The organism is Pedobacter sp. ISL-64 (assembly GCF_018613605.1).
GTDB lineage: Bacteria > Bacteroidota > Bacteroidia > Sphingobacteriales > Sphingobacteriaceae > Pedobacter.
The window spans coordinates 1-115,343 of sequence record NZ_JAGGPU010000023.1 but is presented as its reverse complement, the minus strand read 5'-3'; the positions used below and the strand labels follow the sequence as shown (position 1 = coordinate 115,343).

General features: G+C 40.4%; 77 protein-coding genes and 1 tRNA gene (1 of these 78 running past the window's edge). 20 read left to right on the top strand and 58 right to left on the bottom strand.

What is annotated here, in order from left to right; translation table 11 throughout:
* Positions 1–383: the end of a DNA alkylation repair protein gene (locus tag J7E57_RS24310; RefSeq protein WP_215131687.1), read on the top strand. 721 nt of this gene lie to the left of the window's left edge; the window shows 383 of its 1,104 coding nt (coding positions 722–1,104); the start codon falls outside the window, past its left edge; its stop codon occupies positions 381–383.
* On the opposite strand, the gene J7E57_RS24305 is transcribed toward J7E57_RS24310, so the two are convergent.
* The 7 genes from J7E57_RS24305 to J7E57_RS24275 form a co-directional block, all read right to left on the bottom strand.
* Positions 372–830: an NUDIX domain-containing protein gene (locus J7E57_RS24305; protein ID WP_215131686.1), complete on the bottom strand. Its 459-nt coding sequence runs from the start codon at positions 828–830 to the stop codon at positions 372–374. The genes J7E57_RS24310 and J7E57_RS24305 overlap by 12 nt on opposite strands.
* Before the next feature lie 321 nt (positions 831–1,151).
* Positions 1,152–1,343 (bottom strand): hypothetical protein, encoded by a 192-nt coding sequence (locus J7E57_RS24300; protein ID WP_215131684.1) that lies wholly within the window; start codon positions 1,341–1,343, stop codon positions 1,152–1,154.
* A gap of 72 nt (positions 1,344–1,415) precedes the next feature.
* Positions 1,416–3,500, bottom strand: coding sequence for a glycoside hydrolase domain-containing protein (locus J7E57_RS24295; RefSeq protein WP_215131683.1), 2,085 nt, complete (start codon positions 3,498–3,500; stop codon positions 1,416–1,418).
* 434 nt (positions 3,501–3,934) lie between these two features.
* Positions 3,935–4,453, bottom strand: coding sequence for a DUF2911 domain-containing protein (locus J7E57_RS24290; RefSeq protein ID WP_086544840.1), 519 nt, complete (start codon positions 4,451–4,453; stop codon positions 3,935–3,937).
* A 134-nt stretch (positions 4,454–4,587) separates the two neighbouring features.
* Positions 4,588–5,211: a class I SAM-dependent methyltransferase gene (locus tag J7E57_RS24285; protein ID WP_215131682.1), complete on the bottom strand. Its 624-nt coding sequence runs from the start codon at positions 5,209–5,211 to the stop codon at positions 4,588–4,590.
* A 91-nt stretch (positions 5,212–5,302) separates the two neighbouring features.
* Positions 5,303–6,997, bottom strand: a complete 1,695-nt coding sequence (locus J7E57_RS24280) for a sodium:solute symporter (protein WP_215131681.1) — start codon at positions 6,995–6,997, stop codon at positions 5,303–5,305.
* Between the two features lie 100 nt (positions 6,998–7,097).
* A complete protein-coding gene (locus J7E57_RS24275) occupies positions 7,098–9,566 on the bottom strand; it encodes a PIG-L family deacetylase (protein ID WP_215131679.1) in 2,469 nt (822 codons plus the stop codon).
* 363 nt (positions 9,567–9,929) lie between these two features.
* Here J7E57_RS24275 and J7E57_RS24270 point away from each other — a divergent pair, with 363 nt between their 5' ends.
* Entirely contained in the window at positions 9,930–11,267 is a 1,338-nt protein-coding gene (locus J7E57_RS24270; RefSeq protein WP_215131678.1) for a sigma-54-dependent transcriptional regulator, read from the top strand.
* A gap of 279 nt (positions 11,268–11,546) precedes the next feature.
* Here the strand turns inward: J7E57_RS24270 and J7E57_RS24265 are convergent, their stop codons facing one another.
* Positions 11,547–11,999 (bottom strand): hypothetical protein, encoded by a 453-nt coding sequence (locus tag J7E57_RS24265; protein ID WP_029275832.1) that lies wholly within the window; start codon positions 11,997–11,999, stop codon positions 11,547–11,549.
* 46 nt (positions 12,000–12,045) lie between these two features.
* Here J7E57_RS24265 and J7E57_RS24260 point away from each other — a divergent pair, with 46 nt between their 5' ends.
* On the top strand, positions 12,046–13,680 hold the full coding sequence (locus J7E57_RS24260; protein WP_215131733.1) for an ABC transporter substrate-binding protein: 1,635 nt from the start codon (positions 12,046–12,048) through the stop codon (positions 13,678–13,680).
* A 43-nt stretch (positions 13,681–13,723) separates the two neighbouring features.
* Here J7E57_RS24260 and J7E57_RS24255 read toward each other — a convergent pair whose 3' ends face one another.
* The 18 genes from J7E57_RS24255 to J7E57_RS27535 all read right to left on the bottom strand — a co-directional run bounded on the left by J7E57_RS24255 (position 13,724) and on the right by J7E57_RS27535 (position 47,219).
* A complete protein-coding gene (locus tag J7E57_RS24255; RefSeq protein ID WP_215131677.1) occupies positions 13,724–15,808 on the bottom strand; it encodes a S9 family peptidase in 2,085 nt (694 codons plus the stop codon).
* A gap of 85 nt (positions 15,809–15,893) precedes the next feature.
* Positions 15,894–17,330: a SusD/RagB family nutrient-binding outer membrane lipoprotein gene (locus J7E57_RS24250; RefSeq protein ID WP_215131676.1), complete on the bottom strand. Its 1,437-nt coding sequence runs from the start codon at positions 17,328–17,330 to the stop codon at positions 15,894–15,896.
* Positions 17,331–17,341: 11 nt separating this feature from the next.
* Positions 17,342–20,476 (bottom strand): SusC/RagA family TonB-linked outer membrane protein, encoded by a 3,135-nt coding sequence (locus J7E57_RS24245; RefSeq protein WP_251030026.1) that lies wholly within the window; start codon positions 20,474–20,476, stop codon positions 17,342–17,344.
* Between the two features lie 320 nt (positions 20,477–20,796).
* Positions 20,797–23,253: an outer membrane beta-barrel family protein gene (locus tag J7E57_RS24240; RefSeq protein ID WP_215131674.1), complete on the bottom strand. Its 2,457-nt coding sequence runs from the start codon at positions 23,251–23,253 to the stop codon at positions 20,797–20,799.
* A gap of 601 nt (positions 23,254–23,854) precedes the next feature.
* Positions 23,855–24,583 (bottom strand): acyl-CoA desaturase, encoded by a 729-nt coding sequence (locus J7E57_RS24235; RefSeq protein ID WP_215131673.1) that lies wholly within the window; start codon positions 24,581–24,583, stop codon positions 23,855–23,857.
* Between the two features lie 140 nt (positions 24,584–24,723).
* A complete protein-coding gene (locus J7E57_RS24230; RefSeq protein ID WP_025142534.1) occupies positions 24,724–25,221 on the bottom strand; it encodes a phosphoheptose isomerase in 498 nt (165 codons plus the stop codon).
* Between the two features lie 374 nt (positions 25,222–25,595).
* Positions 25,596–27,152, bottom strand: a complete 1,557-nt coding sequence (locus J7E57_RS24225; protein ID WP_215131672.1) for a RagB/SusD family nutrient uptake outer membrane protein — start codon at positions 27,150–27,152, stop codon at positions 25,596–25,598.
* A gap of 25 nt (positions 27,153–27,177) precedes the next feature.
* Entirely contained in the window at positions 27,178–30,378 is a 3,201-nt protein-coding gene (locus J7E57_RS24220) for a SusC/RagA family TonB-linked outer membrane protein (protein ID WP_215131671.1), read from the bottom strand.
* A gap of 1,117 nt (positions 30,379–31,495) precedes the next feature.
* Positions 31,496–33,772 (bottom strand): catalase/peroxidase HPI, encoded by a 2,277-nt coding sequence (gene katG / locus J7E57_RS24215; protein ID WP_215131670.1) that lies wholly within the window; start codon positions 33,770–33,772, stop codon positions 31,496–31,498.
* Between the two features lie 255 nt (positions 33,773–34,027).
* Positions 34,028–35,416, bottom strand: coding sequence for a serine/threonine protein kinase (locus tag J7E57_RS24210; RefSeq protein WP_215131668.1), 1,389 nt, complete (start codon positions 35,414–35,416; stop codon positions 34,028–34,030).
* Positions 35,409–36,209, bottom strand: coding sequence for an FHA domain-containing protein (locus tag J7E57_RS24205; RefSeq protein WP_251030025.1), 801 nt, complete (start codon positions 36,207–36,209; stop codon positions 35,409–35,411). The genes J7E57_RS24210 and J7E57_RS24205 overlap by 8 nt, the downstream gene beginning before the upstream one ends.
* Before the next feature lie 129 nt (positions 36,210–36,338).
* Positions 36,339–40,442, bottom strand: coding sequence for an FtsW/RodA/SpoVE family cell cycle protein (locus tag J7E57_RS24200; protein ID WP_215131667.1), 4,104 nt, complete (start codon positions 40,440–40,442; stop codon positions 36,339–36,341).
* On the bottom strand, positions 40,429–41,874 hold the full coding sequence (locus tag J7E57_RS24195) for a PP2C family protein-serine/threonine phosphatase (protein ID WP_215131666.1): 1,446 nt from the start codon (positions 41,872–41,874) through the stop codon (positions 40,429–40,431). The genes J7E57_RS24200 and J7E57_RS24195 overlap by 14 nt, the downstream gene beginning before the upstream one ends.
* A gap of 94 nt (positions 41,875–41,968) precedes the next feature.
* On the bottom strand, positions 41,969–42,922 hold the full coding sequence (locus J7E57_RS24190; protein WP_215131665.1) for a hypothetical protein: 954 nt from the start codon (positions 42,920–42,922) through the stop codon (positions 41,969–41,971).
* A 47-nt stretch (positions 42,923–42,969) separates the two neighbouring features.
* Positions 42,970–44,313: a serine/threonine protein kinase gene (locus J7E57_RS24185; RefSeq protein ID WP_215131663.1), complete on the bottom strand. Its 1,344-nt coding sequence runs from the start codon at positions 44,311–44,313 to the stop codon at positions 42,970–42,972.
* A gap of 835 nt (positions 44,314–45,148) precedes the next feature.
* Positions 45,149–46,558 carry a family 16 glycosylhydrolase gene (locus tag J7E57_RS24180; protein ID WP_215131662.1) on the bottom strand — a complete coding sequence of 470 codons (1,410 nt, stop codon included), beginning with the start codon at positions 46,556–46,558 and terminating at the stop codon, positions 45,149–45,151.
* 186 nt (positions 46,559–46,744) lie between these two features.
* Positions 46,745–46,993, bottom strand: a complete 249-nt coding sequence (locus J7E57_RS24175) for a hypothetical protein (protein WP_215131661.1) — start codon at positions 46,991–46,993, stop codon at positions 46,745–46,747.
* 73 nt (positions 46,994–47,066) lie between these two features.
* Positions 47,067–47,219 carry a hypothetical protein gene (locus J7E57_RS27535; protein WP_410522708.1) on the bottom strand — a complete coding sequence of 51 codons (153 nt, stop codon included), beginning with the start codon at positions 47,217–47,219 and terminating at the stop codon, positions 47,067–47,069.
* Between the two features lie 93 nt (positions 47,220–47,312).
* Between J7E57_RS27535 and J7E57_RS27315 the strand changes: the two genes are divergently transcribed.
* Both J7E57_RS27315 and J7E57_RS24170 read left to right on the top strand, forming a co-directional pair.
* The gene (locus J7E57_RS27315; protein WP_262897905.1) at positions 47,313–47,435 is read left to right on the top strand and encodes a hypothetical protein; all 123 of its coding nucleotides are present in this window, start codon (positions 47,313–47,315) and stop codon (positions 47,433–47,435) included.
* A gap of 559 nt (positions 47,436–47,994) precedes the next feature.
* Complete coding sequence (locus J7E57_RS24170; protein WP_215131660.1) at positions 47,995–48,585, top strand: GIN domain-containing protein; 591 nt, start codon at positions 47,995–47,997, stop codon at positions 48,583–48,585.
* Positions 48,586–48,936: 351 nt separating this feature from the next.
* Here the strand turns inward: J7E57_RS24170 and J7E57_RS24165 are convergent, their stop codons facing one another.
* Entirely contained in the window at positions 48,937–49,404 is a 468-nt protein-coding gene (locus tag J7E57_RS24165) for an Lrp/AsnC family transcriptional regulator (RefSeq protein ID WP_057933797.1), read from the bottom strand.
* 199 nt (positions 49,405–49,603) lie between these two features.
* On the opposite strand from J7E57_RS24165, the gene J7E57_RS24160 reads away from it, so the two are divergent.
* Genes J7E57_RS24160 through J7E57_RS24150 form a run of 3 tightly spaced genes read left to right on the top strand, consistent with a single transcriptional unit; the run spans position 49,604 to position 52,797 of the window.
* Positions 49,604–50,650 carry a PLP-dependent cysteine synthase family protein gene (locus tag J7E57_RS24160; protein WP_215131659.1) on the top strand — a complete coding sequence of 349 codons (1,047 nt, stop codon included), beginning with the start codon at positions 49,604–49,606 and terminating at the stop codon, positions 50,648–50,650.
* 28 nt (positions 50,651–50,678) lie between these two features.
* Positions 50,679–51,128, top strand: a complete 450-nt coding sequence (locus J7E57_RS24155) for a protein-disulfide reductase DsbD domain-containing protein (RefSeq protein WP_029276652.1) — start codon at positions 50,679–50,681, stop codon at positions 51,126–51,128.
* Between the two features lie 13 nt (positions 51,129–51,141).
* Positions 51,142–52,797, top strand: coding sequence for a protein-disulfide reductase DsbD family protein (locus J7E57_RS24150; protein WP_215131657.1), 1,656 nt, complete (start codon positions 51,142–51,144; stop codon positions 52,795–52,797).
* 640 nt (positions 52,798–53,437) lie between these two features.
* Here the strand turns inward: J7E57_RS24150 and J7E57_RS24145 are convergent.
* From J7E57_RS24145 to J7E57_RS24100, 10 genes are all read right to left on the bottom strand, one after another.
* On the bottom strand, positions 53,438–54,193 hold the full coding sequence (locus J7E57_RS24145) for a glucosamine-6-phosphate deaminase (protein ID WP_317196571.1): 756 nt from the start codon (positions 54,191–54,193) through the stop codon (positions 53,438–53,440).
* 91 nt (positions 54,194–54,284) lie between these two features.
* Positions 54,285–55,481, bottom strand: a complete 1,197-nt coding sequence (gene nagA / locus J7E57_RS24140) for an N-acetylglucosamine-6-phosphate deacetylase (protein WP_215131656.1) — start codon at positions 55,479–55,481, stop codon at positions 54,285–54,287.
* A gap of 177 nt (positions 55,482–55,658) precedes the next feature.
* Positions 55,659–57,206, bottom strand: coding sequence for a family 20 glycosylhydrolase (locus J7E57_RS24135; RefSeq protein WP_215131655.1), 1,548 nt, complete (start codon positions 57,204–57,206; stop codon positions 55,659–55,661).
* A 49-nt stretch (positions 57,207–57,255) separates the two neighbouring features.
* Positions 57,256–58,752: a DNRLRE domain-containing protein gene (locus J7E57_RS24130; RefSeq protein ID WP_215131654.1), complete on the bottom strand. Its 1,497-nt coding sequence runs from the start codon at positions 58,750–58,752 to the stop codon at positions 57,256–57,258.
* Positions 58,753–58,763: 11 nt separating this feature from the next.
* A complete protein-coding gene (locus tag J7E57_RS24125; protein WP_215131652.1) occupies positions 58,764–60,215 on the bottom strand; it encodes a RagB/SusD family nutrient uptake outer membrane protein in 1,452 nt (483 codons plus the stop codon).
* Positions 60,216–60,226: 11 nt separating this feature from the next.
* Positions 60,227–63,328 carry a SusC/RagA family TonB-linked outer membrane protein gene (locus J7E57_RS24120; protein ID WP_215131651.1) on the bottom strand — a complete coding sequence of 1,034 codons (3,102 nt, stop codon included), beginning with the start codon at positions 63,326–63,328 and terminating at the stop codon, positions 60,227–60,229.
* Between the two features lie 121 nt (positions 63,329–63,449).
* Positions 63,450–64,238, bottom strand: a complete 789-nt coding sequence (locus J7E57_RS24115) for a glycoside hydrolase family 16 protein (RefSeq protein WP_215131650.1) — start codon at positions 64,236–64,238, stop codon at positions 63,450–63,452.
* A 131-nt stretch (positions 64,239–64,369) separates the two neighbouring features.
* Positions 64,370–65,035, bottom strand: coding sequence for a carbohydrate-binding family 9-like protein (locus J7E57_RS24110; RefSeq protein ID WP_215131649.1), 666 nt, complete (start codon positions 65,033–65,035; stop codon positions 64,370–64,372).
* A gap of 27 nt (positions 65,036–65,062) precedes the next feature.
* Positions 65,063–66,349: a sugar MFS transporter gene (locus J7E57_RS24105; RefSeq protein ID WP_215131648.1), complete on the bottom strand. Its 1,287-nt coding sequence runs from the start codon at positions 66,347–66,349 to the stop codon at positions 65,063–65,065.
* A gap of 129 nt (positions 66,350–66,478) precedes the next feature.
* Entirely contained in the window at positions 66,479–67,534 is a 1,056-nt protein-coding gene (locus tag J7E57_RS24100) for a substrate-binding domain-containing protein (RefSeq protein ID WP_215131646.1), read from the bottom strand.
* Between the two features lie 405 nt (positions 67,535–67,939).
* Here J7E57_RS24100 and J7E57_RS24095 point away from each other — a divergent pair, with 405 nt between their 5' ends.
* The 3 genes from J7E57_RS24095 to J7E57_RS24085 are packed head-to-tail and all read left to right on the top strand — an operon-like array spanning position 67,940 to position 70,532.
* Positions 67,940–68,707, top strand: a complete 768-nt coding sequence (locus J7E57_RS24095) for an SDR family NAD(P)-dependent oxidoreductase (protein WP_215131645.1) — start codon at positions 67,940–67,942, stop codon at positions 68,705–68,707.
* A gap of 51 nt (positions 68,708–68,758) precedes the next feature.
* Positions 68,759–69,730, top strand: a complete 972-nt coding sequence (locus J7E57_RS24090) for a helix-turn-helix domain-containing protein (protein ID WP_251030024.1) — start codon at positions 68,759–68,761, stop codon at positions 69,728–69,730.
* A 10-nt stretch (positions 69,731–69,740) separates the two neighbouring features.
* Positions 69,741–70,532: an alpha/beta hydrolase gene (locus J7E57_RS24085; protein WP_215131644.1), complete on the top strand. Its 792-nt coding sequence runs from the start codon at positions 69,741–69,743 to the stop codon at positions 70,530–70,532.
* Between the two features lie 74 nt (positions 70,533–70,606).
* Here the strand turns inward: J7E57_RS24085 and J7E57_RS24080 are convergent, their stop codons facing one another.
* Positions 70,607–74,734, bottom strand: a complete 4,128-nt coding sequence (locus J7E57_RS24080) for a hybrid sensor histidine kinase/response regulator transcription factor (RefSeq protein WP_215131643.1) — start codon at positions 74,732–74,734, stop codon at positions 70,607–70,609.
* 201 nt (positions 74,735–74,935) lie between these two features.
* On the opposite strand from J7E57_RS24080, the gene J7E57_RS24075 reads away from it, so the two are divergent.
* Positions 74,936–75,454 (top strand): CAP domain-containing protein, encoded by a 519-nt coding sequence (locus tag J7E57_RS24075; RefSeq protein WP_215131641.1) that lies wholly within the window; start codon positions 74,936–74,938, stop codon positions 75,452–75,454.
* A gap of 26 nt (positions 75,455–75,480) precedes the next feature.
* Here the strand turns inward: J7E57_RS24075 and J7E57_RS27310 are convergent, their stop codons facing one another.
* The 6 genes from J7E57_RS27310 to J7E57_RS24050 form a co-directional block, all read right to left on the bottom strand.
* Complete coding sequence (locus tag J7E57_RS27310) at positions 75,481–75,615, bottom strand: hypothetical protein (RefSeq protein ID WP_262897904.1); 135 nt, start codon at positions 75,613–75,615, stop codon at positions 75,481–75,483.
* 34 nt (positions 75,616–75,649) lie between these two features.
* Positions 75,650–76,237, bottom strand: coding sequence for a GH12 family glycosyl hydrolase domain-containing protein (locus tag J7E57_RS24070; protein ID WP_215131640.1), 588 nt, complete (start codon positions 76,235–76,237; stop codon positions 75,650–75,652).
* A gap of 522 nt (positions 76,238–76,759) precedes the next feature.
* A tRNA-Ala gene (locus J7E57_RS24065) sits at positions 76,760–76,836 on the bottom strand.
* Between the two features lie 122 nt (positions 76,837–76,958).
* Positions 76,959–77,165 (bottom strand): hypothetical protein, encoded by a 207-nt coding sequence (locus tag J7E57_RS24060; protein ID WP_215131639.1) that lies wholly within the window; start codon positions 77,163–77,165, stop codon positions 76,959–76,961.
* A 71-nt stretch (positions 77,166–77,236) separates the two neighbouring features.
* Complete coding sequence (locus J7E57_RS24055) at positions 77,237–77,881, bottom strand: chloramphenicol acetyltransferase (RefSeq protein ID WP_215131638.1); 645 nt, start codon at positions 77,879–77,881, stop codon at positions 77,237–77,239.
* The gene (locus J7E57_RS24050) at positions 77,878–78,573 is read right to left on the bottom strand and encodes an HAD family hydrolase (RefSeq protein ID WP_215131636.1); all 696 of its coding nucleotides are present in this window, start codon (positions 78,571–78,573) and stop codon (positions 77,878–77,880) included. The genes J7E57_RS24055 and J7E57_RS24050 overlap by 4 nt, the downstream gene beginning before the upstream one ends.
* Positions 78,574–78,651: 78 nt before the next feature.
* Between J7E57_RS24050 and J7E57_RS24045 the strand changes: the two genes are divergently transcribed.
* From J7E57_RS24045 to J7E57_RS24030, 4 genes are all read left to right on the top strand, one after another.
* Positions 78,652–79,293 carry a Crp/Fnr family transcriptional regulator gene (locus J7E57_RS24045; protein ID WP_215131635.1) on the top strand — a complete coding sequence of 214 codons (642 nt, stop codon included), beginning with the start codon at positions 78,652–78,654 and terminating at the stop codon, positions 79,291–79,293.
* A 321-nt stretch (positions 79,294–79,614) separates the two neighbouring features.
* Positions 79,615–80,223, top strand: a complete 609-nt coding sequence (locus J7E57_RS24040; protein WP_215131634.1) for a hypothetical protein — start codon at positions 79,615–79,617, stop codon at positions 80,221–80,223.
* A 146-nt stretch (positions 80,224–80,369) separates the two neighbouring features.
* Positions 80,370–81,029, top strand: a complete 660-nt coding sequence (locus J7E57_RS24035; protein WP_215131633.1) for a hypothetical protein — start codon at positions 80,370–80,372, stop codon at positions 81,027–81,029.
* Positions 81,030–81,176: 147 nt separating this feature from the next.
* The gene (locus tag J7E57_RS24030; RefSeq protein WP_215131631.1) at positions 81,177–81,803 is read left to right on the top strand and encodes a carbonic anhydrase; all 627 of its coding nucleotides are present in this window, start codon (positions 81,177–81,179) and stop codon (positions 81,801–81,803) included.
* A 186-nt stretch (positions 81,804–81,989) separates the two neighbouring features.
* Here the strand turns inward: J7E57_RS24030 and J7E57_RS24025 are convergent, their stop codons facing one another.
* From J7E57_RS24025 to J7E57_RS23985, 9 genes are all read right to left on the bottom strand, one after another.
* Positions 81,990–82,754, bottom strand: coding sequence for an SDR family NAD(P)-dependent oxidoreductase (locus J7E57_RS24025; protein WP_029280663.1), 765 nt, complete (start codon positions 82,752–82,754; stop codon positions 81,990–81,992).
* Positions 82,755–82,838: 84 nt separating this feature from the next.
* Positions 82,839–83,678 carry a 5-dehydro-4-deoxy-D-glucuronate isomerase gene (gene kduI / locus J7E57_RS24020; protein WP_215131630.1) on the bottom strand — a complete coding sequence of 280 codons (840 nt, stop codon included), beginning with the start codon at positions 83,676–83,678 and terminating at the stop codon, positions 82,839–82,841.
* A gap of 86 nt (positions 83,679–83,764) precedes the next feature.
* Positions 83,765–84,988: a DUF2264 domain-containing protein gene (locus J7E57_RS24015; RefSeq protein ID WP_215131629.1), complete on the bottom strand. Its 1,224-nt coding sequence runs from the start codon at positions 84,986–84,988 to the stop codon at positions 83,765–83,767.
* A gap of 702 nt (positions 84,989–85,690) precedes the next feature.
* A complete protein-coding gene (locus J7E57_RS24010; protein WP_215131628.1) occupies positions 85,691–86,887 on the bottom strand; it encodes a glycoside hydrolase family 88 protein in 1,197 nt (398 codons plus the stop codon).
* Between the two features lie 115 nt (positions 86,888–87,002).
* Entirely contained in the window at positions 87,003–89,120 is a 2,118-nt protein-coding gene (locus J7E57_RS24005; protein ID WP_215131626.1) for a polysaccharide lyase 8 family protein, read from the bottom strand.
* A 178-nt stretch (positions 89,121–89,298) separates the two neighbouring features.
* Positions 89,299–91,041 carry a RagB/SusD family nutrient uptake outer membrane protein gene (locus J7E57_RS24000; protein WP_215131625.1) on the bottom strand — a complete coding sequence of 581 codons (1,743 nt, stop codon included), beginning with the start codon at positions 91,039–91,041 and terminating at the stop codon, positions 89,299–89,301.
* Positions 91,042–91,052: 11 nt separating this feature from the next.
* Positions 91,053–94,163 (bottom strand): SusC/RagA family TonB-linked outer membrane protein, encoded by a 3,111-nt coding sequence (locus tag J7E57_RS23995; RefSeq protein ID WP_215131624.1) that lies wholly within the window; start codon positions 94,161–94,163, stop codon positions 91,053–91,055.
* 41 nt (positions 94,164–94,204) lie between these two features.
* The gene (locus J7E57_RS23990) at positions 94,205–95,887 is read right to left on the bottom strand and encodes a RagB/SusD family nutrient uptake outer membrane protein (protein WP_215131623.1); all 1,683 of its coding nucleotides are present in this window, start codon (positions 95,885–95,887) and stop codon (positions 94,205–94,207) included.
* 122 nt (positions 95,888–96,009) lie between these two features.
* Complete coding sequence (locus tag J7E57_RS23985) at positions 96,010–99,069, bottom strand: SusC/RagA family TonB-linked outer membrane protein (RefSeq protein WP_215131621.1); 3,060 nt, start codon at positions 99,067–99,069, stop codon at positions 96,010–96,012.
* A gap of 338 nt (positions 99,070–99,407) precedes the next feature.
* On the opposite strand from J7E57_RS23985, the gene J7E57_RS23980 reads away from it, so the two are divergent.
* On the top strand, positions 99,408–103,448 hold the full coding sequence (locus J7E57_RS23980) for a hybrid sensor histidine kinase/response regulator transcription factor (protein WP_215131620.1): 4,041 nt from the start codon (positions 99,408–99,410) through the stop codon (positions 103,446–103,448).
* A 3-nt stretch (positions 103,449–103,451) separates the two neighbouring features.
* Here the strand turns inward: J7E57_RS23980 and J7E57_RS23975 are convergent, their stop codons facing one another.
* The 3 genes from J7E57_RS23975 to J7E57_RS23965 form a co-directional block, all read right to left on the bottom strand.
* Entirely contained in the window at positions 103,452–104,273 is an 822-nt protein-coding gene (locus tag J7E57_RS23975) for a family 16 glycosylhydrolase (protein ID WP_215131618.1), read from the bottom strand.
* A 153-nt stretch (positions 104,274–104,426) separates the two neighbouring features.
* Positions 104,427–105,266, bottom strand: coding sequence for a HEPN domain-containing protein (locus J7E57_RS23970; protein ID WP_215131617.1), 840 nt, complete (start codon positions 105,264–105,266; stop codon positions 104,427–104,429).
* Positions 105,241–106,416, bottom strand: coding sequence for a hypothetical protein (locus tag J7E57_RS23965; RefSeq protein WP_215131616.1), 1,176 nt, complete (start codon positions 106,414–106,416; stop codon positions 105,241–105,243). The genes J7E57_RS23970 and J7E57_RS23965 overlap by 26 nt, the downstream gene beginning before the upstream one ends.
* Before the next feature lie 124 nt (positions 106,417–106,540).
* Between J7E57_RS23965 and J7E57_RS23960 the strand changes: the two genes are divergently transcribed.
* Entirely contained in the window at positions 106,541–107,158 is a 618-nt protein-coding gene (locus tag J7E57_RS23960; protein ID WP_215131615.1) for a S24 family peptidase, read from the top strand.
* Between the two features lie 765 nt (positions 107,159–107,923).
* Here the strand turns inward: J7E57_RS23960 and J7E57_RS23955 are convergent.
* Positions 107,924–109,453 (bottom strand): RagB/SusD family nutrient uptake outer membrane protein, encoded by a 1,530-nt coding sequence (locus tag J7E57_RS23955; protein ID WP_215131613.1) that lies wholly within the window; start codon positions 109,451–109,453, stop codon positions 107,924–107,926.
* Between the two features lie 10 nt (positions 109,454–109,463).
* Positions 109,464–112,736: a SusC/RagA family TonB-linked outer membrane protein gene (locus tag J7E57_RS23950; RefSeq protein ID WP_215131612.1), complete on the bottom strand. Its 3,273-nt coding sequence runs from the start codon at positions 112,734–112,736 to the stop codon at positions 109,464–109,466.
* Between the two features lie 316 nt (positions 112,737–113,052).
* Between J7E57_RS23950 and J7E57_RS23945 the strand changes: the two genes are divergently transcribed.
* Together J7E57_RS23945 and J7E57_RS23940 are read left to right on the top strand one after the other, a co-directional pair.
* Positions 113,053–114,300, top strand: coding sequence for a YdcF family protein (locus tag J7E57_RS23945; RefSeq protein ID WP_215131611.1), 1,248 nt, complete (start codon positions 113,053–113,055; stop codon positions 114,298–114,300).
* 3 nt (positions 114,301–114,303) lie between these two features.
* Positions 114,304–115,191 carry a hypothetical protein gene (locus J7E57_RS23940; RefSeq protein ID WP_215131610.1) on the top strand — a complete coding sequence of 296 codons (888 nt, stop codon included), beginning with the start codon at positions 114,304–114,306 and terminating at the stop codon, positions 115,189–115,191.
* Positions 115,192–115,343 lie beyond the last annotated feature (152 nt).

The following is a 115,343-nucleotide window of genomic DNA, read 5'->3' as shown; positions in this document are numbered from 1 at the left end:
TTAAACAAGGCCATGTCGATATCCTTAAACATTATGGCTTAGATGATACAGGGATTTTATTAAAAGATTTCAAAATCTTAACGCCTCAGGTCAAAATTGGCGAAAGTCTGGAGTTTTCATTTTCTATTCTAAACGAAAATCCGACTGAACAAAAAGTGAGGTTGGAATACGCCATTTACTATAAAAAGCAAAACGGCCAGAACACCAAAAAAGTGTATAAAATTTCGGAGCGGATTTATCCTGCGGGTGCAGCAGTAAACATTATCCGCAAGCAAAAATTCGTGCTGATTACTACGCGTAAATTTCATCTGGGCGATCACCAGGTTTCGATGATCATTAACGGTGCTGAGAAGGAAATTTCACACTTTGAATTAACGGCTTAGTTTGAATTTTAATTCATCGAGCAAAGCGACCTGCTTTTCGTTAATGTGTTTAATGGCATTATTGTAGGCAAACCATTCGGCATTGTCTATTTCAGCAAAACTTTGCTTTTTACCCGATCGCGGCGGCCATTCTATTTCGAAGGTATTACTAACAATAGTTGATGGATCAAGTTCTCCTTCCACAGCCCAGCACAATACTTTTTTACCTCCCTTTTGCACAACGGGAGTTAATTCAATAAAGTCGCCGGTTAAGCTTTGACCTGTTTCTTCTTTAAATTCGCGGATGGCAGCTGTTAAAGCTTCTTCACCTTCATTTAATTCTCCTTTGGGCACCGTCCAAAAGCCAAGATCTCTTTTAGCAAAGAACGGTCCGCCCGGATGAACCAGAAAAAATTCTACCTGCTGATCATTTCTTCTGAAGAGCAATATTCCGGCACTTTGTTTCATAAGGGTAAGGTAGGGATTTGGAATTAAAAAATTGATAATGAACTGATCTTGGTATCCTTTGGTTAAGATCCTGAAACAAGTTCAGGAGGACGACAACTCATTGGAATTAATAATGCCTAATCCCGCGTTACGTCTTGCTGAACTTGTTTCAGCATCTGTTTTGTAACAGGAGATCTTTGATTACATTCAGTGACATAAAAGTATTTGGGAACAATAATATACAATATAGACTACAGTTTATTGCAATAAAAAAGCAGTCAAGTTTTTTAAATCCTGGCTGCTTTATATAATCTGGTATGATGAGATTTTATTGGAGGCGTTTTACAACAACCCGTACAAACCATGGGCGTAATTCCTTAATGAAGATGATACCGTCTTCATCTTTTCGGGAGATGGGCCTTTTACTTTATAGGCTTCTGGATGAAGTTCTAAAGGCTGTTCGTTAATTTGTTCTAAGGTGTGTTTGTTACCTAGTGTTGCATTTTGTTCTTCGCTTAATTTTAAAGGTGCCATGATCTTGAAATTTATACTACAACAACAGGATTACATGGAATAAGTTTGTTGTTTTTTGTAAATTTTTTAAAATTATTTTTCAAGATTCGAAATCCAGTTTTCTGTATCCGAAATTTTAACCGGAACGGCCGAAGCAATGATTTTCAGCACACCTCCGGCATTAATATCCTCTTGCGTGATATAGTTCTTTTTGAAAGACTTTCCGTTGAGGAACACAGCCTTGATGTATTTGTTTTTCAAGCTAAAATTTTCCGTTTCGATGGTAAAAGTTTTTCCTTTCGGCAGGTTATAACTTAACGATGGAAATAATGGCACGTTTAAATAATAAATCGGCCAGCCTACACAGGCAGGAGAAAAACCACTTGCTGCAAATACATACCAGGCACTCATCGCTCCGGCATCGTCATCCATTGTACGCAGATAGGCATGTGGTTGGTTTCTGTAAATTTTACCGATATAACTACCTATTCCGCGGCTGTTATCGTTAAAATAATTCTGAATTACGGTATCAGCAGCCAGTTGATGCATCCAATATTGCGATTTATAACCCGACTTGGTTACATTATACATTAACGGAACCTGGAGATCCGGTTCGTTGGCATGGTTATATAAATCGCGGGCAAAAAATTCATCAAGTTTTGCCAGATAAGATTCCTCTCCCCCGTCCAATTCAATCAATCCTTTAAAATCATAAGGCACAAACCATCGATATTGCCAGATGGTACCCTGATATAAACCACGGGCCTGCATGTGGTCGACATCATTTTTGCTCATATCTTTAAAATCCTTGTTCCAATATTTCTTGTATTCTAGCGCTTTATTGAGATAAAAATCAGATTTTTCTTTATTCTTTAAAATCTTAAAGATTTCTGCCAATGCCCAGTTATCGTAACTCGATTCCAGTGCTTTATCTGGAGATTTGTAATCCAGGCCATTTACCTCTTTCACTAACGAATCGGCAATCTTGTTAAAATCTACCGGATAACCCTTGCGGTAGGCATCAAGCAAAACCACAATGGCATGTTCAGAACGTACGGTATTCGAAGGCTCATTTTGCCCTGCGTAATCCTTTTTACCCGAATTATAAAGATCAGCGATAGAACTCACCATTCCGGCATATCTATCCTGTTCAATTAAGGATAGCAAAGGTAACTGTGTACGGTAATTGTCCCAAATGGCCCAACCGTTATAGCGGATTTCTTTATCTTTCTGAATTTCGCCTTTTGTGTTGCGATATGTTCCATCGGTTTCAGAAATCACATAAGGTGACTGCATGGTACGGTATAAAAGCGAGTAGAATAGCTTTGCACTTTCCAGATCGCCATTTACGGCAATTTTAGAGAGATTTTTGTTCCAATCGGCTTTGCTTTGTTCTTTTACAGTGCTGAATGGATTTTTATTGATAGAAGCTTTTGCGGCTTCAACACTTACCGAAGAAAGCGCAATATTGATGCCTGTTGAAGTTAGCGCTCCCTTTAACGTGGCAATCATTTTATGATCGTCGATTACTTTCCATGATACATTATCGCTAATTTCCATATAGTAGAACAGCTTGTACTTACCTGCACCACAGGTTGTTTTTGAGGTAATCCAACCGCTTACTACATTTCCATTTACCTCGTGCGCTTCGGCAACAAAAGCACCGTTAAAGGCGTAACCTAAATCGAGATAAAAACCTTTGGCCCCTTTCGGGAATTGATAGGCATGCTTCCCGGCTTTACCCAATACGGTAAAACTGGCTTTAATTTTATTTTCAAAACCTACTTCATAGTAACCTGGACTTGCTTTTTCAGAAATCTTGATCAGTTCTGACTTTGTCGGATCACTGCCTAAAAATGGTTTGATGAAAATATTACCGCCCGAGCCCTGACAGCCTACGCCTTCGAAACGGTTATGGGTAAAGCCTTCAAATTTCTTGGCGAGGTATTCGTAACCGGTATGTGTTTTAGGATAAGTTTGAGGGCCAATGCTCAACATGCTAAAAGGAGCCGATGCAGCTGGCGACATCTGCCCATGATCTGCTGAAGATCCTAAAAAAACGTTCACCTGATCTACAGGCTTTGCTGTTTTAACAGAAAAAAGCTGTGTTTTTTGTTGAGCTAAAACGTTTAATGAAAGAAGCGGCAATATTGCCAGTAGTTTAATAGGAAGCTTCATTATTTGTGTTTATTTTTAAATTGTCCTAAAATAGTATTTTAACATGAAGTAGCTATTATGTTTTAGGTTCTTTACAAAGAGGGAGAAAAAGCTTTAACAAAATATGATTTTTTATTTTTGGAGCGCAAGGTCTGTCCAGGATAAAAAGTTCCCTCCCGTTTTTCGCTTTTACGCTTCGCTGCCTCGTACCTCGTTGCTGCAGGGTAACACTTTAACCGGGGCTAGGTAGCAACAGCAGTATTTCATTTGTTGGGCTGCAGGGTGCAAAACTCTTGGATCTAAACCCGATTGCAATGAATCCCGACGTAAAGTCGGGAGTAATGGAGCGGGACTACAAGCCGTCGAGAATTACAACCCAGTCACTTTCAAAAAAAAGGCATAAAAAAAGCCGTCCTAATGTAAAACATGGACGGCTCTAAAGTAATCTTATCTAATTATTTAATATTAACCGGAACAGAAATTTTATCCCATTCTAAAGCAAATCCGCTTTTTGTAATTTTATAAACTAAACGCTCTTGTGTAGCTTTTAAGGCTTTGGTTTTAACATCAACACGTAAAGCATCTTTAGCTTCTTCGTATTTGTAAGCGCCCCACTGTTTTGGTTCTTTGTTAAAGATAGCTGTCCAGGTTCCGCTTTCTTTAGGGATTAAAAAGAAGCTGTATTTTCCAGCTGCCAAAGCTTTGCCTTCAACTACAATATCTTTATCAGTTTCGAAAGTAGTAGCCTCGTTTGCACCTGCACGCCACACTTTATCAAAAGCCTCTAAACCGCCCCAGATTTTACGTCCTTTTACTGCAGGGCTGCTGTAATTGATGGTAATAGTTGCACCTTTAACTTTTCCTGTCGCTGTAGCAGCAGGACTTGGCTTAGGCTGCGCATCTTGTGCCATTGCACTTACAGAAATAGTAATTGCTGTAAATAGCAACGCGATTGATTTAATCATCGTTTTCATAGTATTATATTTATCTGTTTTTGTTGTTTTTGATTTTACGAATTTATGGCTTTAGGTTGATAAAAACTATAATCATAGTGTCGAAAAAAATTGAGCGAAACTTTTACTGTTTCTAAGTTATAGCTCTTGCCGTATTATTTCTTTCTTCCAACAAATCTGATAACCGAGCCCTGCCCGTTATGAAACAAACCCTCATTCAGTTCAATTTCTTTTTCTTCAAGTACCAGAATCTCATAATTTTCGAAATCAGTTCTTATTTCCTCTATTGAAAATAGCATGTCGATTTCTTTTGGTCCACCAACTTTTTCGTTTTTGGCAAGATAATGAAGGTGTTTCTTGCTAAAAGCTTCGAAAATAAGCAAACCGCCCCTGCGTAAATAATTACTTAATGTTTTGTGGTAGGCTGATTTAATTGCCGCTGGAAAGTGTGCATAAATCAAGGCAATAGCATCAAACTGTTCAGCTTTATAGTCCAGCTCCTGGAGTTCGCCCACCTGGTAATCAATGCTAACGTTATTGTTTTCTGCGAGTTGAAGCGCTTTATTCTTTCCTTCAATACTGATATCAAAGGCCGAAACCTTCCAACCAAGTTTAGCTGCAAAAACAGCATTTCGGCCTTCTCCTTCCGCCGGAAAAAGTATTGTTCCGGTATCGAGCTGCATCAACTGTTCTTTTAAATAGTTATTCGGTTGTTCGCCATAAGCAAACTCATCGGTACTGTATCGGTCATTCCACCTATCAACCCAAGCTTCGTTCATATTTAGCGTTATCTATTTTGTCGAAAATAAAGGTATTAAATTTTAGGCTTGCGCTCGGGGAGCAAATATCTGCTGTACGTAAAAATTAGGTTTATTTGTCGACTAAAGTTTTTGGATTAGAAAAAAAGAGGCCAATTACCGAGAACATAATTACTGCTGCTGCGCCAATTACATTGAGCCAAAGGAATGAAACAATATCGAACTCATATACAGCGATAACGGCAATTTCGGACAAAATTGCTGCAATAAATACGATAGGTCCGTTTATCTTTTTAAAATAAAATGCCACTAAAAAAATACCAAGGATTGGTCCATAAAAAAGTGAGCCCAGTACATTAACGGCTTCGATCAGCGAACCCATCTGTGTAGCAAACATGGCAACAGCTATCGAAAAAATACCCCAGGCCAAAGTATGCAAACGGCTATATTTTAGCTCGGTTTCGTCATCTACATCTTTTTTACTAAAAATGAGGTGTACATCTTTTAACGAACAGGCAGCCAGCGAATTTAATGCCGCTGAAATAGAGCCCCAACTGGCCAAAAAAATGACAGCGAAAAGCATGCCGATCATCCCAACGGGAAGGGTATTTTTTACAAAGTACAAAAAGATATAATTGGTATCGGTTTTCTCTGCATTGTAATTCGACTTGTTAATTGCCTCTTCTACCCTGCCGTGCAGTTCTTTCACCTGCTTTTGGGTTGATTTAAAATTCGCTATCGAAGAATTTAAAGATGGTAATTGCTTTTCCTTTTCTACCAGGATATTTTTTGATTGCTGGTTAAATTTCTGCGCTAAAGCATTATGTTCCTTCTCAAAAGCCGCCGCCTGCTGTGGCTGTGTTTCTTTTAAATACTGATAGGAACGCTCATTGAAATAAATCGGTGCTGGCTTTAATGAGAAGAAAGCAAACAATAATGCGCCGATTAACAGGATAGCGAACTGCATCGGGATTTTAACCAGCCCATTCAAGAGTAATCCCATTTTAGCATTGGTATTGTCTTTCGCAGTAATGTATCTTCCCACCTGGCTCTGATCTGTCCCGAAGTAAGAAAGCGCGAGAAAAAAACCCCCGATTAAACCGCTCCAGATATTATATTTATCCTTCCACTCGAATTCGGTGGTAATTACATTTAATTTACCCGATTTCCCGGCAAGGTAAAGTGCGTCTTTAAATCCGATTCCATTAGGCATATGCTGCACCAAAAGATATCCGGCAAAGGCCATTGTTCCTAAAATGATCAAAAACTGCAATTTCTGTGTATGTGCAATTGCTTTTGCACCACCAACATAAGTATAAATCAACAAAATCCCGCCGGTAAGGATATTGGTTAAATAAATATTCCAGTTTAAAACACTCGAGAGGATAATACTTGGCGCATAAATACTAATCCCCGTTGATAATCCCCGCGAAAACAGAAATAGCAACGAAGTTAAAACCCTTGTTTTTTTGTCGAAACGGTTCTCTAAGTATTCGTATGCCGTATATACATTCAACCGTTGAAAAATCGGGATGAAAGTAATGCAAATAACAATCATTGCCAGTGGCAGACCAAAATAATACTGCACGAAGCGCATGCCATCAGTATAAGCCTGCCCGGGTGCTGATAAAAAAGTAATGGCGCTGGCCTGTGTGGCCATAATACCCAGCAGTACAATGTACCAGGGCATTTTATTATCGGCCTTTAAATAGGAAGCATTGCTTTTTTGTCCGCGACCAATAAAAACACCGTAAGCTACAACAGCAAGCAAGGTGAATATCAATACTGCCCAATCGATATTACTCATGCCCAGAATTTAGTAAACAGGTAATAAAATACAATCTGGAATACCAGCGCCAAAGCGAGTAAAATATACCAGGTATTCCAGTTTTTGAGTTGGTTTTTCATCACTTCCCAGCCGATAAAAAGTTAAAGAACAATCTGGTTGCGCCAACATTTCCGGCAGGCAATTGCCTAAAAAAGGCTAATGGTGTATAAATAAAATTCCCTTTTCCAAATTTCGCATATAGGGTTGATCCCTGAAGCGGTTCTTCATCAGTATCGTGCATCTCGAAAAGCGGTTCATACTTAGCATCCCATTTATCAGGAAAATAAGCACCGCGCTCCTGCACCCATCCTTTAAAATCGTCAGCAGTAATTTTATTTGGGTAGTTTAACAGTTTATGTTCAGGTTTTAAAAATTTAACTTCTGCATTTTCTTCGGTCACCCTTTTACCACTGATGCTAAACGGATAAACACCAAAATCCTGTAGCGCCATATCTTGTGTGGTATTGTACTGCATCACAATGGTTCCACCGTTTTCTACGTAACCGTGCAAAGCAGTTTGCCAGTTTTTAATTCTTTTTTCGGTATTGATTACCCTTACTCCTGTTACCACGGCATCGTAACTTGCTAGTTTTGCTGAGTTCAGGATATCTGCTTCTGTTAATACATCAACCTGCAAACCTGCCTGTCTTAAAAACTCAGGGATCAGATCTCCAGCCCCTTCAATATACCCAACTTTTTTCGCCAGCACCTTTACGTCTCCTTTAATCAACCAGGTTGTGGCTGGAACAAAATACTGTAGTGTTGGCAAATGAGGATACTGAATTAATACCTGTCCTTTTGAATATTCATTCGCTTCTGATGAAAAAACAGCTTCTAATTTATTCTGGCTGGTTTTAATTTTGGCTAAATCTTCAACCGGAAGAAGGAAATTCATCGTATTGATGGTATTCTCTGCCAGGTTAATTCCCTGGAAGGTTTTCACTACCTGGTTGCCGATCTTGAAACTCACCTTACCGTAATTAATGTTCTTATTGGCTTTCAAACGAAGGCTAACATTTAAAGCTTCTTTCTCTTTAGCAAAATAAACAGGCTCGCTAAAACTTAAATCGAGTGCGGGGATGATCCTGAGGGCTTCTACAACATCACCTTTAACAGGATCTAATTTTTTATAAGATAAAGGCAATCTGATTTCAAATTTTTCGGATGCTATTTTTAGCGACAACAGCACATTAACTGGCGATTGCATTTCTGGAAGTCCGATTAAAGTATCATTAGCTACGCTGAATGTTGCTGCATCTTTTGCAGGCTTGGCTAACCAATAAGGTTCAGTAAGTGCCGCGTCTGCCGGAATCTGGATTTTACGTTCAATGGTAATCAGCGAGTCGTTGGCAAGCTTTCTATTTAAATTATCTGTCTGGTTTAACCAGCTCACATTTTCAATGGTAACAGGGGTGGCCGATCTTGAAATTAAGTTTAAACGAAAATTATAACTATTGCCGGCAATTGCTTCGGGTTGATTGGTTACCACCTCACCCATAAAACCTATACTGCTTAAAATGATGTTATCGATAGCCGCAAGCTTATCTTTTCTTAAGGCTGCATCCTGCAATTCAGCAATTCTCTTTCTCAGCATCAACAGTCCGTGCAGGCTCTTATCAGGCTGGTTATAATTGAAAGATAACAGGATAATATCAATCAGTTCATCAATATCGCCTATGCCCTTGTCTGACCAGTTAAGGCTTAAGCCATCGAACAAAGTTCTTTTAGCAGGATCGCCTAAAACATTTGTAAAGTAATCGGAACGTACACCGGCCACAGACTGTGTTCCTGCTCCCTGGCTTTTGTGTAAACTTCGGCTTAATCCTGCCAACTCACCATAACCCATTCCCAATTGTGCGTCGTATTGCCCAACGGTTGCCTTTAATTGATTTTCGGCTGTGGTATTTACCGAACCAAATCTAAAGGTGTTCCACAATAGTCTTTTTGGTTGCCAAACAGATACATATTTAAGCTGGTTTGGAAACATATTTTTATCAGCAGCAGCCTTAAATGCCTTCTCTGCAACAACAGCAGAAGCAGCATGCTGACCGTGACCTGCAGCAGCAGTTGGCGGGAAACGACAGATAATTACATCCGGCCTAAATTTTCTGATCACCCAAACCACATCGGCGGTAATGCTATCGGCATCCCACTGTTTAAAAGTATCGTTGGTATTTTTTGAGAAGCCGAAATCGATTGCCCTGGTGAAAAATTGTTGCGCACCGTCCAATCTACGGGCTTCCAAAAGTTCGTGTGTTCTGATCAGGCCTAAGGCTGCACCTTGTTCGGTGCCCAGAAGGTTTTGTCCGCCGTCTCCCCTGGTAAGCGATAAATAAGCTGTTTCTACGTTTTGATCGTTGATTAACCAAGATAATAAACCAGTATTCTCATCATCGGGGTGAGCAGCCAGGTATAAAACTTTCGGAAGGTGTTTTAACGTTTTTATCTCTCTATAAATTTCAGAAGATTTTGCTGGGCGTACTTGTTGTGCAGCACAAAAAACTGCTGGAAAGCAAAATATGAATATTGCGGTTAGTCTCTTAAACATAAAATTTGTTTTGCAAAAACCAAATATGCTCAAAAAGCTTTTAATTAACGCCTCAGAAACGAAAAAGGTACAATTTAGTTTAGTCTTGAGTCGGGAGTTTTGAGTCATAAGTTTCCATCCGTGGTCTGTGTCCTCACAGACCAATAGTTTTTTATATCCATTCGTTCTGTGAGGACACAGACCGAGGAAAAGGCAAAATCCAAATATGCTCAAAAAGCTTTTAATTAATGCTTCGGAAACGAAAAAGGCACAAAATAAGTCTGGAGTCTAAAATCCAAAGCTTAAAAACCAAAGTTGTTTATTTTATCCACCCCGTCATCTTTCGATATTTTTATACTTAATATTGCAGCATAAATTTTACCTATGAATGGCATGGTGCTCATCATCGATGATGAAAAGAAAATCTGCAGTTTACTTTCCAGGATTATAGAATTAGAGGGGTTTAAAACCCTACAGGCCAATACTGGAAAAGAAGGCCTCAAATTGCTTAAAAATAACGATGTAAGCATTGTAATCAGCGATGTTAAACTACCTGATGTTAATGGAGTAGCGCTGGTTAAAGATATCAAAGCCATAAAATCTTATGTCGAAATTATAAATCTTACTGCTTACGGTACCATTGCCGACGGCGTTTTGGCGATTAAAAACGGGGCATTCGATTATCTGGTAAAAGGCGATGATAACGACAAGATTATTCCGCTTTTGTACAAGGCGATGGATAAATCAAATCTGCAGCGCAGGGTTTCCGATCTTGAAAACAAAATTGCTAAAAAACACAGCTTCGAAACCATAATCGGTCAATCAAAAGCTTTAAAGGAAGCGATTGATCTGGCCAAGAAAGTAAGTGTAACCGATACTACTGTTTTGTTATTGGGCGAAACTGGAACTGGAAAGGAAGTTTTCGCTCAATCTATCCATTACGAAAGCCCTAGGGCAGCAAAACCATTTGTGGCCTTAAATTGCAGTGGCTTTAGCCCCGATTTACTGGAAAGCGAACTCTTCGGATACAAAGCCGGGGCTTTTACTGGGGCCAATAAAGACAAGAAAGGCCTGTTGGAAGAAGCTAACGGTGGCACATTGTTACTGGATGAAATCGGTGAGATGAACCTCGATTTACAGGCAAAGCTATTGCGTGTACTCGAGAGCCAGACTTTTATCAAAGTAGGCGATACCCAAACGCAACAGGTAAATGTTCGGATATTAGCCGCCACAAATAAAAATTTAAAAGCCGATGCAACTTCTGGAAAATTCCGCTCCGATCTTTATTATCGGCTTTCAGTTTTCACCATTACCTTACCGCCGTTACGCGATCGGAAAGCCGACATCCCTGCATTGGCAAAACACTACTTAAAAGAATTTGCAGATAAGGTAAACCGATCAGCACCAAAAATGGATGATAAAATTTTATCAATATTGAGCGATCATAGCTGGAAAGGAAATATCCGGGAACTTAAAAATGTGATCGAACGTTTGGTAATCCTGTCGGATGGAGATACCTTAAGCGCTACCGCCTTACCTCCCGAATTTTTTGAATTTGCACCAATAGAAAACGATTATAATCTACAACAGATAGAAAAGCAACACATTCAAAAAGTACTCATCCATACCAAAGGGAATAAAACAGAAACCTCGCGATTACTGGGGATCGGTTTAACCACACTTTACCGTAAAATAGAAGAATACCAGATTAAGGAAATTTAGTGGAAAGTCCAAAGACTAAAGCTGAAAGACCAAAGATTAAACTATAGTGCTAATAAAACTTAGGGGTCTGAGGGGTCTAAAAGTCAGAAGAATATATACCCAAAAAATAATGAAATTTAAAGACTAAAAAGACTGTTTCGACCGATGAAGAATCGGCCTCGCAGTGACGGATTTAGAATACAAAATTATCTGAGGAATCCTCAAATCTGTGTAATCACCCGCTTTAGCGAAAACTTAGCTGCCTGAAGTGGTGTAAACTCGGCCAATCTTACCTCTCAGCTACGCACCAAACCTGATCCACTTATCGCCTTCATGGCCGAAGATAAAAGAACCTGGGTGTAACATTTCGGCGATATCTTCTATTAGCGAGACGGCATTTTCAGCAGTTCTTTCGCGGTTAACATCGTCATTTAATAAAATGATTCTGTTGTTTTGCACCGCTTGCCAATCGGTATTTAATGCCGCAGGTACTTCTCTCATTAAATCGGTTAACGTTTTACCCGGCTGATAGTAAATAATAAAAACAGCGCTTAGTATGTCAGTCGCTATCATTCCACCTGCCAGCGAAATTTCTTCCGATAAAAAATATTCCGGATTATTGCTCGTATCCAAGCAGGCTACAGGCATTTTATCCATAAACTTAATCTTGTGCTCCACTAAATCTAAACGTTCCTGTAATTCTTCTTGGTGAGCAGCATCGAGGCCGATAAATAAATCGTTTAAAAAAGACATCTGCATTAAATTTATTAATTTGTGCAAAAATAACATTCCTGATCGCATGCGAGGCTCATTTAATTATATATTTTGGTTTTTTTGTGTAAGCTTATTCTTTTCATGTAAGGAAAATGCTGATCATCAGGACAAAAAAGTCTTCAATATTAATCTCGATCAGGGTTTAACCTCTATTGATCCGGCCTTTGCGCGCAACCAGAATGCGATCTGGATGACCAACCAGATTTTTAATGGTTTGGTACAGATCGATTCATCCTTGCAAACAATCCCCTGTATAGCCAAAAGCTGGCAGGTTTCGGAAGATGCTTTAACTTACACTTTTAACCTGCGTAATGATGTTTACTTTCATGATGATCCTATTTTTAAAAATGGCAAAGGCCGAAAAGTAACCGCAAGTGATTTTGTATATAGTTTTTATCGTTTAATCGATCCAAAAGTAGCTTCATCAGGCGGGTGGATTTTTAGTGATAAAGTGAAGGATAAACATAATTTTATCGCGTTAAATGATTCTACTTTCCAGATCAAACTGGTGCGTCCTTTCCCACCCTTTATGAGTTTACTCACTACACAATACTGCTCTGTTGTACCCAAAGAAGTTGTAGAACATTATGGTAAGGATTTCAGAAGTCATCCTGTTGGCACCGGCCCTTTTAAATTTAAATACTGGAAAGAAGGTGAAATATTAGTGCTTTTAAAAAATGAGCATTATTTTGAAAAAGACGCCAAAGGAATGGCATTACCCTACCTTGATGCTGTAAAAGCCAGCTTCATCACCGATAAACAAAGTGGTTTCATGAGTTTCCTGAAAAAGGATCTGGATTTCTACTATAATGTTGACGGCAGTTACCGCGACGATATCCTGACCAAAAGCGGAAAAATGACCTCGAAGTACAAAGGAAAATTTACATTAACCAAAAGCCCATACCTGTGTACCGAGTATGTAGGTATATTGGTTGATACCAATCTTTCGATTGTAAAGAAATCGCCATTGCGCTTAAAAAAAATCAGGCAGGCCATTAATTATGCTATCGACCGTGACCGGTTGATCAAATACTTAAGAAACGGGATCGGCGTAGCGGCAACATCTGGTTTTATTCCTAAAGGCATGCCCGGATTTGATAGTTTAGCTGTTAGAGGATATGCCTACAACCCAAAACTTGCCGCAAAACTTTTGGAAGAGGCGGGTTTTCCTGAAGGGAAAGGCATGGCAGAAGTAACGCTAAATACCACCACAACTTATAAAGATCTGATCGAATTTATCCAGGGAGAGCTTACTGCAACAGGTATTAAAACTAAAATTGATGTGAGTCCAAGTGCAAGCTTAAGGGATTTAATGTCGAAAAACAATGTAAACTTTTTCCGTGGCTCCTGGCTGGCCGATTATGGTGATGGAGAGAATTTCCTTTCGATGTTTTACTCAAAAAATAAAGTGCCCTACGGACCAAATTACACTGCTTTTTACAATAAAGAATTCGATCAGCTGTTTGAGAAAAGCTATTATGAAACCGATAACGAAAAACGCTTTGAGCTGTACCGCAAAATGGATCAGATGGTGATGGATTATGCTCCTGTTGTTCCGCTTTTCTACGATCAATCTGTAGTGATGCTTCAGAACAACATTTCAGGTTATTCCTTTAATCCACAGAGTTTAATGATTTTGAAACGGATAAAAAAGAAATAGAAAAATCGTCAACTTAAACGTTGTCTTCAACAAGCAACCATTGCTACTTCTTATCCATTAACTTCCTTTTAAGAAAATCGGCCGTTGCCTCACTCACCTTTAAACCGTTAGAAAATTTCATCCAATGATGGGTATCATCAGGAATGGCCAGAAATTCAAAATCAAACTTCTTATCTTCAAACCTTTTGGCCAAATCTACACTCTGGTTAAAAGCCACATTGCGGTCATCATCAGCATGTATAATCAATGTTGGCGATGTCCACGTGTTAATGTAACTCACCGGAGATGATGATGTGGCTATCCTAGCGGCCAATGCAGCATCTGGGGCAGGCTCCTTTCCTTCGGTTCCTTGATTACTAAACCTATAATTTACGCCATGGATATCTACTCCAGCTGCAAATAATTTAGAATCTTTTCCAAGTGCCAGCGCAGTTAAGTAGCCACCATATGAACCTCCATAAATGCCGATTTTATTTTTATTGATATCCTTCTGATTCGCTAACCATTCGCCTGCAGCCTTTATATCCTGATATTCTGCTGCTCCTTGTGGCCCGGCATTTAAAGGCTTATGAAAATCAAAACCATAACCAGTACCCAAACGGTAATTTACAGATAAAACCGTAAACCCCATATTTACCAGGTACTGGTTTAAAGCATAATCAATTGAATAATAATCCATCGGGTTCCAGCCCAAAAACATTTGCCGTTGGGGCCCACCATGAACATATACGATTGCTGACTTGTTTTTATCTGCTTTTTTTGGAGAAAACAATTGTCCATATACAGTATTGCCATCGGGTGCCTTAAAGTTTACATGTTTTGGAATCACCATTTCTTTGATGGGAAAATCGTTAGGGATAAGTGATTCGCCGATGAGTTTAACTGCCTTTTTATCATTTAATACAGCTGGTAAAAGCGGCCGTTCTGCTGTAGAACTTAAACAGAAAAAAGTACGGTTATCTCCCGAAATTACAGGATAGGCTTCGATGCCTTTGCCAAAACTCAATGCCTCCACGTTTGCCTTATTTACTGCTACTTTGTAAATATGCCTCCTATCTAAATCATCTGTTTCTTTACCGGTGTTTGCTGCAAAAACCAATGTCTTTTTATCGTTGCTCAGTTTAACGTTTTCAATAGCAAAATTACCCGGGGTAAGCAATAAACGGCCTGATCCATCAGGATTAATAGCATACAAGTGCGGCCAACCGTCCTCATATGAAGTGAATATTATCTTACCATCGGCCCATTGCAAATTGGTACCACCATCAATTGAAGGATAAGAACCCCTGATCGTTTCGGGAGCTTTCCAGATCTGTTTTCCTTCTCCAGTATTTACGTTAACCGTCCAGATAGCCCAGGGTTGATGTTTTCGCGTTAAAATCGAATCCGTTTCAATACCTGTTCCTGCTGTGCGGATAAAAGCAATCGCATTGCCGTCTGGTGACCAAACCGGTGCATTATCTTTAGAAAAAGATGGTGATAACCACTGTATCGCCGTTTGCTGATCGGTATAAATACCTATAAAAGAATGATCTGTGCGGTTGGAAACAAACACAATCTTCTTCCCGTCCGGCGACCATTTGTAACCTGAGTTGATACTTTTTGCGTAAAACAGGTTTTTTACCGGAAACGATCCATCAATCGGGGCAACCATCACCTGACCTGCTTTGCTAAACAGCACCTGTTCACTGTTTGGCGAAATAATGGGGTTATCGCCTTCACCTATTGCAATAACTTTTCCACCGCCAAAAGGCACAGCAAACACCTGTATTTTTGGTGCAATTGGAGATGAGTTTGCGTTAACCGGTCCGCCATCTCTTCCACCATGATCGCCGCCACGTACAAATACAATCCATTTGCCATTTGCAGAAATAGAGAAACTGGTTAATTCCTGCCCATCATCGTCATTATAATCTGTATTTTTTATTGCTTTATAATCAGGCGCTTCAGCAGTATAAATGTTTCTTTTTCCCTGTTCATTTGCGGCCCAAGCTATTTTAGAGCCAACGGGCGAGGCTACCAATTGTGTGGGAAAAGGATAACTTAAAACTGATTTCAGTGTAAAGTTCTGCGCAAAAATTTTAGCGGCAGATGTTAGTATGAGCAGTATAAGCAGCGATTTTTTCATTACTTGATATTGATCGGATAAATTATAAAAAAAAGCCCTAACCGATGTGCAGTTAGGACTCTGATTATTGTTTTTTATAAGAATGTTACTGATCCCACCACAGTTTGGTTGTTCTTGCCACATCTGCCGGAACATTTGCGCCGTTTTTACTGCGTTCGCCCTGTGGATAATCCAAACGACGGATAAAGGTTGGAAGCGCAGCGTTGGCCGGCATACCGAAATCCTTGTATTTGTAATCGAAACGGCGGGCATCATTCCAGGCCTCAGGATTTAAATAGGTTGCAATGTATTTCTCTTTAAAAATCAGGTCTTTTGATAAGGCCGCAGCACCAACATTAACAACAGGATTGGCCAGATAAGCATCTCTTGCAGTTGTCGAAACTAAAAGTTTATCCATATTAGCACTAATACCGGCCAAATAAGCTGCATAGGCTTTCGTTTTATCGGTATCAAAATAAGCTTCAGCTTCGATAAATTTCAGCTCAGCATAAGTAACAATAAGTATTGGAGCAGTATTGCTGGTCCATGGAGAGTTACTAGAAATATAACACTCATCTTTTGTGGTGTTTGCACCAGGCAATCTGTTACCTGCCCCATTTACGGTTCCGATGTAAGTATTATTCACCGTTTTGTCAGTTATCTTTTCCAAGCGCGGATCTACCACACCTGGAAAAGTTGTACCTTTTAGCGCATCGATCAACTGCTCAGAAAGCCATCCACCAAGCGATTGTTGCGAATTGGATAGTGCCACATTGGCCCATGGATTACGCTCTTTAAAAGTAGCCATGCCGGCATCATCTGCATTTGCCGTAAAGGAATTACTTAGTGCTTCCAATACTGCTGTAGGATTATAAGAACTTGTTTTACTTATTTTGTTCAATAATCTGGCTTTTAAACCATAAGCCATTTTCAACCAGTTTGCCCTTTCAGTGGCAGGAGTTTTTCCATAAATTAAATCGCTTGTAGGGGCCAGTTTAACTGTTGCATTGGTTTTGGCAAGTTCAACAATGGCTTCATCCAATAGTACTATAGCTTGGTTATATACCTCCTGTTGTTTATCATATTTTGGCTTAAGGTTGTTAATGTCGAAAGCTTGCGAAAACGGAGCATCTCCCCATAAATCATTTACCAAGGTAAGGTTATAGGCAATAATCACATCGGCTACACCTTTATACTCGCTGGAGCCTTGTGCAACTGCCAGTTTTTTCATTTCGTTAGCATCGGCCATGGCAAAATAAAGCGCATCCCAGGTAGTACTAAAATCAATTGCCTGGTAGGTATCTCCGGCCGCATTAGCTGAAGGATTGGCGGTATATTGCACATAAGGGGCAACAATACTTCCGATAAGGTAATTGTTATTTCCGATTTTGTAAGTTGATGTAGCCAACAATGCATTGAGTGTTGGCACGGGAACCTGATTCGGATTATCAGACAATTTATCAAAATAATCGTCTTTACAACTCTGCAAACCTAGTGTTGCAATTAAAGCTGCGCACCATGTATATTTTATAATCTTTTGCATCGTAATTCTATTTAAAAACCAACATTAAGTGTAAACATAATTGTACGGGCAGATGGATAGGTAAATCCGGCAGAGCCATCATTATTACTACCCGAATCAAAAGAACTCGATTCTGGATCCACACCATAATATTTCGTCCATAACCATAAATTATTTCCGGTAACGGATAGTGAAGCATTTTTGATTGATTTTGCAGGCAACCAGTTCTCCGGTAAATTATAGGTTAAACTTGCAGAACGTAACCGTACCCATGAGGCATCGCTTACAAAAGGCTCAGAAACGTTCCGGTAGTAAATGCGGTAATACCCTTCACCATAATCAACCCCGTCTGGCCCGATCCGCTGCCCCATATAAACCGGTTTGGTGTTCGGTTGTCCATTGGCCAAAACCCCGTCAAACACCCGCACTGTTCTTCTATCTGCTGTATAATCAGGCAATCCAAAGGCCGAATAAAAATCTTCTAACCAGTTGTATTTCTCAAATCCTAAACGCGCATCAAACAATACATTTAAACTAAAATTTTTGTATTTGAAAGTATTGCCCATACCAATGATGTAGTTCGGCTGCGAATTACCCAGTAATTTTTGCTTGCCACCTGAAATGCTCGGGAATCCGTTTGCTCCAATCAGCAATGGAAGATCTTTATCCAGTACAATCGGATCTTCTGGCGTACTTCCATAATAACGGTTAAAATAGCTGCCATAAATATTGCCATATGGCTGTCCCTGGATCAGTTTCATCGTAACTCCCGCATTGCCATAACCTCTTGCGGCACCGTAAACAATTTCCGATATTCCGTTAGGCATACTCAATACCATATTTCTATTGGCCGAAAAATTAACATTTACATCCCACCTGAAATCTTTTGATACAATTGGTTTACCATTCAATACCAGCTCAACTCCCCTGTTCCTGATATCGCCTGCATTTATTGATTTGGTTACATAACCTACTGCCGAAGAAATCTGCGTTTGGATGATCTGATCTTTGCTTAAGGAATAATAGTAAGTAAAATCGAAACCTAAACGGTTTTTAAAGAACGACATCTCTAAACCAGCCTCGTAGGTATTGGTAAACTCGGGACGAAGATCTGGATTACCCAGATTTGACGCAATGGTTAAACCACCTGTTCCGGTTGGCAGCGAAGTATAAGGCGAATACCCAGTAAAGGTAGAATACTCTGATGCATCCTTTCCGATCCTTGCGTAAGACAAGCGCAACTTGGCCTGATTAATCACAGCAGGCAACTTAAATTGATCAGAAAACACATAACTTAAACTTGCTGAAGGATAGAAAAACGACCTGTTTGCTTTTGGCAGCGTAGAAGTGATGTCATTTCTTCCTGTTACGGTTAAGAAAAGGTAATTTTTGTAATCAAAAGTCGCTTCTCCAAAATAACCGATCAGTCTTTTTTGTCTCAGGGTTTGCGTTGGGGTAAGTACACCTGCATTAGCCAAATTAAAGAAATTGTACACGCCGAGGATGCTGCCCAAAGTACCGATCTCTTTCGATTTACGGTCATAAAGCTCTTGCCCAAGCCTTAAAGTCCCGGTAATATCATCTGTTAGTTTAGAGGTAAGTGTGGCAACGATAGTGCTGTTAATGGTTCTAAACTTGGTATTGTATTCACCATAATAACCCTGAGCATTATCGTACATGGCTTCGGTAGCATACATCGGTCCGCGGGCAGTTCGCACACGGTTGTCGTTATATGTATCTACACCTAAACGGTAAGAAAAATTAAGCCACTTTGCGGGATCATAACTTAGGCTTGCCCCACCGATAAACCGGTTAACATCACCTTTAAGCCTGTTGTTTGCTGTACCCCAGATTGGATTATTGGTACCGAAGTATTTTTGCGAACCATCTGCATTCTGATAATCTGCCACATCATAACGCGGCGACCAATAGGCCAAACTTTCGCCAAAACGGTCTGCACTATAACTATATCCGCCAGAATTGGTGAAATTCATATTTACAGCGGCCTTAAATTTTGGACTGATGGTAAAGTCTGTATTTAAACGTCCCGAGAAGTTTTTGTTATCGGTATTTGGCATCATTCCTTTTTGGTACAACTGCGAAACAGAAGAGAAAAATTTAATCGCTTCACTTCCTCCGGTAACCGAAATCGAATTTTTAACCTGCTGTCCTTTACCAAAAGCACGGTCGTAGTTATTAAACAATTGATCAGGGTGAGTCGGATCAATCAGTTTCGCTTCGGCAATGGTTGGCCCCCATGCCGGTCCAATTCCGCCTGGAGGGTTGGTATAAACGCCCAACACGCCTTGGGTATATTCTGTTTGTACATCCGGCGATTTCAACACTTCATCATAGCCGTAACTACTGTTGAAATTAACGCTAACGCCATTCTGCTTGCCCCTTTTAGTGGTAATTACCACAACACCATTTGCGCCTCTTAATCCATAAAGCGCGGTAGCGGCACCTCCCTTTAAAATATTGATGGTTTCAATATCCTCTGGATTGATATCTGAAGCCCTATTGGTTACCCCTCTTGAACCATATGCGGTTCCATCGGGATTAGCCCCGACTGTAGAGGTAGAGTTATCAATCTGCACTCCATCTATTACATATAAAGGATCGCCAGAAATGTTAGGGTCAATAGAGTTAACTCCCCTGATCCGGATACTTGCTCCCTGGCCTGGGCCACCGCCAGTGCTTGAAATTGTTGCACCTGCAACCTTACCTTGTAATGCATTAAGCAAGTTAGGCTGGTGATTATAATTCAGGTCTTCGGATTTTACAGATTGTGCAGCATAACCTAAAGATTTAGCCTGTCGGGTAATTCCCAGTGCGGTTGAAATGGTTACTTCCTTTAGTTCCTGTGCATCCGCAGCCAGCCCTACATTAACTGTTGTTTTACTGCCAACAGTAATTTCCTGCGTTTTATACCCAATAAGACTGATTACCAGTACAGCGTTAGTTGATGGCACTTGAATGGTAAAGCTACCATTGACATCGGTGGAGGTACCTGTTGTACTGCCCTTGATTTTTACACTTGCTCCGGGTAATGGGCCTCCATCATCAACAGCGGTTATTTTTCCTGTTATTGTTTTTACCTGTGCCATTGTGGATAGGCCAATCAGTAAAATAAAAAGAAAAAAAAGTGAGGTAAAGATTTTTCTCATATCACAATTGTTTAGTTTAGGGGATTTTAGTTATATGCAATATAACATTTTTAGCACCAAAAACACGCACAAAACATGATCAATAAGGTTGTATTTCGTGCAAAATTTTACACAAACACCCTTCATCCTGCAAAATATTGCAAAAAACATCAATAAAAAACGCATAAACCGCCTTACAAGCTTAATTATGCAAAAATATTACTGCTTAAAAATTGGTTAGCGTAGCTTTAACGCTTTTACAGAAAAGAAATAGAGACATGAAAAAAAAAATCCTTTCCGAAAGAAATCGAAAAGGCTTAAAATTTATGTTAAATTGGGTTCTACTGCTGAACGCCACCGCCCACTCCACCTCCTTGTTGCTGATCTTGCTTCACATCGTCGTTTTTGATTTTTTTCTTTTCTGTAAATTTAAGTTTACCAAAAGAATAGCTAAAGTTAACACCGAAAGAACGTAATGGGTAATAAATGTTAGTGCTCTGATAAAGTGTACTTACTTTATTTCCAAGTGTTGTAACAGAATTATTAACGGTTTTAATATGCAGATCGCGGGTAAATGGATTTAAAGTATTGATGCCAATTGAGCCTTTTTTGTTCAGAATATCTTTCTTAAATGATGCCCCGTAGAAAATCATCGCATCTGTTTTACCTTGATAAGTTCTTCTTGGTGAGTTTACTACACCAAACAATTCGAAATTATAACCTTTACCAAATCCGTATGCAGACCGGCCAAATATATTGTAGTTTAAAAAGGTACCTGTACTTATTCCTGTTTGCGTATTGCTCACCTCGTAGGTATTAACACCAAGATTAGTCATTAAAGTCCATTTTGGTTTTGGATTGTAGGAGGCAAACACATTCGCTCCATAAGTTTGTGCCACTCCCACATTTATATATGTGGATAATGTTTTCTCAAATCCGTTCTCTTTTAATGGAGTGATAGAACTTTCGATCACCCCACCTGTGCGACGGTAAAATACTGATGCATTGATCACAGATCCTTTAATAAAGGTTGAATAACCAAGCTCAAGGTTATCACTTAGTTCAGGACTTAATGTTGGCTCTCCTTGTCTGATATTAAACTGATCGCTCTCATTACGGAAAGGGTTCAAATAGGCTAAACTCGGTCTTTGTACCCTACGGTTGTAGCTTAATTTCAAAGTTGCATTGCCTTTAAGTGTTTGCGAAATGATCGCGCTTGGAAATAAGTTGAAGTAGTTATTTTTCTGAATGCCCGGATTAATAGTATTAAAATCGATACTGGTATATTCTGACCTTAAGCCACCTTTAAAGTTTAATTTTTTACTTAGTTTAAGGCTAATTACCCCATATGCAGAGGCTACATCTTGCTTGTACTCAAAATCCTGGTTTGCATTATTAGAAAATTCACTATTGATGTTTCTGAAAATACCCTTTGCACCTACCTCTAAAATAGTCGATTTGCTAAACGGATAAGTGTAGTCTGTTTGTATGGTGTATTCCTGATTTTTACCGGTATTGTTATTATTTACAGCAGGAAATGAACTTCCAATAATTTCGTTTTGGAAATCTGTTGTATTTCTTCCAGATGATAATTGGCCAGAAATAGTGAATTCTTCTCCTTCTTTTTTAGTGGTATGCTTATAGTCTACATTCCAGTCGAAGTTATTAAAACCCATGTCCATATCACTGATATTTTTAAACGGCACACCATTTAAAACATAATCCGCACTTCCCGGACCACCATTTGAAAAGTTATTGTATTTTATATTAGAGCTTACGTTGTTATAGGCATTAAAATCATAATCAACACCAAAACTACCGTTATAACCTTTACGGCTCCATTTAGAAACTCCGTCTTGCATAATGTTAGTTATTGTTGTTTTGCCAATGGTATCGGTACGCGTACTATTTTCAAATAATACTCTCGAATCCTGAGCATAGGCCAAATTTGTACCCAGACTTGCATTTACACTTAAACGACCCGTTTTCGCAGTTAGGTTAAACGCACCATTGTTCTGACGTGTACCTGCAGATGCATTTACCGTACCGCTTACGCCCTGCGCATTAGATTTTTTAGTAATAATATTGATGATACCTCCCGAACCTTCTGCATCGTACTTAGCAGATGGACTGGTAATTACCTCCACACTTTTAATCTGCTCTGCAGGGATCATTTTCAATGCGTCAGCAACGCTGCTGGCCATAGTTCCTGATGGTTTACCATTAATTAATACACGAACGGCACCACCGCGTAATTGAACATTGCCATCAACATCGACAGATAACATCGGCACTTTGCGCATTACATCAGTAGCGTCGCCGCCAGCATTCGTTCCATCAGCTTCTGCGTTATAAACCATTCTATCGATTTTATTTTCGATAACCGCTTTTGTTCCCTGAACCTGCACATCTGCCAGCGTATTTTCGCTTGATGAAATATAAATTGTACCTATATTATTATCGGGTTTGGATGGCGTGGTGGTAACCAAAACAGATTTTGTTTTGTAGCCCATAAAACCGATCATTAGCTTATAAGAATCAGGCGATACATTTTGTAAGCTTAATTTTCCCTTTCCATCGGTTACACCACCGTTTACAGATTTGTTATCTTTTGCAGTAACCAACGATACCGTTGCGTAGTCAATTGGTTTTTTAGTTAGTGAATCGAGTATAGTTGCGGTAATACGTCCGGTAACGGTAGATTTTTTTGGTCCTCCACCCAAGCCGCCGCCAGTAAACTGGGCATGTGCGGTAAAAAATAATCCAAGGATGAAGGTAAGTAGTAAAAGTTTTTTCATGTTAAAGAGTTAGTTTTTTGTAATTAGTCTACGCAAATTGCATTTTGTTACAATTATAAGCTATACTTTTTACACTAACTCTATCAATTTGTCGGCAAACACTACGCTTTTATCGGTAAAAGGAATAATCAATTCAACGTTTCTGCATTTCCGTGCTAAAAACAATTAGATGTATTCAATTTTCTTCTTGATTGGAAAGTAGGTGCCTGTGCATATCGGTTCCGATAGCCCTGCCGCCGCTTTACTCGTCCCTAAGGCGATCATCATGCTGAATTTAACCTCAAAAAAATGTGTCCACACGATAAGACTAAATCGGGAATAGTGCTCGCTTCTGTAACGTTTAGCTAACATAAAACTGTGCAAAAAACAAAATCTAGCAACAAAAACCATGAAATGAAACTTGTGACAGTCCTCCGACAGGATGACAAGTTGTAAAGATTAATTCCGTGATTTCAGTGTTTCCGTGGCGAAAAAAAGCTATGGCTAGTTTAGTGAACCAAACGGAAAAAACAAATGGTCTGTGAGGATACAGACCATGGAATAAATCCCGAACATTCGGAATAGTATGACGGAGCACTTAGTTTTGAGCTTTAGTCTTCCCTTAAACCTTTCTAATTTTTATAATACGCATCCAGTGCAATACCTTCATTACGGGATAGGTTGGATCAAATTCCCACCATTTGGTAGCAAAGTTAGGACTGTTTGGTTTTTTGTGGTGGTTGTTCTGAAAAAGTTCACCCATTAATAAGAAATCCCAAGGTAATGAGTTTTTGCTATGATCATCATTATCATGGTTAGAATAGCCATATTTATGGCCACACCAGTTTACAATTGCCCCATGTAAAGGGCCCATCAAAAAGTGGATCGGCAATAAAATAAACAGCCACCAATGGTTGGCAAAAGCAACATAAAAACCAATGTAAAATAGGCCGCATGCAATTCTCCAGGCCCATGAATTTCCAATCTTATCCACAATTGGCCATTCAGGATAATTTCCCTGGAAAGCTGGCTCTGGCTGTATTTTAAATTGCAGATAATTCATGTACATATTCTTCGTTGCAACCATCATCCCGAAAACATCTTTAAAAAAATGTGGCGAGTGTGGATCTTTCTCTGTGTCGCTATAAGCATGGTGCATCCGGTGCAGAATGGCATAAGCCCTGGGGTTTAAAAATGATGAGCCTTGCGAGATCAGCAATATCAGATAGAAAAACCGCTCCCAAAAAAGCTCCATTTTAAACATCTTGTGCGACGAGTAACGGTGAAGGAAAAAGGTTTGGCTAAACAGGGATAAAAACCAATGGCAAAGAAAAAAAATGAAGATAATCATGTAAGGATGTGTATGCTTTATAAACGTATTTTGAGGGCGTTTAGTTTTTAATCGCGTAGAAAAAACGCTTTAAATTAAGCGTTTAGACAAAAATAATCCTGTTCCAATGCATAGAACAGGATTATTTTTTAAATTATTTATTATCTACCGAAATCGTCTTGAACACGTACGATATCGCTTTCATCTGATGGGTTTGAAGCATCGGTATGCTGCCATATTTCTGCTACAACACCCCAATCTTCTAAACCGATTAAGCGGTGGCGTTCACCTTGTTGTAATTTGATCTGGTCTTTTGGAGCATATTTTTTCACTTCACCTTCTTCATCAGTTTGGCTGGTTTTAATGCCAACAGTACCGGTTACCACTTGCCAGATTTCGGCTCTGCGGTGGTGATATTGCCACGAAAGACGTGTATTTGGTGCAACGATTAAAATTTTTGGACTTAATTTACCGCCAATTTTAAGGTCTTCAACATTTAATCCATCAAAATAAGTATCGGCAAATTGTTGCGCCTGTGCTTCATCTATTACAAAAAAACCACCCCAGGGGCGTGTTTCATCGCGGTTTACTACATTAAAACCTTCAATTTTTAAACGTTGTGCTACGCTTTCGAATATTTCTTTTTTGTCGTTTGTCATTGATAAAATATTAGTTTTCTAATGATTGTCGAGGTTCACAGGCATCAATTAATCTCCCTGTGTGGTTCTATAATTTGCCGCAAAAATAAGCCTAATAAATTAAAAAAGCCTCTTCACGCCTTTTATTTTTTAAACTCAATTTACGAATTACCGTAAAATCTGCCCATACAATAGTTAAAGGCTATAAAATTGCTGATAAACACCTCCATTGCTTTAGTACACTCCCGAGCGGCGGCGAGGGATCTCTATTCGGTTGTGCTTCAACCGAAACGACGATGAAAACGGATGCCTCGTATCGGGCACCCGTTTTTTTGTTAAAACATTTCTAATGGTCGGTGTAACACCAACCATTAGAAATAATAAAATACTGTTGTTTAATAACCTGGATTTGGAGTCAGGTTAGGGTTGTTTTTGATTTCTGGAGTAGGAATCGGGAACAATAAATGTTTGGTTTGCAAAGGTTGGTTTACACTTTTATTAATGTGGCCAACAAAATTATCAAAACCATTGGTGGTTTCATTGTACACTTTACGCAAGCGGACCATATCAAACCAGGTAATACCTTCGTAACACAGCTCGTGCCAGCGCTCTCTCCAAACCGCTTCTTCAAACTGTGTCTGGCTCAAACCTGCAAGATCAGCCAATTGCGCTCTTTTTCGTACTGCATTTACCGCAGCATAGGCAGCAACATTCGGACTACCATCTGCCCTGTTCTGTGCTTCTGCATAAATTAATAAGGTTTCGGCATAACGGATCTGTGGAATATTCAGATCGCTCCTGCTGGTACCTTCTACACCTAGTGTTCCATTTGCAATCAGATCGAAGTGTTTAAAAACATAAGGCTTACCGCGGTTAATCAACGGCATTTTAAATCCATCGGTATAATAATCGGTAAAGAAATAACCTTCTCTGTTTTTAGCCCTTAAATCTCCCGCCTCATACGAACCATAAAAACCTGCGGTTGGAATAGCCGTTCCAATGCCATCAATTTTAGAAACCAATGGCTGGTGCAAAGGTAAATAAGATGATTGCAAGGGGTTGCCAGATCCGGCAGCGTCATTGTATTGGATTCCGAATAAATGCTCTACTTTATTGTCATTCTTCGCATCGTGAAGGGCTCCATAACCAGGGAACAAGCCAAGTGATGTTGGATTCCCGGTTGAATAATCGATTACCTCTTTGGCCTTATCTGCAGCTAATTTATAATAAGCTGCTCCTTTGTTAAGAGGCTGTCCGGCCATGGTTAAATATACTTTTGCCAGTTCAGACTTAATTGCTGCTGTAGAAACACGTCCACTTGCGTCCATAAAAGGCAAACCTGCCGCTTCTGCAGCAACCAGATCATCAACAATGAGTTTGTATACCTGCTCTTGTGGTGTACGGGAAGGAGAAAAATTGGGATCATTAGGACTTGTAATCGGTTTAGTGATTAAAGGCACATCGCCCCATAAACGTACCAGGTAAAAATATGCCCAGGCCCTGATGAAAGCAGCCTCTCCTAAAATCCTTTTTTTCTGTGCATTGTCCATCGGGTTAATGCCCGGAACTTTATCCAACACCAGGTTAGCTTGTGCAATCACTTTATAAAATCCGTTCCAGTTTTGGTTAACATGCAGGTTTGTTCCATCATAAATTAATGAATACAAATTGTTCAGATCGGAGTTTTGTGCTGTTTCGGTAGATTGTATGCCGGTTGGCGCATCAAGCATCTGCCAGTTGTTGGAATAAATACCGGCACCGTTTCCAATAAACCGAATCTCTGCATAAACAGCAGCAATACCTGCTTCCGCATGTTCTGGTAAAGTATAAAAACTACTGGGCGAAAGATTGGTGGGATCTGTTTCATCTAAAAACTTCTTACATCCCGAGTTTCCGATTATAGTGCCGCTTAGCAACAACAAAGCAGCGATATTTTTTATGTTCATTTTCATGTTGATATCCTTTCTTTAGTTAATGTTATAATCCAATGTTTAAACCTACCATGAATGTAGTTGGCTTTGGATAATCGAAAAATGTTTGACCCTGTGCAAATGCATTTCCATAGGTAGTTACCTCAGGGTCGTTACCTGTATACTTGGTTGCCAGGAAGAAATTTTGAACAGATGCATAAACACGAAGTTTGCTTAAGCGTAATTTTTCGACAAGTGTTTTATCAAAAGTATAACCTAGTAAAAGGTTTTTTCCACGGATGAAAGAACCGTCTTCTAACCAATGGGTATCCACGTTGGTAACATATCCGGCAGATTGATCCCTGATTGCAGCGATCGGTGTATTTTGATTCTGAGGAGTCCACGCATTCAATACGCTGGCAAAGCTATTGGCCTGTACCTGTCTGTCTTCACCCGAGTGATGGGTCATATTCAACACATCATTTCCATAAGAATATTGAAGTTCTACAATCAGCTCTAAGTTTTTATAGCGGAATGAGTTACCAAACGACCCCCAGCCTTTCGGCGTTCCGTTACCAATAATCTGACGGTCGGCATCTGTAATGGCATGATCGCCGTTTACATCTAAATATTTAATATCTCCAGGAAGCAAAGTTTTACCACCCCGGTAACTTACATATTTGGCTGCTTCTGCCCTTTCGGCCTCGCTCCAGGTTCCTAAACGTACAAGCCCCCAGAATGAACCCACAGGCTCACCTACCCTGATAATACCAGTCTGATTAGTAAAATTTGGGTTACCCACACCAAAAATATCATCAGGAGTAGCCAAAGAAAGTACCTTGTTACGGTTAAGTGAGATATTGAAGCTGGTTTTCCAGGTAAAATCGTCGGTTTGTACGTTTACCGTATTAATCCCTAAATCTAAACCTTTGTTCTGCATAGACCCGATATTTTTTCTGATCACCGAGTACCCCGTAGTACGTGGAACCGGGGCGTCCAATAACATATCGGTTGTTTTTCTATAATAAAGATCGGCCTCCAAATTAATGCGGTTGTTAAACAAGCCTAATTCTAAACCCGCATCAACCTGTGCTGTTTTTTCCCAAACCAGATCCGGATTGGCCAACCTGCCGATGCCAATACCGGTTACCTTACTATCATTAATAATAGCTGAGTTATTAACCAATGTGGCGAGCGACTGATACGCAGGGAGCTCCGAGTTACCACTTAAACCATAACTGGTTCTTAGTTTTAAGTTAGAGATGGTTTTGTTTCCTTTAAGAAAATCTTCGTCTGAAGCTTTCCAGGCCAATGCCGCCGAAGGAAAAAAGGCAAACTTATGGTTCTCTCCGAATTTGGATGATCCATCTACCCTACCCGTAAATGTAACCAGGTATTTATCTTTAAAAGCATAGTTTAACCTTCCAAAATAAGAGTTAAAAGCCGATCTGTTACGGCTAGAGCCAACCGTAATCGATTTACTTCCAGAGCCCATGTTATTGTTTCCGTAAAAATCGGTTACAAAATTCTCGGCATGGCTGGTATTGCTAAAAAAGCTGGTAGCCTGCCAGGAGATACCCAATAACGCATTAATGGCATGCGATTCGGCAAAACGTTTATTATAGGTTAAATAATTTTCCAGTGACCAGAAGGTTTCCCGATCATCGGTTACATTTGCCGTTCCATTCTGGCCATCAGAGATACCGTATAATTGTTTGGCATTGTACTCGTTAATATTACGGCTCACAATATTGGCCCCTAACTGGGTACGGAACTCTAAATCTTTGCTAAAGCTAATGGTAGAGTAAATACTCCCCAAAGCAGTTTGGGTAACCATTCCATATTTTTGATCAGTTAAGATGTGCACCGGATTGGAGCCTCCTTCTGCCCATGGAATCAGTTTATTATCACCCCACTTACCATCTGCCAGTTTAATCGGTAGAAAAGGGAATGCTTCTGTAATCATACGGACCGAATTTAAGCCGCCAGTTCCCTGATCAACAATGTTTTCATTTTGGTTATTGTAGCTCAAATTACCGCCTACCTTTAACCATGGTTTAATTTTACTATCGAAATTAAACCTGCCCGAATATCGTTTTAAATAAGAGTTCAGTAAAAGTCCCTGGTCATCGCGGTAGCCTGCAAAAACACCGTAAGTACTATTTTCGTTTCCACCTGTAAAACCCAACTGGTGATTTTGCGAAAGTTTGTTCTGTGTAGATTCTTTTAACCAATCGGTATTATATAATGGATTTCCATTGCCATCGAAAAATTGCGGTAGGGCAATTCTGGCCGCTTTTGGAACGGGTGTGGATGCGTAACTTCCTGCTGCCCAACCTACCGGATCGTAAACTTTAATATTCTCATAAGCCAGATCCTGCACTTTAACGTACTCGAAGGCATCGAGCATCTTAACATGGTGTGCCGCCAATGTATTTATACCAAAATCTGCATCATAGGTAATGCGTTGGGCATTTGCTGTTCCTTTTTTGGTGGTGATTAAAATTACCCCATTTGCACCCCTGGCACCGTATATGGCCGTTGAAGAAGCATCCTTTAACACCTCTACTGAAGCGATATCGCTTGGGTTAATGTAATCGATAGCGTTGCTGTTCTGTGTTTGCGAGCCCACTGGCAAAGCCACACCATCTACCACATAAAGTGGATTGTTGCTTGTGTTGATTGAACTAAATCCACGGATTTTGATATTGGTCTGCCCGCCGGGTCTACCCGAGTTTGTGTTTACCTGTACGCCAGAAATACGGCCAGCTAGTGCCTGGTTTAGCGATGAAGACGGACGTTCCTGAAGTTCGCTAGCTTTGACCACACCAACAGAACCCGTAAGATCTGTTTTTTTCACCGATCCATAACCAATTACCACTACTTCATCTAACTTATTGGCTTCGGCAGGTGCCATTTTAACGCTAATGTTAGCTTCATTGCCTACTGTTATATCTTTGTTTTGATAGCCCACATAAGAAAAACGGATCACATCGTTTGTGTTGGCCTCAATGCTGAATTTACCAGCTTCATCAGTTACAGCAGTTTTACCTGACGAAATGTTTTTGATGCCAACTCCTGGAATAGGCATGTTTTTTTCGTCTAATACGGTCCCTGTAATTACTTTTCGGTTTTGGATATGCACTAAAGGCATATTTAGCTCAGAAAACCCCTCGGATTTTTCAGCAACCGGATTCATCGAAAAAGCAGGACTATTGAGCAAAAAAAGCACAGAAAGCCCTGAAATCTTTAGTAGATTGATTTTCATTGGTTTAGGTTTAGTAAATGATTAGTTAACAATATATAATTCAACTGCTAGCAGCTAAAACGTTTTATCAATTATTCAATAAAAAATAATTGACGGCAAATCATCATCTTTAGTCAGAAGGCTTTGAGTTAAAAGCAATTGTGTGATGGGAGATCGTATTTTTAAACGGGTTAAAAACTACACACAAATAAACTACACAGACATATACTGCACCACAGGTAGCAAATATTCCTAAGCTCATCATCATATTCGGTTATCGATAAATCGATTTATCAATTCAATATTAAATATTTTATCACAAAATCAAGAATATTATTTTGATCATTAGAAGTACACTATCGTATAAATCCGATTACAGTATGATTACTTTTACAAGCGCAAAAATTTTTGAATAAGTATTTCAGGCAAATCAAAAAATGGCTCAGTCTAAATTCACTATGCCTCACCTACTTAAGTGTATTTTTAAGAATTTGATAAAAAAATTAAGTTTTTTTCAAGAGAAAGCACATCAGGTTTCTTATAAGTAACATTGATCAGCATTGCTATCGCCAATGTTGTGTTTGGGCCTTGCCGTATATAAACAAGAAAGCCCCATATTGCTATGAGGCCAATTATTTTGTCTTATCCGCATCCACCAATAAAACTAAACCAAACAAACTAATGAAATTAAAAGACAAATAAGTTTGAGAATTGTTTTAAGAAATAAAAAAATCTTTTAACCTAAGTTTTAATAAAACAAGTTATTTAGAATTAATATTTGAATCATAGTGAGTGTTTTACAGTCGATTTACCTCACACAATCGCCATGCTGAATTTATTTCAGCATCTTTCCTGCTATTAGGACCCTGAAATGAATTCAGGGTGACGACCCGTTCAGAAAAGAGGCTGTATCAGAATTGATTTTGGAGATTTTTGGCAAAATAATATTTTGAAAGGTCGTCATTCCCGTGAAAACGGGAATCTTAATGCGATAGAAAGGCAAAAAATAAGTCCCTACCAAAGCATTAAGATGCCCAGTCAAGCTGAGCATGACGACACCGCCTAATTTAATTCTTTTACTATTTCTGAATTTGTTGTTTTGATACAGTCTCTTTATCAACCTATGACACCTTTGGGATTAATTTAAATCAAAACGGTCTAAATTCATTACTTTATTCCAGGTGGCCACAAAGTCTTTTACAAATTTGCCTTGTGCATCTGTACTTGCGTATACCTCTGCAATTGCCCTAAGCTCTGCATTAGAACCAAATACAAGATCTGCACGGGTTGCGGTCCATTTTGGCTGACCAGTTGAACGGCTGCTTCCGATATAGAGTTCTTTATCTTCTGCAACAGCTTTCCATGCGGTTTCCATATCCAGTAGGTTTACAAAAAAGTCGTTAGTTAACTGGCCGGGTTTTTCGGTTAAGACACCATTTTTCGAACCATCAAAATTTGTATCCAACGCACGTAAACCACCTACCAACACCGTCAATTCAGGTGCTGTTAAAGTAAGCAACTGGGCTTTATCAATCAGGAATTCTTCTGTAGGAACAGGAGATTTTGAATTACGGTAGTTACGGAAACCATCAGCAGCTGGCTCTAAATAACCAAAAGATTCCACATCGGTTTGCTCTTGCGAAGCGTCCATTCTCCCCGGTGCAAAAGGCACTGTAACTGAATGCCCGGCATCAGCAGCAGCTTTTTCTACCGCAGCAGCACCTGCCAATACAATTAAATCGGCCAGTGAAACTTTTTTACCATCAATCTGTGCTGCATTAAATTCATTTTGAATATTCGCTAATACGCCCAATACTTTCTGCAATTGTGAAGGATTGTTAACTGCCCAATCTTTTTGAGGAGCCAAACGGATCCGTGCACCATTGGCACCACCACGTTTATCAGAACCGCGGAAAGTAGAAGCCGAAGCCCAGGTGGTAGATACCAATTCGGCCACACTCAATCCTGAAGCCAATACTTTTGCTTTTAATGTTGCGATATCACTTTCGTTAATCAATGCATGGTTAACCGCAGGTATTGGATCTTGCCAAAGCAATTCTTCTTGTGGTACATCTGGCCCTAAGTAACGTGCCAAAGGCCCCATATCGCGATGGGTTAATTTAAACCATGCCCTGGCAAATGCATCAGCAAACTGATCTGGATTTTCTAAGAAACGTCTTGATATTTTTTCATAAACCGGATCGAACCTTAAAGAAAGATCGGTGGTAAGCATCGTTGGCAGATGTTTTTTCGATCCGTCAAATGCATCAGGAATAATGGCGGCTGCATTTACAGCTTTCCATTGATGTGCACCGGCAGGGCTTTTCGATAACTCCCATTCAAATCCAAACAGGTTTTCGAAAAAATTATTGCTCCATTGTGTAGGTGTTGTGGTCCAGGTTACTTCTAATCCGCTCGTAATGGCATCAGCACCTTTGCCAGAAGCGTAACTATTGTTCCATCCTAAGCCCTGGCTTTCGATTCCCGCAGCTTCAGGCTCTTTGCCCACGTGATCTGCTGAAGCAGCACCATGGGTTTTACCAAAAGTGTGCCCACCAGCAATTAATGCGACCGTTTCTTCATCATCCATCGCCATGCGGCCAAACGTATCGCGGATATCTTTCGCTGCAAGAATTGGGTCTGGATTTCCATCCGGCCCCTCAGGGTTTACATATATTAATCCCATTTGCACAGCGGCAAGTGGTTTTTCTAAATTACGTGAGTGAACATCTCCATCGGCATCGTCATCCGTAACCACTACCCCATGTGCTTTATGTGCGCCATCTGAACCGTGTGCATAACGGAGATCGCCACCCAGCCAGGTTGTTTCCGAACCCCAATATACCGATTCATCTGCTTCCCAAACGTCCTCACGCCCACCTGCAAAACCAAAGGTTTTAAAGCCCATCGATTCTAAGGCAATATTACCGGTTAAGATCATTAAATCTGCCCACGAAATTTTGCTCCCGTATTTTTGTTTAATCGGCCAAAGTAATCTGCGGGCTTTATCAAGGCTCACATTATCCGGCCAGCTGTTCAGCGGTGCAAAACGTTGTAATCCGGCACCAGCACCACCACGGCCATCGCCCACCCTGTAGGTTCCGGCACTGTGCCATGCCATACGGATAAATAAACCTCCATAGTGACCAAAATCTGCCGGCCACCAATCTTGCGAATCGGTCATCAGTGCATGAAGATCTGCCTTTAATGCGGCTAAGTCTAAACTTTTAAAAGCTTCGGCATAACTAAATTCGCCGTCCATTGGGTTGGATAAGTTAGAATGCTGACGTAAAATACCCAACTTTAACTGCTTTGGCCACCAGTCGCCATTTCGGGTACCGCCACCACCTACATTACTTTTCATGCTGCCATTATGAAACGGGCACTTGCTGATATCGTTCGATTCTTTTTCCATATATTTTTTGTTAGTATAATCTAATTCCTTATTAAAGCTTAACCAGATTATTATAAATTTAGAGAATTGAAAGAACTAATCACAATCATTTAATTCTATAATGGAATAGTTAGAATCTATTACTATGCTATATCAGCAATTTAGGAGGATGCCAAGGCTTAGATCATTAAAATTTAACCTTATGTTAATCCTTCCTTAAAATAAAAGGCCACATTAAGTATTTAAATTTCGGAAGGTATGATGTAACTGGCTTTCTCAGAATATACCCAGAAATTTCTTCTTCTTTTTACCGTTCTGTTTCTTGGCTTTTTCGGTTGCTTTTACTTGCTGCGCCCATTGCATTTTTGCTTTCCGGATGCTGTCTTCTCTCGCTTCTTGCAGCGCTTGCCTGTATTGCTGATTTGCGATTTCAAATGGTGACCGGTATGGGGTTATCGGCATGGCCGTAATATTATTGTTTTCTGTCTTAGCTAAGCTGTAAGCTACAAAGGCTACAACTAAGGCACAGGCGGCAGCGTAACCTAAAAAAGCCTTTCTTGGCGCATGGATGTAATTTTCCTGGTGATATTCACCGGTCGAAGTATTGTATTTTATTCCGGCCTTCAGGGCCAGGGGTTTTAATGTGGCCAGCTCTTTTTCAAGCTTTTCGTTCTTTTTTTGTGTCTCACCATATAAGCCGGCATAATGTAAGGCTTCGTTGGGTATAGTATTTTCTCTGCGCCTGATGTCTTGTGGTACCGACAATAGCCCGGCAGTAACTGCCTTCTGCAGTTCCATTCCATTGGCATACCGTTCATCTGGATTTTTTTGCAGGCATCGCCCGATCAGCTCAATCAACCAGTAGGGTACCTGCATTTCCGCATGCAGAATATCGTCCTGAAACGTATTTTCCAGATTGCTTTTACGCAGCGACATGGCATTTGGGATTTCCTTTTCAAGATGTGATATCATAACCGTATTGCGGGCGGTATCGCCTCCTCCTTCGAGTGGAAAAGGAACCTGCCCGGCCAGGAGTTCATACAGGATGATACCGTAACTATAAATGTCCGTCTGTAACAGCATTTTCCCCTCATGCTGTTCCGGTGCCATAAATTCTACTGCCCCGGCATGCCGAATGCTTGTTCTGCGCTGCTCTTCACTCATAATGGCCAAGCCAAAATCCAAGAGCACGTAATTGGCGGTCTGCGTATTGTACTTTACATTATTGCTTTTAACATCGCCATGTTTGACCCCAAACTGATGACAGTGTGCAAGTGCAGCAGCCAGCTGTTCAGCGACTTTCAGCAGTTCTTTAACAGTGAAAACTTTTTGATGCGGAGGCAATAACAGTTCGCTGAGTTCGGGACCTTCGATGTATTCCATTTCTATATAAGGAAAGGACCCGCTATCGGTAATCCCTGAACTGAGTATCTTCACCACATTCGGGCTGGAATGGATGTTTACCTGCTGCAGCTTATTCACTTCATTGAGAAAATTCCGGTAGTTTTTATCGCTTTCATCCTCCACGTAGATTGGTGTAGGAATAAGTTTGATGGCAGAATAAACCGGCCCCATGCGCATCCCCTTGTAAACAGATCCCTGCCCACCGGTTTTTAATGCGCCGAGGTTTTGTAGCCCTTCTGCAATTGTAAAAATTTTACTCATGATGCTGCGGCTTAAAGCTAAACTCCAATACGACCGATTCGCCTAAGATAATCTGATCTCCCTCGGCTAATTCCTGCCCGATCTGGGTGGCATGGAGTTTTACCGTCTTTTCGGTAAGTGCTGAACGTAGTTTGACCTTATTGCGGGGAGGTATTCCACCTTCATCTGCGAAGATTACAAATTTGGCTATGCTTGTATCCCATTCGATATGCGCATGCTGCCGGCTGATGTACTTATTTCGTTCATCATCACTTTCTGATGGAAATGCAATGTGGTTGGTGCGGAAAAAACCTTCATCAGACTGTGCCTTTTCATCTCTGCCGATATTGTATTTTCCACCCATTGAAGTTATTTCGTAGATTGGCTGTAAAGTCTTGCCGCTAAGTGCTTTTAGGTAGGCTTTAGCCTGTTGCTTAACAAAATGGGTTTTGGTTTTGACCAACAGTGCTATCGGCAGATTTTGCATTTGAACCGCGTCGTCAGGAAAGGCTTCATCGAAAGCAACTGTGAGTGACCAGCCTGAGGGCAGATCCAGGGAATAGTCATCACTGATGCGTTGTATCTCGTTTTTTAATTGTTCGGGATCCTCGGTAAACACGGCAGCTTCATACACATGGTGCGCTGCAGGGCTGCAGTGGATAAAAATACCCAAACCTTTGATGTTTGCGCCTTCTCCGCCCTCCGCTTTTTGTAACTCCTGTTTTACAAACTGTAGTAATGCGTGCCTGATTCCCTTCACATCATCGGGATGTTCCCCACTTGCGCTTTTGAAGAGGTCGAATATCATTTTCATCTGTATGTTTTTGTTAATGCTTTGCTATTATGTTATAAAAATATGGAATTAAACATTTGCTCTGTTCCCAATTTGTGGTGAAGCTACACAAGCTATTGATTGATGCTTTGAGTTAAATGTTTCATCTCTTCAATTAAATTCCGGTATAGTTGCATTGTCATCCGTTTTGGCAGAAGGAACAATGCTTTTAATATAGCCACCTTCTTTTAAGAACGGGATTACATGTCTGCCGGCCAATCGTACTGCGTCTGATGATCCTTTGGTAGCCTCAATGCGTATACAGACTACAATATGGCCATTACCAGTTACAGTTGGCGCAAAAAACACATACCAGCCATCATTAATCTGCTGTTTTTTCCAGATCCGCTCCGGTGTACCTGTTTTACCGGCAACGGCCAGTCCAAGCGTTTGAACTTTTGGGCTGCTCTGTTTGATCATGTACTCCTGCATTAACCTGGCGTATGCCGGATTGTTTACCAATTTCGTACCAGTTTTTATCGCCTGCGGCTGATCGCTTACTTTAAGTACAAACCTGTTTGCAATCATGTTTCCATCATTTGCAATCCCGGCAGCCAATCTTGCCACTGCCGCCGGGGTTGCAATAAGTGCGCCCTGTCCCCAAGACATTCCGGAAATTCCCTTTGCCCTGGTCTTTCGGATATTATTGGGATCATACTTTGGTTTGGTATTGAATTCGGTCCTGCGCCAAAGCTGTTTCCATTTTTCTTCCTGTGCTGCGTTTTCGCTGGGCTTATTGTAATAATACCCTCCTGCCCCATGCAGGAACATGCCTGTTTTTAAGTACAGCTCACCCATGTTTTCCTGCAGCTGCTCCTGGTTTGCAAGTTTGATAAAATAGACGTTGTTGGATTTCACCACCGCCCGTTCCAGATCAATCCATCCCGTTTCATCCGGCTCGATACCTTTTGTACGGATACGCTCCCAGGAGGCCACCTGGTATTTTTTTTCGGCAGCGGCCATGCCCAGTTTATTGAAGGATGCCATGGCGGTAATCAGCTTAGCGGTTGAGCCTGGCTGTGTGAAATTGGTAAAGCCAAGATCAGCGGTCGTTGTCCACCCCGAAAGCTGGTTCTGTTCTGCATTGGTCATGGTCAATCGTTCCCAATCATGTATAGGTGGCAGTGGATATACAGCTGAAGTAAGGACATCACCAGAACTTGCTTCCATGATTACTACAGAAACCCGGTTATCCGATAATGAAGTGTCACGGGCAATGGACTTTTGAATCTTGGTCTGCAGGCCGGCATCCATGGTTAATTGTACATCGCGGTTTTTATTTTTAAAATCTTCCACCTCTTTGCTGCTGATTCCGGCAAGGAGTAACGGAGAAAGTGCGGCGTAATCTTTTTTCACGACCGTCATTTCCTTAACTCCCCGTGCCAGGAAACGGTTTTCGCTGTATCTCTTTGCAAGTACGGTAAAACTCTTTACAGGCAGTTTAAAGCCGCGGAGTTCGGCCGCGTGTTCATAATCTGCAAAATAGCCGTTAACACTTCCATTAAATATGCCTGAATTTGCATCACCTGTCCAAAAAAACAGTTGTTCTTCGAAAGGATAATACCGATCTAAACGCTGATGTACCGCAGAATCGAGATTGTAATTCGGGATACCCGCACCGATGAGTTTAAAATGTTGCGCCTTCACACTGTCGACGTTGCTGGTTGCCATTAAAATTCCCTTGCGGTCGTGTATGGTTCCGGCTTTTAAACGGCTCATCAATATTGCGATACGGGGATTGTAACTGAACATTCTCGCGCCGCTACGGTCGGCCACCAAGGCTGGCTGTACTACCCATTTCCGGTTGTTAAGTACATAGCCTAATACATTAGCGCCCAATAGCAGGATGCCCAAACAGGCGGCAATTAGGGCCGGCACCAGATTTTTATCCTGCGCTTTGGCAATGTACTGCATCTGTACTTCACTGCCCCGGACAGCAGATACTGACATCAAAAATCCGGCGGCTAAAAAATTGAGTACGAGTGATGATCCTCCATAACTTTGAAAGGGCAGGGATACCCCCGATAGCGGTAGCGCTCCGGTAGAACCACCTGCTATGAGCAGGAACTGTACAAAGGTGGATACGCCGACCCCTGCACTTAAATAAAAGAGAAATGGTGATCCGGTCCTCCTCCCGATAATAATGGATCGATGAAGGTACAACAGGAACAACAGGAAGATGCACAATATGCCCGTCAATCCAAATTCTTCACCTATTGAAGGTAAGATCATATCGGTATGTGCTTCTGGAATGGTTTTGGCAAAGCCCTGCCCCACTCCCTGGCCGGTTGCGCCGCCTGTAGACATGGCCCACAGGCCGTTGGCCACCTGGTCGCCGCCATAAACCTCATTGTTCCAGGCATCCTCCCAGATTGCTTTGCGATCCCCCAGGCGCTGCACGGGCCCAGGGAAGACGCGGTCCAGATATGGAATCTGATCGATCGTTAAAAAGGCCGACATAATTACCAGCACCATGATGGCGGACTCACTGAGCTGCCTGCGCCCGAAAAACATCAGCGTACCGACCAAAAGCAAGGTAACTGCGGTGGATATCCATACGTTTTCAAAAATCCATGAGGCCAATACGTACAACACGATAGCGCCTGCCATGAACATAAAATCACCGCGGGAGAATGAAAATAGTATAATAAAGGTAAAACAAACCACCATCGCCGGACCAAGGTCTCCCAATATCAGAAATAACATGAGGGTCAACAGTATCGCCAATAGGGCAAAGGAGAAAAATGACCATCTTTTTTTCCAGCTCATATATTCACTGATCAGTTTCTCGTTTACGGCAAAAAATCCTGCAAGAAAAAAAATGATCAGATACTTTACCACTTCACTGGGCTGAAATCCGAACAGGTTTACCTTTACACCACTTCCTTCTGGCCCGGTTCCGAATAAGATAGTGAGTGCCAGCAATCCGATAGCGGCCAGGGCCCAGGGCCAGCCGTTTGCGGCTGATCGGATGTTCTTAAATAAAAGCAGGCGGTAAAGCCAGGTATCGGTATTGAAACGGCGCAGTTTAAAGCACAGTATCAATAAGATGCCTCCGAAACCCATGAGCAGGTATAGAAGGGAATCTTTAGCTAAAAAACGGTCTCGCAGCGGATCCTGCAAACTCAGCAGCATCAGGAATGATATGCCTGTGAGCATCATCACTACGGGTAATATGACCTGATCGGCAGCGCTGAATTTCCATGACAGGATGAAGTGGAGAAGTAAAAACCCACCGATCAGGCTTCCGCAGATGATCATAAACCACTTGTTAAATTCTTCGGGTGTTCTGATGATCAGTGATTTTTCCTTTTTGAGGATATTGAAGTCCCTGGTAGAGAAAAGCTTTATCGTATGTGGACGCTGTTCAAATGTGAAGGCGGTATTTTCATCAAGGTTTTGCACGCCCTTTGAAGCGCCAAACTGAAAACCTGGTTTTAAAGGCAATATCTTGAATGCCTGGTTACCAGGCAACTTGGCAAAAGTAAATTCCCCGGCAGTACCGGTACGGGCATAGGCGGTGAGCTGGAGTAGTTTCCGTTTACCGCCAGTATCCAAAGTATAAACCTTTGTAATGCCATTTGCCTTTTCAGTTATATTTTTGATGGTTTCTGTTGGCTCGTCGTTGTAAATACTGTCTTGCGGCAATATCATTTCCAAACGGACCAAAACTCCTGGTGCAGCTTTTGTATTCTCTGTGATTTTCCCACTGATATCATACTCACCCATGCCGAGATTTACCTGGGAAGAGTAAGGGCGGGGATTACTTTGCTCCTGGTCGAATTTAAGCGAATCATCACCGGTATAACCAAGCAATGCCCGGGATGCCAGCACCCTTGCTTTAAATGATTTACCCCCTTTTGCATAGGCCTCATCTGCAGGTAAAAAGTACCTGCGTTTGTTCACTTCGCCAATGTTGTCGAGTTGCTCGGCATTTGGCGTTGCAGATGCAAGGGTTTTTTCTATCAGATCAATGTCCCGCTGATCTTCAAAATAATAACCTTTTTTAAGTAGGTTACGGATATGTTCGGCAGGTTTTTCGGCATTCAGATTAACCATGGTGCCGGCTTTTAAGCGTGGCCCAACTTCTTCAAACCTAGGCTGAATGATCGCATATAATTGGTAGAAGAAGAGTGCGAGAACGGTTGCGGTGGCTAATATGAAGATCCGTTCCTGAGTCCGGCTAACTTTGACATTTCCTTTATTCTGCTCCATTTTTTGAATCTGCGGTTTTAGGGGTGTTGTCTTTTAGTGGACCAATCTTCATCAGTGCTGCATTTACCGGTTTCCCGTCAGGAAAATGGATGCTATTCTGTACCGGGATTAAACAGTTGGTGAAGGTGACATTTTTGAGTAACAGTACCTGATCTGAAATGGCGATAGCGGTAGCGAAACCTTTAAACTGCAGGCTGTCCAGCTTCAATAGCCTTGATTGAGATAGCATCTGTATGGCTGCACCTTTGTATCCGCTATCCGCTTGCAGCACAATACCCTTTGCGATAACATACAGGGTATCTTTCCGCAGGCTTAACGTATCGCTGATCAGGACCGGACTTTTAAAAATCGAGTCGGATAGTACCAGCGTGTCCCCCAGAGCATGGTCAAATGCATCTTGTAGTAACTGCTCCTGGCTGTTTCTCACTTTTTGTTTTGGTAATGAATTTAGTGTTGAAACAGGGGCTGCTACTTGCTGGTGCTGCAGGTACATAAATATGGTAGTGCCAAGAAGGATGAGGCATAAAATAACCAACGCAGTGAACCAATAATTTCTGTTGGGCGCTGCATGGGTTTCCGCTGTTGGACTTTCAGGCGTCCGTATTGCCTCATTATTTTCTGCTCCTGCGGCTGCCTGGGGCTGTTGTTTAAAGTCTGATCTGGTTGGTATTACCTTTTGCGGCACTTTGTTGTTCTGCAACAGCACAACGGTGATGTTGTCACGCCCGCCGTTTTCATTGGCAAGCGCGATGAGATTACCTGCTTTTTTAGCAAGTGTATCTCCTTGTAGAAGCAGGGTAGTAATATCCTGCCTGTTTACCATATCGGTCAGCCCATCACTGCATAATAAGAGGAGATCGCCCGGCAGGAAAGGAGATTGGCCGGTTTCAATATAGCTCTCATCGGTAGCAATCTGATCGCTGAAACCGATCGCCTTATTAATTTCATTGCGTTTTAGATGCTGCATAGCAGCGGCCTCATCCAATCTTCCCGAATCTTCCAGAAAACCTACAAATGAATGGTCTTTAGAGATTTTGATCAGCGATCCGTCCCGCAGCAGGTATAATCTGGTATCGCCAACGTGCGCGTAATAGAATTGATTATGCTCAATATCCGCAATTACCATCGTGGCCACGCATGCCATTTCAGAAAGTTCTGCCTCTGTTTGCTTTTTGGCAATGATCATTTCATTTGTATTCCTGAATGCGCTGATCATCTGCGAGATTGGATCGGCCGGACGACCTGAGAATTGCATTGAAATCTGTTCCGTAGCAATACCTGCTGCTACTTCGCCACCTTGATAACCACCTACGCCATCTATTACAGCTGCTAAAATCAACTGGTCGTCGGTGAGGGACTTAATAATAAAGCTGTCCTCGTTGTTGTCTCTGGATTTGCCGGTGTCTGTGAGGCCAAAAAAGTGTTTATCCATTTTTATTACGGGAATTTTTAATGTCTTTAAAATGAACTATCATCAGCGCAACGACCAGTGATAACAATAAAATTGATAGCAGTTGCGACATAAGTTAGGATTTAAATAGGTTTATACCGATTATGCCGTTGAGCAACATTCTGGAGTTCAGCGGCAAAGAAACCCATTGCGGTGAATTAATTTCGCTGCGTGGCACCAAAACCTCGTTCAAAGTAGTAAGTTCGCCGAAAGAAGCTAAATAGAAATTACCGTCTGTTTTGTTGTAGCGGATGTGTAGGTGTGGTGAATTGGCCCATTCTGAGGCAATCTTGAAAATATTGGAATCTTCGCGTCCGTCATCGTTTCCCGAAACGATAGTATCTTCTGTTTTAATCAGGAACTCTATTTTTTTGCCCGAAAACTGCTTGTCGGGTATGATGGCTTCCAGCCGGCCGAGAACGGCCTGGTCCTTGGACGGGGTCGTATTACCCTCAACATATTCCAATTGCGCATCGTATGGGATTTCCATATAGCCTTCGCTGTAGTAAGTGAAGCCCTTTAAAATATCGTTGTTGATATCGAATGTCTGCGCAATACCGGTTTGTCGGGGAATAAATGTTACACGTAAATTTTCCGATTTCTGATTGTTGTCCGGCAGCAGTTTTCCGATAAAGCCCTTATCGCCTCTTGCATAGTCAGGATGTGATACTAACCGGAATACCCATTTTGAACCGGATGGCTCTACATTTTTCCCGGCTTGACGGTGTTCTCTTAAAATCGCATAGAATTTTTTGACTGTTTCTTGTACGATTAAGCCCAAAATCCCTTGTTTATTGTCTATAAATTCACGGTAATCTTCAGCGTTGAAGGTTATAATGAATTCATGATAAAAAACGATGCGATCGGCAAAAGATAATTCCCTGATAGACTCCTTAAATTTATCTACAATAAAGCTGTAGATCGTTTCCGGGGTGAGTTGAGGTGCTTTTTGGTCACTGCTCTTGTTTTCATCGGTTAGAAACCAATCCTGAATACCGATACGCTGCCAGAAATTTGATTTTGTTTCCATAAGTTAGGGTGCCTATGCGGCGGTTAAGGGCAATTGTTTTTTAAAAATTAAAACTGTACAGGACTCAATGTAGTATCGGGATTAAGGTCTTCTGTGCTATCGGCAACTTTATCTTTAGCTTTTTTGATCTCCGCGTTGATTGCACTATCCACCGCCCGCTTCGTTGCTGCTGCTTCAGCCAGCTTGCGCTGATTCGCCAATCTTCTTCTTTCCTGTGCTGTGGTATCAACTGCCGGCGGGATCGAATCTATGGTTTGAACAGCTTGCTGTGGTTGGGGCTCGCTGCGAAACTGGGAATAGCCCAAGAAAGCAATCAATCCGATAATTGAGATGATCATAAGCGCAAACGCAAAATGAGGTAACAGTATACCGTTTCTTTCCGGAATCTGGGCTATACTTTCGAGTTCCAATACCTGTTTGCGGAGGGTTTCGTTCTCCGTTTTGAGCGAATCCATAGCTGAATGGTCGATGGGTAAAACATTGCCCGATAAGCTTCCACTAAGCACCGCTTCATGCAAGGCCATTCCATCGCTATACCTGCGCATAGGATCTTTCTGCAGGCATTTTTTGATCAGTTTTAAGAGCCACTCCGGAACCTGCATCTCCCGGGTTTTCTGCTCCTCGGTCCAGCCCGTGGGCAAGTTTGCTTTGCGCAGACCTAATACGTCAGGCACTTCACTTTCCATATGACCGATCATTACCGAATTACGTCCGGTATCGCTATTTCCAGGCAGGGGAAAAGGAACCTGTCCTCCGAGTAATTCATATAAGATGATGCCATAGCTGTAAACATCGGTTTGCAGAAGCATTTTGCCTTCATTTTGTTCGGGCGCCATAAACTCCACTGCACCTGCATGCCGGATGCTACTTCTACGCTGCTCCTCACTCATAATGGCGAGTCCAAAATCCAGTAGCACATAGTTCGCTGTGTGCAAATTGTATTTAACGTTATTGCTCTTAACGTCGCCATGTTTTACCCCGAGTTTATGGCAGTGCTCAAGGGCAGCAGCCAAGTGTTGTGCCACTTTTATGACTTCGCTTAGCGTAAATATCTTTTGGTGTGGGGGTTGGAGCAGCTCACAAAGGTCAGGCCCTTCTATATATTCCATTTCTATAAATGGGAAGGATCCGCTTTCGGTTATGCCGAAACTGAGCATTTTTACAACATTCGGACTGGGATTCTCATTTACCTTTAGCAACTTTGCTACCTCGTTTTCAAAATTGCGGTAATTTTTATCATCGCGGTTCTCGTTGTATATTGGAGTAGGGATTAATTTCACTGCGGAGTAGATTGCACCGATGCGTTTCCCCTTATATACCGATCCTTGTCCGCCCGTTCGCAGCGCTCCTAAATTCTCCAGTCCTTCTGTAATTGTAAATACTTTACTCATATTTCTCCTAATAACAATTATAAGGATTTTTTGTTGCCTATTAATAATATAAATATGATGGAGGCTTACACAGCCCAATCCTTTTTTTGCTTGGCCAGGAGGAAATTCCTACTGTTGCCGGCAGTCCCCGATGTATAACATCGGTTTGGTTGAAATAATAACTGACGTTGCTAAAATAAAGTATCCAGGTTTCATCTTATTTATGGAGCCATTATTATGCCAGAACCCAGTTTGGTAACGCATATCTTTTAACTAATAGAAAGGACTTAACTCCAAGCCCTGGAATATGAGAATATGGTTTTTACCAGCAATCGAAAGATTACATGAATACGATTTAGGTGTTTTCAATGAAGAATTGAAAGAACTAATCAAATTAAGGCAAAGTCTTCTACATGTTAATCATCTCTTTAAGATTAGCTATGTTGATTATTCAAATGAAAAAAGCCAAAATTTAATTTTTAATTAAATAGAAAAACAAAAGGTCGCAATGCGGCCGTTTGTTATGCCGTAAGCTTTGATATGGCGCAAGCAAGGTGTTTTCTTTTTTTCTCGATAAAATCACCGTTAAAAGCCCAAGACGTCTTATATAATTTTTAATGAAATTTTAGTTTTAAAATTGGAAAATGATTGACTCTAATTTAAGATTAGGGTGTAGCTACTTTTCAACATAATAGTTTTTATTCCTTAAATAGAATGTTTAAAAAGTCAATTATATATTGTCAATTGATCATTGGATTAGCCTGCTTGCGGCATTAATGACCGCTACAGCCGGAAGTGTTAGCCGCACTTCCGGCTTTTTTGCTTATGCTGTTACAGGAAATCCGTGATTGGGACCTTACTGCATGGACCATCCGGAGCCTGGAGCATAATACTGCAGGCCATACCATAGCAGATCCGGAGTTCCTTCGTTATAGGGATTTTCCGCACCTATTTTCACGGCAACGTTTATGATGGGGTAGAAAGCCCAATCGATACCGCCGTCGGCCCTATCAAGCATATTTCTATGCTGCAGGGTCTCTTTGCCATCAACGAAATGCGTAATCCAGTCGGCTTCAATCACGCAGGCATAATCGTGAGGTTTAGCATTCAGGTCTACGTTCAGCTCGAAGCCCGGGACACGGTCCAATTCACTCTTCAGACCGTTTACCATATCGCGCTGGTTGGAGCCATGCACACCGATGTGTTGTGCAGAACTTGTAGAGCGAGGCGTGTAGGCTGCCCCGTAAGCGCCGTTGAAGCTCTCGAAGAAGTCGATCTCCGGTGGCCATTGGCTAACGCCCGTACTAAGCTTGCTCCCTATAGCCCAAAAAGCAGACCAAGCTCCGCGACGGCTGGGGGTTTGTATTTGAGCGCGGTAAACGCCTCGGCGATGCTTCCAGTCTGGAAGGTATGAGGCCTGCAAAACAGACGCCTGAAAAGGAAATACTTTACCGCCATAGCCAACGGGCTCTTCAAACTTTACCGTATGCAGCCGAACAAATGGTCTCCCTTCGCTATCTACCTCTCGTGTCTGGGGGGTCACCGCGTCTTCCGGAAATGCTTCAACATTTGTATACAGGCCAGTCTCACTATTGCCGGACTGCGAATAACCATGAGATAGCCGGGAACGCCAGACTGGCTTACCATCAGCGTCATAACCACTATCCGACCATTTAATGGCAGCCATATCCAAGTTCATGGTTGGGATTATCCCGTCTGCATGGAACACAAGAGGATTACGGTGAAAGGGCATTTTATCCGGAAGCTCATTGACTGCGTTTTCCTGAATCTGGAAAATACAAGCAACAGGGCCGGCGGTGCCTTCTCCGGGGAAAGTTATCTTGAATTGATCACCAGGGGTGTGCCTCGGATTAATAATATCAACCGTAATCCAAAGGTCAGCATTGTCACCAGGACGCCAATATTGATATTTGAAAGGAGTGGATATGTCTCGATTGACATTGAAGCCTTTTGCTCCACCCGTACTCGTATTAACCTGTACATAAGCAGTGCTCATAATCGCACCAGCTAGCGTCAGCCGGACGTGAGCCTTGGTAGCACCGGGAGGGATGCCAATTGGTGCTTCCAACGTGGTGTTTGGATTAAGTTGAACGCCGTTGATTGACAAACGCCGATCTGCTAATACAGGGATATCCTCCAATAGAATGGCTGGATTAGGATTCTCACTATACTTCGTACAACTTACCAAGAAACTGATCACAAACACTGTGATGACCAGTCCAATATTACGCATACTTTTTTTCATAGCAATAAATATTACAGTTTTTATAAAATGATTATTCTGTTAATTTTTGTTATCATCAATTGGCACTTACCAGCTAACCATTGGATTAGCTTTTTGCGGCAACATTACCACTCCGGCCGAAAGCATTAGCCGCACTTCCGGCTTTTTTTGGCTAATCTGGGTAAAGATTCAGGTTACCATATCATCTTAACCTCCTTCCGTTACTTCAAAATAGACCTTCCCTTTTTCCGAATCATCAATCAGTTTGTTGCTGTAAAATACGGTAAGGCCTGTTTGATTTTTAATGTTTCGGAATATAGAGGCGAAAGTGATGTTTCTACCTTCAATGCTGATTTTTCCTATCGCCTGAGCACTCGCTCCGGTAGCCAAAATGAAAAGCAGCATGAAAACAACCGGCAAGGAATGCCGGCCCGTTCGGGTAAGATTTTTTCTCATGACAGTTAAAGTTTATATTGGTTTTCCTTAAGATGCAACTTTAACCTAAAAGGGTGAACGGCACTTAAAAAAATTATCTGAAAGTCAGTGTGCCATTTGTCAGTTTGGCCTTTATTCCTGAAGTTAACCCCAGATTGGATATCACCACTTTAGGTGGTAAGGCTTTATCGATCTCTCCGGTGAAAGTCTGTTTGGCCAAAACTGGTGAATTAAAAGCGATCTTAATATAGAACCAGCGGTTCTATTCCTGAGGACTTTCCTCAAGTGATCGGTTATGAAAGTAATATGTTCCTTTGCGCCACGATAGAACTTCTTGCGGATGGAAGGATTTTCCTTAACGTTTTTCCCACCTAAAGACCACATCAATCCGGAAACTGATAGTAATGAAGCTGCAACACCTCCATACCATAGCCTTAAAGATCTGGCAGACCTACTTACATGATGCCGCTTACCAAAGATAATTGGCATCATCTGCTACATATACAAGGCAAGGCCGGCCGTATGGTTTGCCAGGTCGAGAAAGGTAAGCTCATATTTAGTATATCCCATAAATTGAGAAGAACGGCATCATCTTCAATGTACAAAGGCAGGAGTATTGGTAATAGATATTCTGATTTTGGCAGTACCAGTTTCCTTAAATGTCTCGTCCAGCGTACAGTTCTTAAACTCGAAATGCCCTAGTGTAAAATCCGGTAAAAATAATTTGAGTAAAAATGCAGTATCTGAAGCCTTAAATGTAAGTCTTTAAAAACCGCATATTCTTTCCGGAACGTTCAAAATTTACCCGTAAAGTAAAAAAGAAATCCACTTCATCTCTCAGGAAAGAAAACCTGGAAAAATCACAGCGACAACCATCTTTTTGTCTCTGAATTCCTGGCGTTTGTCGATTAGCTTTCCAGGCTGGTATAATGCTGCGATTTGCGCTGAAACGTTTCCGGCTGTTGCGCGTCTCAATATCAGAACAATCAATAAAAACATTATAAAAATTAAAACTCAAGCATATGAAAACTTTATTCAAAACATTATTCGCATCATCTTTGGCATTGGTATTATCTACTTCAGCAGTATTATCAGCTAACGCAGCTGAAACCATCAAACCTGTTCACGCTCCAAAAACATTGAGCTTCAAACGCATCAAAGTAAAAGGAAATGTAGAATTGACCATTATACAGGGAAAACGTACCGGCATCAGCTATGCAGATGAAAACACTGGTAAAGTTAAGGTTGTGCAGAGCGGAGATGGTTTAGAGATTACCGCTTTGGATAACAGCACCGCAAAACTTACCATTTACGTAAATGATATCTATCGCATCCATGCAATGGATAACGCTAAAGTAAAAACACAGGGTAAAATCAATACGCAATATTTGCAGGTTTTCTTAAGCGGAAATGCATCACTAGACTTAAACTCACAAACTGACGGATTGTATACTGTGATCGAAGATCATGCTGATTTAACCTTAAGTGGTTCAACTGGCGACCATATGCTCGTAATGGGCAAAGGACAAAAGCTAACCATGGATAAATTCGTTGCAGCTAATACAAAAACCAGCCTAAACACTGAAAATGCACTAGCTTCCCTTAGCAAGTAAAAAAAGAATTATATTTTGGTTCAGGCGGTCTGTTTACGGACCGCCTTTTTTGTTTGATCGATACAGGTCTGTTCTGGATCAATCTGAAAAAAAGAAAAATGCACGCCTTCATCACCGATCTATTCTATCATGGATCTCTATATGATAATTCCGCTTACAATTGCATATCCCCGAAATCGTTAAGGTTTCTCTACTTTCAATGTTAATAGCGGTTTTCCTTTTACTACGATATAAGTTGCCAGTTCAGAAGCTTTTACTTTGCCAATATTCCTGGCAGAATGATTTTTTCCAGCGGGAATGAAAAGTACTCCGCCCGCTTTCAGCACAACAGGCTTTTCTCCCTCAATTACATCAGATAGGATATGCCGTTTCGCTTTTAGGCTCTGAGAGTACAAAATAACTTTGAACAGTTGTGATATTGGGCAGTGTAGCGAGTTTATTCCGCAGAAATTCGTGGTAATCATCCATATCCCTGGTAGCGATACGGAGAATAAAATCGTGGGCACCGGTCATCTGCAAACATTCCATTACCTCGCCAAACTTAGAAACTTCGGTTTCGAATTCGATCAGGGTTTTAGCCGTATGTTCTTTCAACAGTACATGCGAAAAAGCGATCAGGTTTCTATTGATCTTTTTCCGGTCGAGAATGGCCACAATCCTTTTAATATAGCCTTGCTCCTTTAATCGTCTTATCCGTTCATGGATAGTGGCTATAGATTTATGCAGTTTCAAGGATACTTCTTTATTGGTTAAAGAGGCATCGTGTTGCAACAATTTTAGTATTTCTACATCAACCTGATCTAAATCTCCGTGGGTCATAAACGTTAATAAATTGAAAAAAAATATAATGGAAGTTAAAAAATCAAGCCAAAACTGAAATAAAGACTAAATTTTTGTCAAAAAAGCAGAAATTTTCTGTAAAAAACAACATGTATTGACGTAAAAAATTATAATACTGAATTTTACCGAAATAAAAATCAATCAAAACAGCTATTGCTATCTGATGTAATCAACAGTTATGACCACAATAACAGCAAATAAAATGACTTCTGCCATGGAGGGGAAATTCGAACATTTATCGCTTCTGGTTGGTAACACACCAATGCTTGAGCTCACCTACACCTACCAGGGGCGTGTAGGCAAAATTTATGTTAAATGCGAGCATTACAATTTAACCGGCAGCATTAAAGACCGGATGGCGCTTTACACGTTAAAAAAAGCATATGCTGAAGGTAAGATCAAAGCTGGTGATCGGATTGTTGAAGCCACCAGTGGCAATACCGGGATTGCATTTGCGGCCATAGGTAAAGCTTTGGGCCATCCGGTTACCATCATTATGCCAAATTGGTTGAGCAAAGAGCGCATGGATATTATTAAAAGTTTAGGTGCAGAGATTATTCTGGTGAGCAAAGAAGAAGGCGGTTTTATCGGCAGCATTAAACTTGCAGAACAGATGGCAGCAAGCGATCCAAATATTTTCTTGCCCAAGCAGTTCGAGAATATCGCCAATCCGGAAGCACATGAACACACCACTGGTAAAGAAATCTGGGAGCAATTGCGCTTGAAAAACCTATCGCCCAATGCTTTTGTTGCCGGAGTAGGAACCGGGGGGACTATTATGGGGGTAGGAAATTTCTTAAGAAAGCAAAATCCAGCCATTAAAATACATCCACTGGAGCCTGCAGAATCGCCGACCTTAACTACCGGTTATAAAGTAGGCAGTCATAGAATTCAGGGTATTTCTGATGAATTTATCCCTGAAATCGTTAAGCTTAACGAGCTGGATGAAGTGCTGCAGGTAAACGATGGCGATGCCATACTGATGGCGCAAAAACTGGCCGAGAAACTTGGTTTAGCCGTAGGCATATCATCGGGCGCAAATGTAATCGGCGCCATAAAACAACAGCAAAAAATGGGAATTGAAAGCTGTGTGGTGACCGTCTTCTCGGATAGCAACAAGAAATATTTAAGTACCGATTTAATGAAGGTAGAACCTGTTAAAACCGGATACATTAGCCCTGAAATAGACTTTATCGACTACCAGGCCTTTAGCAGATTACATTAATCAAAATAATCAACAAATAAACCACAACATGAAAAAAATCACCATTTTATGCTGTGCCATATGCCTGATCAGCCTTAGCGCATACAGCCAGATTTTAAAACCTGTAACCTGGAGTTACGCAGCAAAAAAAACCGGGCCGAATACGGCTACTGTTTTCATTAAGGCCACAGTAGATCAGGGCTGGCACCTCTATTCGCAATTTGTTAAGGATGGCGGTCCGGTAAAAACAACCTTTAGTTTTCCATCATCAGGTGCTTATACCCTGGTTGGAAAAACCATCGAACCAAAAGCCATAACCAAATTCGAATCTACTTTTAAAATGGACGTAAGCTATTTTGAAAAATCGGTAGTATTTCAACAAAAAGTGAAGCTAAAAGGCAAAACCGCAACCATTAAAGGCAATGTAGAGTTTATGGTATGCGACGATAAGCAATGTTTACCACCTGAGCAGGTAGATTTTAGCATTCCTGTAAAATAAGCGCAAAGAGCATATGATATCCTTAAAGAAAATCTGTCTCGGTTTGTTGTTCTGCTGTGCAATATCTTTAAATGGATATGCACAGGACAGCACAAATACCGAAGAGCTGACTTTTACAGAGATTAAGCCAGAAGCGGTTGACAGCACAATTAAAACAACTGATACTGTTGCTAAAATAGCTGCTCCTGTTCCTGCTGCTACTCAAAAAACCATTGCCCAACCAAAAGAAGAACACAAAACCTTGTGGGGAATTTTTATTGCAGGTTTTGTTGGCGGTTTAGCAGCTTTGCTGATGCCCTGTATTTTCCCCATGCTGCCCCTTACAGTAAGTTTTTTTACTAAAGGATCAGAAAAAGGAAGGGCCTTTCGGCGTGCGGCACTCTATGGCTTTTTCATTATCCTTATTTATGTGGTGCTTGGGCTTTTGGTAACGGTATTTTTTGGTGCCGATGCCCTGAATAGCCTGTCTACTAATGGTATCTTTAACTTTTTCTTCTTCTTATTGCTGGTTGTTTTTGCGGCTTCATTTTTAGGGGCATTCGAAATTACCCTGCCCTCTTCATGGGTAAATAAAATGGATGCCAATTCAGACAAGGGCGGCATTGCGGGATTGTTTTTCATGGCCGGAACTTTGGCCCTGGTATCTTTCTCCTGCACAGGCCCTATCATCGGTACGCTACTGGTGCAGGCAGCAACAACAGGGGCTTTATTAGGGCCTGCAATAGGCATGTTCGGTTTTTCCCTGGCCCTGGCCATTCCTTTTGCACTGTTTGCACTTTTTCCATCGGCAATGAACAAACTGCCGAAATCTGGCGGTTGGTTAAACAGTGTTAAAGTAGTATTGGGCTTTCTTGAACTTGCATTCGCATTAAAGTTTTTGAGCAATGTAGATCTGGCCTACCACTGGGAGTGGTTTGACAGGGAAATATTCTTAAGCCTGTGGATTGTTATTTTCGGGATGATGGGCATCTATCTTTTGGGTAAACTGAAGTTTTCGCATGATAGTCCGCTGGCTTTCATCTCCGTACCAAGGCTTTTTCTGGCAACAATAGTTCTTGCCTTTACCGTTTACTTAATCCCCGGCATGTGGGGCGCACCGTTACGCAGTGTATCTGCTTTTCTTCCACCACAGGAAACACAAGATTTTGACCTGTATACTGCTGGATTACTAGCAGGAAAACAAACTTCAGCAAATGATGGCCCACATAAATATGCGGATAAGTTCCATACACCGTTAAAGCTGAATGCTTATTTCGATTATAGCGAAGGTTTAGCTGCAGCCAAAAAACAGGACAAACCTGTACTGATTGATTTTACCGGCCATGCCTGCGTAAACTGCAGAAAAATGGAAGCTAATGTTTGGCCTGACAAGGATGTGTACAAAATGATCAATGATGATTATGTACTGATCCAGTTGTATGTAGATGATAAATCGGAACTGGCACCAGCTGATGTAGTAATTACACCGGAGGGAAGAAAACTCAATACCATTGGTAAAAAATGGAGTGATCTGCAGGCCAAGAAATTCCAGTCTAACTCACAGCCTTTTTATGTACTGCTCGATCCCAAAACAGAAGTGCCACTGGCACAACCACAGGGTGCAGATTATGAAGTAACAAATTATAAAAAATTCTTAGAAAGCGGATTAAACGCTTTTCATAATAAATAAAAACATACTGGTCATTGTAGAAGTGTGGCCAGCAGTTAGTGATAGTTAAGACGACGATCTGGGTATTGCCGGATGGCATGCCCATTTTCACCACCAGATTGCTTAATCGGATCAAAGTTTCACAGAACGCAAAACTTTACGGCCGAGCTTGGAAATATTTGCATTAAAAAGCCCTTACTGAATGTCAACATATGAGGAAATACATAATTTACACCTATCTCGCGGATAAAAAACTATGCTACGACTACGATTCAAGAATAGATGTCTATTCTGAACTGAAGCCGCTGGGTTTCTAAGACCTCAAGTCTTTCCATGAGCAGAATATTTCTGGTAAAAACTATAATACTGCGTTGTGGGTTCAGAGAAAACCATCAAAACGACCGATCTTGAAAAACTTGGAACATTGGTTAAGCTGGATTTATCTACCATTTTTGGTTACTAAAAACTGAAGTCCCAAGGTCGTTGATCGTTGGGACTTCTTCATTTAGTCATAGCGCCTGCAGGCCAAGATGCAATCATCTTTCAAAAGCCGAGTAAGATATTGGTATGGGCGCAACCAAACCACTGGGTGCATGCCCCAGCAAGCGGTTATCTTACAGGAAAAATGGTTGACGGGCTAAAATTTTAAACTGGTGTAAATTTAAAGGATGTATTTTGCACTATCGGGATCTAGAAAAACAACTGTTCCCTTATGTTCCCGTAGTATTGTAGAGGGGAAAGCAGTATCAATTGGCTGCGTAAGCGTATTAAGAACAGCCTGTGCCTTTGTGCTACCAGGAACTACACAACTAATTACTTGGGCACTTAATAATACCGGAATTGTTAGCGTTAAAGCTTTGGTGGGTACCATATCCAAACTGGTAAAACAACCATCATTAACCTGTTGCTGCCGGCAGGCAAGATCAAGGTCGACCACCTTTACTTTCCTGGTGTCGTTAAAATCGGCAACGGGCGGATCGTTAAAGGCCAAGTGTCCATTTTCTCCTATTCCCATGCAAACGATATCCGTTGGATAATCTTCAAGAAGTTTTGCATACCGATCGCATTCTTTTTCCAGGTTATCAATATTTCCGTTAAGGTAATGAACAGATCTGAAATCGAAATGGTCGAAAATCCGTTCCTTTAAAAAGTTGCCAAAACGTTGAGGTGCTGTATCTTCCAGATCAACATATTCATCCATATGAAATGCATTTACACTTTGCCACGGTATATTTTCGTAGTAAAGTGCCTTTAAAAATTCATTTTGCGACGGCGCCGCAGCAAAAATAACATTAACCGTATTTTTTTTCCTTAATACAGCATCTATGGCAATGGAAAGACGATTTGCAGCAGCCTCTCCCATTGATTTTCTAGAATCGTAAACCCTAACTTCGGGTAATTTTAAATCTTTTAGCACTGTTAATTTTAATATATTAATTAAACCAATTTTAATGAAGAAAAACCAAGTACCAACAAGAGACCGTCTTATTTGAGATGCTGAATTCGGGCTATTTAGAAAACAGCTCGTCGGTATAAATATTTTTGCCCTTAACCATGGTGAGCAGAACATTGATATCATCATCAAAAATCACAATATCAGCATCTTTTCCAGCAGTTAAAGATCCTTTAGCATTTTGTAAACCCATAATGGTGGCTGGGGTTAAAGAGGCCATCTTCACGGCATCAACAATTGTTGTATCGGCTAGGGAAATCATGTTTCTCACCAACCTATCCATTGTTGCTACACTTCCGGCAAATGCACTTCTATCGGTTAATTTAGCTACATCATCTTCAACAATAACTTCAAGGCCATCCTTTTTACTGCCAAGTTTACTTAAACCTGGCGGCATTCCTGCTGCCCGCATGGCGTCGGTTATAAGCGCTATTTTATCTGCACCTTTAATTTTAAGCACAAGTTTGAGCAACGGGGGCGGAAGATGAACACCATCGGCAATAATTTCCACCGTCATATCATCAATTAAATAAGCACTTTCAATCACTCCGGCGTAACGGTAAGCATTCCGTCTGGAAACCCCCGACATGCAGGAATAAAAATGCGTGGCATGTGTGAAACCGTTTTCGAATGCAGGTACCACTTCTTCATAAATGGCATTTGTATGTGCAATAGATGGCAATATATTCCTCTTTTTGAGGTATTGCCCGAACGCAATGGCGCCTTTAAGTTCAGGAGCAGCGCTCCATCTTTTTATATTATTGGAACAGGCGATAATACCTGTATACTCCTCAACATTTGGTACCCTTATATATCTTGCATCTTGAGCACCTTTTTGTTCCATAGAAAAATAAGGCCCCTCGATATGGATTCCAATAAATTGTGCCCCACTGTGGTTTACGCTATCTGCTTTTTCATACACATCCAAAGTATCGATCAGGTCCTGATATTCGCAGCTTAAAGTGGTTGGCATTAGCGAGGTGGTTCCATGTTTCGCGTGCAGCGCAGCAATAGCCAGATACCCATCAATTTCATTGTCCATAAAATCATGACCACCACCGCCATGTACATGTAAATCGATAAAACCTGGCGAAATATATTTTCCTTTGGCATCGATTACAACTGCTCCAGGAACATTGATATCGCTGTGGTTAACACTTTCAATCTTACCATTTCTGACAATTACACAGCCCCCATCGATCACCCTCAATTGAGAGATTATCTTTCCGTTGTGTATTTTAATTAAATTCATTTTTGAACCTTTCATTATCTATAACGTTTCTGCTCATGCCTAAACCATTAAATGCCCGAAAACGGAGCCGTTCTGTAAAAGGTACAGGCTTTAGATATAAACTGCTGTTGCCAGGGAGCAGAAACCACAAGACAACAAATGTATTAACCCGATTTATCTTACCTGAACTATACTTCATCATCTTATTCTTTTCAATCTGGCCAGTAAAACATTCATCCGGGCATTCCTGTATTCTATTTCCTGAGCAATTTCAGCAGGATACATCACATCTTTATTCAGATCAGCGAACTTCTTATCGAGCGATCTGCTTTTTAAAACCTCAAGATCCTGTATTAAGCTTTTTATTGAATCCTCCTTTATATCATCAGCATTCGCCCTCGACTCAATTAACTGATAAGAAAGATACTGAATGCGTATATCGGTCATCAACTTATAATGCTCAAATTCCTCAGCATTTTTTTTGGGTTTTAGTTTATACAAAACCCTTCCGGCAATTCTAGTGCTATCCAGTAGCTGTTGGATGGAAAGTTTTGTGTTTACAGGCATGCCCTGGATAATTTCGAAGGGAACTGCCGATATCGCATTCCAAAAAGCCTTCGAGGCGTTATCGTCGAAACCATATCTGGATTTGGCGTAGTCATTGATAAAACTGTTATAATCTAAGGGTTCATCTTGTTTAATGCCTTTTAAAAAGGCAGCTATCAGCATATTAAAACCACTGATGGGATATACACGCCTAATTGCATACAGATCAGAAATATCCCTGGTGCTTTCGAAAACAGTAGAATATAAACCCGAGGTAGACCATGAGGTCATTATAATACCTTTATATCCAAACTTCCTTGCCATCGGCACAAAATCCGTAATGTTCTTAAAATGTTTTTCCCATTGGGTTAGAAAGTAATTATCGGGATGGCTTCTAATTGCCGGTGCTCCCCATATTTCAAATCCGCTTTGCATCAGTTTCTGATGATCACCAAACATGTTGATGTCCCAACCATAGTTCCAATCCACAAAAATGGTTTCCTTAGGGAGACCTTTTAATGCTTCGGGATATTTTAGTGCGATATCTGCCCATAAAACCGGTTTTTTTCCTAAACTTACAACCACATCGCAAAGCATTTTAATGTAATCGCCATATAAACGGCCAATGCCAACTGCTTTTATCTTCTTTTTAGATTCTTCACCATGGCCTAAAAGATAAGTTTCATCGCCACCGATATGGATATAAGGTGAATTGTGGGTTGATATTAAATCTTTATACAGCGTGGTAAAAAGTTTTTTTGCTGCCTCCTCCCTGATTGGATTAACTTGCGAATAATCCTTTTGGTCTTCCCGAAGATCCTTAAACTTTGCATTTCTTAAAATATATTCTACATGCCCAAAACTTTGTTGAAGCGGAACTACATCAAGTTTAATCCCATTACAATAGGCAATAAAAGACTTCACTTCTGCTCTTGAATAGGCATACCGGTTGGGAATCAAAGGTTCATCTTTAAAAGGATAGGTCCCTTCCCACTCCACAATCAACGTATTTATTCCACCTTCGCTAAGCTGTAGGGCCAGTTTTTTAAGTGCTGGCATTGGAATCGCCTGAATGCGAAGATCCAGATGGAAGCCTCTTACCGGGAAAAGGTTTGGATTTCCAGATCTTCCGGATTGAATTGCATCAGACTTAAAAAAAGTCGTACACAAAAGTAAAATCAGCAAAATTTTTATTTTCATATGCTATATTTTAACCAATACATCGCCAGGACAGATTGGATATTATGGTTTAATTAATGACAATATCCAGGCTTAATTCATTTGCGAAATACCCTCCGTTATGATCTCTTGCCTCGAAAACAATCTTATCGGCATTGCCCGTACCACCGTAAAGGTATTTTACAGCACCCTTTGCAATATCTGCCTGAGAAAATGAAGCATTGGCAGACAGCGGAACCCCGTATTTAACCAAGTATCCAGCTGTTGGAATCTGTTTAACGGTATAAGTGATATTCTTGTCATCTGTACCTGTCATTTGTAAATTAGCGATGGCTAAAGGTACAATTGGTTTACTGGCAGAAACATTAAGCGGGCTTACCTGCCCAAGTTTTAATAAGGTTATTGGCGGAGAGGTTACCGCTATATAAGCGGCAAAACTACCTGAAGAAAATTCCCTTGGCCTAAGCTTGATAAAATTATCGACATTATGCCTAAGAAAGACATTGATAAAGCTTCCGTTATTTGCATAAAGCTGGCTAACAGCCGAGGTAACATCAAAAGAAACCCAACCCACAGTAGCACCCGGAACCGGAATGGTAGACATGGCCACCGAATTGTATGTTGGTGCATTGTTCCAGGTAATGGTGCTTTCTGTCCAATCCTTGTTCTCGCCCAGGTGTGCAGAAAAAGAGTAAATGGTTGAAGCAGTAAGCCCGGTATTGTAAACATATACAAACATTTTGGCTGCTCCGATTTTATCCCCAAAGCCTGGTTTTGTTAAAGGAAACTGCATTACCCCTATCCTACCCACAGTAGCATCGGCCGAGCTTACGGCTTTTAAATCCATTGTTGCGGCATCATTGAAATTGGCGTTATTATTGCCGCTTCCGCCACGTATATAAACATCCTTGGTTACGTTTATTTTTTCGGTCACCACATTTCCGCCGGGAATTGCATCATCAGCCTTTTCATCAAGCAAACGATAAAAGGTAAATTGTGCGGTTACCTGCGCCACGCCATTGCTAAATTCCAAATCCTGGCTCCTTACCACAGCCGCGGTAGAACTTAAAGATGAGTTTTGGTTGATGGTTAAGATATATTGATCTGAACTACTGTAATAAATAAAATTACCGTTAATGGTTTCCAATTTTCTCGATTCGCCCAGACCAATATCAGTCGACTTCAATTTTCCTTTTATGATGAGATCTTCAAGCAGGTTTTTGAGTATGATCGGGGGAACCTGATCTACAGATGTATAACCAATAGTGGCCAACAATTGTTTCATGGCCGGGTTGGTTAAAAATACGCTTGTATAATTATCACTCGTACCAAATAAATCCAGTAAACCCGCTCTTTTTATGGCAGCTGAAAAAAGATCGAGTTCGGTAAGATCTGTACTATGATCTGTAAGCAAAAACTGCTTTATGGTCTGCGCTTTGAGATTGGCTCCGGCTGCCTCTCCATTGCTATCTTCATTTTTCAATAGTTCGAATTTGCTGCAGCCTGCTGCAACCATCAAGCCTGTACAGAAAAACAGTGCTTTTAAGTAAAGTTTTAAATTTTTCATCTGTAGCCGTTTTATTGATAATATGAATTTTGATCTAAAAGTGGGTTTAACCTAATTTCGGTAAGATTAATGGGCCACAGGAAATTTTCAGGATTTGAGATGCCATTTATTGGTCCAAGAACTTTCAGGGCCTTACCGGTACGCACAAGATCATACCATCTTTTGCCCTCGTAACAAAGCTCCCTTGCGCGTTCGTCCAAAATAAGGTCTTCAATCTGATCGGTTGTCAAACCTGCATACGATGCTGGTGTATATGCTACAGCTCCAGCCCTTGTTCTTATCTGGTTAACCAAAGTCATTGCGCCTGCAATATCGCCTGTTTTGTTCAACGCTTCTGCCCGTAACAGCATAATATCTGCCAGGCGGTAAACAATAATATTCTTATCATCCTGCGTACCCCGAACAAACCCCGACTTTTCAAAGAACTTAACAATTCCCGAATTGGTATCAAAGTTCACTTTCGATCTTAAATCTGTTGAAGTAAACTTACTGGAAAGATAACCGCTTGCTTTGAAAAATGGCTGAAACCCTAAATCACCATAAACCGTAATCAGGAATGAACGCGTTGCCCGTTCCGAAAAGTTATAATCAATTTCAAAAATCGACTCTGTTGAAAATCCCTTGGTAAACATCTGGGCATAGGCTGTATTATCTATCAGCGCAGGGTTAACATTATAATCTATTGTTGAGGAGGCGCTATATAATGCCGTTAAAGCGTAAGTAGAATTGGACAGGATTTTCTGAGAAGCCGTTAATGCGTTTTGATACTGGTGTCTCCACATGTAAAAATCGGTATATATCGCATTTACTGCCCCCAGGGTAAACTGTGCCCTTGTTGCCGAAGCTGTAGAATAAGAAGCGGGTATTGCCGCAAGTGATGCAGAATCTAAATCTGCCTGGATGCGGGCGTAAACTGCAGTGGTATCTGAGCGGGCAATGCTTACATTCTGGTTGGCATCTGTTAAAGGTTCGGTCACCAAAGGCAGTTTACCCCAAATACGCGTCATATAAAAGTAGCAAAAAGCCCGAATGGCAAATGCCTGTCCCCTAACGCTGCTATAGTCGGCAGCTTTGCCTAAATACAAACCTTTATTTTTCATCTCCGAAGTATTCTTTAAAATCAGATTACTTTGGTTAACAACCTGGTAAATACCATTCCAGCTCGTAATAGGCAAACTCGAATTAAGGTTATTGGTAAGCAGGTTTAAGGTTTGGGAGCTCAGGGCCAATGGGTTTAGCGCCACATTATCGGCCCTGCCCTCGCCATATAAAACAGATTCTGGTGCCATAGCGCCCTGCAACAGATTATAAGCGCCATAAAGCGCCGCCGTTGCCTGCGATGTTTCAGTCCAATAGTTGGAACTGGAATATGATGTTGTAGGATCTATCTCCAATGCCTTTTTACAGCTTCCCAAAAGAAGCAGTCCGATTAGCATGAAGTTGTACATTTTATAATCTTTCATTTTCGTAATATTTAAAGACTAAAGTTTAACGACAAATTATATGTTCTGGTTCTAGGGAACGAGCCTCTATCTACCCCCACTGCCAGTGCATTTGTGGATGAGCTTACTTCTGGGTCATATCCCGTATACGAACCGAAGGTTAACAGGTTAACTACTGAAAAGCCAATATTGGCATTGCTGATTTTTAGTTTGTTCAATAGTTTAGAAGCTATTCTATAATTTAGTGCAACATTCTGTAGTCTGATAAAAGAACCATCTTCGACAAACCTATTGGAGATGGCATAATTCAGCATAGGGTCGGTTTTCACCAACTTTGGCACATCTGTTACATCGCCCTGTTTCCTCCATCTTCTGAGCTGATCGGTTGTGAGGTTCTGATCATACGGTGAAGCATCCAGGTTTCTTTTTACCTCGTTAAACACATCATTGCCAAAACTGTAGGTAATAAGCGTTGAAAGTGTGAAGTTCTTATAAGTAAACTCGTTCTGAAAACCGCCTGTAAAATCGGGATTTGGATTACCGATAACCTGTAGATCAGCATCATTAATAATCCCATCGCCATTTACATCTTCCCAGATCACATCTCCACCTTTATATACTGCGCCATTGGCCGAACCCTGGCGATAAGGTATTACGGCTCCGGTTGTAGGGTTTTTCTGGTAAACATTATCCGCATCGTAAGCATAAACACCAAGTGCTTTCAGGCCATAAAATACACCAGCCGTTTCACCAACCCTTGCCATGTTGTAAATATTAGGCCGGTAGTCCTGGTTTCCAGGAAGGGAAAGAACCTTATTTCTGTTCAGTGAAAAGGTCAATGTAGAATTCCACCTAAGCGCACCATCAAGATTAATTGTCGACAAGGTAAACTCAAGCCCCTTATTCTCAAGGCTTCCAAAGTTTGCAGGTATTGTAGCATAACCTGTTGTGCCCGGCACCGCAACATCAAATAAAAGGCCTGTAGTTTTTTTCAGATAGGCATCTGCAGTGAAGCGGATTCTATCATGGAGAAAAGCTAAATCAAGGCCTATATTGGTCTGTTTTGTGGTTTCCCATCTCAAAGAAGCGTTGGGTACGCCATTGCTAACAATGGCAACATTGCCCAAATAAGTACCTGGGGTATAAAAAGAGCCTTGCCAAGCGTAATTTCCGATCGACTGATTTCCGGTAACGCCAAAACTTCCCCGCAACTTGGCATCAGATATAAAAGTGATTTTTTTGAACCAATCTTCCTGCGAAAGTCTCCAGCCACCCGAAAAGGAAGGAAAATAACCAAAGCGGTTTTGGGCACCAAACCTCGATGATCCATCTGCCCGCATAACTGCAGAAAACAGGTATTTGCCTTTATAATCATAGTTGGCCCTGCTAAAATAAGAAAGCAGGCTATGTTCTTCTATATTTTGATTGTACAAGGATACCACCGAAGTTCCGTTAATAGAGGTGATGGTTGCATCAATCAATCCCCTTCCAATCACATCCACAATGTTATCGGTAAATTTTTGATAGGACTGCCCCAATAAAAATGTAAAATGGTGGTTGTTTGCAATGGTTGCCCTATAATTTAAAGTATTCTCGTTGATAAACGAGTAATTTTTACCGGTGGTCAGGTAAGAAGAACTGATCTGCCCCTGTGGCAAAAGTGCCTGGGGGGTGAAGTTGGTTTCTTCGGTATTAGAATAATCTAAACCCAATGAGGTTTTAAACTCCAGGTCTTTGATAATTTTCACTCTAACATCCTGATTGCCAAAAACCCGCCAGCGGTTTATTTTATTCGCGGCAAGCTCCGATATTGCAATCGGGTTGGGTTTGCTTCCCTCAAGCAAAGGAATAAGCTGGCCGGTTACGGGATCATACGGTGTGTAAACAGGCATGGTACTCAGCGCCTGGTAAATTGCACTCTGGTTGCTAAGGCCACTGAGAATTCTGTTATAGTTATTGGTAGAAATGTTAAAATTGGTGTTGCCCGAAATAGACTTATTTATGGTATAGTAAACTTTTGCCGAAGCAAAGGTTTGCTTAAATTTCGTATTGATGATGATCGGATCTATATCCTTGTAACCGGCACTGATAAAATAGTTCATGTTGTTTTCTTTCGAAGCGCCCTTTATGCTCACATCTGCCTTGTACTGGTAGGCCGAACGGTACATCAGGTCCTGCCAGTTGTTTGGCTGAGAATAGTAGGGATGCAGGGAATCGATTACAGAAACCTTTGTAGTCTGCGCCCCGGTAAAATTATAGATGGCATCAATAAAGGCACTCCTGAACTGGCTTGCGTTAAGAACACCGATCTTTCTGGTTATATCGGCGACACTTCCATTTGCAGATACCTGGATTTCTGGTTTTTTGGCGTTCTTCCCACTTTTTGTCGTGATGATAATCACCCCGTTTGATGCACGGGAGCCATAGATCGACGCGGTACCATCTTTCAGCACCTCAATAGATTCGATATCTTGCGGATTCAGATCAGCTAAGGGACTGAAAGTAGAAGCATCATCTACCAATCCGCCAGCATAGGTATCTGAATTGATGGGAATACCATCGACAATGTATAATGGCTGACTACTTCCATTTACGGAAGAGGCTCCACGGATTCTGACAGTTGCCCCTGCTCCCGGCTCTCCTGAATTGCTCGTGATCTGAAGACCGGCAATTTTACCCTGTAAACTGCTGTTTACATCGCCAAGGGCATGGCTATCCATTTGCTTTGCCGAAATAGAGCCTACAGCACCTGTTATTTCTTCAACCTTTTGGGTACCATAACCCACATTAATGGTAACCTCTCCCAGTTGCTGGGCGTTAGGAGTAAGCTTTATATACAGGGTTTTGCGTTCGCCTATATTTATGGTTTGATTGTTATAACCCAGATAGTTGAACGTAATTACCGCACCCGGGCTCACCCTGATACTGAAGTTTCCATTTTTATCAGTTGCCGTGCCCACACTGGTTCCCTGAACCCTTATCGAAACCCCAATAAGCCCTTCATTGGTTTTATCTTCACTAACCGTTCCGGTAAGTATGAAGGTAGAGGTAGGTACCAGGGCGGTACTAACCTGGGCAACAGCACTCCAAATAGAGAACAAGGCTATAACAGCCATCATGTATATTTTTTTCATATGCATTTTCTATTATCAGTTTCGCATTTGGTAACTATTGATCAATTTATCCCCGTGTAAAATAATGAACAATCGGGAACAATCCGTTAACGTACACGAAAAAAGTTCAAATTTTTTTTAATTATGGTGCAGACGTAAACTTAAAGCTTCTGATCACGATCTCGACTTCTTTTGCATCACTTGGCGCCAATCCTTTGAAACACCAGAGATTCATCTTCACTGGCAGTGCAACACTGGGAATAGAGGTTGCCGGCGCCAAAAATGTATGAGAAAAAAACATATTGGTATCGTCGTTGTAAAAACCGTTCATACTTTTAAGCACAACTGAATTGTTTGTCCAGGTATAACGATGGGTACTGGAGGTTCCTCCTGATTGTGTCCATTCGGTGGTTATGCGCTGTTGCGTTCCGGTAGTACCTGCAGCCGGATATACACTATAATTTAAGTTTGGTTTGGCAGCATTGCCCCATCTCGCAAATTCTATATCCATTTCATTGTAGCCATCAGGACCGGAATAATGGAAAAGACCCACTACCACATTTTTATCGAGCGTACTAACTGGGCCCTGCACCTGCCATTGATAGGTTCCATACCCCAGATTAACCGTTGAGGTAACTCCGGCGGAGATCCACTTCGATGTTCCGCTGTCGTACGAGAGTTTAAGGTGCAACAGACCTTCGCTGTCTTTCCATACATTTTGAGCAGCCCAAGTGTTTGGACCCGGGCCGAGGCCACTCCCACTTTTTACCGTCCAGGAATAACCGCCAAAAGTTATGGTTGTAGCAGTGGCATTTTGCTCAGCGGCAGTAACTGTTTTGGCTTTCAATGATGCAGATTGCGCTTTTTGAGGCGGCAAAATATCCTTTTTACACGCCAAAAGGATGGGTAACATCAGCAATAATTTGTTCATTTCGTTGTGGTTAATTGGTTTTGGTTGAGTTGTTGATGAGTTAAAATCAATTTAAGCCAAGACTATAACTATCTATCTGCTAATATATTAAAAATAACGTTAACGTACACGAAAAATAATAAAAAAATATTTTATTCTTTGATTTCATCGGTTACCGGCAATTTTATCGGTACAAATTCTATAGCGCCAAAATATTCCGGACGGTGAAAATCCGGTAATGTACTCAGTATACGATTCCAACAGAGATAATGGGGATTTGGTAATCCATCGCCACATTTAAAAAAATTGACCTTTGCATTTTGCCCTTCAAAACTTCGGAGTTTATGGTAAACAAAAACCTCTGCCGGGATTTTGAGCAGTATATCCCAGTTGAAGCTTTCTCCTTCATTCCTCCATTCCACTTTTGTGCGTATTTTAGCTATTACATCTTCGTTTAATAGTTTTCTTCTTCTACTTTTATCCCCGTAGGCCACTTTGCCTGTACCAAAAGCATTAAACTCCAGATTATAATAGCTGTCAGACTGATCGAATGAAATAAAAAATTCTACACAGTTATCAAGATGGACATCGCTGTTGATTGGCCTGTTTGTGGAAGCAAAATAATCACCGGTTACGAAAAACTTGATTAAAATGTATTTTGAGGTATGGGCAATTTTGAATGAAGCATTACAGGAAGTTGGGATATGCGGCCATGAGGTATTGTCCAGGTCATGTCTGGGCAGTGCTTCCAGTTTGTTCCACAGCTCAGCAGGAGATCCTTCGGTTTCGTCTTTAAAAAAGGGTACGGTTAAGTTCATATTAAGTTTTGAAGTGGAAAATACGGGTCAAAGCCTCCAGCTTTTTAGCTTATAACCTTTGTAGGCATAGAATAAAAGATACAGATAACAGGGCAGCAATACGATGTAAGCCTTTTTCAGTCCATAAACATCAGCGAGGTGCCCATAAATTAATGGAAGAATGGCATTGCCGGAAAGGCCCATGATCAATACGGCAGCCCCTATTTTGATAAATTTGCCCAACCTGTTCATCGAAAGTGGCCATATTCCTGCCCATATCATTGAGTTGGCAAAACCGAGCAGCACTATAAACCAGATTGAAACATCTGCCTGATGACCGAATATTTTAATCTGTCCGCCCGAAAATAAGATGCAAACGGTAAATATAATACCGAGAATTACGCAGATCCGCAGCGCCAAAAGCTGGGAAATGTATTTTGGGATCAATGAAATTCCCAACAGGTAACCTGCTATGGTTGCAGAAAGGGTATACGATGGAAAAACCTTGGCCTCCAGCAAAGAAATGTTCATCGAATGTGCATATCCGATGATGGTATCAACGGCGATAACCTGCGAACCCACGTGAACGAAAATGGCAATTGCACCCAATATCAGGTGGGGAAACTGGAAAATATTTGTTTTCTCCTTATTTAAGGCCGCCGTCGTTTTATCTTCCTCTTCAGTATTGATTTCGGGCAGTACCGAAAAACGGACCAGGAAACCCAGAACCAGCAAAATGATGCCAACCGCTGCATAAGGATAAATTACCCTTCGGATCAATTCGTCAAGCACAGCAGCCCTTTCGAGGACACCCATTAATTTTACCTGTTCAAATAATTCTCTATCTGATGGTTTTAGTACCACAGCAGCAAAAAGAAGGGGAGCCAGGATTCCTGCGAATTTATTGCAGATACCCATTATACTAAACCTCTTCGCTGCACTTTCTTTCGGACCGAGGATAGTAACATAAGGATTTGCCGCAGTCTGCAGTACCGCCAGTCCCGCACCCAAGGTGAACAACCCGCACAAAAACAAAAGGTAGCTTCTGTACATGGCCGCCGGAATAAATAAAAAGGCGCCCAGAGACATTACCCAAAAACCAATCATCATTCCATTTTTGAAACCGGTTTTCTTTAATAGTAAGGAAGCAGGATAAGAAATGAACAGATAGGAAATGTAAAAAGCAAATGCTACAAAATAAGACTCCAGGTTATTCAGTTCGCAGCATAACTTAAAATAGGGGATAAGCATGGCATTTATCCAGGTGACAAACCCAAAAACAAAAAAGAGCACAGCAATAATGCAAAGTGATTTTGTGTATGTCTTCTTATCCATATTTTTTTTTGTCTAGCTGATTAACATATATACGTTAACGTACACGAATTAACAAAACATAAATTGTAATTCCAAATCAATATGCTTTTGATCAGCGAAGGGGAAAGAAACAAGAAAATTAGAACCGGCTTAGTTAATGTAGAAATCGCAGTTTTGGGCAGTAATGATATCGATCGGCATAAAATTGTTTTTTTCGCCAGTTTTTGCATGCACAACAAACTGGTACAGTGCCATGATACCTTTGTATCCCTGCTCTCGGGGTTTCTGACAGATGAGAAAATCAATACTCCCCTGCTTTAAGAACTGTAGATTTTCTTTAGTGTAATCAAATCCGATCAGCATTTTACGTGCGTGAGTTTGGTTTAAATATTTTGCTACTGCCGACACTCTGGAGTTCGTCACAAAAATGGCCGATACATTATTTTCCTTAAAAACTGTTTGCAACGATGCAGCCACGAATTGATAATCAGTCTGTACGATATCAATTTTGAGGATGGTATTTTTTAAATCATTCTCTTTAAAGTAACTACGGAAACCCTGTTCCTTACGGAGCAGGTGATGGTGATCATCTATCTCGTGCGAGATATTGACAATCAGTATCGTATCATCTTCCTTGATAACATACTTCATTAAATGGGCAGACAGATAACCGCTTTGGTAAAGTTCCGGTCCGAAATAACTCAAACTATTATGGCCCTGGATATCCGAATTGATAAAAACATAGGGAATTTTTCTTTTGTCCAGTTTGATCAGAAAATTTTCGGATTCTTCAATAAAAATTGGTGCAATAAGGACGGCATGAATATCCGAAAGGTCAATTTGGTCAATTTGCTGAACAAAAGAGGTTTTGTGGTTTAGATCGTAAAAATATTTTTTCAGGATAATTCCGTAAGGAGCTATTTCACCTGCCGCCTGCTCAATACCCATCAAGGGCTCTTGCCAATAATCCGTTTCATCAGAAACTGAAGGGATGATCACAGCAAAAACAATCTGTTTTTTAGAGGCTAATCTGCGGGCCAAAATATTGGGCTGATATGCCAGTTCTTCAATAATAGCCAGTATTTTATCTTTTGTTTTCTTGGAAACACCTGTTCTGTTATGCAAAACCCGATCTACCGTACCAATAGATACATTTGCACGGCGGGCAATTTCCTTAACACCAACAAGTTCTTTATTTCCTTCCATAATTAATTCTTAGCTAGTTTTTTGCAGTTCTTTCTTAAAAGGCATTTATTATCTAAAAATGCCTGTCATGTTAAAGCTTCTTCCCTTTGAGTAAAATCGGAATATGCCATATGCACTCAGTTAACGTACACGAAAATAACAATTATTAATTACAAATTGGGGCTTAGCTGTAAGACGCTTATCATAATCAGGAATATGAATGTACAGTACGCAAGCTGATCAGAAGAAAGATTTAGAAGCACCAAATACGCTCTGTCTAACTTTATTTGGCCTCTTCAATCCCACTTTTACACGGAATAGCCTTTATCTGGTCAGATATATGAGAAATGTATAATTCTTACCCTTAAATGTATAAGCGGGCAGCGATTTGATGGTGGAACTTTGTGTAATCAAAAAATTAAAACGATGAACACAACAGATCAACAATCGAAAATCGTCCTGATAACCGGCGGTAGCCGGGGGATAGGAAAAAGCATTGCATTGAATGCAGCAAAACGCGGCATTGGCGTGATCCTCACTTACAATAGTCAACCCGAACACGGACAAGCAGTGGCTGATGAGATCAACCACAATGGTGGTAAAGCGGTTGCATTGCAGCTCAACTCGGCCGATACGGGATCGTTCAGCAATTTCGGCAAACAGGTACTGCAAGTGCTTAGAACAGAATGGGACCGGGAAGGCTTCGACTATCTCGTTAACAATGCGGGAATAGCTCAACGAACACTTATTAAAGATACAACCGAAGAACTGTTCGACCAACTGGTGAACGTCAATTTTAAAGGTGTATTCTTTCTGACGCAAAAGCTGCTTCCTTTCATCGCTGACGGCGGCCAGATCATTAACATCTCTTCCGGGCTGGCACGGTTCGCGTTTCCAGGCGTGGCGGTGTACGGTGCACTGAAAGCCGCAACTGAAGGTTTAACCCGATACTTCGCCAAGGAATATGCTGACCGGAATATCCGGGTGAATAGTGTTGCACCCGGTGCAATCGATACCGAGTTTGGCGGCGGAAAAGGCGATGAGGATCATAGGCATCAAATTGCAGCCGGCATAGCCCTGGGGCGCCTAGGTGTAGCTGATGATGTAGGTCGTTTTGTTGCATCGCTATTATCGGATGACAGCAGGTACGTAAATGCCCAGCGTATAGAAGTGGGCGGTGGTATAATGATATGACCAATTATAATAGCAAGCTTATGCCTATCCTTATTCGAATGGAAAATGAATATGAAACAGCAAATACCAGGTATGTTTACTAAATTTGAATCAGGATTAGACGTCGGTTGTATGGATTATATAGATATCAGATCAATTGCTGAACTGCATGGTTTTTTTCATTACAATAAACCGCTGCACCCACTTATTTCCGTTATAGACCTGGCCAGGGTTGACCGCTCGAACAGAAAACCGGGAGCCTCCTACCGACTTGACTTATACTCCATAGCCTGTAAAAAGATCGAAGGTGTGTTTAGATACGGTAGGACCAGTTATGATTTTTCAGCCGGTTCATTAATGTTTACCGCACCTGATCAAGTGCTAACCCCAGGAGTCGAAAACAAGGTGGAGGGCTGGGCAATTTATATACACCCTGATTTTTTAAATGCGACCAGCAGAGGGCGGAAACTGTCTGAGTACTCTTTCTTCGGTTATGACACCAATGAATGCCTTCATATTTCAGATGCTGAAAGGGATGTTTTAGAAGATTGTTTGCGCAACATTGGTAAAGAGATCGGAAACAACCTTGATAAACATTCACATAATTTGATCCTGACAAACCTTGAACTGCTTTTATCTTACTGTTCAAGGTTTTACGACCGGCAGTTTTTAACCAGGGTAAAAGCGGGAAATGATATTGTTGAAAAATTTGAAAGACTTTTGAATGATTATTTTACTCAAGGCTCCCTGATTAACACCGGCATTCCGGATGTAAAGTATTTCGCTTCGCACTTAAATTTATCTGCCAATTACCTATCCGACCTATTAAGTAAATATACTGGCAAGTCAACACAGGAACAGATCCATTTGAAATTAATTGATAAAGCAAAGCATTTACTATGGAGTACAGAAAGCGCGATCAGCGAGATTGCTTATGGACTCGGCTTTGAGCACCCTTCTCATTTCACCAAAATTTTTAAAAACAAGGTCGGTCAGTCTCCAAAAGAATTCAGAAACCTGAATGAAAGAGAACAACGGCTATAAATAAAAAGCTATGAAAATATTAAATATCCATCATCAGGCAAAAGCGATTTGGCTGCTTTTGCTGTTCGTATCATTCGTATTTTCCATTCCGGTAAAAGCGCAGGATACTACGCACGTCCGGAATGTGGTGCTGGTTCACGGTGCTTTTGTAGACGGGTCTGGCTGGCAGCCGGTTTACGAAATACTTACAAAAAAAGGATATAAAGTAAGTGTAACACAACATACGCTTACCACTTTTGAAGAAGATGTTGCAGCGGTAAAGCGAATAATTAATCAGCAGGACGGACCCTGTATCTTGGTTGGCCATAGCTATGGAGGAGCCATTATCACAGTAGCAGGCAATGATCCAAAAGTGGCCGGCTTGGTATATATCGCTGCGCATGCCCCTAATGATGGCGAGTCGGAGGCAAATAACGGCAAGATGAATCCTTCGGCTTATAAGTCGCTGATCAAGGGAACGGACGGCTGGGATTATATTGATCCGAAATTCTTTGCAGCCGATTTTTCAGCGGATCTACCGGCATCAAAGGCTGATTTTATGGCCAACTCCCAAACGCCAACAGCAGATTCCGTATTTCATGCCATTATCCTCAACCCTGCCTGGAAAACAAAGCCAAGTTGGTATATGGTAGCCAAGTCAGATCGGATCATTAATCCGGATCTGGAAAGGATGTATGCAAAACGTGCAAAAAGCCACCTTATAGAAATAGAAGGAGCCAGCCATTCAGTTTACATTTCGCACGCTAAAGAAGTAGCCCAACTCATTATTGCTGCAGCCAAAGGCACAATTCAAAACAAATAACTCCTTGAAAACAGATCGGCGTCGCATGAAACCTATCCAATTTATGTTGTCCCACTTCTATTTACGGTTCAACACTACTTTTTGCTTAGTTTTTTGGCAATATATACTGATGGCAGCATATTAAATTCTTGCTTAAAATACTTGGTAAAGTACTTTGGGTTGTTGAAACCAACCTCATAGGCAATTTCGGAAACGGTTAACTGCGATTTTTCCAAAAGCTGTGTCGCTTTTCTGAGGCGGTAAAAACGGATATACTCTACCGGAGATTTTCCGGTTAAAAGCAGTACTTTTTTGTAAAGGCTTACACGGCTCATGGCCATGTCTTGACTTAGCTGATCTACAGAATAATCAGCATTGGATACGTTGGTTTCGATCAGCGCAGAAAGCTGCCGCATAAATTTTTCATCAACAGATTCTATTTCATCGGCTTTGGGACTAATATCGACTTGTTTTTTATATTTTATCTTCGAAGATGCTAACTGTTTCAGCTGGTTTTTGATTTTGAAAAGCAGTATTTCAAAATTAAAAGGTTTCATTACATAATCATTAGCACCGGTTTCCAGGCCAGAAAGCTGCACCTCCTCACCGGTAAGTGCGGTCAGTAATATTACTGGGGTATCTGCAGTGCGTACATCGCCTTTAATTTTTTTACACAGGTCGATACCGTTCATTTCGGGCATACTGATATCGCTCACCACCAGATCGGGATGGGCAGATAAGACCTTTTGCCACCCCTCTTTTCCATTTACCGCCTCGTAAATCTGATAAAATTCGTTTAAATTGTCTTTTAAATAGAACCTGAAGTCGTCATTATCCTCAACCAATAGTAGCACAGGTTTTTTATCGAATCCTGGTACAGCCTCGGCATTGCTTTCTTCTGTTGGTACTCTGATAGACAGTTTAGCTGTAAAACTGAGCTTACTATTTTCTACTATTGTTACATCTGCCTCATCAAAAGGGATTTTAACTGCAAAGGTAGCACCCTTACCAACCTTACTTTCGGCCCAAATTTCACCACCATGCAAGCGGACAAACTCTTTGGTAATAGCCAAACCTATCCCGCTGCCCTGATTAACAAGGGATCCTGGGATATCGCTCTGAAAAAAGCGGTCGAATATCCGGTTCAGTTTATCTTCTTCAATGCCGATACCATTATCGCTAACACTGATCAAGAGACAGGTTTGATTAAAATTATTTAGGGTCGAACTTAACAGCACATTAACTGATCCACTTTCAGATGTAAATTTAAATGCATTGGAAAGCAGATTGAACAGTATTCTTTCTATTTTATCATGATCAAAAGCTGTGATCAAGCTGATGAGTTCAGATTCGAAATGGAATTTAATATTTTTCTTTTCGGCAATATCGGTAAAGGAATAGGTCAGGTCTTTTATAAAATCCACGACATCGCCAAGCTTACAATCAAGTTTTAACTGCTGCACTTCCATTCTTCTAAAATCCAACAGCTGGTTAACCATGTTCAGCAGGCGTCGCCCATTCCTATGGATCATCTGCAGCTGCTGTTTTTTTCCTTCATCTGCGGTCTGCCTGATCAGTTTTTCCATCGGGGTAATGATCAGTGATAAAGGCGTACGAAACTCGTGGCTTACGTTGGTAAAAAATTTGATCTTCATCAGATCCAGATCGTGCATACGTTTTGCCTCATGGCGCTCCTGCTCCAACGCAAATTCGTGTTTTAATTTTTGGATACCACGGTTTCTGATCAGAAAAAGTATTCCGCCGGCAAGCGCAAGATAAAGCAAATAAGCTAATGGTGTTTTCCAGAAGGGTGGCAATATCTTGATAGAAATTCTTTTCTCGTTCGATACCCAATCGCCTGCAGAATTGGTAGATGAAACCCTGAACACATACGATCCCTGATCCAGATTGGTATAAGTTGCTCTGCGTAAATTCCCCGAAGGCTCTTGCCAGGTTTTATCAAAGCCCTCTAACATATACCTGTACCTGATCTTATCGGGATCGAAGTAATTTAATGCCGTAAATTCAATCGAAATTACATTATGCTTGTGGGTTAAAGATAAATTTTCAGAACTGTTTAAGGTTTTATGCAAAATCACCTCTCCATCCATCTCCTCGTTAACCGCCACGCTTTTATTGGCAATCTGCAGCTCAGAAAGGGCAATTTCAGGTCTTGTATGGTCAGTCCTGATATCTTCTGGCTTAAATAGATTAAAGCCATTTGCACCTCCGAATATCAGTTCGCCATTTCTGGTAATATAGCCGGAATTTATATTAAACTCCCTTCCCTGCAGGCCATCCTGCTGATCGTAATTCCTGAAGGTGTAGGTAAGACCTTTATCTGTTTTTTTTACCTTGATAAAGGTTAAGCCTTTTGTGGTACTTAACCAAAGGTTGCAGTTTTTATCTTCAAGGATCTTTAAGGTATTGTTATCAGGAAGCCCATTATCAATTCTAAACACATCAAATTGGTTGTTTCTAGGGTTATACCGGTTCAATCCATCCCTAGTTGTTACCCAGATATACCCGTAACTATCTTCCAGGATATCGTAAACATTGCCATTGCTCAATGAGTTTTTGAGGTGTGGGTCTGCATTAAAATGTTTGAATTTCCCCGTTTTCTTCTCCCAAAAGTCTAGACCTGAAGAGGTACCGATATAGGCATTGCCATATTTGTCTTTTGATAAAGTCGTTATAAAATTAGACCCAATGGTATTGGCTGATGAATAGGCCTTGTAATGCGAAAAGGTACCTTTCGAACGGTCCAATATATCGATACCTGCACCTAAAGTAGCAATCCAGAGCTTTTGGTCGTCCCCTCCAATAATATCCCATATCCGGTCATCGCCAAGGCTCTTGGCATTGTTTGGATCGTGTCGGTAATTTTTAAAGTTCTGTCCATCAAAACAGTCCAAACCGCCAAAATAAGTGCCGATCCACAGTTTTTTTTGATCATCTATAAATAAGCTTACTACAATATCGTTACTGATACTATTGGGGCTATCGGCCTGGTGCCTATAGGTCTTATAACTTTGTGTTTTTCTGTTGTAATAAATCAGCCCCTGTCCCTTGGTGCCAATCCACAGATTGCCCTGATCATCTTCTACAAACCGGTTTACATCATCGTAGGGCAAACTGCGGCTATCAGAAGCCAAATGCCTGAATAGTGGAAATTTGATGATGTTTTTATGGTAATAGCTAATTCCCTTTTTAAAAGTCCCTATCCAGATAATTCCTTCGTTATCCTTATAAAGGCTCACTATACTATTCTGGCTTAAACTTTTCGGATCGTCCTCCCTATTTTGTACATAGGTTACTTTAAGGGTTTGTTTATTTAAAATATTAATGCCACCATGATCGGTACTGATCCAAATAGTACCACTTTCATCCTGGATTACGCCGGTTACCAAATTATTATTTAAACTACCTGTTTTTTGACTAAAATATTTTACAAGATGATATTTTGGCTGGTAATAAGTTAGTCCTTCCCGGTCATCAAAACTCCAGATAAATATGTCACCGTCATTGTCGATAAAAAAACGCAGCGGTTTAAAAGCAGCCTTTTCTTTAATCTTAAAATCGCAATACCTTCTTTTGATCCTTAAGGTATTGATATCTAAAAGTTCGAAAGATTTATCGGTATGTAAAACGTAAATATTGCCTTTAGCATCACTTTGGATATGGGTAACAGGTGCTGAGCCCAAAGCATCTGGGGCACGGTCTGAACATTTTAAATGGTTGGTTTTCTTTGTAACTATGCTGTAAACATAGACGCCCTCGCCTCCGGCATTGAACCAAAAGTTACCAATTTTATCTTTTTTTATACCAATTACTTTTGTAGTGGGTATACCCATGCTTTTAAAGAAAGGGGCAATATTCTGGATAAATTCCTCCTTTTCCAGATCAAAAACATTTAAGCCTGCCCGGGTATCGATCAGGAGTTTAGCATCGGGCAATTCGCTTATTGCATTGATGAAATCATCACTTAAGGATTTTGGATCCCTCGCATTATGCTTAAAAACCTTAAACTGATAACCATCATACCGGTTTAATCCGGCCATGGTACCAAACCACAAATAGCCTTGCTTATCTTTATAAATAGCAGTTACCTGATTACTGGAAAGTCCGTTTGATAGATCAAGCCTTGAAAACTGCAGTTGCGTTTGCTGTGCATATGCAAATTCACAAATAACCAATAAGATCAGGATGATTTTAACACGCATTTTAATCGCAAAAAAAATATTTGGTTAGGGCAAAGCATATGCAATGTAACAATAAAACTACAAAAACCAATAACGGGTTTATTTTATAATTAACCCATAAAATATAACCAGATGTGCTTTATTTAATTTTGAAGTGCTTTTATAGATATCTATATGTATCTTAGAAACTCAGGCGTAAACTAGCATATCCTTCTATCTAAAATGAATAATCACAGTTTTTTAGCAGACAAGCGTAAAAGTATCTGGTTAGCGTATTTATTTATGCTTATGTTGGGCACATTTCTTTTTTCGTGCAAAAAGGAACGAACAGAAGATGTTGAAATCGACATTCAGGCTGAACTGTTGACAAGACTAAACCAGATAAGAAAAACAGGCTGCACCTGTGGAACAGATATTATGCCACCTGTGCAAAAGGTTACCTGGAACACCTCACTGGAAAAAACTGCCGCACTGCATGCTGAGGATATGTTGAGCCGAAACTATTTCAGCCATCTTACACCTGAAGGTGTTCCGGCAGTGCAAAGATCGCGGGAACAGGGATATAAAGGAACAGCGGTTGGGGAAGTTATTGCTAAAAATTATAACAGTGCTGCCCTGGTTATGGAAGCATGGATTGCCAGCGAAAGCCATTGTAAGGCAATGATGGACTCGACCTATAATGAAGTAGGTGCCGGCAAAGCTGGCACCTACTGGGTAATGGATTTAGGTAGAAAAAATTAATACGCCCGTTATAAATTGTTAATTAGTTAATTAAAGGATACAGTATAGTTATTTACATAGTGATTTCTTCCACCAGCGGTGCTGGTTACCTCAAAGCCGAACTGAACGCGGTCTATCGTTTCGTTCCCGATCCAGCCAAGGTCGTTTTTAAGATAGTTCATAATATCTTTGATATTAACATTACCTGAGGTTGAATTACTGGTGCGCAGGAAAGAAAATACCTGTTTGCCACCCCGAACCAACTGGGCCCTTGTATACATTCCAGGTATGTCCGCCAACGGTTTTGTTGGATACATTGATTTGAGCCACACCACCTGGATACGAACTGGCTATCGGCCCAACACTGCCCCGATAGTTCATCCACAACATAATTTCGTATTTGTCATTACTCGTCCAAACATCATAATCTGCGCCCCAAGACCCATCTGAAGGTACGGTAACATTATATGAAGAGGTAAGGCTATTCAAACTGCTCAGCAAGCGCTGCACCTTGCGTTCGGAATTGGGGTAAGATTTTATACCTGATGTATTCGGATGGTTGGACCAGATGCCCCAATTGTTTCCATTATTGGCCCAAATACTCTGATAGCCAGGATTTGCACCCCATACATTATTAAAAACAGTATACGGAGAATAAGCTTTACTGGTGTAATTGGATGAGCTATTATCCGAGGTCCAATCGGCTTTTACCTCTCCGGCTTTATCTGTTACAACTTGCTGCTCTTTTTTGCATCCGGTAAATAAAAGCATGGTTACTGCTGCACATGTTAAAAATTTTCTCATAATTGGTTAGAATTTTGGCTAGTAATTTTTTCTATCCAAATGTAGTAGCAAAGAGTCTTTGACATAGGTATCTTTTGTTTACATCTAGGGGCTTAATTGTTAACCCGGCCCAGAAAAGAGTATGGATATGACCATACCTGAGGCAGCAGACCACCAAGACAACGTTTTGAAAAACAATAAGATAAAGTTGGATTCTGATTAAAGGAGAATTGGGGTATGGGAGGATAAATTTCTAATAGAATTACAAGAGGTTTATCAAATTGCAGTGAAAAACATGTCAAGTTCAATGGTCTTTTGAGCATGCTAAAATTACATGTTACACGCTAAGCTCCAGAAAAAATTAATAAAGTAGAAAGCAACAAGAACAATATCTAACGACAAGAGCTATACCCACATTTTATATTCGTTCATTCACTTTAACTGCATTTATTAAAATATTTATCGTGCTTATTTCATGCTGAAAAACCGCTATTTCAAGGCGCAAAAAAAAGCCCTTAAATTAAATTTAAGGGCGTAATATAATGGTGGAGAATATCGGATTCGAACCGATCACCTCTTCACTGCCAGCGAAGCGCTCTAGCCAAATGAGCTAATCCCCCAATTTCAAATATTCAATAACCAAAAAAATTAAATAATCATTCGGTAATTGAAACAAGCTTCCTGCCCGAGCAGCAAAAATAGCAAATACTTTCTCGAATGCAAATCATAATTCATTTTTTAATTAATCTTTAGGTTTAAAAGCAAACATGGCCATTAAACAGATTACAACAAAAACCGATTGCATAGGATAATTAATGAACAGAAAAAGTACAAATGTGGCAATAAGTAACAGCACAAAAAACATAATGGCCTTAAAAGCAGTATCCATATAACACATGGCTACAATAGCCAAAAGATAAAAAGGAATAATAACGGCAGCTATAAACATCGCCGAAAATAAATTCCTAATATTAACCGAACATTAAATATCCTTTAGGTTTAATTCTTTAAAGTTTTGAATTAAATATATTCGTTAACCTCTTTTTTGTTCAATAGCGCCTGGTAGGCATCTACAAACTGCGCAACGTTATAACCATCCATCAGAGCATGGTTTACATGTATAGAAACCGACATTATTTTTCTTCCGTTTTCATCCCTAACCTTGCCAAAAGATATTTTAGGGCAGCTGTCCTGATAAGCAAAATTGCGGGCGTGTGATAAAGAACTGAAGTTTAACCAGGGCAATGCCGAATAGTGGATCACATTTTCGCCTGATGAGGAAGGGATTAAACCCATGCCGGCCTGCACCTTTTCGATCTCCTTATTGGCTGCTGTTCTAAAATCTTCAAAATCCCTGTAGAAATCCATGTAGCCAAATCCAAATGTGCCATTTGGTCTGTTGATGGTAGCTGCAGCATTCACACTATTGTATTTCCAAACTTCGCCATCAATAATACGGTAACTAAAAGGTTCTACCTGATTTGCAGCAAGCAGCGATTTGTGCAGATAAAGCAGGAAAAAAGAAACGTTATGTTCTTTTGCTTCTTCGTAAGTAGCAGTACAGTCTACCGCTACGGTTACGCCAAAGAAAGGTTCATCAAAGGCGCTAAAAAATTTAAAATGATCTTTTCTGATCCAGGTGTTTATATCTATTTTTTCTTTCATTCAATTAATTTTGGTAAAATCTCAGATAGGCTTTCCATCTGATAAAAATTTACATGTTCAATGGTATGATCGATATGCTCGTGTACCCATGTGGTATGGAAGGGAATGTGAACGGCATGTCCGCCAATATTCAGTACCGGTAAAACATCCGATTTTAAGGAGTTGCCCAGCATTAAAAACTCCTCAGGTTTACAATCCAGGTGTTTGATCAGTTTTTGATAATCTTTTTCCTGTTTATCGCTCATAATTTCAATATGGTGGAAATAGTGATCAAGTCCTGATTTGGTGAGCTTGCGCTGTTGATCGAGCAGGTCGCCTTTCGTCGCAACCACTAATCTGTATTTTCCGTGCAGGGCTTTAAGTACCTCTTCTACCCCATCAAGCAATTCGACTGGTTTATTGAGCATTTCCTGTCCAAGTGTTATCGCTTTACTAATCACAATAGGGTCTATTTTACCTTCAGTTATCCTTAACACCGTTTCGATCATGCTTAAAACAAAACCTTTAATCCCGTAGCCGTAAAGTGGCAAATTGGCAATCTCAGTTTTGTAAAGTTCTGCCAGAATGCTATGATGAGGCATAAAATCTTCTAAAAGACCTGCAAACTGTTCTTCCGTTTCGCGGAAATAAGGTTCGTTTACCCAAAGGGTATCATCAGCATCAAAAGCAATTACGGTAATTTGATTTTTCATGGTTATGCTTACTTTTAATGCGACAAAAGTAACGCAACTAAGACTGCTAAAAAAGGACATTTGTCCTGACTGAAAAATATGCTACGGACCAATCTTACTTTCTTATCCTTTATCGAACGTTTCTGTACCGAAAGTGAAGGAGGAACCATTACACTTAAAAACTTTAAAGCAGGTTATAGATTTATTGAACAGGGAGGAAAAATAAGCAACATTTACATCATTAAAGATGGAATAAGCAAGTGTTTCATCTCTGAAGAAAACGGCAAGGACTTTATTATCGAATTTTTAGGCAAAGGCGAAGTGGTTGGCGAATTAGAAGCTTTAAAAAAGATTGATTGTTTGTGCAACGTAGCCGCAATAAGTGATGTTACAGCCTATGTTATCCCTGACCATTTATTCCTTTCCTTAATTAATAAAAGTAGCGAATTTACTACAATCTTACTCCAGGAACTGTCTACCAGAATTATACAAACCAGTACACGGGCATCCTTCCAACAGCTATATACCTTAGAATATGCACTTTTAAAATTACTCAAACTGCAGGCTGATGAGCATATCTCCATCTCAAAAGAAGACATGGCTGCCTACCTGGGCATCTCCGTAAGAAGCTTTAACAGAAGCTTAAAGCAGGTGATAGATAAAGGTGGTTTTGATACGCCCGAATTTAAAAACATCCTACAGCTAACCAACATGAAAACGCTGCTCGAAAGATTAAAATAATCAACGTATTTGTGGTATAATTATTGCTTAAGGGCTATTAAAAAAAATTAACTGTAACGTTTCAGCGTTTTGATTCGTTTAAGTAATTGAAATTAAAAAAAACGCATCCACTGAAAATAATGCCACACAAAAACAAACATATACAAATGAAAAACTACAACCGCCAATTCACCTTAAGATTTCCAAGTTAATCGATATTGAGGAGCCAAATCTATTTAAAATGGATCACTCTACAATATAATGATATCCTTACTATCATTTAATAAAGCCTATGGCAATTGCCCATTTGCGATAATTGATTTCAGCTAATCTTAATTAAACATGAGTGCTTATATAAACATCTACACCAATTCATTAACAGACGATCTTATCCCAACAATTTTAAAACGTTTAAATGAGCATGAAAATGTTCTGGATATTAACTCCTCTTTTTCATTCAGAAACCCGAATGGAAACTTGCCAATCGTTTTCAAATGGGACAAACCCAGTTTGGAAATATTTAACGAGAATAACCTAAAACTAAATTTTGGCGTATCCCTTAAATCATTCGACCTTAAGGAGTACAAGAAAAAGCTCTTTAAAGACAAAATCATCAAGCAGAGTTTTGTACAAAAGATATTGGGATTATTTAAAAAGAAAAAAAGAAAGGTTGCAAAACCTATAAAACTGAGCGCAGAGGTTGAAGCTCAGCTTCAAAATTATAACAAAGTATTTTCTTTAAAATATCATTCTGGCGATGTTTTCGAAAATCATTTTGCAACCTTAATTGGTGCAATTATTACCGAGCTAACCAATGGCGTTTGTCATTTTACCCAAGAAAACATGTGGTACGATGCTAAAAATGTATTAAGAGAATCGTTGGTTAACTTATACACACTTGAAGAACTGCCTAACCACATTAACAAGAATGCGGTAGCTGTTGCCAGTTAAAAACATTTTTAAAGTCAATATTAATCCCAGTTAAACAATAACGGTGATTGATATTGACTTTTATTTTTCTTCATATATAAATTTAATCAAGACTATAAAAAATCAGATTAAATGGGATATATTCGAACAGATTAATTGCTCGATAAATGAATACATTTGAAGAAACAGGTGGCGTTAGAATAGGCGGCTTTAAGGCAACCTGGCCTTTTGCCACTTTAAAAATAAGCGAATTTAAACTCGAACTTAATGCATCCATCAGGGGTAATTTTGTTTTTAGACGCTCAGATATTATCGCCATTACTCCCCACACTTCTATATTAGGTAGTTCAATCAGGATTACCCACCGAGTTGAAAAATACAATAAAGACATCTTCTTTACCTTTCTGGGAAATGCAGAGGAGCGGATGGCAGAGATCATACAAACCGGTTTTCTTAATTATACCGAACCTACCCCAAATTACATTGAGCAGGAGATCAGCCAGCTTCAGGCTCAAACTGGTTTCCCGATTAAAATTCCAATTGCCGCAGGTATCGTGGTGATCTGGAACTTACTTTTCCTATCCGATTTTTTCAACATATTTTACACCAGAAAAGAGACAGAAATATTCGGAATTGGTGTTGGCTTAGCGCTTGCTTTCGTATTTTTAATCTGCGTATCATTGCTCACTTCAGACGTAGCCAGACAACTGATATTAAAGAATAGTGGTAGTACCGCTGGCCTTAAACCTTTTTTATTTTTCACAGCCTTTATTACATTTATACTATTTGTAGCGTGTTTCCTTCCACAATACCTCTCAAACCACTAAACATTTAACAGAAAAAGTTGTTAGTTAGCTAACGAAAGAGAAGAAGAAGAACTTACCGAAATGAGAGAATCTTTTTTTAGTTTTATGGCGCAATAAATGCCAATTTATCAATACAACATATCCCTAAATTCTATTTAAAGCAAAAGCATGAATGTAGAAGAAGTTTTTAAGAACAACGAAAAATGGATCGCCGAAAAACTGGCCATCAACCCTGATTATTTTACTGAATTATCGAAAGGCCAAAGCCCTGAGTTTTTGTACATCGGCTGTTCAGATAGCCGTGTTACGGCAGAAGATTTAATGGGTATACAACCAGGGCAGGCTTTTGTTCACCGGAATGTAGCCAACCTGGTAAACAACGTGGATCTGAGTGTGATGACGGTTTTAAATTACGCCGTGCGCCATTTAAAAGTTAACCATATTGTGGTTTGCGGCCATTACAATTGTGGAGGCGTTAAAGCAGCCATGCAGCCTGCAGATTTGGGCATATTAAACCCCTGGTTAAGAAACATTCGCGATGTATACCGCATCCATAAAGACGAACTGAATGCCATTGAAGATGAAAGTCTTCGTTATAACAGATTGGTAGAGCTTAATGTTCAGGAGCAATGTGTAAACCTGTTAAAAACAGCAGCAGTTCAGGAAGCTATTTCAAATCGTGGATTAACCGTTCACGGTTGGGTATTTGATATCCACACGGGTCGCTTAATTGACCTGAAGATCGATTTCGAAAAGATTTTGAAAGATATTAAGGAGATTTATAACCTTTATTAGTCCACAGTCATAAGTCCGAAGTCTTTAGTCCTGGGCGTATAAAAACCTCGCAGGTTTTAAAAAGTTTGGCGTTAAGCGTTTGGAGTCCAAGGTGCATAAAAAAACCTCGCAGGTTTTAAAAACCTGCGAGGTTTATTCCCCTTGAATCATCGACTAAGGACTAAAGACTCCAGACTACGGACTAACCTACCTTCCCATCCAACCACCATCAACGGTCAAAATTGTCCCATGAACATAATCGCTGGCAGGTGAGGCCAGAAATAATGTAGGCCCTTTAAAATCTTCTGGTGTTCCCCATCTTCCGGCAGGAATACGCGATAAAATAGAAGTGCTTCTATCCTGATCTTCACGTAAAGCTGAAGTATTATCAGTTGCGATATAACCAGGAGCAATCGCATTTACATTTACGCCTTTTGAAGCCCACTCGTTTGCGAAAGCTTTGGTTAAAGATGCAATTGCACCTTTACTTGCCGCATAACCGGGAACAGTAATTCCACCTTGGAATGACAGTAAGGATGCCGTAAAAATTACTTTTCCGCTACCTCTGGCAATCATTTCCCTTCCGATTTCGCGGGTTAAAATAAATGGTGCAGTTTGGTTTACCGCAATTACTTCGTCCCAATACTCATCCGAATGCTCAGCAATCGGCTGACGTAAAATCGTTCCGGCGTTATTTACTAAAATGTCGATAACGGGATGATCGGCCTTTACCTGCGCAGCAAAAGCCAGGGTATTTTCGCGTTTACCAAAATCGCACTGGTAAGCATAAAACTTTCTACCCAGTGCTAAAACTTCTTTTTCTATAGTGCTACCTTGTAATTCAAGACTGGCAGAAACACCGATAATATCGGCACCTGCTTCGGCCAAAGCTAAAGCCATTGCTTTTCCTATTCCTCTTTTACAACCGGTAACTAATGCAGTTTTACCTGCTAAATTAAATATGTTAGACATGTTCTTTATTCTATGATGCATTTAAGACCGCTCCATTCCGCTACCGATGAAAAATCGGTAATGTAGTTGCGATGACGATGTAATTTATTTCAATTCGGTGATGGCACAGTGATCCATATCACCATAATCTAAATTCTCGCCAGCCATGCCCCAAATAAAGGTATAGTTGCTTGTACCTGCGCCTGAGTGGATAGACCAGTTTGGCGAGATTACCGCCTGATCACTTTGCATCCAAATGTGACGGGTTTCTTGTGGCTGGCCCATAAAATGGCAAACACTCTGACCTTTTGGAACTTCGAAATAGAAATAAGCTTCCATCCTCCTATCATGTGTATGTGCCGGCATGGTATTCCAAACACTGCCCGATTTTAGTTCCGTCATACCCATTTGCAATTGACAGGTCGGCAAAACACTGTTCACCAACAACTTATTGATTATTCTATGGTTTGCGGTTTCAGGCGTGCCCAATTCTACAATCTCTGCTTCCGCTTTGCTTACTTTTTTGTTAGGATAAGTGTGGTGGGCAGGAGCAGAATTGATGTATAATTTAGCCGCCTCACCAGGTGTGACAGATTCAAAAAATACTTCTTTTGTACCTTTACCAATGTATAAAGCCTCTTTATAATCCAATTCGTATTTTTCGCCGTCAGCAGTAACGATTGCTTTTCCACCTACATTGATAATACCCAGTTCCCTACGTTCTAAAAAATAGGTCGCTTTTAAATCACCAGGGTTTGGAAGTGCTATTTTCTGATCAACAGGCATTGCACCCCCAACAATATATCTATCAAAATGAGATAAAGTTAGGTTTACCTGGTTGGCCTCAAATACGTTTTCGATCAGGAAATTATCCCGCAAAGCTGCGGTATCCATTTGTTTAACTTCTTTAGGGCTTTGCGCGTAACGGCTTTCGAATTTGTTCATTGGTTAAAAATTGAGTTTTGCGATAAGGCCTGAACCGATATCAGATCCTATCCGCAAATATATTTATACGATACTTATTATTTGTATTAATACTCAACTTTATAATCCTTTTTTATGGTTTCTCCGCTCCAGGCTTTCAAACTGGTCCATGGTGCGGGTGCATCTGTCCAAAATTTATTATCGGCAGGTAAACCCAAGGTTAAAAAGCCTAAGGTGGCCATGTATAAACTTCCTGTAGAAGTATAGGTATCAGCCACTTCCGGTTGATGACCGTTAAAGCCAAGCACCAACCATCCTTTATCATCAAAATTCTGGTTTCCATCGTACAGTTTATGCATTACCGCGGTTAAGCCGCCACGAACTTGCGATGGTTTTACATATTCTGGCAGTTTTTCCATTAGCGCTGTTTGCGCCAGGGCCTGAAAGGCTGCTGTACGGTAAGTAATCGAACGGCCATAGGCAGGATAAGTACCTTCTGGTGAAATAATTCTTTCCAGATATTCAGAATAACGTACCATTCTTTTCAAGGCTATATCATAGTCGGCCTGAGATGCTCTTTTTTTATCAACTAAAACTTTCAAAAGATCAACCAGCATGGGATGGATCACATAAGAATTGTAATAATCCATACTAAATTTTTCGCCATCACTGTACCAGCTATCGCCTACATACCATTCCTTCATTTTATTAATCGAGAATTGAACACGGGCAGGATCGTACTGCTCGCCAATGCTCAATAAAAACCCTTCAGTTAAGCCCGAAAACAATAGCCAGTTATTGTAGGCACCGCTTCTGGTGCGTAGCGATTTAAATTCTTCTATAAACCTTTTTTTGGTGATTTCATCAAGCGGCTCCCAGAGTGCGTTTGGCGCCCGAAGAAAGGCATGTGCTACATAAGCGGCATCAACAATAGGCTGATTTTCGGAGCGGTAACTGATATAATCAGGACTTGCGGGATTTACTGAATTGGCCAGCGCTTTTAAAAGCTCGGTGCGCATGGTTTTTCTGAGCTTACCTTCTGCAGAGTTGTCATCCGGCAAAGCCAACCATGGCGCAACTCCTGCAATGGTACGGCCCAGGGCTTCGAGATACGTAACTTTGGCTACGTTTAAGCCATAGCCAGGGGCTTTTTCTAGCGGCATGTTCTTTTTTAAAGTTTCATTGGCCAGGTTATGGATCACCGGGTAGGCAATGCGGTTTAAGGTTTTAACCCAAAAAGCACGGTCCTCGGCACCTGTTGCAGGTTTCTTTTGTGCGTTTGCCAACTGAGAAAAAATCAGCAGGGCAGAAAAAATCAGTTTATATTTCATTATCATTATATATGTGAGTGTGATGGCTCACTCTGGTTATTTTTAATTATTTGGAGAGCAGGTTTCTGTGCTACAATTCAGGTTTCTTCCCGCTTTCCGTTTTATCCTGATGAAGGATCAGGATGTCCACTCCAATCGGGTCTAGGTGGCACGGCGGGCATTACTATTATTGACAGTCCTTGCACAAGCCCCAGTTCATAAACCCGGTAGTAGCGTGCATCCCGATTTAAGCACCGGTTTATGTTATATTTTGGTGTACTTGCTTGTTTGACAGGTTTTCTATCGGGATAAAGCGAATAACGGGACTACCGCATCCGAAGCATTACTAAACGTTCATTTCCAGAATAAACAATAGGTTTATATTTCATTTTCTTTATTATGCGAGTTTAACACCAAAGCTCAAGTTATTTTTAATTATTTGGAGAGCAGGTTCCTGCACTTCGATTCAGGTTTCTTCCCGCTTTCCGTTTTACTTCTCCCGATGAAAAATCGGGCTCTTGTTCACTTTAATCGGGTCTAGGTGGCATGTGAGCTGCTACTATTTTACCCGATTAAGCGATCTGTATTCTTTTACAGGAATCAATTTTTAGCTTCTTTCCCTTACGAAATCGTCATGCTGAACTCGTTTCAGCATCTTTCATGCAAATAGACCCTGAAATAAATTCAGGGTGACGATTATAAATAAAATCTTTTAAAGATATATCAATCGTTCTGAGATAAATACCATTTTTTATACCTGGCCAATGCTTCCAAATAATAATAATCGGCATAAATTAAAGGTACATCTATTTCGCTGTTTAACGGGTAGGCGCCTGTGCTGTGCATCAACAAAAAACCACCGTTTTCACCTAATTTAGCATGGTAAGCACTGCTCGAAAGCGAATAGATCATGGTTTCGGCCGCAGATTTGAATGCTGTTTTTTCGCTACCCGAAGTGTACTGACCCAGCTCTAACAATGCCGAAGCCATCAGTGCGCCTGCAGAAGCATCGCGTTTGGCAAATGGAATCCCCTGCGCATCGAAATCCCAGAAAGGAATTTTATCGGCAGGTAAATTTGGATGGTTCAATATAAAGTGCGCAATACCTTTGGCCTGTTTTAAATAGACCGGATCTTTGGTAAATCGGTACATCATAGTATAGCCATACAAAGCCCAACCCTGTCCACGCGACCACGCCGAACAGTCTGCTGCGCCCTGCCACGTTGCCTTCCTAATTACCGCTCCGGTTTGAGGGTTATAATCTACTACATGGAAAGAACTGAAATCTGGGCGAAAATGGTTCTTTAAAGCTGTATTGGCATGGATAACCGAAATTTCTTTATACTTCTTATCTCCACCATTATCACTAACCCAGTTCATCATTTCAAGATTCATCATATTATCTATAATTACTGGGCACTCCCACATTTTGCTTTTGTTCCAAGATTGGATAGATTTTACGACAGGGCGGTACCGCGTAGCCAAAGATTCTGCCGAACGCTGAATCACAGCCTTATATTCTGGCTTGCCGGTTAAGCGGTAAGCATTTCCAAAACTACAATACATCATAAAACCCAAATCGTGGTTTCCGGTATAAGTTTGGTTCGGCTCTATTACTTTTAAGGCTGCTTCTGCCTCCCGTTTAATGTTCTGATCTTTAGTTTGTTCGTATATGTACCACAAACTGCCAGAATAAAAACCGCTGCACCACCATTTAATATCGTAGTTTATAGATTTACCTTTGTCGAAACTCTGAGGCGTTTTACCTTCGGGTATATTTTTAGCAAGTACTTTATATTGGTCAGCGGCGAATTTAAATTCATCGCTAATTAACTGAGCCATTGGCTTCTTGGCGGTTTGGGCAAATGAACTACCCCCCGTAAGCAGGAGTAATGCGGCAATTAAATTGATTTTTTTCATCTGTATATTTGTGTTTTGAAGGTAATGAAGCTCTCCTAGCAGAGGAAATATCATATCCTGTTTATTATTTTTTGTATTGCTGAGGATATGATGGTTTCATCGTTTATAATTTGTTTTATTCTTTTATTTTAAAACTTGCTGTAGCACCTGCAAAAGCACCATTTGGCAAATTACAATTTATACTTTTTGATTTCGATAATCCTGGCAGCTTTAACAACACGCTTATAGTTGCATTTTCCTGTGCGGGATCTGCGATATATAACGTAGGGTTTTTACCGTTTAAATCTTTAATGTAAACCGTACACGGCTGGTCTACCTGAAGGGAAAGGCCATTGGCAGCCAGTGTTCCCGCTTTATAAAAAACGGCCTGCAACATGTCCAGTCCGGTATGTTTTACAGCCTGCAGTTCATCGGTATTTTTTAATACCTGTATCATCGACCGGTTGTATTTTTTTAAACCCGCAGCGTCAATTCCTGGCACAACAATATACTGATAGCTGGCGTTCTGAGGATTTTTGCCATGATTTAACCAAATCTTAAATACATTATGTTTGAGTTCGGTTTTACCTTGAAAATGATTGATGCGGTACCAGTTTCCGGTTTGCGATTTGCTGTTGATTTCTAAAATCCCACCCTGGGGAAAAATATACCCAATACTATCATGAACTGCCCAGCCTTCGCTATTGCCTTTAGCCCGTGTTCCATTTGATGAAATTACATCCCCCCTAGACCAAGCCTGATTAACAGTTGTGGTAATATTTTCTTCCGAATCGCTCCTAATCCCAGCACCTAAACAAACCACTTCCTGATCGAAAAAGAACCATGCTTTTTTTGCTTGAACACGATCATAGTCTAAATCGTAACATGAAACGCCATAAATACCATCACTAACTCCACCCACAAATTTGGTGGTCCCCGGAATTCCCCATTCCTTTAATATTGTTGCACCATTATCATCGGCATAATCTCTACTGGTGGTTCCAGGGATTTTATCCCATTCCCAAACAGGCATCAGGTTGGCATATTCCGATCCGCTACGCTGGATATTGGTTGCCCCATCGGGGAGAAATTTCCCCAATATGTTTTCATTGTTACCGCGTTCTGTCCGTAAAGTTCTTGTTGATGCCGTTTGCACACTAAAGGTATAAGCGGGGCGAAGGTGCAGGGTATATCCGCTTTTCCAAAACTGGTTATGGGTGGGCATAATTTTATAACTGGGCAGTTCCGCCCCCGAGGTCCGTTTAACCGAAGCATCCCAATATGCGGCATTTTCAGGATCGAAAAGTTTAATTTTATTCACCATCCCACCCATTCCGCTGCTTAAAGAATCTTTACGGCTAATCCCTCGTCCACGCACATTAAAATCGTAAAACGATCCTCTTATGGTTTTTAAGAAAGTATTTTTAAGGTAATTGACCAAAATGGCCAGTTGATCTTTCGGCAAAGCATACCCTGTTTCCCTTAAATAGAAAGCCGCATTAACCGAATTTCCGGCAAACACCCTTCCATAACTGGCAATGGCCTGCTGTTTTCCATGCTGATAATAACTCCCATCAACCTGAACACCTTCCTTGCCATCAGTTATGGCAATAGGTTCGAACAGGTATTTTGCAGCAGAATCGAGCGTTACCTTGTTCTGTGTTAGGCAAGCACGATATAAATAATGTAATGCTTCATCAGAAGTGTTGGCACCGTCGCCAGTCTTTAATTTTCTGATCATCCTTTTGATCAACGCATTTTCTAGCGTTGCAGGAAGCCCGGTTTTGGCATTGCGCATCAAAATTAAGGTTTGCCCAATAGCCTGAGGATAAAAAATATCATTGTACCACCAATTCTTGTTCTTCGGGTTTTTATCCAGCCAGTTCTGTAAAGACCTCACAATAGCAGCGTGTAGTTCGCTATTGTTATAAAGTTTATTCGATGGGCGGATATAAGCGGTCGCCATATCTTTGATCCGTTTTAAAGGATCGTACTGCACATCGGCATAATTGATATCTGCCCAGCTGCCATCTGCATTTAGATTTTTAAGATGTTTGCCCACCTCTTCGGCCAATGGTTTATCTTTAACAAAAGTCTGCAAATCGTTATTAATGCACTGCAGAATAACATTAAAAGGTTCGTTTTGGGCGTTTGCCGATATACCAATCAGCATCAGGCCTCCAACCAGAAATCCAAATCTAATCTTTCGGTGAGCCTTTATTTTGTTGTTTGTTTTTTCACTTATGGCAATCATGTTTATTTTTTATTTAAGCAAACCGGTTTAGGTATTCGCAATAAAGAATTGGCAAAAGGCAATTCAATTTCATTTTTCGCTTCATTTCATTTAAAAAAGCCACCAAGCTAGGCAAGGTGACCCCAAACTAACGATACTAACCATTTTTTATCAGACCGAACTGATGTTTCTTTATTTTCTACCAGCCCGGATTTTGGATCAATGCTGTATTTTTTGCTATTTCTGAAGCCAACATTGGGAATAAACCATAATTGGCAGGAAAATGATGTTCGCGCACATCTACATATTCGTAACTATAGGTATTACCCGTTTTGGTTATTTTAACGCCTCGTATTGGCTTTTCAAAATCAACCGCAGCTGTTTTCCATCTTCTCGCGTCCCACATACGGTGTTCTTCCATAAACAATTCTATATCGCGTTCTTTTTGAATAATGGCCCGCATTTCATCTTGTGTTGCATCTGCCTTAATTCCATAATTACCATCTGGACCTGCGGTAATACCAGCACGTTCCCTTATTTTTCTTAGTTGGGCATACACTTCAGGTACTGGTCCGCTGTATTCGTTAAGTGCTTCAGCATAATTCAATAAAATTTCTGCATACCGAATCAGTCCCCAGCATCGCTCACCGTTTCCTGTAGAGTTTTCTAAAAGATATTTACGGGGAAAGTAGCCTGTATTAAACCCAAGCGGACCACTCACAGCATCCGTTGTACCAGAACCTACATAAGTATTTACAGGAGCAGCATTATTACCACTTAAAATCCATGGGGCACCATTATAAATTACTGAATTGGCAAAACGGGGATCACGGTTGGCGTAAGGATTGGCCGGATCGTATAAAGAACCCGCTTCATTAATGGCTTTCCCGTTAATCATCGGAAACTTATCTACCGTTTGCTGACTTACCGTAAAGGCATAACCACCAGATCTGCTTTGCGGCAGTAAAAAAGATTCAAACTCACGTTGTGCACCTCTCATCGCGGCAAACAGGTATTCGCTGTTTACCCGCATCTGAAAAACCTTATAAAAACCATATCCGTTTCTATTGGTTGTACCGCTTGGTGCACCGTTATCTACATACAAAGAATAGTTACCGGTATTGATGATATCTGATGCCGCATCCGCAGCTTTTTTCCAGCGTTCTTTATCGTAAGCGGCATAACCGGTTAAATTGTGTACTTCGCCAGATGGGGCTAATTGGCCACCGTTAAATAAGGGACTTGCGGCATACAATAAAACACGCGATTTTAAGCCCATGCAGGTTCCTTGCGTAATGCGCCCGTAATTTTGAGGCAAAATGGTTACACTGGTTGGTAAATCTGCTTTGGCGGCTTCGCATTCTGAAACGATATAATTTACACAGTCCTGGTAGGTAGATCTTTTTAAATTAAAATCCTCGGTAATATCATAAACCTTATCGCCCAGTAATGGTACACCTCCAAAAGCCCTGATCAATAGGAAGTAATACCAGGCCCTTAAATACCTGGCTTCGGCAATCATACCTTTTTTAGTTGCAGCACTTAACGGTGCCCCACCAATATTTTGCAGAAGCACATTTACCCTTCTGATATTTTGATAAGGAACCGACCACATGCCGGTAAAATCGCTGTTTGTTGAGCTTTTAGATACCAGCCCAAAAGCAATAACCACTGCAGAATTTTGGGTACCGTTGTAACGGCCGGCAACACCTTCATCAGCCGCTCCTGCATGCCCCCCAGCATCAAGGTATTGAATATCGTATTGAAAACCAACCTGCTGATAAATCCGCGTTAAAAACGCCTGGGTATTAATACTATCGGCAAAAGTGGTTTCTTCGTTTAAGGTAGTTAATGTACTCTCATCCAATAAGCCTCCTTTTTTGCAGGAAGAGCTGATGATGATGAGTGCAAATATGGCTATGATAGAAATTTTCTTTTTCATGATCACTTTAATTAAAATGTAACATTTAATCCAAGATTATAAATACGCTGTGTTGGATACACACTGATTACCGTAGTGGTACTGTTTCCATTTTCGGGATCTACCTGGTAAAGATCGGTTACGTTGGTCCAGGTAAGCAGGTTGTTTCCATTTGCATATAGTCTTATCGCCGAAAGGCGAAGTTTTTTAGCCAATGCGTTTGGAAACAGGTAACTGATTTCTGCCGTTTTTAAACGCACATAATAATTGTCTCTTGTCCAAAAATCAGAGAAATTATTTGTGGCATTTGGAAAATTGGTTACCGCATTACCACCCAATCGAGGAAAAATAGCTGTAGCAGCTGTTTCCGGTGTCCAGCGTTGCAAATGTATCGGTTGATAGTTCGAGTTTCCTGGCGTAATGGTCTCTGAGTGAAAACGGGTACTATAACCGTACGAGCCTTGAAAAAATACATTCAGGTAAAAGTTTTTATACCCGAAATTAAAGTTTGCACCATAGGTAGTGTTTGGCAGATTTGGTTTGCCAATTACTCCTTTATCCGTATCGTCAATGATTTTATCACCATTCAAGTCCTGATATTTCATATCGCCGGGCCCAACAGCTGTTGTTGGTTTGGCCACATTAGGATCTGCAATTTCTGCTGCAGTATAAAAGCCTAAAAAGTGCCACCCAAAATACTGTCCAATCGGATTGCCTGTTGCCGCTAACCAAGGGTAAGCAGGCTGTGCTTCATCCTGATAGAGGATTTTATTCTTGGCGTAAGAGAAAGTCAACCTTACCCCTGCTGAGAAATCGTTAATTTTCTCATTGTAGCTTACCTCCCCATCAAAACCTCTGTTGTTTACCTTACCCAGGTTAACTGGTGGTAAACCCACCCCAATAGTAAAGGGAACACTTTGTCTGGTGGTTAAAATGTCGTACCTGTCATTGTTGAAATAATCAGCAGTAATTTTAAGTTTACCTTTAAACATATTCAGGTCTATACCTACGTCAAGTTTCTTTTCTTTCTCCCAGGTTACATCCAGGTTTCCTAAACTACCTTCGGTAATTCCGTTATATGAGGTGCTTGTTGTACCAAAATTGTAAGAGCCAGAGCCTAAAGTATATAATTGAAGAAATTTTTTCGCACCACCAATATCATCTGATCCCACCATACCGTATGATGCCCTGATTTTAAACAGATCTATAAATTTGATATTGTCTGAAAAAAACTTCTCTTCTGAAATATTCCAACCTATTGATGCTGCAGGGAACCAGCCTTTGGTTTTAGAACCGGTAAAACGGTCGGTACCATTGTAGGCAGCATTAAATTCAATCAGATATTTGTTTTTGTAGTCGTAGCCACCCCTAAAGGTTGTTCCTGTAATTACTGTTGGTACACCCGGACCTTGATTGGCATCAGCCGTTGTGGTTGAATTAATTACACGGTTATCGTTATATAAAACCAAACCATACACACGGTGGTCGCCAAAATTACGATCGTAGTTTAAAGATGATTGCGTACTTAAGGTACGGAAAATACTGGTATTGCTATACCCTGCTGCAAATGGTGGTGTACGGTATTGCGTAGCGTTTAATGGCAGATAAAGCCCTGTAGCCGAATTATATAAATAATATGGCAAAGCGGTTCTACTTGCACTTACAGTGTAACTTTGGGCACTTGCGTACGATAATAATACTTTTGCTGCTAATCCAGGCGTTATAAAATCTAACTTCTGGCTGGCGCTCGAAACAATATTCAGGTCATTATCAAAAGTTCTCGAATATCCTGACTCTGCCAAACGACCGATAATACTTGTATTTGCATTGGTTAATAAAGGATTATATGGGTACGAGCCATTTGGATTGGTAACCGGGAAAGCCCAGGGCGGTAAATAACCACCGCTATAAATTTCACCAACAATACCATTTCCATTGGCATAATAGGCATTGCCCTGTTGCGAATTAAAAGGCTGGTTGGTTTCACCGAAACGTCCGGTTAAATCTAAACGGATACTTAAGGTCTTGGTTGCCTGAATATCTAAGTTCGATCTAAAATTATAGCGCTTGTAATAGAAATTACTGTTTACTCCATTATCCGAGCTAAAATCCCTAACATTACCGTTCTGCCATAAATAACCTGCCGATACAAAATATTTTACACTCTCTGTACCGCCCTGAAAATCGAGATTCTGTCTGGTAATCATCGCACCTGGTTTAAAAATGGTTTTCCACCAGTCAATATCCGGATGCCCATAAGGATCGGTATGATCCCGGTAAGCGGTCAAATCTGCCTCAGTTGCGAAAGCTTTGTTGGTTAGATCGCCCGAATTCCTTAGCGCTTCATTGTTCAGTAATTTGGCCTCGTATGAATTTAAGAATTCCGGAGTATTTACATCCATCTGATAACCTGCCTCTGATTTTAAATTAATCCGTGGCTTACCTGCTAATCCTCTTTTGGTCGTAATTACCAGTACGCCATTGGCACCTTTAATACCGTAAACGGCAGTGGTTGAAGCATCTTTTAAAATGGAAACAGTTTCTACTTCATTAGGATCGATATCAGAAACCTGGTTATAATCATATTCCACATCATCAACAATAATTAAAGGAGAGGTACTCCCCGCGTAAGTGCTTACACCACGGATAAAGAAAGCTGCTCCATCTGCCCCGGGTTGGCCACTTCTTTGTTGTGAAGTAAAACCTGGTAACCGGCCTGCAAGCGTATTCTGGATACTCGCACTTGGGTTTTGCTTAATCTCTGATGCCGAAATAGAACTAATTGCTCCCGTATTGGTAATTTTCTTTTGCTTACCAAAACCAACAACCAAAACTTCATCTAAGCCTTTGGTATCGGCCTTTAAATTGATGGATACCACCGTTTTACCAGCTACGTTAACCTCCTGATTTAAATATCCGATCGATTTAACAATAAGCGTTTTTGAGGTTCCCTTTAAGGTAAATTGAAATTTGCCTTCTCCATCGCTCACGGCACCGTTATTGGTTAAGCCTTTCTCTACAATTGTAGCTCCCGGCAAGGGACCTGAATTATCGACTACAGTTCCTCTAATTACCGTTTGCGCCAAAGAAATGCCGGGCAAGAGGATAAAAAGGATTAATAATTTATATAATATTTTTTGCATAATAGGTATGGTTATCATTTAACAATTTTTAAAATCTCCAATTACCAGCCTGGGTTTTGCGTTAAGTTTCTGTTCTTGTTCACCTCGCTGGCTGCAATCGGATAACGATACATTTTAGAAGCATCGAAAGATACATTGAGCGCATTTGTTTGGGTATAAGAGAATGAGCCATTTGCATTTTTAATAATCTGCATGCCATGCAAAGTGCCATTCAATACCGTTCCGGCAATTTTCCATCTGCGTATATCCCAAAAACGCTGCTCTTCGAAAGCCATTTCCACCCTACGTTCGTGCCTTATGGCCTCTCTCATTTCGGCCTGGGTCATGGTAGTTTTTAGTCCATGTTGATAACCTACTGTACTGCCTATTGCAATACCCGCCCTTAACCTTAAAGCCTTCAATTGGTTAAAAGCTTCAGTCCTGTTTACGGCATTATCTGCCGCTTCGTTCATGGCCTCGGCATAATTGAGCAAAATCTCTGCATACCTGAAAATCGGGAAGTTGTGTGTTTGATTGCTGTAAATTGACGCACTTTCAAAAGTTTCGTTCAAAAATTTACGCATGTAATAGCCGGTTCGGGTTTGTACGTTTACCGCACTCCCTGGTCTATCTAAACCGCCATCATAAGTTTGGATTATCCTATTCAACCATTTTGCATTATTATGAAAAATAGTCCTGTAAAACCTCGGATCTCTGCCTGTGTAAGGGTCTGCAGCATTATAACCCGATGCCGGATCGCTAATTGCTCTTCCGTTGCTCATATCAAATGCATCAACCAGCTCTTGGGTTGGGCTAGTGTAACCAGAGCCAGATGCATTGGTAGCGGTATAACCTACTGGTGCATTCCTGGTCTCCAGATCGAAAGTTACCGCCCGCTGGTAGGCAAGAATAACCTCACTATTTTTTCGGGTGTTAAAAACTGAAGTATAAGCCGCAGTTAATGAAAATATATTCAGGTTCATTACATCTTTAGCGGCTTGCGCTGCCGAAGCCCATTTAGTTAAATCGTTCGTTGGATTGTTTAACGGACTGGCATCGTACAATAAAATCCTTGCTTTTAAGGCAAGTGCAACACCCTGGGTAACCCTTCCGTAATCTTCATCAGCAGCCAGCGTATTATCAGGCCTGGCGATAGCTTTTAAAGCATCACATTCATCAACCACATATTTAAGGCATTCGGCATAGGTATTTCTTGGCAACTGAATATTATCATCCAACCCTAAAACCCTATCGCCCAGTAATGGCACGCCTCCAAAACGTTTAATCAGTTCGAAATAGGCAATTGCCCTGAGTATTCTCGCTTCTGATTTCCAGTACACTTTTAATCCTTTTTGATTTAAAGGAACCACGTCGATATTGGCCAGGAATATATTAGCCTTTCTAATGGTTCTGTAATTATTGTCCCAAGAGTTATCTACTGTAGCAACCGCAGAAATACGGCCGTTAACAAAATACTCGATGGTACTTGCTGGCGACGAACTAATCGCATCATCAGATGCAGCATCTAAAACATCATTACCAATTCTATTGTATCCATTTGGCAGATAGGAATAAATATCAGCTAAAAATGTTTTGGCCTGTATCCCCAGCGAGTCTGTTTTATCGAAAACGTAAGTAATATCCTGACTGGTCGGCTCTGTTTCATATAATGGTTTCTTACATGCCGAAAAACCAATGATGGTAATGGCTAAAACACCAACTATTTCTTTTATCTTAATTTTCATCTGTTTATAATTTGTTTTTAATGGTGATGATTGCCAAAGGCATCCCTTTGGAACGAACATGATTGCAGAATTTCCCTGAACGAGGTGAACTTATCTTCATGATTTTTCATATCAACCCAGCATTAAAATTTAACATTTAAACCAGCGTTAACCACTCTTTGCAGCGGATAACCATTTCCATAAACCTCAGGATCTACCCTATCGTAAGCCGATAATGTAACCGCGTTTACCGCATTTACAAAGAAGCGGATAGAAGCAAGTTTTAGCTTATTGGTTAGTGGCTTGGGTAATGTATACCCTAATTCAATGTTTTTTAATCGTACATAACTTCCATCGTGCAACCAGTATGATGAGGTGGCCTCGTTATTCGGATTTGAACCAATAGTTAAGCGCGGCTGCGTGGCAACGGCTGCTGTAGCAGGTGTCCATCTTCCAAGGTTTTGTTCAAAGACCTGCCCTAAGCCATTGTTCTGGAATGCCCATTCTGTAGAACCCGACACATAAACGTAGCGGTTTTGAACACCTTGTAGCAATGCAGAAAAATCGAAACCTTTATAGCTGAATCCTAAATTCAAACCATAAAACCAGATTGGATTATTGTTTTTGAGCGACTGTATATCAAGCTCGTTGATAATGCCATCATTGTTTAAATCTTTGTATTTAATATCGCCTGGTACCGGGCTGTAGCCTTGTATTTTTGCACTGGAGTTAATCTCCGTCTGGTTCTGAAATAAGCCATCGGCTATATAACCAAAGGTCTGATCTTCGCGCTGTCCGGTTCTAGCCATCCATGGGTATGGCCTATCGATCTCATCCTGATATTGAATGATTTTTTGGAGTGAGAAAACATTTGGCGCAATGTAATAATTAAAGTTGCCCACATTGTTGCTGTATTTCAGATCAAACTCTACACCCGAATACCTGCTGATTCCTATATTTTCTGCAGGATAGGCAGTGCCCAATAATGCCGAACTCCTTCCCCTGGTTTGGATCAGATCAAAATTCTCATTATTGAAATAATCGGCAGCTATAGACAGCTTATTGTTAAACAAACTTGCATCAATGCCCAGGTTATATTGGTTTGCCTTCTCCCAGGTAATTTTTGGATTGGCCAATGTACCTTCTACTGTTCCGGTAATTGCCGTTGGCGTAGTACCATAATTGTAAGAGGCACCTGTTACATAATATTGTTTATAAGCAAAATAACCAGCATTTGCATTACCGGTATAGGCATAATTGGCTCTTACTTTAAGTGCATTTAACCATTTGGTATCTTTTAAAAAATCTTCTTTAGCAATATTCCATCCTAAGCCGAAGCCATAAAAGAAACCAAAACGGTTGCCCTCTTCATATCTATTTAAGCCGCTATAACTTAAAGCAACCTCAGCCAAATACTTTTCTTTATAGTTATAATCTACCCTTCCCGATAAATTGCTGAAGATCATCGGGATCTGGTTGGCCGTTTGTGCGCTTTGAGAATTGTATTTTAAAAGTGCATTAAGGCTATGGTTACCGTAGGTTTTATCCAAGCCGGCAGAAAAATCAACAAATAAATTTCTGCTCTGACCAGAATTGGTAGAAAGGTTAATCTGCTGACCATCTACACCGAATTTCTGATATACATCAGGGTTGGTACTCGCCAGCTTGTAAACAGCGTACTGTTTGGTGCGGATAATATTTTCTGATACACTCGTGTTAAAACTGGCCAGGGCTTTTAACCATAAACCTTTGGTCACATTATCCAGCGTTTTCCTTAAAGAGATATCAGCAGAAACATCGCGTGTACTGTTGTAAAAATAGCCTGAGCGTGTAGTTGCGCCCCACAAGTTGGTTTGATAATCAGAACTACCAGCCAGCGAGCCATTGGGGTTAAAAACAGGATAGGCATTATTTGGCGTAGCTGCCAATTGTGCAAAAATATTATTCCCGCCGAAGTTCGATAAGGTTGTTCCGGTAGTAAAAATGGCTGTATTGGCACCTGCTCCACCCGGCTGATTGCCATTTTGGATGCGACCAAATAAGTTTAAGTTTAACAAAGTGGTTGGCGTAATATCAATATCGATATTGGTACGGACCAAATACCTTTTGTAATCGGTATTGGTGCTGTAAGTATTTTGATCATCCTGTTTAAGAATCCCACTCTGATTAAGGTAATCTACATCAAGAAAATACCTTGTTGAGTTGCCCCCGCCATAGGTATTTAAATTATAGCGGCTAAAAACAGTATTTGGTTTTAAAATGGTTCCGTACCAATCTACATCGGGATGAAATACAGGGTCTGATCCGTTTGCCCAGGCATTTAAATCAGCTGCGCTAAAACGTGGTGCTTTACCATCATTCGCCAGGGCTTCGTTGTACAAAGTAGCATAATCAAAAGCACCGAGAGGTTGAGGCAATTTAATAGCCGATTGCAAACCTGCCTGAGCCGTAAGCGAAATCCGTTGCTTTCCAACCTCCCCTTTTCGTGTGGTTATCATCACGACACTGTTAGAAGATTGCTGTCCTAACATTACAGTAGATAAACCATCTTTTAGAATGGTAACCGATTCTATTTCTTCAGGATCGATAGAAGGATAATCTCTCGGCACGCCATTTACCAAAACCAATGGTGTATTACCCCTAACGGTAATACTTGTTCCATCGGCACCTGGCCTACCGCTGCTTTGTAAAGTATACAAACCTGCAAGCCTACCCGATAGGGCATTATTTATTCCTGCTACCGGAACCTTAATTAAATCGTTGTTATAAACAGTCGAAGTAGATTGCAGATTGGTTGTTACGCTTTGCTCGCCATACAATATTGGTGTGGTAGCCTGGCGTTTCTGGCTTTCGCCTAAACTAATATTCAATAAAACCTGGTTTGCCTCTACTTCTTTCACTAAATAGCCGTTAAGCGTAAAGATTAAAATATCTCCTTCTACTGTGCTAATTTTATACTTCCCGTTCTTATCGGTAGAAACACTAGTGCCTGTTTCTTTAATCGAAACCATTACCCCAAATAATGGATTCCCAAAATTATCGGTCACCGTTCCCGTTACTTCCAACCTATGGTTTTTAGTAAACCCAATTTTGCCTGCTACATGGCTTTTGACTCGTATGGTATTTGCATTGGCCACACTTGGGCACACAGCATATACGGTTAACGAAAAAAGCATTAATTGCTTAAAGTAAGTTTTCCTCATATTTTCTTGTTTGTTGGCTAGTTGTTTGTCCGTTGCTAAGGAATGACAGAGCACTCCCTTTGCGTGCGGATGAATTTTGGTTATTAAATATCTGGTTATCGTGGTGCAATCAGTTACAAATGCATCAGGCCAAATCTATTTAGAAGAGAAAAAAAGAAGGGGGTAAAATCCTAAATAAATAGGTATAAAATCATAAATAAAAGCAGAAAAAAGCATTAAATAGGATAAATGAGCGGATAAAATATTAAAATTGCCTTGCCAAACGTATTTGATTTATAATAGAAACATTTTGTACTTTTAATCAGGTAAAAGCTAACCATCCCTCACTTTGTGCCAACATGAAATACCTGCTAACCTTTACTTTAGTATTTTTTATCATTGTAAGTAATGCCCAAAACAAATATGCTTTTAAACACCTTAATGTAGAAAATGGACTTTCACAGAGTTCGGTACTCTCTATCGCTCAGGATGCCAGAGGTTTTATCTGGTTTGGCACCCGGTTCGGGTTAAACAAATACGACTCCCAATCTTTTAAAGTATATAATCACGACAATAGCAATGAGAAAAGCCTGAGTAGCCCGGCTTATCTTTCTTCTCTTTTAGCCTTAAGGGATGGAACATTATTAGTTGGCACCCAACAAGGACTAAATAAATATAATGAAGGTGATGATAACTTCGACCGCTATGCACACCATAACAAAGATCCGAACAGCATTAGCAGTTCCAATATAAGTTGTATTTATCAGGATAAAAAGGGCCGTGTGTGGATTGGGACGACAAATGGTTTAAATTTACTCAACGGAAAATATAAATTTAAGCGCTTTCTATATGGGCAAAAGCAACGCCAACAAATTTATGCCATAACAGAAGATCATAATGGAACATTATGGCTAAGTACCACTTATGGCTTAATGAACATGAGTTTTAGAGAAGGAAAAACACATTTCAGGTATTTTAAAGACTTTAGCGAAGAGTTAAACAAAGCGACAGATAACCACATTACCACTATGGTTGAAGACCGTGAAAATAATTTATGGATCGGGACCAAACAAACCGGTGTAAGCAAGTTAAACCTTAGTACAGAAGCCATTACCACCTATCGATACTCCAGTCTTAACAAAGAGGGCATTAGCAGCAATAATGTCCGCAAAATTATGATGGATCAAGAAGGTCAATTATGGATCGGAACATTACATGGTATTAATATTTACAATCCCGCCACCAAAAATTTCAGCTCCCTACATAATATCCCCGAAGATCCTTCCAGCCTAAGCCAAAACTCAGTTTACGATATTTATCAGGATCGGCAGGGCATAATATGGGTAGGCACCTATTACGGTGCCATTAACATGATTTATCCGAATTACACGCCCTTTAAGGTTTATAGAAGCACTACCGCAACAAATGGCTTAAGCAGTAATGTAGTCAGCACCATTATGGAAGATCAGCACCAAAATCTTTGGATTGGTACTGAAGGCGAAGGGCTTAATTATTACGACCGGAAAAACAACACTTTTACCCGGTATAAAAACAACCCGAACGATCCCAAAAGCTTAAGTGCAAACCTGGTAAAATCGGTTATACGGGATAAAAAAAACAGAGTTTGGATTGGAACCCATTATGGAGGCCTAAACCTTTTTCAGCCAGAAACCAAAACTTTTATCAGATATACCAGCCGCAAAAACGATACTTCATCTATTAGCAGTGATGAAATTACAACCGTTTTTGAAGATAGCTACGGGCGCTTTTGGGTAGGTACCAACGGTGGCTTAAACAGATTTAATAGCACTACAGGTAAGTTTATCCGCAATCGGGTAAACGGGTTAAATAAAGCTATACGTTATATTTTTGAAGATGACAAACAAAACCTGTGGGTGGCAACAGACTCAGGCCTTTACCAGCTAAAAAAAGGTAGCCAACAATTTGTGAGCCGTGCTGCTGCCGATCCTGAAATTTTAAAATATAACGAAATCACTTGTTTAACTGGAGATAAAGGAGGGTATTTACTTCTGGGTACCATGCGTAATGGTTTATTTAAGCTCAATCCCGATCGCCATAGTTATACCAGAATAACCACCTTTGATGGCTTACCCAGCAACACCATTATGGGTATACTCGAAGATGATTTTAATAACCTATGGATAACTACAGACAAAGGTTTATGTAAATACAACCCCAGGCAGAAAACGTTTAAAACCTACAACGTTAAAGATGGCCTACCAGGCAACGAATTTAATTACAAATCATTTTTAAAAGACAGTAAAGGTGCCTTTTTCTTTGGCGGATTAAGTGGAATGGTGAGCTTTTTCCCTAACGAGATTAAAGAGAATAAAAATACGCCGCCTGTTATTTTTACCGGATTAAAATTGTTTAATAAACCAATAGCCCTGAATACCGACGATGGCTTACTTAAACAAAACATCAGCACGATTAAATCAATTACCTTCGAATCAGACCAGAATGTATTTTCTATTGATTTTACCCTGCTTAACTTTATAAAATCTGATAAAAACAGGTTTGCCTATAAGCTAGACGGTTTTGAAAAAAACTGGAACTATGTAGATATCCCGTCAGCAAGTTATACTAACCTATCTCCCGGAAACTATACCCTTATGGTTAAAGGAAGTAACAATGATGGCCTTTGGACTAAAGAAACAAGTACATTAGCTATTCAGATTTTGCCACCATTTTATAAAACCTGGTGGGCCTATTTGTTTTACTTTTGTGCTTTTGCAGCCATTTCTATTGTATTTATACGCTATTTGTTAATAAAAGCTGTACTTAAAAAAGAAAAAGAGATTAATGAGCACAAGCTCGAGTTTTTCACCAATATTTCTCACGAAATCCGCACCCCTTTAACCCTCATTGTTGGCCCGTTAGATAAATTGATCGAAAACGCAAAAGATGATCCTGCCCTGAACCGGGATCTGCAACCGATAAAAAACAATGCCGACCGTTTAATGAACCTGGTTACCGAACTACTCGATTTTAGAAAGGCAGAAAGCGGAAAAATGGCACTACATGTAAGTCCTGGCGATGTGGTAAAATTCTGCAGGGAAATATTTCTGGCTTTTCAGAACATGGCCATTGCTAAAAACATCGATTACCAGTTTGAAACCGCCCAAACAGAAATTGAGCTTTATTTTGATAAGGTCCAGATGGAAAAAGTGTTGTTTAATCTACTCTCCAACGCCTTTAAGTTTACGCCCGTAAACGGAAAAATCAGCTTAAAAATAGAGGTTGAAAAACAAATGGTTAATATTAAGATCTGCGACAACGGTAAGGGCATTCCATTAGAAAACCAGCCCAGTTTATTCACCAATTTTTATCAGGCCAATGCCACTACAACTATTGGTACGGGTTTGGGCTTATCATTCTCCAAAAGTATTGTAGAACTGCATCATGGACAGATCAGCTTCGAAAGCATACCTAAAAACGATAAGGCCTTTGGCAATACCACTTTCACAGTAAGTTTAAAAATAGGGAAAGCACATTTTAATCCATCCGATTTTATAGCTGATTATGTTTATTATGATGATGCGGCAAATTATAATATACCCACTTTGCAAGAAACAGAATCATTAATAGAAGAACTTGCCGAAGCAGCACCAACAGTAGAAAAAGAGAAACGCAGCATCTTACTCGTAGAAGATAATGAAGATGTAAGAACCTTTATTAAACAGGCTTTAAGCCCCTCATACCAGATTTACGAGCGCGAAAATGGAGCTACAGGGTTAGATTGTGCTTTAGAGCTGATTCCTGATTTAATTATCAGTGACGTAATGATGCCCATAATGGATGGCTTAGAATTATGCCGAAAACTTAAAACCGATGAACGAACCAGTCACATTCCCGTCGTTTTATTAACGGCAAGATCGGCTTACGTGCACCAGGTAAACGGTTTCGAAAACGGTGCCGATGCCTACATCATGAAGCCATTTAACCTAAAAATATTAGAGTTGAACATCCAGAACCTGTTAAATGCCCGGGAAACCATTAAACAAAAGTTTGCACAGGTAATTACGCTCGAGCCTAAAAACATGGTGATTAATACTACCGAGCAAAACTTTTTGAATAAAATTATCCAGATTATCGAAGACCGGATTGCCGATCCCGATTTTGATGTACCTAGCCTATCTTCAGAAATTGGCATGAGCCAACCTGTACTCTACAAAAAAATAAGGGCACTGACCGACCTTTCAGTAAACGATTTTATTAAATCGTTGCGGATAAAAAGAGCAGCCCAATTACTCAAGCAAGGTACCGGAAATATTGCCGAAATTGCTTATTCAGTTGGTTTTAATGATCGGAAATATTTTAGTTCAGAGTTTAAAAAGCATTTCGGCAAAACGCCAAGTGAGTTTATCTCAGGTGATTAAACTTTACTTAAACTGGTATGTTTTAACGTAATCGAATACAATTTCATCAGGATAAACGCCCTTGGTATAATCGCCACCAAAACCGGTTAACTCGGTACTTAAAATCATATATTCGGCTACCCCCGATAAACCTTTGCTGGTGCGGGATACTTCAGTTCCATCAACAAAAAATATGTATTGTACGTTAGACCAAAGTAATCCGAAGGTATGAAAGTTGCCATCGTTAATGGTTGCATTAGTTACAATTTTGCTATCGCTTTGGTGTGTTGCGCCATACCCACCCCAATGCACGGTATGGTAGGTGGCATTCGGATTGGGTTTTAAATATTCAAAAATATCAATTTCTGCCCCTGCTACTAACGCATTATCAGCCTGCGAGCCCATTGTATTGCTTTGTAACCAAAAAGAAGAATGTGTACCGATTGCTTTTTGCATTTTAGCCCTACACTCAAAATAACCATATTTCTGGGTAAACTTACCATCGGTACAAAGTTGCCCTACATAATATTTACCGTCAGCATCTTTAATCGTTTTAATTACCAAATTACCATTTCCATCAAAGGCTATGGTTTTAGCGCCCGAAACTGTTGCATATCCTCTTACTGTATTATCTGCTCTATAAGCCCATTTGCGCTCATCAAAAGTAGTTCCATTAAAATCATCACTGAAAACGGGTGTCATCTGGCTAATAAAACCGGATGTTTTTAAAGGACCTGTTTCATCGGGAACAGGTTTTACCGGACCAGGATTTTCGGTTGGTGTTTCGTTTTTCTTAGCACACGATAAAAACAAGAGTACTGTTAAAATAGTTGTTAAATTTCTCATATAGGGGCTTTACTTGATTAAATAATAAGTAAAATTAATCTTCCTAAACTATAGTAAAGGGATAAAATCCTAACGAAATAGGGCGAAAAATACGAACCGATAAATTTTAATCGGGGTTATAAAACTGCTCTAGAAATGCATGCCTATTCGCGGTTAACCAACAAGCATTTCAGTAACCTGCTGATCGAAATGATTGTTCATAATGCCCTGATAAACCTGTTCTGAAACACAGTACAATAAACCTATTTTTTCAAACAGTCGCATCACATCCCGCTCACTGATCGTATAATTGTTTTCGTACCGAACGGCCAGATAAGCCTCATCGAGTAAATGCAACAAGCAAAGTTCTTCTTCATCATTAAACAGCTCAGAAAGCGGTTTAACATAGGCTTTAACATACAATTGATGGGCACTGATGCGGTGCGTTTTTTTATCCTTTCCCATTACCAAAATTTCAATGGCCCTGTACATTAAATCGAAAACCTGGTGCAGCATAAAAGCACAATGCTCGAAATTTTGTTGTTTAAAATAGAAATTGGCTCCCGACAAAAATTTGTTGGCCTTATTCGTTTCGTGTTGATAGGTGCTGCTAACCCGATCTGCAATGAACTCAGGTGCCCCACATGCAAGAAAACTTCCAGATTTACTAAATAAGCAATTTTGAGGGGCTGTGGCATAGTAAAAAAACAAACTGCCCGCTAGCAAGGCCCGCTCAACTTCGTGCACATGAAAAACCCGGTAACTGAATTCCGTTTGCCCATTAAATACAATATTTAATACCGGCGTTAATTCGTTTAAAATACGTACATGTTTAAACTGAACCGTAATCAGCATTTCTCGCACCGCTTTACCTGCAAAAAAATTGTTATGGAGATAAATATATTGAATGGGCACTGCAGCGGTAATGCGCTTCAATAAACACATTACGGTTTCTTCTTTTATGGCACTATGGCTAAGGTTTAAGAATTTATTCCGCATAATGCCGCCTTTCATCTTTAATATCATCACTTAGTGAAGGATTACCGATCATCAGAAAGAAAGCTTCTATAATCATCAGCATGGTTTCATACTGCTCAAATAAAAATTCTTTATCCATCAGTTTAATGCTGCTCCCGGTACTAAATGCGGCATACAACCACTCTAAAAGGCCTAAGCGCAATTGTTTAATTTTTTCAGGAACAAAAAAAGACGCTACAAAGCGATAAGGATTTTCGATGTGTTCGGCTGGTAGTGTATTTACTTCACAAAGGCCTTTGTTATACACTTCGTTTGTAATAAAACGATCTTCAGTAATTAAGCCTTCAGGCAAGGCTTCCTGATAAATCAGTTTTTTGGTTGCAATTAAATAACCTGCGTTAAGCAATTTCGTAAACTGGTTATACAGGAAAAAATAATCGGCAACATCACTTAAACGGTGCGCTTCTGATAAAGCCATTTTATACCATTTTTTCAGGTATGTTTTATGCCCTGCAAGGTTATCCAAACTAAAGAAAAATTCGATTGCCTTAAATGGATCATCAAATAATTCCTGATCGAAAGCCAAAGGCGATGTGCTTTCGAACATGGCCATATGGTAATAGCGATCGATACTTTTAAAACTATTTTTAGTGATGAGCCTTTCGTGGATGAGCCAACAGGCCTCCAACATTTTCATGGTATTCTCGTAAAACGCGGCAACATACTGATCCCAATCCAGATCGAGCTTATCTTCCAATCCGGCCAGTAACCATTCCCTGTAAACCATCTTATAGCTATCTGATTCAAAGAAGATAAAAATATCTAAAAAAGTAAATTTCGGATTTTTCATTTCGCCCTTGCTTAACAACTTCGGGCAATAATCAAGCACAACCGATTCGCGTTCCAAATTACATTCATCAAGCGCAATCGCTTTTACAAAAGCAGTATCAGCTTCAATCCGGTTAAAAATTAAATCCGAATAATCGAATAGTGGCACCAGTTTTTCATAAAAACCCAACAATTTTGCGGGGTGCTTTTGCGGCGAATAATCGAATTCGTTTTGAGGTGGGTTTAACCAGTTTTTTAAAAAATTTAAATGATGGCTTACACCATCTGATAGAAAAAAGCTTTCAATGGCATCGATAAATGCCATGGTTTCTTTTTTGAAATTCGGGTTCTCTTTCATAGCGTATATTTTTTAAATGATTATATTAGCTAACGAATTTAGCAAAAAATATAGTTAAACTATAATTAATTCAAAAAACTTATCAACACTTCTTATGAATGAAAATCAGCGCTTAAAAAGGTTAATGGAATTACTGCATTTTAAGACTCAAAAGGATTTTGCTGCTGCATTGAATATTCAACAGGGTTCTTTATCAGATATTTTAAGAGAAAGGGTCAATGTATCTAACGCTGTTAAAGATAGGTTGGAGATGAAATTCGATGTCAATTTAACCTGGCTGGAGGATGGAATTGGCGAACCGTTTTTCAAAAAGAAACCAGCCGTTGGCGAAAGCAAAGAGGGTGTTCCCTATTTCGATATGAGCCTATCGGATGCTAAAGATCTCCTGGTAGAAGAACAACGGGCAGAATACCTGGTAAATTACCTCCCTTTTAACGATTGTACGGCCTATTTACCCGTTTATGGCGATAGCATGTACCCCAAATATGCCGCAGGCGAAATTATTGCCATAAAAGAAATTACCAATTACGAAATTTTACAGTGGGGCGAAGCTTATGTGGTGATGACCGATGCAGATAGCAACAGTTTACGTACCATAAAACTAATTTTTCAGCACGCCGATAATACCAAACTAATCCTCCGTTCTTCAAATCCAAATTTTAAAGGCGATACCGTAATCCGCAAGAAAAACATCCAGGCACTTTATATTATCAAAGGAAAAATTACACGGAATGTTATTTAAAGGATAACAGTTTTCAATTTGTATTAAAAAATTGTCATTTTGAGGATTAATTTATTATGTAAAAATGAATATTAGTGACAGAGGGTTTAAGGAGATAAATGGTCTCGAAGTATCGTCATTTCGACCGCCGTGGAGAACCCGAAGGCTCTGCGAAGCAAAATCTTTTTACTTGATTCAACAACTTGGTACAAAGATCTCTCTCCCGAAAGTTCGGGACTGCGCTACAGTCGAGATGACGACCCTTAGATTGGAGCCTGTCAATGGTAGCTTGTCGAAGGATCTGATTAAACATCTTACAAGGCATTTCGAGGGGCTCAACCTGATAAATTCAGAGTGAGTTACAAACATAATACAGCCTATTAGTGAATTCGCAAACTGGATCTGTGTCATCATCTTTAATCAGCGGGAATAATAAAAAAAGCTCCCGCAGATCAGCAGATTTTCGCAGATTGTAAAAAGCCGTATAAGAGTCTTGTCATTCTAAGGATAATTTATTGTATAAAATCAATATAAATGACAGTGGGTTTAAGGAGATAATGGTCTGGAAGTATCGTCATTTCGACCGTAGCGGAGAACCCGAAGGCTCTGCGAAGCAAAATCTTTTAACTTTGATTCAATAACTTGGTACAAAGATCTCTCTCCCGAAAGTTCGGGACTGCGCTACAGTCGAGATGACGACCCTTAGATTGGAATCTGTCAATGAAAACTAAAAAAGCGGACTGATCAATGATCAGCCCGCTTTGTTTATTAAATGTATTAATCTGCTTAGTATCCCGGATTCTGGTACATTTTAACCGGATCTAATTTCACTTCATCAAAAGGAATAGGATAATACCTGTCTTTTAAGGTTACGTTAGCCAACTTAGCAATTCCATATGATGACTGTGGTTTAGCCTTTAAATAGGTAACCAACTCCGCAGCAGTAAAATTCCTGATTAAATCAAACCATCTTTGGTGTTCGAAAGCAAACTCTACCCTACGCTCGTGCAAAATAGCCAATTTTAAAGTCGGGAATTTAGCCGCATAGGTGGCGTCTGTTTTGGCTACAGCGTATAATGGCATTCCAGCCCTTGCCCTAACCATATCTAAATATTGAATGGCCACCGCATCGTTGCCCTGCAACATATTTACTTCTGCAAGCATTAATATTACATCAGCATAGCGCATTAAAATCCAATCGTTGCCTCCATAACCCGCATTGGTTGCCAATTGGCTCGCATCGCGGAATTTAGTGATAAACCAGTCTTTTACAATCGGATCATTGGCAAATTTAACCGAGAAATCTTTTCTTAAATCACTTGTTTCATATTCATTAATCAGATCAATTTTTACATTGCCACCAATCCCTGTAGAAGGTTTCAGCGAATTGATGGTTTCGCCTTTGGCCTGGTTGTTTGCCGCAATGCTCGAGCTAAAACTAATATCGCCCTGCTTATTTGAAATCTGGAAGATCAGTTCTTTACAGGTTGCTTTTTTCGCCACGTCAAAAACATCTGTATATGGAATCTCAGAAAGATTTCCGAAAGCTTTCATATTGTAAGCTGCCGTTAGGTAAGTATTCGCATTACTTAGGTTTTCGGTTTTATTTGCTGACAGTGTTGTTGCCATGGTTAAATAAACCTTACCCAAATATGCGTTCATTGCCGCTTTTGAAGTTCTACCTACGTTCGCTCCTGTTTGGAAATTCGGTAAAGTGCTGTTAAGGGCATCTTTTAAATCGCTTACAATCTGGTTGTATACATCCGCTTCTGGTACACGAAAAGTATTCTCTCTTACCTCATCGGCTGTGCTAAGCTGCTTGGTTACCACGGGTACCGGTCCCCATTTCCTAACCAGTTCAAAATACATAATCGCCCTGATAAACTTGGCTTCTGCCTTGTAATTTTCTTTGGTGGCCGCATTAGCAAAAGAAACTTTATCAATGTTTGTCAGTACAACATTGGTTCTGCCAATGGCCTCATAAAGTGCTAGCCAATGGCTCCTTAAATAAGAATTACTTGGCAGGAGCGAAAAATCATTAAACTGAAATGGCTCACCGGCGTTACTCTGGTTATCATTCCTACCCGCATCGTCCGAGCGCTCATCGGTAAACAGACCGCTGTTCTCGCCCAGGGTATTGCTGCTTCTAAGCGATTGGTAAACACCATTAACAGCCAGCAACACATCATTTTCTGTTTTAAAATAGTTTTCTACAGCAATGGCGTTGGGATTACTTTGATTTAGAAAATCTTTTTTACAGGCACCCAAACTTAAAATTGCACTTAGGGCCAATACTTTATAAATATGTTTTTTCATTTCTTTAGTTCTAAAAAGTCAATTTGATACCAAGGTTATAGGTTCTTGCCAACGGGTAGTTTCCATAATCTACGCCAGGAGCAAGGTTATTGCCTGCACTATAATCTACCTCAGGGTTATAACCTTTATAATCGGTAATGGTAAAGGCATTATCTACACTCGCATAAACACGGATATTGCTCACCTTAAGCGTATTGGCAAGTTGCTTTGGAAAACTGTAGCCTAAAGTAATGTTGGTACACCTGAAATAAGATCCATCCTGAATATAGAAAGATGACAAACGGGTGCTGTTACTTTGTGTACCTGCACGCGATGCGCGGTAATTTAAACCACTGCCAGGATTGGCTTCATTTCTGTAACGATCGGCAACATCAACATATTGGTTTCCAGAACCTTCAAAGTTGTACAGGTAATAATCCTGTCCATCCAACACCTGATTTCCGTAAGATCCGTTAAATGATGCCCTTAAATCAAACGTTTTGTAAGAAGTGTTTAAAGCAAATCCATAGGTGAATTTTGCATACGGTGTACCAATTACAGTTTTATCCGCATCGTTTACAATGCCGTTACCATCGGTATCCTGAAAATATAAATCGCCGATTTTTGCCGGGTTGGTAGAAGAAGCTGATGGCGCCACCTTACCTAAATTATCGGCCGTAATTCTACCCAAAACCTTAAAACCATAAAACATCCCAATTGGCTGCCCCTCTTGTGTAACATGTGTAATGTACGAACGCTCTGCACCAGCAGTAAATATGGTACTGTTACCACCCAGGTCTAAAACCTTGTTCCGGTTTGCCGCGATGTTTCCACTTAAACCCAAAGTAAAGTCTTCATTTTGGATAATTTTGCCGTCAATCTGCAAATCGAAACCCTTATTACGCACCTTACTATCGGTAAGATTGGTTAAAATTGTTGAGCTGCTGGCAATTGCCGAAAGCGGTTTGTTAAACAATAAGTTGAAAGAATAACTTAAGTAGTAATTCGCCATAATGGATACACGGTTTTTGAACAGACTGATATCGGTACCGAAGTTGAACTGAGAAGTAGATTCCCATCCTAATCTTCCATCCTGAATACTGCTTGGCCAAATGGCGGTAGAAATCGCACTTCCGAAAACCGCGCCACCTGGTGCGTTTAGCTCTTGCTGCGTACGGTAATCCGGGATATTGTTATTTCCGCTTAAACCCCAGCTGGCCCTTAGTTTAACCCTCGATTGTTCGCCCAAAAAGTTATTGTAAAAACTTTCGTCAGATAAATTCCAGCCTGCGGCTATTGAAGGAAAGACACCATACTTGTTTAACGGACCAAACCTCGAAGAACCATCGCGACGGAAGGAACCGGTTAAAAAGTATTTGCCCGCATAGTTATAGCTGAAACGGCCAAAGTAAGAAAGTAAAGTAGTAACTGTTTTACCTGTTCTATTACGGTCTAAGGTAAAAAAACCGGCATCAGCTCCTTTATCTGTAATTTCACCAATGTAATCATTTTGAAATCCGCTTGCCGCTACCCTGATCTGATCGCTTGATGTTTTCTGTGCAGAATAACCGCCTAAAACATCTACACTATGTTTACCAAAGGTTTTATTGTAATTTAACGTAAACTCTGCCAGCTGATCTACCTGGCTAAGGGTTTGTGCTATGGCATTTGCAGCCCTGATCGATTCGGGCGAGTAAGGTGGGGTATTGCCACTACTTAAGCTCGTAGGCAAATAATAATCGTATTTCTCGTTGTAGGTTTGTGTTCCTAAGTTAGCCTTAAAATTAAGCCCCTCTAAAATTTTGTAAGTAGCATTGGCATTATAACTACTTCTATTGCTCTTTCTGGTAATCTTTAACTGCTCAACCGTTGCTAAAGGATTTTCGGGGTTCTGGATACCGTATTGAGCAGACAATGCACCCATTCCAAATTGGATAGGGTTTCCGTTCGCATCTCTTGCTGGCAGATAAGGTAGATAAATTAAAGCCGACATCATCGGGCTTAAGTTATAACGACCTTCCTGTACCTCTCTGTTATCGTTTTTTGTGTAAGCAATGTTTGCGCCAACACGTAAGCGTTCGCTCACCTTACCATCAATATTTCCCCTGAAGTTGGTTACTTTTTGGTTGGTGTTGGTTACAATACCATCGTTGTTCTGGTAGCCACCGCTTAAAAAGTATTTTACATCTTTGGTACCGCCAGAAAATGAAAGGTTATGGCGTTGAAAGGCTGCATTGCGGTACAGTTCATCCTGCCAGTCGGTATTATAAGCTGCAGGGATAGCCTGTTGTGTGCTGAAATTATAAAGATCGGCCGGAATACTTACACTACTTCCATTGCCCACATTGGCAATACGGGTAGTATTATTATCACCGAACATCGCATCGTTCCAGGTTTTGCCCGAGTTTACCCACAAATCTTTATAGGCATTGTTACGTCCGTCGATTAAAAGCTGGATAAACTGGTTGGCATCCAATAATTTTACTTTTTTGGCCAATTGAGAAACTCCCCCCTGAACATCGTACTCAAACTTCCCTTTTCCATCTGTTCCTCTCTTGGTGGTGATCAACACTACCCCACCCGATGCCCTTGAGCCATAAATGGCGGCAGAAGCCGCATCCTTCAAAATGTCGATGGTTTCGATATCCTCTGGATTGATGGACACGTTGTTTCCTGCCGGATAACCATCAATTACATATAAGGGATCAGAACTGGCGTTAATGGAACCGATGCCCCTCACCCTGATTTTAGTACCCGAATATGGCGCACCACTGGTTTGCGATACCTGCACACCGGCAACCTTACCAACCAATGCCTGGCCAACAGTAGGAGAAGTTAAATTCATTTCGCTGGCCTTAACACTGCTGATGGCACCGGTTACATCCGATTTTCTGATTTTCTGGTAACCAATGGCCACAACCTCATTTAGGGTATTGCTGCTTTCTTTTAAAGTAACATTAATATTCTGGCGGCCGTTAACCGTAACTTCCTGATTATCGTAACCGATATAAGAAAATACTAAAATTGCCCCTTCTTCTACATTAATGGAGTATTTACCATTTGGATCGGTAACGGTTGTTTTTTTCGTCTTCTTTTCGAAAACACTTACACCTGGTAAGGGTTGGTTATTTTGATCGGTAACTGTTCCGCTTACCGTGGCAAATGCTTTATGTTGTAAGCCCGACGCAGTTACTTCATGATTAATCGCTGTTGCACTGGAATTACAGATAGCCAATAGGCCTAAAGGCAAAAGCAATTTCCTGCAAGCACTTTTTATACTTGCGGTTAAAAAAAATGATGTCATCTTTTTGTTCTTAGTAATGGTTTTGAAATATAATTGGGGTTTTATTTTAAGTAGAAGCGTAGATTTTCACATTTACATAGGCTTATCCTTTAAGGTTAACAAGTAATTTTTGGAGCGTTCTACAGCGGCAAAAGTAGCAGTGTACTTTTAACACGATGTATCTATTATGTTAACTCTGCACACCGTTTTGAACTGGCACTTTAAATTAATATTAAGCGATTAGATATATGATAAATCGTTTTAACAACCATCAAAGCATAACATCTTGTTAATGTTTCTTTAATGGCCAATCTTTAAATTTGCTTCCAAAACTTTGATGAAACCCCTTTATACCTTCTTTCTGTTCTGCCTTTTTTGGCAAGGCTTATCTGCACAAGATTTAACCAGCCAGTCTTATCAGTTAATTAAGACCAGGAACGAAGTACAATACAAAAATTATTACCTGCTTTCCCTTTTTCAGCAATTGCCCGAACTGCGCAAAATGCTGAGTACAGATACGGCGTTCAGCAACATCTACAAATCGAAAACCACACAGGTAAATGAAGCGGTAAAAACCTGCAAAACAGATATTAGCTGTTACGCAAAAGCCTTAAAATTCAACAATGAGGAAATAGCCCATATTGGAAACCGTTTAGCACTGCTTTATACAGAAAATAATGCATTGGGAAATTTGGTAAAAAATCATCTTATCCCCTCAGGTTGTTATGCCATGTTTGCCAAAGAACTACACAAAACACTTTTAGTAAAAGCATGGGAACAAGATGCCAATGCCATAAATTATGCAATTGGTGTATACGTAGAAGGAAACAAGCCCAACTACCCGAAAATAGATTCTATCAGTTTTAGCTTAACAGATAAAGCGTTTACAGAGCTCACATCTGCAAGTGCATTATTATCCCTACACGGCAATAATAAGCTCTTTTTCGAACCTGCCATGTTATTTGCATTGGAGGCTTTAGAACTGAACGAACGCAAGGAGGCGGCCGATTATGAACCGATGGCTAAAGGCGTAAACCTTGCCGCCATTAACCAGATCAAAAAAACAGATTGGGAAAAATATCCTTACAGCGTAATCCTGGTTCCGGGAGCAGGTCCGGAAGAAAAAGACGTTGCACTAAGTGCTGGCGGAATGATCCGCTGCCGCTTAGCAGCTATACAATATAAAAAAGGTGTAGCCCCTTTTATTGTAGTATCGGGTGGCCGCGTTCACCCTTATAAAACCAAATTCAGTGAAGCCTACGAAATGAAGAAATTCCTGATGGAAGTGCTTCAGATACCCGAAAGTGCCCTTATTATGGAGCCACATGCCCGCCATACCACCACTAACCTGCGTAACTGTGCAAGGCTAATGTTCAGGTATGGGATGCCGGTAGATAAACCCGGTTTAGCCTGCACCGTAAAATCGCAGAGCTATAACATCACCAATCTACTCCCCGAGCGTTGCAAAAAAGAACTCGGCTACTATCCTTATAAAAACGGAAAACGTTTGAGTGATACCGAATCCGAATTCTACTTAAATACAGCTTCCTTACAAATTGATTTTGATGAACCTTTAGATCCTTAGTTTATGAAAACATTAAACCCAATTTTAGTACTGATCGTGATGTTTTTTATAGCCAGGTACAATAAAACCGATGGAAAGATTACAAAAACGATTACAATTGATTCGTTGGGTGCCTGTCAGGGTATTTCTTATCAAAATGGAAGGTATTTCCTTTATGGCGATAGAGAAGTGGGCATCATACGCGAATATCAGCTCCAGAAAGACTCACTGATTGATCAGCATAAGGAATACAAGTTCACCGTTAAAGGCGAAAATATCATCAAACATCCCACTGGGATTGCCCATCACAAAGGCTTACCAACTTTTGTGGGCAATTCGGTAAAGCAAAATGCAACAGGCACCGTTTGGAAAGCGATAATTAACTGCATCAACTGGGAAGGCTTTTTAAAAACCAGAAAATTAGATGGAAACCTGATCAAAAGCATTGAAGATGATGCCTGTATCCAGGGTACGCGACCAGAATATGTAAATTATAAAGGCAAATGGTTCGTTGCAACAGCCGATTATGGCAATAAAGCCAATGAAGTACGATTGTATAACCCAATAGCTTTATCAAAAGCCGATAAAACAAGTGAAAAAGGAATCCTCTTTAAAAAGTTCACCTGCTCACCATGGGTACAGAACTTACATTATATTGCGGCTAAAGGTATACTCGTTTTAATCCAGAACCAGACTGAAGGACATAAATGGAGACTAACCTTTCTTGATCTGGAAAAATCGCTTGCCTGCGGGCAGGAATCTGTTATTAAAGTTATAGACACCGATAAACCGGATGAACTGGAAGGTTTTACCTTTACCGATAAGACCAATAAAGGCATTGCCGTAAGTTCTTCCAAAAAAAACAATGTAAGTTTTATGGATTTTGGCTGGAGCAAGCATTGTTCTCCATAAGATATTCATTAATCGCGTCATCATTCCCAACTTGATTGGGAATCTTAATGCATTCCTATCGGTTGGTGTCACACCGACCGACATAAATGGCTTATTTAGAAAATGAGCGACCTGTGGTTCTTGGCCGTATGCAGTCCCGCTCATATCTTTAC

What these genes read in the sequence shown, in the direction of transcription:
- J7E57_RS24085 (WP_215131644.1), top strand. Translation starts at nt 69,741, where the DNA reads ATGAAAATATTAAATATCCATCATCAGGCAAAAGCGATTTGGCTGCTT.
- J7E57_RS24075 (WP_215131641.1), top strand. Translation starts at nt 74,936, where the DNA reads ATGAATAATCACAGTTTTTTAGCAGACAAGCGTAAAAGTATCTGGTTA.
- J7E57_RS24095 (WP_215131645.1), top strand. Translation starts at nt 67,940, where the DNA reads ATGAACACAACAGATCAACAATCGAAAATCGTCCTGATAACCGGCGGT.
- J7E57_RS24110 (WP_215131649.1), bottom strand. Translation starts at nt 65,035, where the DNA reads ATGAACTTAACCGTACCCTTTTTTAAAGACGAAACCGAAGGATCTCCT.
- J7E57_RS24260 (WP_215131733.1), top strand. Translation starts at nt 12,046, where the DNA reads ATGCGAGGCTCATTTAATTATATATTTTGGTTTTTTTGTGTAAGCTTA.
- J7E57_RS24135 (WP_215131655.1), bottom strand. Translation starts at nt 57,206, where the DNA reads ATGAAAATAAAAATTTTGCTGATTTTACTTTTGTGTACGACTTTTTTT.
- J7E57_RS24220 (WP_215131671.1), bottom strand. Translation starts at nt 30,378, where the DNA reads ATGAAAATCAATCTACTAAAGATTTCAGGGCTTTCTGTGCTTTTTTTG.
- J7E57_RS24265 (WP_029275832.1), bottom strand. Translation starts at nt 11,999, where the DNA reads ATGTCTTTTTTAAACGATTTATTTATCGGCCTCGATGCTGCTCACCAA.
- J7E57_RS24270 (WP_215131678.1), top strand. Translation starts at nt 9,930, where the DNA reads ATGAATGGCATGGTGCTCATCATCGATGATGAAAAGAAAATCTGCAGT.
- J7E57_RS23940 (WP_215131610.1), top strand. Translation starts at nt 114,304, where the DNA reads ATGAAAACATTAAACCCAATTTTAGTACTGATCGTGATGTTTTTTATA.
- J7E57_RS24240 (WP_215131674.1), bottom strand. Translation starts at nt 23,253, where the DNA reads ATGAAAAAACTTTTACTACTTACCTTCATCCTTGGATTATTTTTTACC.
- J7E57_RS24005 (WP_215131626.1), bottom strand. Translation starts at nt 89,120, where the DNA reads ATGATTGCCATAAGTGAAAAAACAAACAACAAAATAAAGGCTCACCGA.
- J7E57_RS24035 (WP_215131633.1), top strand. Translation starts at nt 80,370, where the DNA reads ATGAATACATTTGAAGAAACAGGTGGCGTTAGAATAGGCGGCTTTAAG.
- J7E57_RS24170 (WP_215131660.1), top strand. Translation starts at nt 47,995, where the DNA reads ATGAAAACTTTATTCAAAACATTATTCGCATCATCTTTGGCATTGGTA.
- J7E57_RS24255 (WP_215131677.1), bottom strand. Translation starts at nt 15,808, where the DNA reads ATGAAAAAATCGCTGCTTATACTGCTCATACTAACATCTGCCGCTAAA.
- J7E57_RS27310 (WP_262897904.1), bottom strand. Translation starts at nt 75,615, where the DNA reads ATGAACTATCTTAAAAACGACCTTGGCTGGATCGGGAACGAAACGATA.
- J7E57_RS24115 (WP_215131650.1), bottom strand. Translation starts at nt 64,238, where the DNA reads ATGAACAAATTATTGCTGATGTTACCCATCCTTTTGGCGTGTAAAAAG.
- J7E57_RS24180 (WP_215131662.1), bottom strand. Translation starts at nt 46,558, where the DNA reads ATGAAAAAAAGTATGCGTAATATTGGACTGGTCATCACAGTGTTTGTG.
- J7E57_RS23985 (WP_215131621.1), bottom strand. Translation starts at nt 99,069, where the DNA reads ATGAGGAAAACTTACTTTAAGCAATTAATGCTTTTTTCGTTAACCGTA.
- J7E57_RS23970 (WP_215131617.1), bottom strand. Translation starts at nt 105,266, where the DNA reads ATGAAAGGCGGCATTATGCGGAATAAATTCTTAAACCTTAGCCATAGT.
- J7E57_RS24225 (WP_215131672.1), bottom strand. Translation starts at nt 27,152, where the DNA reads ATGAAAATGAACATAAAAAATATCGCTGCTTTGTTGTTGCTAAGCGGC.
- J7E57_RS24090 (WP_251030024.1), top strand. Translation starts at nt 68,759, where the DNA reads ATGAAACAGCAAATACCAGGTATGTTTACTAAATTTGAATCAGGATTA.
- katG (WP_215131670.1), bottom strand. Translation starts at nt 33,772, where the DNA reads ATGGAAAAAGAATCGAACGATATCAGCAAGTGCCCGTTTCATAATGGC.
- J7E57_RS23950 (WP_215131612.1), bottom strand. Translation starts at nt 112,736, where the DNA reads ATGACATCATTTTTTTTAACCGCAAGTATAAAAAGTGCTTGCAGGAAA.
- J7E57_RS24025 (WP_029280663.1), bottom strand. Translation starts at nt 82,754, where the DNA reads ATGTCTAACATATTTAATTTAGCAGGTAAAACTGCATTAGTTACCGGT.
- J7E57_RS24275 (WP_215131679.1), bottom strand. Translation starts at nt 9,566, where the DNA reads ATGTTTAAGAGACTAACCGCAATATTCATATTTTGCTTTCCAGCAGTT.
- J7E57_RS24175 (WP_215131661.1), bottom strand. Translation starts at nt 46,993, where the DNA reads ATGAGAAAAAATCTTACCCGAACGGGCCGGCATTCCTTGCCGGTTGTT.
- J7E57_RS24070 (WP_215131640.1), bottom strand. Translation starts at nt 76,237, where the DNA reads ATGAGAAAATTTTTAACATGTGCAGCAGTAACCATGCTTTTATTTACC.
- J7E57_RS24050 (WP_215131636.1), bottom strand. Translation starts at nt 78,573, where the DNA reads ATGAAAAATCAAATTACCGTAATTGCTTTTGATGCTGATGATACCCTT.
- kduI (WP_215131630.1), bottom strand. Translation starts at nt 83,678, where the DNA reads ATGAACAAATTCGAAAGCCGTTACGCGCAAAGCCCTAAAGAAGTTAAA.
- J7E57_RS23960 (WP_215131615.1), top strand. Translation starts at nt 106,541, where the DNA reads ATGGAATTACTGCATTTTAAGACTCAAAAGGATTTTGCTGCTGCATTG.
- J7E57_RS24030 (WP_215131631.1), top strand. Translation starts at nt 81,177, where the DNA reads ATGAATGTAGAAGAAGTTTTTAAGAACAACGAAAAATGGATCGCCGAA.
- J7E57_RS24290 (WP_086544840.1), bottom strand. Translation starts at nt 4,453, where the DNA reads ATGAAAACGATGATTAAATCAATCGCGTTGCTATTTACAGCAATTACT.
- J7E57_RS24285 (WP_215131682.1), bottom strand. Translation starts at nt 5,211, where the DNA reads ATGAACGAAGCTTGGGTTGATAGGTGGAATGACCGATACAGTACCGAT.
- J7E57_RS24130 (WP_215131654.1), bottom strand. Translation starts at nt 58,752, where the DNA reads ATGAAAAATTTAAAACTTTACTTAAAAGCACTGTTTTTCTGTACAGGC.
- J7E57_RS24165 (WP_057933797.1), bottom strand. Translation starts at nt 49,404, where the DNA reads ATGACCCACGGAGATTTAGATCAGGTTGATGTAGAAATACTAAAATTG.
- J7E57_RS24245 (WP_251030026.1), bottom strand. Translation starts at nt 20,476, where the DNA reads ATGAGAAAAATCTTTACCTCACTTTTTTTTCTTTTTATTTTACTGATT.
- J7E57_RS24195 (WP_215131666.1), bottom strand. Translation starts at nt 41,874, where the DNA reads ATGGATAAACACTTTTTTGGCCTCACAGACACCGGCAAATCCAGAGAC.
- J7E57_RS23990 (WP_215131623.1), bottom strand. Translation starts at nt 95,887, where the DNA reads ATGAAAATTAAGATAAAAGAAATAGTTGGTGTTTTAGCCATTACCATC.
- J7E57_RS24010 (WP_215131628.1), bottom strand. Translation starts at nt 86,887, where the DNA reads ATGAAAAAAATCAATTTAATTGCCGCATTACTCCTGCTTACGGGGGGT.
- J7E57_RS24200 (WP_215131667.1), bottom strand. Translation starts at nt 40,442, where the DNA reads ATGGAGCAGAATAAAGGAAATGTCAAAGTTAGCCGGACTCAGGAACGG.
- J7E57_RS24120 (WP_215131651.1), bottom strand. Translation starts at nt 63,328, where the DNA reads ATGAAAAAAATATACATGATGGCTGTTATAGCCTTGTTCTCTATTTGG.
- J7E57_RS23955 (WP_215131613.1), bottom strand. Translation starts at nt 109,453, where the DNA reads ATGAAAAAACATATTTATAAAGTATTGGCCCTAAGTGCAATTTTAAGT.
- J7E57_RS23980 (WP_215131620.1), top strand. Translation starts at nt 99,408, where the DNA reads ATGAAATACCTGCTAACCTTTACTTTAGTATTTTTTATCATTGTAAGT.
- nagA (WP_215131656.1), bottom strand. Translation starts at nt 55,481, where the DNA reads ATGAATTTAATTAAAATACACAACGGAAAGATAATCTCTCAATTGAGG.
- J7E57_RS24160 (WP_215131659.1), top strand. Translation starts at nt 49,604, where the DNA reads ATGACCACAATAACAGCAAATAAAATGACTTCTGCCATGGAGGGGAAA.
- J7E57_RS24045 (WP_215131635.1), top strand. Translation starts at nt 78,652, where the DNA reads ATGCTACGGACCAATCTTACTTTCTTATCCTTTATCGAACGTTTCTGT.
- J7E57_RS24105 (WP_215131648.1), bottom strand. Translation starts at nt 66,349, where the DNA reads ATGGATAAGAAGACATACACAAAATCACTTTGCATTATTGCTGTGCTC.
- J7E57_RS24205 (WP_251030025.1), bottom strand. Translation starts at nt 36,209, where the DNA reads ATGAAAATGATATTCGACCTCTTCAAAAGCGCAAGTGGGGAACATCCC.
- J7E57_RS27315 (WP_262897905.1), top strand. Translation starts at nt 47,313, where the DNA reads ATGGAAGGATTTTCCTTAACGTTTTTCCCACCTAAAGACCACATCAAT.
- J7E57_RS24185 (WP_215131663.1), bottom strand. Translation starts at nt 44,313, where the DNA reads ATGAGTAAAGTATTTACAATTACAGAAGGACTGGAGAATTTAGGAGCG.
- J7E57_RS24305 (WP_215131686.1), bottom strand. Translation starts at nt 830, where the DNA reads ATGAAACAAAGTGCCGGAATATTGCTCTTCAGAAGAAATGATCAGCAG.
- J7E57_RS24055 (WP_215131638.1), bottom strand. Translation starts at nt 77,881, where the DNA reads ATGAAAGAAAAAATAGATATAAACACCTGGATCAGAAAAGATCATTTT.
- J7E57_RS24235 (WP_215131673.1), bottom strand. Translation starts at nt 24,583, where the DNA reads ATGATTATCTTCATTTTTTTTCTTTGCCATTGGTTTTTATCCCTGTTT.
- J7E57_RS23945 (WP_215131611.1), top strand. Translation starts at nt 113,053, where the DNA reads ATGAAACCCCTTTATACCTTCTTTCTGTTCTGCCTTTTTTGGCAAGGC.
- J7E57_RS23965 (WP_215131616.1), bottom strand. Translation starts at nt 106,416, where the DNA reads ATGAAAGAGAACCCGAATTTCAAAAAAGAAACCATGGCATTTATCGAT.
- J7E57_RS24295 (WP_215131683.1), bottom strand. Translation starts at nt 3,500, where the DNA reads ATGAAGCTTCCTATTAAACTACTGGCAATATTGCCGCTTCTTTCATTA.
- J7E57_RS24150 (WP_215131657.1), top strand. Translation starts at nt 51,142, where the DNA reads ATGATATCCTTAAAGAAAATCTGTCTCGGTTTGTTGTTCTGCTGTGCA.
- J7E57_RS24125 (WP_215131652.1), bottom strand. Translation starts at nt 60,215, where the DNA reads ATGAAAGATTATAAAATGTACAACTTCATGCTAATCGGACTGCTTCTT.
- J7E57_RS24210 (WP_215131668.1), bottom strand. Translation starts at nt 35,416, where the DNA reads ATGAGTAAAATTTTTACAATTGCAGAAGGGCTACAAAACCTCGGCGCA.
- J7E57_RS24000 (WP_215131625.1), bottom strand. Translation starts at nt 91,041, where the DNA reads ATGAAAAAGAAAATTTCTATCATAGCCATATTTGCACTCATCATCATC.
- J7E57_RS24230 (WP_025142534.1), bottom strand. Translation starts at nt 25,221, where the DNA reads ATGACAAACGACAAAAAAGAAATATTCGAAAGCGTAGCACAACGTTTA.
- J7E57_RS24080 (WP_215131643.1), bottom strand. Translation starts at nt 74,734, where the DNA reads ATGCGTGTTAAAATCATCCTGATCTTATTGGTTATTTGTGAATTTGCA.
- J7E57_RS23995 (WP_215131624.1), bottom strand. Translation starts at nt 94,163, where the DNA reads ATGCAAAAAATATTATATAAATTATTAATCCTTTTTATCCTCTTGCCC.
- J7E57_RS24190 (WP_215131665.1), bottom strand. Translation starts at nt 42,922, where the DNA reads ATGGAAACAAAATCAAATTTCTGGCAGCGTATCGGTATTCAGGATTGG.
- J7E57_RS24280 (WP_215131681.1), bottom strand. Translation starts at nt 6,997, where the DNA reads ATGAGTAATATCGATTGGGCAGTATTGATATTCACCTTGCTTGCTGTT.
- J7E57_RS24155 (WP_029276652.1), top strand. Translation starts at nt 50,679, where the DNA reads ATGAAAAAAATCACCATTTTATGCTGTGCCATATGCCTGATCAGCCTT.
- J7E57_RS24060 (WP_215131639.1), bottom strand. Translation starts at nt 77,165, where the DNA reads ATGTTTATAGCTGCCGTTATTATTCCTTTTTATCTTTTGGCTATTGTA.
- J7E57_RS23975 (WP_215131618.1), bottom strand. Translation starts at nt 104,273, where the DNA reads ATGAGAAATTTAACAACTATTTTAACAGTACTCTTGTTTTTATCGTGT.
- J7E57_RS24300 (WP_215131684.1), bottom strand. Translation starts at nt 1,343, where the DNA reads ATGGCACCTTTAAAATTAAGCGAAGAACAAAATGCAACACTAGGTAAC.
- J7E57_RS24250 (WP_215131676.1), bottom strand. Translation starts at nt 17,330, where the DNA reads ATGCAAAAGATTATAAAATATACATGGTGCGCAGCTTTAATTGCAACA.
- J7E57_RS24015 (WP_215131629.1), bottom strand. Translation starts at nt 84,988, where the DNA reads ATGAAATATAAACTGATTTTTTCTGCCCTGCTGATTTTTTCTCAGTTG.
- J7E57_RS24040 (WP_215131634.1), top strand. Translation starts at nt 79,615, where the DNA reads ATGAGTGCTTATATAAACATCTACACCAATTCATTAACAGACGATCTT.
- J7E57_RS24100 (WP_215131646.1), bottom strand. Translation starts at nt 67,534, where the DNA reads ATGGAAGGAAATAAAGAACTTGTTGGTGTTAAGGAAATTGCCCGCCGT.